99 protein-coding genes, 3 tRNA genes and 2 pseudogenes (1 of these 104 running past the window's edge) are annotated in these 115,343 nt (G+C 40.7%); 51 read left to right on the forward strand and 53 right to left on the reverse strand.

The window, feature by feature from the left end; all coding sequences use genetic code 11:
* The first annotated feature begins 324 nt into the window (after nucleotides 1–324).
* A complete protein-coding gene (locus H6G28_RS19265) occupies nucleotides 325–1,182 on the forward strand; it encodes a DUF2207 domain-containing protein (RefSeq protein ID WP_190673241.1) in 858 nt (285 codons plus the stop codon).
* 7 nt (nucleotides 1,183–1,189) lie between these two features.
* On the opposite strand, the gene H6G28_RS19270 is transcribed toward H6G28_RS19265, so the two are convergent.
* Both H6G28_RS19270 and H6G28_RS19275 read right to left on the reverse strand, forming a co-directional pair.
* Nucleotides 1,190–2,365 carry an ATP-binding protein gene (locus tag H6G28_RS19270; RefSeq protein WP_190595272.1) on the reverse strand — a complete coding sequence of 392 codons (1,176 nt, stop codon included), beginning with the start codon at nucleotides 2,363–2,365 and terminating at the stop codon, nucleotides 1,190–1,192.
* A gap of 243 nt (nucleotides 2,366–2,608) precedes the next feature.
* The gene (locus H6G28_RS19275) at nucleotides 2,609–3,157 is read right to left on the reverse strand and encodes a peroxiredoxin-like family protein (protein WP_190673244.1); all 549 of its coding nucleotides are present in this window, start codon (nucleotides 3,155–3,157) and stop codon (nucleotides 2,609–2,611) included.
* Nucleotides 3,158–3,796: 639 nt separating this feature from the next.
* Between H6G28_RS19275 and H6G28_RS19280 the strand changes: the two genes are divergently transcribed.
* Nucleotides 3,797–4,585, forward strand: coding sequence for an HAD family hydrolase (locus H6G28_RS19280; protein ID WP_190595274.1), 789 nt, complete (start codon nucleotides 3,797–3,799; stop codon nucleotides 4,583–4,585).
* Between the two features lie 51 nt (nucleotides 4,586–4,636).
* Here the strand turns inward: H6G28_RS19280 and H6G28_RS19285 are convergent, their stop codons facing one another.
* Entirely contained in the window at nucleotides 4,637–5,827 is a 1,191-nt protein-coding gene (locus H6G28_RS19285) for an RNA-guided endonuclease InsQ/TnpB family protein (protein WP_190673246.1), read from the reverse strand.
* A gap of 153 nt (nucleotides 5,828–5,980) precedes the next feature.
* Here H6G28_RS19285 and H6G28_RS19290 point away from each other — a divergent pair, with 153 nt between their 5' ends.
* The 3 genes from H6G28_RS19290 to H6G28_RS19300 all read left to right on the forward strand — a co-directional run bounded on the left by H6G28_RS19290 (nucleotide 5,981) and on the right by H6G28_RS19300 (nucleotide 8,774).
* On the forward strand, nucleotides 5,981–7,285 hold the full coding sequence (locus H6G28_RS19290; protein WP_190673249.1) for a DNA double-strand break repair nuclease NurA: 1,305 nt from the start codon (nucleotides 5,981–5,983) through the stop codon (nucleotides 7,283–7,285).
* 90 nt (nucleotides 7,286–7,375) lie between these two features.
* Nucleotides 7,376–8,314, forward strand: coding sequence for a hypothetical protein (locus tag H6G28_RS19295; RefSeq protein WP_190673252.1), 939 nt, complete (start codon nucleotides 7,376–7,378; stop codon nucleotides 8,312–8,314).
* A gap of 169 nt (nucleotides 8,315–8,483) precedes the next feature.
* Entirely contained in the window at nucleotides 8,484–8,774 is a 291-nt protein-coding gene (locus H6G28_RS19300) for a helix-turn-helix domain-containing protein (RefSeq protein ID WP_190595008.1), read from the forward strand.
* 142 nt (nucleotides 8,775–8,916) lie between these two features.
* Here the strand turns inward: H6G28_RS19300 and H6G28_RS19305 are convergent, their stop codons facing one another.
* The gene (locus H6G28_RS19305) at nucleotides 8,917–9,582 is read right to left on the reverse strand and encodes a hypothetical protein (RefSeq protein ID WP_206758262.1); all 666 of its coding nucleotides are present in this window, start codon (nucleotides 9,580–9,582) and stop codon (nucleotides 8,917–8,919) included.
* A 229-nt stretch (nucleotides 9,583–9,811) separates the two neighbouring features.
* Here H6G28_RS19305 and H6G28_RS19310 point away from each other — a divergent pair, with 229 nt between their 5' ends.
* The 5 genes from H6G28_RS19310 to H6G28_RS19330 all read left to right on the forward strand — a co-directional run bounded on the left by H6G28_RS19310 (nucleotide 9,812) and on the right by H6G28_RS19330 (nucleotide 14,520).
* Nucleotides 9,812–10,795, forward strand: coding sequence for an alpha-ketoacid dehydrogenase subunit beta (locus H6G28_RS19310; RefSeq protein ID WP_190595010.1), 984 nt, complete (start codon nucleotides 9,812–9,814; stop codon nucleotides 10,793–10,795).
* 178 nt (nucleotides 10,796–10,973) lie between these two features.
* On the forward strand, nucleotides 10,974–12,398 hold the full coding sequence (secD, locus tag H6G28_RS19315) for a protein translocase subunit SecD (RefSeq protein ID WP_190595011.1): 1,425 nt from the start codon (nucleotides 10,974–10,976) through the stop codon (nucleotides 12,396–12,398).
* Complete coding sequence (secF, locus tag H6G28_RS19320) at nucleotides 12,395–13,381, forward strand: protein translocase subunit SecF (protein WP_190673257.1); 987 nt, start codon at nucleotides 12,395–12,397, stop codon at nucleotides 13,379–13,381. Before secD ends, secF begins: the two co-directional genes overlap by 4 nt.
* Before the next feature lie 162 nt (nucleotides 13,382–13,543).
* Entirely contained in the window at nucleotides 13,544–13,936 is a 393-nt protein-coding gene (locus H6G28_RS19325) for a hypothetical protein (protein WP_190673261.1), read from the forward strand.
* 122 nt (nucleotides 13,937–14,058) lie between these two features.
* Nucleotides 14,059–14,520 carry a GNAT family N-acetyltransferase gene (locus H6G28_RS19330; protein WP_190673264.1) on the forward strand — a complete coding sequence of 154 codons (462 nt, stop codon included), beginning with the start codon at nucleotides 14,059–14,061 and terminating at the stop codon, nucleotides 14,518–14,520.
* Nucleotides 14,521–14,684: 164 nt separating this feature from the next.
* On the opposite strand, the gene H6G28_RS19335 is transcribed toward H6G28_RS19330, so the two are convergent.
* From H6G28_RS19335 to H6G28_RS19360, 6 genes are all read right to left on the reverse strand, one after another.
* Entirely contained in the window at nucleotides 14,685–15,584 is a 900-nt protein-coding gene (locus H6G28_RS19335; protein ID WP_190595015.1) for an ATP-binding protein, read from the reverse strand.
* Nucleotides 15,585–15,620: 36 nt separating this feature from the next.
* Entirely contained in the window at nucleotides 15,621–16,208 is a 588-nt protein-coding gene (locus tag H6G28_RS19340; protein WP_190673268.1) for an L-threonylcarbamoyladenylate synthase, read from the reverse strand.
* Between the two features lie 122 nt (nucleotides 16,209–16,330).
* On the reverse strand, nucleotides 16,331–17,254 hold the full coding sequence (gene prmC, locus H6G28_RS19345; protein ID WP_190673271.1) for a peptide chain release factor N(5)-glutamine methyltransferase: 924 nt from the start codon (nucleotides 17,252–17,254) through the stop codon (nucleotides 16,331–16,333).
* 3 nt (nucleotides 17,255–17,257) lie between these two features.
* Entirely contained in the window at nucleotides 17,258–18,073 is an 816-nt protein-coding gene (locus H6G28_RS19350) for a Tic22 family protein (RefSeq protein WP_190595018.1), read from the reverse strand.
* 796 nt (nucleotides 18,074–18,869) lie between these two features.
* Nucleotides 18,870–18,943: transfer RNA gene (locus H6G28_RS19355), tRNA-Pro, on the reverse strand.
* Between the two features lie 324 nt (nucleotides 18,944–19,267).
* Nucleotides 19,268–19,810 (reverse strand): GNAT family N-acetyltransferase, encoded by a 543-nt coding sequence (locus tag H6G28_RS19360; RefSeq protein ID WP_190595019.1) that lies wholly within the window; start codon nucleotides 19,808–19,810, stop codon nucleotides 19,268–19,270.
* A 554-nt stretch (nucleotides 19,811–20,364) separates the two neighbouring features.
* On the opposite strand from H6G28_RS19360, the gene H6G28_RS19365 reads away from it, so the two are divergent.
* Together H6G28_RS19365 and H6G28_RS19370 are read left to right on the forward strand one after the other, a co-directional pair.
* On the forward strand, nucleotides 20,365–21,084 hold the full coding sequence (locus H6G28_RS19365) for a hypothetical protein (protein WP_062296711.1): 720 nt from the start codon (nucleotides 20,365–20,367) through the stop codon (nucleotides 21,082–21,084).
* A gap of 198 nt (nucleotides 21,085–21,282) precedes the next feature.
* Nucleotides 21,283–22,194: an alpha/beta fold hydrolase gene (locus H6G28_RS19370; protein WP_190595020.1), complete on the forward strand. Its 912-nt coding sequence runs from the start codon at nucleotides 21,283–21,285 to the stop codon at nucleotides 22,192–22,194.
* A 59-nt stretch (nucleotides 22,195–22,253) separates the two neighbouring features.
* On the opposite strand, the gene tsaD is transcribed toward H6G28_RS19370, so the two are convergent.
* Nucleotides 22,254–23,297, reverse strand: coding sequence for a tRNA (adenosine(37)-N6)-threonylcarbamoyltransferase complex transferase subunit TsaD (gene tsaD / locus H6G28_RS19375; RefSeq protein WP_190673274.1), 1,044 nt, complete (start codon nucleotides 23,295–23,297; stop codon nucleotides 22,254–22,256).
* A gap of 176 nt (nucleotides 23,298–23,473) precedes the next feature.
* On the opposite strand from tsaD, the gene H6G28_RS19380 reads away from it, so the two are divergent.
* Genes H6G28_RS19380 through H6G28_RS19390 form a run of 3 tightly spaced genes read left to right on the forward strand, consistent with a single transcriptional unit; the run spans nucleotide 23,474 to nucleotide 24,733 of the window.
* Nucleotides 23,474–23,968, forward strand: a complete 495-nt coding sequence (locus H6G28_RS19380; protein WP_190595022.1) for a Photosystem I reaction center subunit III — start codon at nucleotides 23,474–23,476, stop codon at nucleotides 23,966–23,968.
* Between the two features lie 39 nt (nucleotides 23,969–24,007).
* The gene (gene psaJ / locus H6G28_RS19385) at nucleotides 24,008–24,157 is read left to right on the forward strand and encodes a photosystem I reaction center subunit IX (protein WP_190595023.1); all 150 of its coding nucleotides are present in this window, start codon (nucleotides 24,008–24,010) and stop codon (nucleotides 24,155–24,157) included.
* A 57-nt stretch (nucleotides 24,158–24,214) separates the two neighbouring features.
* Nucleotides 24,215–24,733 (forward strand): photosystem I reaction center protein subunit XI, encoded by a 519-nt coding sequence (locus H6G28_RS19390; RefSeq protein ID WP_190595024.1) that lies wholly within the window; start codon nucleotides 24,215–24,217, stop codon nucleotides 24,731–24,733.
* Between the two features lie 306 nt (nucleotides 24,734–25,039).
* Here the strand turns inward: H6G28_RS19390 and gmk are convergent, their stop codons facing one another.
* The 5 genes from gmk to hetZ form a co-directional block, all read right to left on the reverse strand.
* The gene (gene gmk / locus H6G28_RS19395) at nucleotides 25,040–25,639 is read right to left on the reverse strand and encodes a guanylate kinase (RefSeq protein ID WP_190673275.1); all 600 of its coding nucleotides are present in this window, start codon (nucleotides 25,637–25,639) and stop codon (nucleotides 25,040–25,042) included.
* 167 nt (nucleotides 25,640–25,806) lie between these two features.
* The gene (remA, locus tag H6G28_RS19400) at nucleotides 25,807–26,073 is read right to left on the reverse strand and encodes an extracellular matrix/biofilm regulator RemA (RefSeq protein WP_062296698.1); all 267 of its coding nucleotides are present in this window, start codon (nucleotides 26,071–26,073) and stop codon (nucleotides 25,807–25,809) included.
* 529 nt (nucleotides 26,074–26,602) lie between these two features.
* The gene (locus H6G28_RS19405; protein WP_190673278.1) at nucleotides 26,603–28,915 is read right to left on the reverse strand and encodes a transglutaminase TgpA family protein; all 2,313 of its coding nucleotides are present in this window, start codon (nucleotides 28,913–28,915) and stop codon (nucleotides 26,603–26,605) included.
* Between the two features lie 430 nt (nucleotides 28,916–29,345).
* Nucleotides 29,346–30,329 (reverse strand): PatU, encoded by a 984-nt coding sequence (locus H6G28_RS19410; protein WP_190673281.1) that lies wholly within the window; start codon nucleotides 30,327–30,329, stop codon nucleotides 29,346–29,348.
* Nucleotides 30,322–31,527 carry a heterocyst differentiation protein HetZ gene (gene hetZ, locus H6G28_RS19415; protein WP_190595084.1) on the reverse strand — a complete coding sequence of 402 codons (1,206 nt, stop codon included), beginning with the start codon at nucleotides 31,525–31,527 and terminating at the stop codon, nucleotides 30,322–30,324. The genes H6G28_RS19410 and hetZ overlap by 8 nt, the downstream gene beginning before the upstream one ends.
* Nucleotides 31,528–31,733: 206 nt before the next feature.
* Between hetZ and H6G28_RS19420 the strand changes: the two genes are divergently transcribed.
* Nucleotides 31,734–32,216, forward strand: coding sequence for a hypothetical protein (locus H6G28_RS19420; protein ID WP_190595083.1), 483 nt, complete (start codon nucleotides 31,734–31,736; stop codon nucleotides 32,214–32,216).
* Between the two features lie 85 nt (nucleotides 32,217–32,301).
* Here the strand turns inward: H6G28_RS19420 and sds are convergent, their stop codons facing one another.
* Nucleotides 32,302–33,273, reverse strand: coding sequence for a solanesyl diphosphate synthase (gene sds / locus H6G28_RS19425; RefSeq protein ID WP_190595082.1), 972 nt, complete (start codon nucleotides 33,271–33,273; stop codon nucleotides 32,302–32,304).
* A 1,236-nt stretch (nucleotides 33,274–34,509) separates the two neighbouring features.
* Here sds and H6G28_RS37830 point away from each other — a divergent pair.
* The gene (locus H6G28_RS37830) at nucleotides 34,510–34,728 is read left to right on the forward strand and encodes a hypothetical protein (RefSeq protein ID WP_242048568.1); all 219 of its coding nucleotides are present in this window, start codon (nucleotides 34,510–34,512) and stop codon (nucleotides 34,726–34,728) included.
* A gap of 153 nt (nucleotides 34,729–34,881) precedes the next feature.
* Here the strand turns inward: H6G28_RS37830 and murI are convergent, their stop codons facing one another.
* The 5 genes and pseudogenes from murI to H6G28_RS19450 form a co-directional block, all read right to left on the reverse strand.
* On the reverse strand, nucleotides 34,882–35,748 hold the full coding sequence (murI, locus tag H6G28_RS19430) for a glutamate racemase (protein ID WP_190595081.1): 867 nt from the start codon (nucleotides 35,746–35,748) through the stop codon (nucleotides 34,882–34,884).
* Nucleotides 35,749–35,979: 231 nt separating this feature from the next.
* On the reverse strand, nucleotides 35,980–37,833 hold the full coding sequence (locus H6G28_RS19435) for an N-acetylmuramoyl-L-alanine amidase (RefSeq protein ID WP_190673284.1): 1,854 nt from the start codon (nucleotides 37,831–37,833) through the stop codon (nucleotides 35,980–35,982).
* A gap of 608 nt (nucleotides 37,834–38,441) precedes the next feature.
* Nucleotides 38,442–40,295, reverse strand: a complete 1,854-nt coding sequence (locus tag H6G28_RS19440; protein ID WP_190595079.1) for an N-acetylmuramoyl-L-alanine amidase — start codon at nucleotides 40,293–40,295, stop codon at nucleotides 38,442–38,444.
* A gap of 736 nt (nucleotides 40,296–41,031) precedes the next feature.
* Nucleotides 41,032–41,361: pseudogene (locus H6G28_RS19445) on the reverse strand (cation:proton antiporter domain-containing protein); the annotation flags it as partial.
* A 385-nt stretch (nucleotides 41,362–41,746) separates the two neighbouring features.
* Nucleotides 41,747–43,024: a 4Fe-4S binding protein gene (locus H6G28_RS19450; protein ID WP_190673287.1), complete on the reverse strand. Its 1,278-nt coding sequence runs from the start codon at nucleotides 43,022–43,024 to the stop codon at nucleotides 41,747–41,749.
* 479 nt (nucleotides 43,025–43,503) lie between these two features.
* Between H6G28_RS19450 and H6G28_RS19455 the strand changes: the two genes are divergently transcribed.
* Nucleotides 43,504–44,247, forward strand: coding sequence for an SIMPL domain-containing protein (locus tag H6G28_RS19455; protein WP_190673290.1), 744 nt, complete (start codon nucleotides 43,504–43,506; stop codon nucleotides 44,245–44,247).
* Nucleotides 44,248–44,357: 110 nt separating this feature from the next.
* On the opposite strand, the gene H6G28_RS19460 is transcribed toward H6G28_RS19455, so the two are convergent.
* Nucleotides 44,358–44,720: a single-stranded DNA-binding protein gene (locus tag H6G28_RS19460; RefSeq protein WP_190673293.1), complete on the reverse strand. Its 363-nt coding sequence runs from the start codon at nucleotides 44,718–44,720 to the stop codon at nucleotides 44,358–44,360.
* Between the two features lie 500 nt (nucleotides 44,721–45,220).
* Between H6G28_RS19460 and H6G28_RS19465 the strand changes: the two genes are divergently transcribed.
* From H6G28_RS19465 to H6G28_RS19480, 4 genes are all read left to right on the forward strand, one after another.
* The gene (locus H6G28_RS19465) at nucleotides 45,221–46,228 is read left to right on the forward strand and encodes a rod shape-determining protein (protein WP_190594496.1); all 1,008 of its coding nucleotides are present in this window, start codon (nucleotides 45,221–45,223) and stop codon (nucleotides 46,226–46,228) included.
* 93 nt (nucleotides 46,229–46,321) lie between these two features.
* The gene (gene mreC / locus H6G28_RS19470) at nucleotides 46,322–47,143 is read left to right on the forward strand and encodes a rod shape-determining protein MreC (RefSeq protein ID WP_190594490.1); all 822 of its coding nucleotides are present in this window, start codon (nucleotides 46,322–46,324) and stop codon (nucleotides 47,141–47,143) included.
* Entirely contained in the window at nucleotides 47,140–47,760 is a 621-nt protein-coding gene (gene mreD / locus H6G28_RS19475) for a rod shape-determining protein MreD (RefSeq protein ID WP_062296673.1), read from the forward strand. Before mreC ends, mreD begins: the two co-directional genes overlap by 4 nt.
* Nucleotides 47,761–48,038: 278 nt before the next feature.
* Nucleotides 48,039–49,127, forward strand: a complete 1,089-nt coding sequence (locus H6G28_RS19480) for a DNA-methyltransferase (RefSeq protein WP_190594489.1) — start codon at nucleotides 48,039–48,041, stop codon at nucleotides 49,125–49,127.
* Between the two features lie 8 nt (nucleotides 49,128–49,135).
* Here H6G28_RS19480 and H6G28_RS19485 read toward each other — a convergent pair whose 3' ends face one another.
* A complete protein-coding gene (locus tag H6G28_RS19485) occupies nucleotides 49,136–49,816 on the reverse strand; it encodes a BglII/BstYI family type II restriction endonuclease (RefSeq protein WP_524538615.1) in 681 nt (226 codons plus the stop codon).
* Nucleotides 49,813–50,061, reverse strand: coding sequence for a helix-turn-helix domain-containing protein (locus H6G28_RS19490; protein WP_190594488.1), 249 nt, complete (start codon nucleotides 50,059–50,061; stop codon nucleotides 49,813–49,815). Before H6G28_RS19490 ends, H6G28_RS19485 begins: the two co-directional genes overlap by 4 nt.
* Nucleotides 50,062–50,415: 354 nt before the next feature.
* On the opposite strand from H6G28_RS19490, the gene ribD reads away from it, so the two are divergent.
* The gene (gene ribD / locus H6G28_RS19495; RefSeq protein WP_190673295.1) at nucleotides 50,416–51,642 is read left to right on the forward strand and encodes a bifunctional diaminohydroxyphosphoribosylaminopyrimidine deaminase/5-amino-6-(5-phosphoribosylamino)uracil reductase RibD; all 1,227 of its coding nucleotides are present in this window, start codon (nucleotides 50,416–50,418) and stop codon (nucleotides 51,640–51,642) included.
* Nucleotides 51,643–51,701: 59 nt separating this feature from the next.
* Here the strand turns inward: ribD and H6G28_RS19500 are convergent, their stop codons facing one another.
* Together H6G28_RS19500 and H6G28_RS19505 are read right to left on the reverse strand one after the other, a co-directional pair.
* On the reverse strand, nucleotides 51,702–51,917 hold the full coding sequence (locus tag H6G28_RS19500) for a hypothetical protein (protein ID WP_062296670.1): 216 nt from the start codon (nucleotides 51,915–51,917) through the stop codon (nucleotides 51,702–51,704).
* Between the two features lie 448 nt (nucleotides 51,918–52,365).
* Nucleotides 52,366–52,752, reverse strand: a complete 387-nt coding sequence (locus tag H6G28_RS19505; protein ID WP_190594486.1) for a 6-pyruvoyl trahydropterin synthase family protein — start codon at nucleotides 52,750–52,752, stop codon at nucleotides 52,366–52,368.
* 401 nt (nucleotides 52,753–53,153) lie between these two features.
* On the opposite strand from H6G28_RS19505, the gene H6G28_RS19510 reads away from it, so the two are divergent.
* The 6 genes from H6G28_RS19510 to H6G28_RS19535 all read left to right on the forward strand — a co-directional run bounded on the left by H6G28_RS19510 (nucleotide 53,154) and on the right by H6G28_RS19535 (nucleotide 58,410).
* Nucleotides 53,154–53,885, forward strand: coding sequence for a Uma2 family endonuclease (locus H6G28_RS19510; RefSeq protein WP_190594485.1), 732 nt, complete (start codon nucleotides 53,154–53,156; stop codon nucleotides 53,883–53,885).
* Between the two features lie 79 nt (nucleotides 53,886–53,964).
* Nucleotides 53,965–54,804 (forward strand): formate dehydrogenase accessory sulfurtransferase FdhD, encoded by an 840-nt coding sequence (gene fdhD, locus H6G28_RS19515; RefSeq protein WP_190673297.1) that lies wholly within the window; start codon nucleotides 53,965–53,967, stop codon nucleotides 54,802–54,804.
* A 72-nt stretch (nucleotides 54,805–54,876) separates the two neighbouring features.
* On the forward strand, nucleotides 54,877–55,812 hold the full coding sequence (locus H6G28_RS19520) for a glycosyltransferase family A protein (RefSeq protein ID WP_190594483.1): 936 nt from the start codon (nucleotides 54,877–54,879) through the stop codon (nucleotides 55,810–55,812).
* A 206-nt stretch (nucleotides 55,813–56,018) separates the two neighbouring features.
* Complete coding sequence (locus tag H6G28_RS19525; protein ID WP_190594482.1) at nucleotides 56,019–56,405, forward strand: VOC family protein; 387 nt, start codon at nucleotides 56,019–56,021, stop codon at nucleotides 56,403–56,405.
* Nucleotides 56,406–56,490: 85 nt separating this feature from the next.
* Nucleotides 56,491–57,375 carry a ribosome biogenesis GTPase YlqF gene (gene ylqF / locus H6G28_RS19530; protein WP_190673300.1) on the forward strand — a complete coding sequence of 295 codons (885 nt, stop codon included), beginning with the start codon at nucleotides 56,491–56,493 and terminating at the stop codon, nucleotides 57,373–57,375.
* Between the two features lie 486 nt (nucleotides 57,376–57,861).
* Complete coding sequence (locus H6G28_RS19535; RefSeq protein WP_190673302.1) at nucleotides 57,862–58,410, forward strand: Uma2 family endonuclease; 549 nt, start codon at nucleotides 57,862–57,864, stop codon at nucleotides 58,408–58,410.
* Between the two features lie 216 nt (nucleotides 58,411–58,626).
* On the opposite strand, the gene H6G28_RS19540 is transcribed toward H6G28_RS19535, so the two are convergent.
* The 3 genes from H6G28_RS19540 to H6G28_RS19550 all read right to left on the reverse strand — a co-directional run bounded on the left by H6G28_RS19540 (nucleotide 58,627) and on the right by H6G28_RS19550 (nucleotide 63,752).
* Nucleotides 58,627–58,698, reverse strand: a tRNA-Gly gene (locus tag H6G28_RS19540).
* A 52-nt stretch (nucleotides 58,699–58,750) separates the two neighbouring features.
* Nucleotides 58,751–61,918: an efflux RND transporter permease subunit gene (locus tag H6G28_RS19545; RefSeq protein ID WP_190673306.1), complete on the reverse strand. Its 3,168-nt coding sequence runs from the start codon at nucleotides 61,916–61,918 to the stop codon at nucleotides 58,751–58,753.
* Nucleotides 61,919–62,294: 376 nt separating this feature from the next.
* Entirely contained in the window at nucleotides 62,295–63,752 is a 1,458-nt protein-coding gene (locus tag H6G28_RS19550) for an efflux RND transporter periplasmic adaptor subunit (protein WP_242054618.1), read from the reverse strand.
* 500 nt (nucleotides 63,753–64,252) lie between these two features.
* On the opposite strand from H6G28_RS19550, the gene H6G28_RS19555 reads away from it, so the two are divergent.
* A complete protein-coding gene (locus tag H6G28_RS19555) occupies nucleotides 64,253–65,128 on the forward strand; it encodes an Npun_R2479 family HD domain-containing metalloprotein (RefSeq protein ID WP_190590738.1) in 876 nt (291 codons plus the stop codon).
* A 155-nt stretch (nucleotides 65,129–65,283) separates the two neighbouring features.
* On the opposite strand, the gene H6G28_RS19560 is transcribed toward H6G28_RS19555, so the two are convergent.
* Nucleotides 65,284–65,517 (reverse strand): hypothetical protein, encoded by a 234-nt coding sequence (locus tag H6G28_RS19560; protein ID WP_190673309.1) that lies wholly within the window; start codon nucleotides 65,515–65,517, stop codon nucleotides 65,284–65,286.
* A 54-nt stretch (nucleotides 65,518–65,571) separates the two neighbouring features.
* On the reverse strand, nucleotides 65,572–65,706 hold the full coding sequence (locus H6G28_RS19565; RefSeq protein WP_190673311.1) for an IS4/Tn5 family transposase DNA-binding protein: 135 nt from the start codon (nucleotides 65,704–65,706) through the stop codon (nucleotides 65,572–65,574).
* 709 nt (nucleotides 65,707–66,415) lie between these two features.
* On the opposite strand from H6G28_RS19565, the gene H6G28_RS19570 reads away from it, so the two are divergent.
* The 3 genes from H6G28_RS19570 to H6G28_RS19580 all read left to right on the forward strand — a co-directional run bounded on the left by H6G28_RS19570 (nucleotide 66,416) and on the right by H6G28_RS19580 (nucleotide 69,046).
* The gene (locus tag H6G28_RS19570) at nucleotides 66,416–66,919 is read left to right on the forward strand and encodes a DUF2808 domain-containing protein (protein WP_190590740.1); all 504 of its coding nucleotides are present in this window, start codon (nucleotides 66,416–66,418) and stop codon (nucleotides 66,917–66,919) included.
* A gap of 630 nt (nucleotides 66,920–67,549) precedes the next feature.
* Complete coding sequence (locus H6G28_RS19575) at nucleotides 67,550–67,783, forward strand: hypothetical protein (protein WP_190590741.1); 234 nt, start codon at nucleotides 67,550–67,552, stop codon at nucleotides 67,781–67,783.
* A 114-nt stretch (nucleotides 67,784–67,897) separates the two neighbouring features.
* Nucleotides 67,898–69,046, forward strand: coding sequence for a serine/threonine-protein kinase (locus H6G28_RS19580; RefSeq protein WP_190673314.1), 1,149 nt, complete (start codon nucleotides 67,898–67,900; stop codon nucleotides 69,044–69,046).
* A gap of 31 nt (nucleotides 69,047–69,077) precedes the next feature.
* On the opposite strand, the gene H6G28_RS19585 is transcribed toward H6G28_RS19580, so the two are convergent.
* The 3 genes from H6G28_RS19585 to H6G28_RS19595 all read right to left on the reverse strand — a co-directional run bounded on the left by H6G28_RS19585 (nucleotide 69,078) and on the right by H6G28_RS19595 (nucleotide 72,323).
* Nucleotides 69,078–70,130: an AI-2E family transporter gene (locus H6G28_RS19585; protein WP_190673318.1), complete on the reverse strand. Its 1,053-nt coding sequence runs from the start codon at nucleotides 70,128–70,130 to the stop codon at nucleotides 69,078–69,080.
* Nucleotides 70,131–70,186: 56 nt separating this feature from the next.
* The gene (locus tag H6G28_RS19590) at nucleotides 70,187–70,852 is read right to left on the reverse strand and encodes a TMEM175 family protein (protein ID WP_190673321.1); all 666 of its coding nucleotides are present in this window, start codon (nucleotides 70,850–70,852) and stop codon (nucleotides 70,187–70,189) included.
* Nucleotides 70,853–70,952: 100 nt separating this feature from the next.
* Complete coding sequence (locus tag H6G28_RS19595) at nucleotides 70,953–72,323, reverse strand: cytochrome P450 (protein ID WP_190673324.1); 1,371 nt, start codon at nucleotides 72,321–72,323, stop codon at nucleotides 70,953–70,955.
* 132 nt (nucleotides 72,324–72,455) lie between these two features.
* Between H6G28_RS19595 and H6G28_RS19600 the strand changes: the two genes are divergently transcribed.
* Entirely contained in the window at nucleotides 72,456–73,088 is a 633-nt protein-coding gene (locus tag H6G28_RS19600) for a TetR/AcrR family transcriptional regulator (protein ID WP_190673327.1), read from the forward strand.
* Nucleotides 73,089–73,484: 396 nt separating this feature from the next.
* Here H6G28_RS19600 and H6G28_RS19605 read toward each other — a convergent pair whose 3' ends face one another.
* The 5 genes from H6G28_RS19605 to H6G28_RS19625 all read right to left on the reverse strand — a co-directional run bounded on the left by H6G28_RS19605 (nucleotide 73,485) and on the right by H6G28_RS19625 (nucleotide 76,643).
* Entirely contained in the window at nucleotides 73,485–73,676 is a 192-nt protein-coding gene (locus tag H6G28_RS19605; RefSeq protein ID WP_190673330.1) for a hypothetical protein, read from the reverse strand.
* Nucleotides 73,677–73,749: 73 nt separating this feature from the next.
* On the reverse strand, nucleotides 73,750–74,379 hold the full coding sequence (locus tag H6G28_RS19610; protein WP_190673333.1) for a PAP/fibrillin family protein: 630 nt from the start codon (nucleotides 74,377–74,379) through the stop codon (nucleotides 73,750–73,752).
* Nucleotides 74,380–74,431: 52 nt separating this feature from the next.
* Nucleotides 74,432–74,968, reverse strand: a complete 537-nt coding sequence (pyrR, locus tag H6G28_RS19615; protein WP_190590749.1) for a bifunctional pyr operon transcriptional regulator/uracil phosphoribosyltransferase PyrR — start codon at nucleotides 74,966–74,968, stop codon at nucleotides 74,432–74,434.
* A 49-nt stretch (nucleotides 74,969–75,017) separates the two neighbouring features.
* A complete protein-coding gene (gene cbiB / locus H6G28_RS19620; RefSeq protein ID WP_190673336.1) occupies nucleotides 75,018–75,974 on the reverse strand; it encodes an adenosylcobinamide-phosphate synthase CbiB in 957 nt (318 codons plus the stop codon).
* Nucleotides 75,975–76,199: 225 nt separating this feature from the next.
* Nucleotides 76,200–76,643: an Rrf2 family transcriptional regulator gene (locus tag H6G28_RS19625; protein WP_190590751.1), complete on the reverse strand. Its 444-nt coding sequence runs from the start codon at nucleotides 76,641–76,643 to the stop codon at nucleotides 76,200–76,202.
* A gap of 437 nt (nucleotides 76,644–77,080) precedes the next feature.
* Here H6G28_RS19625 and H6G28_RS19630 point away from each other — a divergent pair, with 437 nt between their 5' ends.
* The gene (locus H6G28_RS19630) at nucleotides 77,081–77,494 is read left to right on the forward strand and encodes an AbrB/MazE/SpoVT family DNA-binding domain-containing protein (protein WP_190590752.1); all 414 of its coding nucleotides are present in this window, start codon (nucleotides 77,081–77,083) and stop codon (nucleotides 77,492–77,494) included.
* Between the two features lie 58 nt (nucleotides 77,495–77,552).
* On the opposite strand, the gene H6G28_RS19635 is transcribed toward H6G28_RS19630, so the two are convergent.
* Nucleotides 77,553–79,451: a chloride channel protein gene (locus H6G28_RS19635; protein WP_190590753.1), complete on the reverse strand. Its 1,899-nt coding sequence runs from the start codon at nucleotides 79,449–79,451 to the stop codon at nucleotides 77,553–77,555.
* Between the two features lie 797 nt (nucleotides 79,452–80,248).
* Between H6G28_RS19635 and H6G28_RS19640 the strand changes: the two genes are divergently transcribed.
* Nucleotides 80,249–80,629, forward strand: a complete 381-nt coding sequence (locus tag H6G28_RS19640) for a hypothetical protein (RefSeq protein WP_190673339.1) — start codon at nucleotides 80,249–80,251, stop codon at nucleotides 80,627–80,629.
* Nucleotides 80,630–80,906: 277 nt separating this feature from the next.
* On the opposite strand, the gene apcA is transcribed toward H6G28_RS19640, so the two are convergent.
* Nucleotides 80,907–81,392, reverse strand: a complete 486-nt coding sequence (apcA, locus tag H6G28_RS19645) for an allophycocyanin subunit alpha (protein ID WP_190590755.1) — start codon at nucleotides 81,390–81,392, stop codon at nucleotides 80,907–80,909.
* A gap of 752 nt (nucleotides 81,393–82,144) precedes the next feature.
* Between apcA and cupS the strand changes: the two genes are divergently transcribed.
* Nucleotides 82,145–82,546, forward strand: a complete 402-nt coding sequence (gene cupS, locus H6G28_RS19650) for a CO2 hydration-associated protein CupS (RefSeq protein WP_190590756.1) — start codon at nucleotides 82,145–82,147, stop codon at nucleotides 82,544–82,546.
* A 376-nt stretch (nucleotides 82,547–82,922) separates the two neighbouring features.
* Here the strand turns inward: cupS and H6G28_RS19655 are convergent, their stop codons facing one another.
* Entirely contained in the window at nucleotides 82,923–84,542 is a 1,620-nt protein-coding gene (locus H6G28_RS19655; RefSeq protein WP_190673342.1) for an ArnT family glycosyltransferase, read from the reverse strand.
* A 409-nt stretch (nucleotides 84,543–84,951) separates the two neighbouring features.
* Here H6G28_RS19655 and H6G28_RS19660 point away from each other — a divergent pair, with 409 nt between their 5' ends.
* Nucleotides 84,952–86,529 carry a hypothetical protein gene (locus H6G28_RS19660; RefSeq protein ID WP_190673345.1) on the forward strand — a complete coding sequence of 526 codons (1,578 nt, stop codon included), beginning with the start codon at nucleotides 84,952–84,954 and terminating at the stop codon, nucleotides 86,527–86,529.
* A 597-nt stretch (nucleotides 86,530–87,126) separates the two neighbouring features.
* Nucleotides 87,127–87,924, forward strand: coding sequence for a sulfite exporter TauE/SafE family protein (locus H6G28_RS19665; RefSeq protein ID WP_190590759.1), 798 nt, complete (start codon nucleotides 87,127–87,129; stop codon nucleotides 87,922–87,924).
* Between the two features lie 36 nt (nucleotides 87,925–87,960).
* Here the strand turns inward: H6G28_RS19665 and H6G28_RS19670 are convergent, their stop codons facing one another.
* On the reverse strand, nucleotides 87,961–88,626 hold the full coding sequence (locus H6G28_RS19670) for a cadmium resistance transporter (RefSeq protein WP_190590760.1): 666 nt from the start codon (nucleotides 88,624–88,626) through the stop codon (nucleotides 87,961–87,963).
* Between the two features lie 23 nt (nucleotides 88,627–88,649).
* On the opposite strand from H6G28_RS19670, the gene H6G28_RS19675 reads away from it, so the two are divergent.
* From H6G28_RS19675 to H6G28_RS19690, 4 genes are all read left to right on the forward strand, one after another.
* Complete coding sequence (locus tag H6G28_RS19675) at nucleotides 88,650–89,333, forward strand: cadmium resistance transporter (RefSeq protein WP_190673348.1); 684 nt, start codon at nucleotides 88,650–88,652, stop codon at nucleotides 89,331–89,333.
* Between the two features lie 456 nt (nucleotides 89,334–89,789).
* Nucleotides 89,790–90,596, forward strand: a complete 807-nt coding sequence (locus H6G28_RS19680; RefSeq protein ID WP_190673351.1) for a GNAT family N-acetyltransferase — start codon at nucleotides 89,790–89,792, stop codon at nucleotides 90,594–90,596.
* A 174-nt stretch (nucleotides 90,597–90,770) separates the two neighbouring features.
* Entirely contained in the window at nucleotides 90,771–92,381 is a 1,611-nt protein-coding gene (locus H6G28_RS19685) for a glycosyltransferase family 39 protein (RefSeq protein ID WP_190673354.1), read from the forward strand.
* Between the two features lie 216 nt (nucleotides 92,382–92,597).
* Nucleotides 92,598–93,746, forward strand: coding sequence for a putative hexosyltransferase (locus H6G28_RS19690; RefSeq protein WP_190673356.1), 1,149 nt, complete (start codon nucleotides 92,598–92,600; stop codon nucleotides 93,744–93,746).
* 2 nt (nucleotides 93,747–93,748) lie between these two features.
* Here the strand turns inward: H6G28_RS19690 and hetI are convergent, their stop codons facing one another.
* The 5 genes from hetI to H6G28_RS19715 all read right to left on the reverse strand — a co-directional run bounded on the left by hetI (nucleotide 93,749) and on the right by H6G28_RS19715 (nucleotide 99,223).
* Nucleotides 93,749–94,537, reverse strand: a complete 789-nt coding sequence (gene hetI, locus H6G28_RS19695; protein ID WP_190673424.1) for a 4'-phosphopantetheinyl transferase HetI — start codon at nucleotides 94,535–94,537, stop codon at nucleotides 93,749–93,751.
* On the reverse strand, nucleotides 94,518–94,910 hold the full coding sequence (locus tag H6G28_RS19700) for a carboxymuconolactone decarboxylase family protein (protein ID WP_190590766.1): 393 nt from the start codon (nucleotides 94,908–94,910) through the stop codon (nucleotides 94,518–94,520). Before H6G28_RS19700 ends, hetI begins: the two co-directional genes overlap by 20 nt.
* A gap of 243 nt (nucleotides 94,911–95,153) precedes the next feature.
* Nucleotides 95,154–96,356 carry a hypothetical protein gene (locus H6G28_RS19705; RefSeq protein WP_190673359.1) on the reverse strand — a complete coding sequence of 401 codons (1,203 nt, stop codon included), beginning with the start codon at nucleotides 96,354–96,356 and terminating at the stop codon, nucleotides 95,154–95,156.
* 57 nt (nucleotides 96,357–96,413) lie between these two features.
* Nucleotides 96,414–97,130 (reverse strand): hypothetical protein, encoded by a 717-nt coding sequence (locus H6G28_RS19710; RefSeq protein ID WP_190673363.1) that lies wholly within the window; start codon nucleotides 97,128–97,130, stop codon nucleotides 96,414–96,416.
* 1,076 nt (nucleotides 97,131–98,206) lie between these two features.
* Nucleotides 98,207–99,223, reverse strand: coding sequence for a sulfate/molybdate ABC transporter ATP-binding protein (locus H6G28_RS19715; RefSeq protein ID WP_190590769.1), 1,017 nt, complete (start codon nucleotides 99,221–99,223; stop codon nucleotides 98,207–98,209).
* A gap of 237 nt (nucleotides 99,224–99,460) precedes the next feature.
* Between H6G28_RS19715 and H6G28_RS19720 the strand changes: the two are divergent.
* Nucleotides 99,461–100,538: pseudogene (locus H6G28_RS19720) on the forward strand (IS630 family transposase).
* A gap of 345 nt (nucleotides 100,539–100,883) precedes the next feature.
* On the opposite strand, the gene H6G28_RS19725 reads toward H6G28_RS19720, so the two are convergent.
* Both H6G28_RS19725 and pdxA read right to left on the reverse strand, forming a co-directional pair.
* A tRNA-Val gene (locus H6G28_RS19725) sits at nucleotides 100,884–100,957 on the reverse strand.
* Between the two features lie 44 nt (nucleotides 100,958–101,001).
* Nucleotides 101,002–102,099, reverse strand: a complete 1,098-nt coding sequence (pdxA, locus tag H6G28_RS19730) for a 4-hydroxythreonine-4-phosphate dehydrogenase PdxA (protein WP_190673366.1) — start codon at nucleotides 102,097–102,099, stop codon at nucleotides 101,002–101,004.
* Between the two features lie 261 nt (nucleotides 102,100–102,360).
* Between pdxA and petM the strand changes: the two genes are divergently transcribed.
* The 4 genes from petM (at nucleotide 102,361) to nblR (ending at nucleotide 105,658) form a co-directional block, all read left to right on the forward strand.
* Nucleotides 102,361–102,465 carry a cytochrome b6-f complex subunit PetM gene (gene petM, locus H6G28_RS19735; RefSeq protein WP_062294992.1) on the forward strand — a complete coding sequence of 35 codons (105 nt, stop codon included), beginning with the start codon at nucleotides 102,361–102,363 and terminating at the stop codon, nucleotides 102,463–102,465.
* A 162-nt stretch (nucleotides 102,466–102,627) separates the two neighbouring features.
* The gene (locus H6G28_RS19740; protein ID WP_190590782.1) at nucleotides 102,628–103,617 is read left to right on the forward strand and encodes an SDR family oxidoreductase; all 990 of its coding nucleotides are present in this window, start codon (nucleotides 102,628–102,630) and stop codon (nucleotides 103,615–103,617) included.
* 118 nt (nucleotides 103,618–103,735) lie between these two features.
* Nucleotides 103,736–104,653 carry an NAD(+) kinase gene (locus H6G28_RS19745; protein ID WP_190673369.1) on the forward strand — a complete coding sequence of 306 codons (918 nt, stop codon included), beginning with the start codon at nucleotides 103,736–103,738 and terminating at the stop codon, nucleotides 104,651–104,653.
* Nucleotides 104,654–104,971: 318 nt separating this feature from the next.
* Nucleotides 104,972–105,658, forward strand: a complete 687-nt coding sequence (gene nblR, locus H6G28_RS19750; protein WP_190590784.1) for a response regulator transcription factor NblR — start codon at nucleotides 104,972–104,974, stop codon at nucleotides 105,656–105,658.
* Between the two features lie 25 nt (nucleotides 105,659–105,683).
* Here nblR and H6G28_RS19755 read toward each other — a convergent pair whose 3' ends face one another.
* Both H6G28_RS19755 and H6G28_RS19760 read right to left on the reverse strand, forming a co-directional pair.
* On the reverse strand, nucleotides 105,684–105,959 hold the full coding sequence (locus H6G28_RS19755; protein ID WP_190590785.1) for a DUF5132 domain-containing protein: 276 nt from the start codon (nucleotides 105,957–105,959) through the stop codon (nucleotides 105,684–105,686).
* 290 nt (nucleotides 105,960–106,249) lie between these two features.
* Complete coding sequence (locus H6G28_RS19760) at nucleotides 106,250–107,434, reverse strand: NAD(P)H-quinone oxidoreductase subunit H (RefSeq protein ID WP_190590786.1); 1,185 nt, start codon at nucleotides 107,432–107,434, stop codon at nucleotides 106,250–106,252.
* Between the two features lie 613 nt (nucleotides 107,435–108,047).
* On the opposite strand from H6G28_RS19760, the gene H6G28_RS19765 reads away from it, so the two are divergent.
* The 3 genes from H6G28_RS19765 to H6G28_RS19775 form a co-directional block, all read left to right on the forward strand.
* Entirely contained in the window at nucleotides 108,048–113,477 is a 5,430-nt protein-coding gene (locus H6G28_RS19765; RefSeq protein ID WP_190673371.1) for a trifunctional serine/threonine-protein kinase/ATP-binding protein/sensor histidine kinase, read from the forward strand.
* 424 nt (nucleotides 113,478–113,901) lie between these two features.
* Entirely contained in the window at nucleotides 113,902–114,582 is a 681-nt protein-coding gene (locus H6G28_RS19770; protein ID WP_190590788.1) for a nuclear transport factor 2 family protein, read from the forward strand.
* Nucleotides 114,583–114,784: 202 nt separating this feature from the next.
* Nucleotides 114,785–115,343, forward strand: partial view of a M48 family metallopeptidase gene (locus H6G28_RS19775; RefSeq protein WP_190673374.1) — the 5' end (the start) only. 1,352 nt of this gene lie beyond the right edge of the window; 559 of the gene's 1,911 nt are visible here — the first part of the coding sequence; it begins with the start codon at nucleotides 114,785–114,787; the stop codon falls past the right edge of the window.

Below are 115,343 nucleotides of genomic sequence, written 5' to 3' on the forward strand. Positions count from 1 at the left end.
TTGTTCTTTGATGCCGATGGTACAGGCGCGATCGCCAGAATCCAATTTGCTACACTCAGTGCTGGATTGTCTTTAACCAATGCAGATATTTTCGTTAATACTTAAGGATTTTTAATCACTATATGATTCCTACTTGATTTTTGGACAAATATAGGAATCATATTTGATTTTTGAACGAGGGTGATAGGCGATCGTACTTCCATATTCCCCAATGGTAGGGGCGTACGGTCGTACTTAGATTTTTTCTCCAAATCAAATCGGATTCCTATAGATTGACCATACTAGCAAGCAATTTGGAATAATTTATTCTTGGGATTTCTGAATATGTGGACTAAACGCATCCAAAGATTGTGTCTATTTTGTCTTGGTCTATTTCTGATTCTAGTACTTTCGATTAATCATGCCGCAGCACAATCACCGCCATTCTATTGGGAATTTATGAATGTTAATATTGCCGTCCAAACTAACGGCGATATGTTAATTACTGAAACGCAAAAATATACATTTACGGGAGACTATAAAAATCAACGTTACCGCTATATTCCTATTGATAAATTAGACAAAATTACCGAAGTTTCCGTATCAGAAAACGGTAAATTATTACCTACCGCAACAGGAGTTAAAAACAATCAACTTTGGATTCGTTGGGAACATCAACTCAACCCGCCTGAAAGTCATACTTTTGTTTTGAAATACCGTGTTATTGGCGGATTACACGTAAATGACAATAATGCAAAAGTATACTGGAAAGCTATCTTTGCTGATCGTCAAGCCTCTATCAAACAAGCAAAAGTAACCGTAGAGCTTCCTGAACAATTCGCTGCTAGTATCAAAGATTTTCAGAGCTATGGAGTATCCGCAGATATCCGTCAAGTGAATACAAAAATCATTGAGTTTGTTGCTCAAGAAGCAATTGAACCAAAAAATGAGTTGGAAGTTCAGGTGACATTTGATCGCACAGGTACTAATGTAACGACTCCTCAATGGCAAAATTCACAGTTTCTGCCTAATTATAGTGGATTTTGGTGGCTTTTCTGGTTATTTTTCCTTGTTATCTTCTTGTTCAGTAGCTCTAATAATCGTTCTAGAGGTGGCGGTGGTGTCAGTGCCAGTAGCCACAGCATCTCTCATGGTGGCGGTGGCGGTGGTGGCGGTGGTGGCGGCGGTGGTGGTGGCGGTTGAGTCAGGTTCACTCATTAAACAAACGTCGCACGCATTTGAGAATCACGAGTTGTAAAAAAAATCGCTCCTTATTCCCATCTTTGATAGTTTCTACCAATCCTCTGCGTTTTAATGATAAGAGTGCCTTTAAAATATCTCCATTGGTCGCATCACTGGCTAGGTTTAATAGTATTTCTTCACGGGTGAATCCTTGGATGTTTGTAGTCAAAAACTTAATCAGGATTTTTTCAACAGGAGAAATATACTTTAACCATTCGCTCACAAGTGGCTCAAATTCTCCAGCGACTATGGTTCCACAGGCTAAAAATTCTCCTACATCCCCAGCAAATAATTCGTGAATGAAATTAGCTGCCATATTCAAAAATAAAGGATTACCACCATATTGATTTACTAGTGCAACCCACTGTTGAGCATTAAAGGTAAGTCTATGATGTTGCAAAAGCTCAATTGCACCTTCCATGAGTCCGCCGAGAGGGAAAATAACTGCACCAGCAGCACTTAAAATATTTAATCCTTCGGGTTGCTCTCGACTAGTCAAAATTACACAACTATTATGAGTAGTTTGCACTACCGTGCGGAGAAATTCGGCTCCTAAAGGATACTGTCCAGCACGGAGAATCTCATCCCAACCATCAAAAACCATCAATGTTTGGGATTCTAACGCTTTAGGTGTATGGGTTGATAGTGATGTGAGATGAACCGAAAACCAGAGAGTTTGCTTAAACTGTGGCTGCAAAGCTGCTGCTAGTTTTGTGGCTATAGCGGTTTTACCAATACCACCAATTCCAGTAATCACCAACAGACGTGTTCCGCCCTCAACGGACTTGATTAGTGTCGCCAATTCGTAATCTCGCCCAAAAAACAAGGGAATGTCGGGTATTTGAGTGGTGCTAGATAAAGGTGATTTGAAAGGGCGATCAATTAATTCTTGCCAATTTAAACCCAAAACTTGACAGAATGCCTTGAACACTGAGGCATCAATTCCATCGCCCCTAAGAAATCGCTTCCATGTTGGTAAAGATACCCCTGCTACAAATACTTCTGCATTTTCCCAACTAAATTCAGGTTCGAGAATTTGACTTACTGCTTCTAACCAACGTGGGTCGTCAATTGTCCAAGCTTTTTCTTTACGCGCTTGTTTAACAATTTCGACTCCAGTCACTGAGAGTTTGAGGCTAGGCATTTAACGATTTAAAATTTTAAGTTATGAAACTTATTGATGCCAGGCATCCTAGCTGTTAGTTAATGATGTGCGAAATTCTTGTAGCTTCATTTTAGCTGATCAGTCTTGCGGTGAATACTCATCAATGAAGTTATCATCATCAATACGAAGAAACACCGAGTGATTGAGTAGAGTAAGGGATAGACCAACTGTCTACCCTCACTCCAGATCACCAACAAAATTAACGGTAATCGATTCTAAAAATTATGCCCACTCAGTTCCACGGAAAGGGTAGTTTCTGGGAATGATGTACTCTAGTCCTTGAAGTAGGAAACCAAAATCGACACGCGAGAAAGGATGAGTACCAATATTGGCAAAGTATAGACGATTATCGGGCTTGATTAAAAATACAGCCGGTTCGCTGAATAAGGCTGGTTCACTTTCAAAATGACCTTTGGTCAGATACAGTCCCCAACGGCGCATTTCATCGGGGGTGAAGTCATAGCCAATGGTGATATTTTGGATGTTAGCTTGTTGTTGAAATTGTTGTGCTTTTTCTAGAGAATCACCACTGATAGCGATCGCTTCTACACCTAGTTTTTGGAAATCATCGAGTTTCTGCTCTAAATCACTAATATACTGTTGACAAATGGGACAATGTAACCCTCGATAAAATACAACCATTGTGTAGTTTTTCGGGGTTTGGTCAGCTAGTTTCCAGATAGTTCCATTTAAGGTTTTGACTTCCAAAATAGGAGCCAGATTTCCCATCAGCAGCTTTGGTGAGGTTGTTTTCTCAGATTGGGTAATCATGATTTTGTTTCCAATTTAATAGTTATATCTCGCGCTTGTTGGTTTTGTACTGTGCTGAATCCGGGTATTAATTTACATCACATAAGAGCGCAGAAACGCAAATAAAAAATTAAATAAGCTTTTTTTAATTTCTTTGTTTAAAGATATTCAGATAATTGTAAAAATTAATAAAATGAATAATTAACTGCAAATTGAAGCAGTCTGAGACGCTTCAATGAATTGGTACAGGATATATAGGAATCCGGTTTGATTTCTGAATTTATTTGTGTGGTGCGCGTTCGCAAAGCGTCTCGCAGAGAAGCGCAGCGCAAGCGCGATAGGTAGGGAATAGGGAATGGGGAGTCGGCAGTAGGAAAGAAGACTGATCTGAGTGTACTGATTTTTTCAGAAATCAAATATCAGTCCTATAGACATAAAAAAAACTTATGCAATAACCAGATTGGTTGAGATAAATTATTAGATTGATTAATCAATAACAAAACTCTAGAGAAATTTTCCTTTCAGCCAGTTAAAAATAAATAATTAAAGGTATATGAAGCTATTTTGAAAAAAATATAAATTGCAAAAAACTAGCAAAAATTACTACCAATTTTTAATTTTTCAGGTAAGCTGACAAAAGCAGTTTTCATCCTCAAAACAATGACCGCAAGTAGTCCTACAATTTTGGCCTTAGACTTTGACGGAGTAATTTGCGACGGACTAATTGAATATTTTGAGGTCGCATGGTTAACCTACTGTAAACTTTGGTTGCCAGATAATGATACACCTCCCGATGACTTGGCTTTGAGATTTTACCGTCTCAGACCAGTGATTGAAACAGGTTGGGAAATGCCTGTTTTAATTAAAGCTTTGCTGGCGGGAATGTCCGATGAGGAGATTCTTCAGGAATGGACAACAATTACGCCACAAATTTTATTGAAAGATAACTTGCAGGCTAGAGAAATCAGTGCAAAACTAGATTACCTGCGGGATGAATGGATTGCTACAGATTTAGACGGCTGGCTAAGTCTGCACAGATTTTATCCGGGTGTGATTGAAAAAATCAAATTGACTCTGGATAGTCATGTACAGTTATTCATTGTGACTACGAAAGAGGGACGCTTTGTGCAGCAATTGTTGCAACAGGAAGGAGTGAATTTACCTCCGGCAGCAATTTTTGGCAAAGAAGTGAAGCGTCCGAAATATGAAATTCTGCGAGAATTAATTCAGGCAGCTAATCAACAGCCGGTGAGTTTATGGTTTGTGGAAGACCGAATTAAGACTTTGCAGTTAGTTCAACAGCAAGCTGATTTGGAGGATGTGAAACTTTTTCTGGCTGACTGGGGCTACAATACCCAACCAGAAAGAAAAGCAGCGCAAGATGACGAGCAAATTCAGTTAATATCTCTGTCACAGTTTACCAAAAACTTCTCTGATTGGTTGTCATAAATTTGTAGAGACTTGACACTCCCCGGCGTGAACGCACGGGGATTCTTGGATCTAAGACATAACTTGCTCATACAGGCTTTCACCAACAAGAGTAGAGGTTGCATCTCCCCAAGCGTTGCTTGCGTCTAGCGCAAAGGTTCCGGTATGCCCTACCGTACCCAATCCTCGACTAAGGATGATCCTGGCTGCGTTTTCATCCCTATCCATCACAAAACCACATTTACAAACGTGTGTCCTAGTGGATAGTGTTTTCTTCACAATTTCACCACAGCTAGAGCATTCTTGGCTTGTGTATTGCGGATTAACCGCAACCGTGACACGTTTAAATACTTTACCAAAATACTCAACCCAGACACGAAACTGATACCAAGATGCGTCATTAATAGACTTAGCTAGACAATGATTTTTCACCATATTTTTAATCCTCAAATCTTCGTAGGCTATCAAGTCGTTGGACTGAACTACGCACCGTGCTAATTTCACCGCATGGTCTTTACGTTGCCTACTTATTTTGAGGTGGCGTTTACCTAAAATCTGCCTAGCTTTACCCCGATTTTTTGAGCCTTTTACCTTTCTAGAAACACGGCGTTGTGAACGTTTGAGAACTTTCTCGCCTTTACGCAAAAATTTAGGGTTCTCAACTACCAACCCGTCAGAATCGGTGTAGTACTCTTTTAATCCAACATCTAAGCCCACTGTTTTACCAGTTGCTTCTATGTTTTCACAACGGTTTGCATCAACACAAAATTGAACATATACACCATCTGCTCGTTTTACCAATCTCACCCGTTTGATTTGGTTGGGTTGGTAGAAATGCAAATCACGAGTCCCTTTGAGTTTTAGACGACCAATACCTTTTTTGTCAGTAAAGGTTATGGATTTGCGATTATCTGCAAGCTTCCATCCGGTAGATTTGTACTCAACCGAGCGACAATCTTTCTGGAATTGGGGAAAACCTTTCTTGCCAGAGATGCCCTTTTTACAGTTTTCATAAAACCTGGAGATCGATGACCACGCCCGTTCAGCACTAGCTTGACGAGCCATTGAATTGAGTTCATTTGCAAAAGAGAAATTAGCAGCAAGTACAGCGCAATATTTCTGCAAGTCATTTTTACTCGTGCCTTGAACATCCATCCATAGCCGAATACAGCTATTGCGGATGAATTTGGCAGTACGAATTGCATTATCTATTGCCGCTAATTGCGTTGATTTCCCATAAGCTTTGAATTCAAAAACTAGCATCGCTTCACCTCCTCTCTTATACTACAATGCTCGGTATAAGATTAATTGGAATACAATAAAAGTCGCCCTCGAAGTGCCAGGCTTTAGACCCAGTTTTTCGGTAAATTTTACGTCTCTATTTCATCAAATATTTTCTGGTTCAATTAAAAATATATGCTTGACCTGACAAAATTAGCGCGACAAATGCAAGGTTTAAGCCAGCATCTCTCTCAAGAAGCTGTTGCTGGTCGCCAGCGTTTAGAATTAGCGCAACAACATTTAATAAATGCTTACGAATGTCAGCAAGATTTAATTGAACGTCAAGAAAAATGGCGCGATCGCATTTTATTTGCTAATGCTACCCCAATTGAGCCATTAGAAACTCGCATTGATATTCCTATTCCACCGAAAGTACATACCGTTATCGCTACCGACGGTTCACAAATTGCCCCCAGCCACCACGAAATAGCCTATTGTTATCTCTTAAATATTGGCAGAGTCGTTTTACACTACGGTCAAAATCGTCATCCACTACTTGATAGTTTGCCAGAAGTATTTTACCGCCCTGAAGATTTATATGCGTCGCGTCAGTGGGGAATTAGAACAGAAGAATGGATGGGTTTTTGTCGGACTGCGAGTGAAGCAACGGTCTTAGCTGAATTAGCTTGTGCAGTGATGGAGGGGAGAGGGGGACAAGGTGGACAAGGTGGACAAGGGGGACAAGGCGGAAACTATGTTTCTTCTCCCTTGTCTCCCCCCTCTCCCTTGTCTCCCCCCTCTCCCTTGTCTCCCTCTTCACCCTCCCAAGACCGAATACCAGCCTTAGCAATGGTGGATGGTTCGTTAGTTTATTGGTTTTTAGAACAGTTACCGCTAGAAGCACGCGATCGCATTTTACCGCCGATTTTGCAAGCTTGGCAGCAGCTACGTGATGCAGGAATCCCGTTGATGGGTTATCTCAGCGCCTCTCGGAATGTGGAGGGAATTAACTTTTTACGGTTGATGGCTTGTCCCCATCCGGTTCCTGACTGTGTAAGTTATTGTCCCAACCAGTTAGAAAAAGTTCCTTGCAAAGTATTTGAACCTTTACGAGATACGTCTTTGTGGTCAACTCAACTCCAGCCAGGACAACGCGGCCCTTTATGGCGGAGTAATGCGCGAATTTTAGAGTTTTATGAAGGTCAAAACATTTATTTTTGTTATGTTCACGTAGGTACGGAAATTGCTCGTATTGAAGTCCCTGCTTGGGTTGTGGAAAATACAGCTATGTTTGATGAAGCCTTGGGATTGATGCTGGCGCAAGTTCAAAAAGGATATGGCTACCCAGTGGCGATCGCAGAAGCGCATAATCAAGCTGTAGTCAGAGGTGGAGATAAGGCGCGTTTCTTCGCCCTTTTAGAAAAGCAAATGATTAAAGCTGGCTTAAAAAATGTCGGTACTTCTTACAAAGAAGCCAGGAAACGCGGAAGTATCGCTTAAAAATTCAGACATATTAACCTGTAACTTATCACCTGCTATATCCTGCTATATATTGTTTGTCTTTGATTCGCTGATTTTGGTGAAAGTTCTATGTCACGAGGCAACCAAAACTCACAACCTTCTCCCCAAGAACCTTACTCCAGAAAGCCACCAATGTGGAAGGCGGCTATTATCGGAGTGTTGCGGGGGACAATTGGGGTTTTAGAAACAGCCGTGGTGAAATTAGAGGCTGAGTCATCTACAACAAATCCAACTTGGCAGCAGTTTCAGTTAGTCTGGAATGGGTTATTAGCTAAAATTCGCTCTTTATTACCAGCAAGTTTCTCTAGGAAGTTGTCGAACACAACTTTGACAGGAATTATTGCTGGAATTACTTTAGTTTTGGTGATTGGGACAACTTCTAGCTTATTTTCGAGTAAACCTACGGAAATTGCTACCATTCCGCCTGTTGAAGAAGTTCCTGCACCTACGCCTACGCCAACTGTTCCGCCAGAGTCTACAAGATCAGAACCTCAGCCGCCAGTAGAAGTTACGCCAACACCGGAACCGGAACCGGAAGTTACTCCTACACCAACACCAGAACCACAAGCAGAAGCTACACCAACACCAGAACCGGAACCGGAAGTTACTCCTACACCAGAACCAGAATCGGAGGTTACACCAACACCAGAACCAGAACCGACACCAGCAGTAGAATTAACACCAGAACAAATTTTGATTGCAGCAATTGAAAATCAAGTAGCAGAAATTAGCGATCGCTTTGCCTCTGGTCTGATAAAGTCGATTCAAGCCAATTTTCGCACTAGCAATCTCATTATTAAAATTAATGATGATTGGTACTCTCTTAAAGAATCTCAACAAAACAAACTGGCATCAGAAATATTACAGCGTTCTCAAGAACTCAATTTTAGTCATTTAGAAATTTTCGACTCTCAAGATAGATTAGTCGCCCGTAACCCCATTGTCGGTAACGAGATGATTATTTTTAAACGCCGCACCGCAAATTCTACTATTTCAATTCCTGGCTGACGTTCATTGTATATTTAAACTCTTTATATTATGAATGTTATACCTCGTTTGCTAGAGGATTGGCGATCGCTTATAAAATAAGATAGTTAATAAATTCTTTGCAATTGGCTTAAACGCCAATCGATTTAATAAATAAATTCAAAATTATTCTTAAAGGGAGCATGAAACTATGGATATGCAAGTCCTGAGAGAACGTGCTGGACTTAGCCGTGCAGAGGTGGCCTTCAGGCTTGCAATTAGTGAAACCAGTGTACGTAACTGGGAAGCTGGCCGCACTGAACCTACAATGACACCCAAAAAATATCTAGAGGCTATACGTCTATTTGGCTGTACACCAGAAGAATTAGCCTCCGCCAGTGAAAAATCCATCAATCAACGCCATAAACGTAAACCCGGTAGACCAAAGCGTTTTCCTGAAAATTCAGTAGCGCCAGTCCCAGATGCAACTGTTTGTGGTTAAAACAAAAAGTGTGAAGTATGAAGTGTGAAATGAAGAAACTTGTATAGTCAGGCTGAACTGTACTAGTTTTGGAAAATTACTCAGCGAGAAGTTGCGTGCGGGGGTTACCCCCGTTGAGCAAACTTCGGTGACTCAATACTTTTTACTCTAACGGTGGTAATGGTTTTGTTACCACCACTTTTCGCGTTAAAATATTTATTTCAGTCACGAAATTTTTTGCATCTGAGGTGTAAAAAACTAGGAAAGTGGATTCATTCGGTTGATGGGTTCCTAATACTTGGTCTACTTGGCGGATAACTTCAGTATAATTTTTGCCAGCAAAATCAGAAACAGCTATAGTTTTGCGATCGCTTGCTGTCAGACGTTTGTCACCATCGCTGTCAGCCGTTACCGCTTCATACCAAATTCCTTGCACGTTTTTGATAACATTTTCAGGAGGTGTTGATAAGCCTAATGTTTGATAGCGTACAAACAACGAGTTATTATTGGGAATTAACTTCCAAGCTGATTGATCACTGGTATTAAAAAATAAAAAATTCCGAATGCTGGCAGCTTCTTTTTCATAGTAAGACTGACGATAATTTTGTTGGGAACTGATCGTTGCCATTAGGTACGGTGTACCTTTAATCACTTCAAATGAACCCAAGTTAAATTGCACTTGAATATCAGAATCAGTTTCTAGATTAACTATGTCACCAACATGACGTTCTCGAAATAATTCTTGATAAATTCGATAAGCTGCATAGCCTAATATCGAGAAAGTCATCAAACCACAAAGTACAATAATTATTGCTCGAATCGTAGTCAAAAAATTCGGAAATCTAAATCTACTCATGTTCTGGATGATGCTGAATAACAGCAAGATACAACCGTAATTGTGACAAGTTATGTATATACTAAATAAACATTATTGAGTATTGAATTCAGTAGATTTACTAATATTTCAAAAACTCATCTCCAACTAGTGCGATCGCTCACCGTATTTGCTACGGCAGCGCGATAAGATTCTAAAACAACCGTCGTAACTAAAGGTTTAAATGGCAGAAACATTATTTTTCAACGCTCTGCGGGAAGCCATTGATGAAGAAATGGCGCGTGATTCCAGTGTATTTGTTCTGGGTGAAGACGTAGGACATTATGGCGGTTCCTATAAAGTCACCAAAGACTTGTACAAAAAGTATGGTGACTTGAGGGTTTTAGACACTCCCATCGCCGAAAATAGCTTTACTGGTATAGCAGTCGGGGCGGCCATGACTGGGTTGCGACCGATTATTGAAGGTATGAACATGGGCTTTCTGCTCCTCGCCTTCAACCAAATCTCCAATAACGCCGGGATGCTGCGCTATACTTCCGGCGGTAACTTTAAAATTCCAATGGTAATTCGCGGCCCCGGTGGTGTCGGTAGACAATTAGGCGCAGAACACTCCCAACGCCTAGAAGCTTACTTTCAAGCCGTACCAGGGTTAAAAATTGTGGCTTGTTCCACACCCTACAACGCCAAAGGCTTACTCAAATCCGCCATCCGCGACGATAACCCCGTACTGTTCTTTGAGCATGTACTTTTGTATAACTTAAAAGAAAATTTACCAGAAGAAGAATACCTCCTGCCCTTAGATAAAGCCGAGGTAGTGCGTCAAGGCAAAGATGTCACAATTCTGACTTACTCCCGGATGCGCCATCATGTCGTGCAAGCCGTCAAAGCTTTAGAAAAACAAGGTTACGACCCCGAAGTAATTGATTTAATATCACTCAAACCCTTGGATTTTGATACCATCGGTGCATCTATCCGCAAAACCCACCGCGTCATTGTCGTAGAAGAATGTATGCGGACTGGCGGTATCGGTGCAGAACTAACTGCTTCCATTAACGATCGCCTTTTTGACGAATTAGATGCACCAGTATTGCGTCTATCTTCCCAAGATATTCCCACACCATACAACGGCGCTCTAGAGCGTCTTACCATTGTTCAGCCAGAACAAATCGTTGAAGCTGTACAGAAAATGGTCGCCATGCGGGTTTAGGGAGTAGAAAGGCAAAAATCAAAAGGCAAAAGTCAAAAGAAATATAGTCTTTTACCTTTTGACTTTTGACCTTTGACTTGATTGATACCTACTCCCCACTCACCACTCCCCACTCCCCATCATTCATAAACTCCATCAAAGAACGCTATTATAGCGTTTGTCAGTTGCGAGTTATGGTATGCAAAGACAGCAGTCACTATTAGCTTTGATATTAGTTTTGGTAATCGCTGCGATCGCAGTAATTGCCACAATTCCGATACCTCTGGGGCTGGATTTACGCGGCGGTTCCCAGCTTACAATTCAAGTCAAACCCGCACCAGGGATGAAGGAAATCACCGAACGCGAATTAGCAGGCGTTCAGAAAGTCGTAGAAGGAAGAATTAACGGCCTTGGTGTTTCCGAACCAGTCATTCAAACCGTAGGTGCAGATAAAATTCTTGTCCAGTTACCAGGGGTAAATGATCCCGAACAAGCAGAAAGAGTTCTAGGCGGTACAGCACAATTAGAATTTCGTAAACAAAAACCTGGAACTGAAACCCAACTTTTTGCCTTTCAATCTTCACGCGCCGAACTGAAAGCCAAGCAGCAAGAATTACGCAACAGCACAGATAAAGCCGCAATTAACAAAAATCAAGAAGAATTACAAAAAAATAATCAAGCTATCCTGGAATTATTTGAAAGCACCGATCCTCCCCTTAATGGTAAATACCTGCAAGATGCCTACGGTGAACCGACTCAACAAGGTAACAATTGGAATGTTGCCATTCGCTTTGAGCAGAAGGGCGGTGAATTATTTGCTGAAATTACCAAAAATTTAGCAGGTACAGGCCGTAGTATTGGGATTTTCCTTGATAACGAACTGATCAGCGCCCCTGTAGTCGGGCCAGAATTTGCGGCTAATGGGATTACTGGTGGTGCAGCCGTCATTACAGGCCGCTTTACAGCCCAACAAGCCAATGATTTAGGCGTGCAACTGCGTGGTGGTGCGTTACCTGTACCCGTGGAAATTGCTGAAATCCGCACCGTTGGGGCAACCTTGGGTAAGGACAGTATTGTCAGCAGTATCTATGCTGGCAGTGGTGGTCTGCTTTTAGTATTAATATTTATGATTTTGTACTATAGACTACCAGGATTAATTGCGAATATTTCTCTGATTATCTACGCTATTCTGACTTGGGCTTGCTTTGCCTTGTTAGGTGTAACTCTGACATTGCCAGGTATTGCAGGTTTTATTCTGAGTATTGGTATGGCGGTGGATGCTAACGTGCTAATTTTTGAGCGCACCAGAGAAGAACTGCAAGCAGGTAAGTCATTGTATCGCTCTGTGGAATCTGGCTTTTACCGCGCTTTTTCGAGTATCTTAGACGGCAACGTCACAACAGTAATTGCTTGTGCAGCGTTATTCTGGCTAGGTGCTGGTTTGGTGAAAGGCTTTGCGCTCACCTTGGCTTTGGGCGTAGCAGTGAGTATGTTTACTGCGATTACCTGTAGTCGTACCTTTATGTTTTTAGCAATTTCGATTCCTGCACTGCGAAAACCAGAATTTTACTGTCCGAACCTGTCAGCATCAGGAGCATCTAATAAGACTGAGGTAGCGCAATGAAACTGAGTATTAACAAATCGCGATCGCTTTGGTGGACTATCTCTTGTGCAGTGATCCTCGCTGGTATCATCTCAATGGTGATTTCTTGGCAAAATCCAAATATTCGTGCGCCTCTACGTCCAAGTTTAGATTTTGTCGGCGGTACAAGACTACAGTTTGAACGAGATTGCAGCCAACCGAAAAACTGTGAACAGCCACTTGATATCAACGTTGTTCGGGAAGTCGCCAAAGAACAAGGGCTAGGTGATAGCAGTATCCAAATTGTTGCCGATCAAGAAACCAAAAAAGAAAACGGTATACTAATTCGGACAAAAAATTTAAATCGCGATCAGCGTACCCAGTTGCAAAATGCTCTCAGCGCCAAAGTTGGTGCTTTTGACGAGCAGAAAAACCAAATTGACACAGTTGGGCCTACCTTGGGAAGAGAGTTATTTACCTCTGGGATGATTGCTTTAGTGGTGTCCTTTGCTGGAATTATCGTCTACCTAGCTTTCCGATTCCAGTTAGATTATGCCGTCTTTGCGATTATTGCTTTGTTTCATGATGTGTTGATCACAGTAGGTATATTCTCAATTTTTGGTCTGGTTTTCGGAACAGAAGTAGATAGCCTTTTCATCGTTGCTTTGCTGACAATTACTGGGTTTTCAGTCAACGACACAGTGGTAATTTACGATCGCATTCGTGAAACCCTCAAAACCAATCCTAACCGCCCAATTGCCGAAATTGTTGATGATGCCGTCAATCAAACCCTAACTAGGTCTATCAACACCACCTTAACAACTTTATTGACCTTATTTGCCATCTTTCTGTTTGGGGGAGAGACCCTAAAAAACTTTGCCTTAGCCTTAATTATTGGTTTCATCGCCGGGGCTTACTCCAGTATTTTTATTGCTAGTACTCTCCTAGCTTTGTGGCGGGAACGTACCGAGAAACCTAATCCAGTCACCAACAGCGAAGCATTTGACGCATCAGCAGATAGTTAGTCAATTATTAGGGATTTTCGATTAACTTGCTGAAATGTTGTTTATACTGCTTCCACATTTCTCAAACCAAGACTCAAATTCAAAAACTACCCAAAATCTCGCATTTAAAATCAAAAATTGCTAACACTATTTGCATCAACGTCCGCGTGACCTTTTCCTGCTATGGATCAATCAGAACAACCATCAATTAATGACCCATCTTTTGCTAAACAAGTTCAGAAACTACATCAGCTGACAGTGTATGGCAGATGGTTATTTGTGACATTTTTATGGCTGTTGATTGCACCTGTGAGTCTGTGGAATTTACGCTCAGAAATTGCCCTGTGGCAACAATACTTTACCTGGGTAGCAGTGCGATATGGACTCATCTATCATCCCCTGTCTACCTTGGGTTTAAGTTTTTGTATTGCCATGACCATTTCTGTTTTAGTTTGGCAAAGCCGTAATATTTTAATGGGACTACCACAGCCAGAAAAAGAACGCCTAGAAAAACAAGTTTGTCGCATCCGCCAGCAAGGGCCTAGTCATCCTCTGTGGAAGTTCATTTGTGAGTAAGTCTGAGAATGGTTAAATAAATTTGTATATGGTTGCATTTCACTATGCCTATGGAGAAATTTTCTGCACAATATGACTAAATAAAAGCAAACATACTTATTGGTGCAATTGAGTTGCTACACATGAACCATCCTCAGATTAAATTTAGCGATCGCCATTCTGACATCGACCTTTACCAACTCCAAGAATTATTTAATCTTGCAGCTTTTTGGGCAAAAGGACGTAGTATTGAGGATTTAAACATCGCTGTTACCAACAGCGAGCCAGTAATTTCTTTATGGGATGATACAAAACTCGTTGGCTTTGCTAGAGCAACTTCTGATGGTATCTATCGCGCCACAATCTGGGATGTAGTCATTCACCCAGACTACCAAGGCACTGGGCTAGGTAGCAAATTAATCACAACAGTTTTGAACCATCCCCGAATGAAATTGGTAGAGCGAGTATATTTAATGACCACTCACCAACAAGGATTCTATACAAAAATGGGTTTTATACCCAACAGCAGCACAACTATGGTGCTACATAACCAATCCAAACAGCTAAATTCCCTTTCCGCAGCAGAATTACAGTTTCAGGAATAGGGGTTAGAGACTAGTACAACAAGGCAAAAGGCAAAAGTCAAAAGTCAAAAAGCTCATAACACAAGCTTTTCACTAACTTGAAATGGTATCTTTATTTCCACCGATCTGTACTAGAGGCTTTTTACTCAGCACTCAGTACTCAGCACTCAGCACTCAGCACTTTTTCAAGCTACAGGAATGGTAATTTGTACCCTAGTTAGTGAATCAGTTGATTCTGGACTTGTTAAATGGGGAAGCATTTCTAGTTTTGCTCCCATAACTTCTAATAGTGTTTGATTGAGTAATAATTTCATTCCTGGAGAAAGATTGACCTTCTCATCTTTAGTTTGAGAAGGCTCATTATTATGTTTCATTAAATCTATCGGCTCACTTTCAGGTAAAGCATGGGCGGGAATATCTAAATAGATATGAGCCATATTAGTATGATCTGAAACTGTGGCGGAAACCCAAATACTACCCTCTTGCATTTGAGTAATTGCAGTGTCTACTAAATTAACTAAAATTTGGCGTAACCAGCGATGATCTGCCAACACATGAACTTCTGGATCTATGGGTGACATCTGCAACAAAAAATTCCGATTCGCCGCCAGCATATAAGTTAAGTCTTTAACTTCTTGAAAAACTGTGTCTAAACATCGGGGCTGAATATCTAATTTATTTGTACCGTATTCGGTTCGAGAAACGCTGAGAATTTCATCCATCAAATGCAGCAATTTCAGAGCCTTTTCGTGAGCTTGGGCGATAAATTCTCGTTCTTCTGCGGGATTTTCACATAAGTCTGACAAAATTAATTGATGCAAGCTAATCACACTATTGAGTGGCGATCGCAATTCATGGGTAGTACGTGCTAAAAAACCCGCTTTAAATTGACTCATCTCCTGCGCCATTTGATAAGCCAACTGCGTTTGTTTGATTTCTTGCCGCAGTTGTGACACAGTTTCTTGTGATTCTGATATTACGGGCGATATGTTAGGACTAGTGTTTGCTGACTTGGCAAATAACCAACGAAAACCGATTCCTAAGATGAGTCCGACTCCGAGATATGCCCAGTTGCTCCAATTCATAAATATGGCAATTATTAACTTTAATGGATTTTCTGATCAATCCAGCGTGATGCTTCCTTGACGCAAAATTTGCCAGTTTTCTCCTGTCCACTTAGCAACAGTGGAAGGTACACCAACCCCAGAAATTTCCTCAATAAGTCCTTTCGTCTCTAAGGTTAACGCATCAGGAAATTGCCTCGTAATTTCTGCCATCGTTTGTAAAGGTGGCTGTCCAGAAAAGTTGGCACTGGTTGTTGCTAAAGGGCCTGTTTTTGCCAAAATAGAACGGGCGATCGCACTATTTGGGACTCGAATACCAACTGTAGTTGGGTCAGTCGGGTTCATTTCTTTGGGCAAGCGATCGCTCGCTGGCAATACTAACGTTAACCCTCCCGGCCAATATTTATTTACTACTTGTTGCCAAATTTCATATTCATGTTCGCCACCCTTGACATAAGGCCATAAATCCTCAGCCTTAGCACCCATCAAAATCAAAGGTTTATCCTGACTGCGCTGCTTGGCGGCAAAAATTAAGGCAGCTTTCTCTGGCAAAGTCGCCAGTGCTGGTACAGTATCAGTCGGAAAACTCACTAAACAGCCAGCCTGTGCGCCTGCAATCAAATCTTCTAGAGCAACTTGAGCCATATCTACCAATGTCAGAAGTTATGAATGAAAATACGTAATTTTTGTATTTTCACTCATAACTCCTGTCAAGGTGTAGGGATGTATATATCCAAAACCTTTCACCCCTATCTGTTACCTGTCACCTATCCCCTGTTCCCTATATACGCTAAAGCAAAACGTTCAACTCCTTCTAAATCAGAGTGGATTTGAATATCGCTATAGCTACCTTGATTTTGCAGAAGTTCTCGCACTGCACCCGCTTGTCCCGCCATCATTTCAATCAGCCACACGCCACCAGGGCGTAAATAACTGGGGGAGACTTCAATTAAATGACGAATATCATCTAAACCATCCGCACCACCATCTAATGCCAAATGTGGTTCATGCTGCTTGACTTCTGGTTCTAGGGTAGCCACCGTTTCCGTCGGGATATAGGGCGGATTAGAAACCATTCCACTGATTTGGCCTTTGAGAGTGGTTAATGGTTCCCACCAAGAACCCTGATAAAAATGAATCCGGTCGGCAAATCCCAAATTTTTGGCGTTGGTTTGGGCAATTTCTAAGGCGGCGTTGCTGTAATCAACTGCATGAATCGTAGCGTTTGGCAACCCATCCGCCAACCCAATAGCGATCGCACCACTCCCAGTCCCCAAGTCTACCCAATGCCCTTGATCCAATGACTTGACAACCTGATTTTGGGCGATCGCCGCTACGGCTAAATCAATGATGCACTCTGTCTCTGGTCGAGGAATTAACACCGCACTCGACACCGCCAGTTTAAAATTTCGCCAAGGTGTCACACCCGCGATGTACTGCACTGGTAAGCGATCGCGCAATCGTTTCTGCCAAAGCTGTTCTAAATCTCTCAAAGACATAGCGATGGTTACTTCCGCCCAGTCTTTGAAAGATTCTAAACGCAGGGACAAACGGTCTAAACCAGCGATTTCTTGCAGCAGCCAATCAACTTCTAATGGGGGTACAGCAGCAGCGATCGCAGCTTGAATTGCTTGCTTACGCCACTGCCAAAGTTGTAACCCAGAAACTACCTGTGGCTGTTGATCTGCCATGCTTTAACGTTTTGGCTTTGCAGGCTGGGCATTATTATTCCCACTGTTTCCCGAATTTTTGGGTAAAGTCCGAATATATTCTCTGGATTCTTGAGAAGGCACTAATACCACTTGCTTGAGCCAATCTTCGTTCTTATCTTGTAAAGTCTTGATTACGCCATCTATGTCTATAACCTGAATATCCGCCTTGGGATATTTTGGTTTGACTTGGTTTAACAAACCTTGAGCATCTTGCTTACTCACAAACAACGGTACGACTTGTTCTTTGTCGTTTGTCAGTTTAATGGGTACATAACCTTGATCTGGTGCAAAGCGAACCGCAAAAATCGGCACACTCCGAAACTGTTCGACTTTCTGACCGCTTTGGTTCAATAATTCTAATGCGCCTTTGACATCCTGATCTACTGGTTTAAAAGCAAATACCAAACGATTAGGTTGATTTTTGGTTTCTTGCAACTGCTGATAAATAATTCCCAACGGTACAGCTGTCACCTGGAGATTCTTGACAATTTCTGCCATTTTGGGGTCGTTAGCGTTGGTCGTCCGCAGTTGATTAATAAAAGCCTGCGCCTCTTGACGGCTGAGATAAACGCCTGTGACTGAACCACCCAGTTTTTTACCATCTTGATTTTCTGGTAAAGGACGACTCAAAGGTAATCCTTTATCATTGGTAATCAGATACACTGGTACTGAGTCTAGTTTTTCTTTGATTTGTTGTTCTGACAATGCCAGCACTGGGACATTACCGACAAAAACTGTGCCTAACAGAGTACTCCCGATTAAACCCAATGTTGCGCCCCAGCGAACTAATGCTTTCATGACTACTCCTCGCGTCAATGGTTTTTAATTAAAGTCAGACTAATTGGTTGGATTTGCACAGCACTAACTTGTTTTAGTTATATAGCAATCCATTGGAGATGTAAAAACGCCATAATGGCTGTTAAATGGTCACAATCAACTCGCAAAATGGGAGATTTCTAAATTCTTGAGAACTCCTACGCTATTTTTGTCGCAGTCAATTGTGCTGCAACCTGATTTTTTTATTTGGCTTTGCCTGATTCCTGCACAAGAATTATAGATGCCTATTATAGACTGCTCTCAAAAAATGAAAACTTTTGCTGACCGTTGAGATGATTAATGCCATTTTATTGTCTTTCTCAAAAACTAGTGACGCGATCGCAAAATAATTCGTTCCATTTATTTATTGCTTATATCATTGCTTAAATCAATACCTAGACTTACTCTCGGCTGATTTTACTATTCAAAATATAATTCCTCGACTTTTGACCAAACCAAAAAAACTAAATTATCGTTTTCTGTAGTATCTATAAGACTCATATTTGATTTGGGAAAAAAATCAGTACACCCAGATCAGGCTTCTTTCCTACTCCCTACTCCCCATTCCCTAATCCCTACCTACACAACTAGATTCAGGAATCAAACCGTATTCCTATACAATCTAATTGTTAAACTTAGTACACAATTCGACTGCCACAAAAATTTTCTACTTCAACGATAGTAAATTCTAATGACAACTTAAAAATATAAAGAAATATCCTATCTCTGGATAAATACATAGATAGGATATTCCCAAATTTAAAGTATTAAACTTCAGTCGGGATGACAGGATTTGAACCTGCGGCATCCTGCTCCCAAAGCAGGCGCGCTACCAAGCTGCGCTACATCCCGGATTTTTTAGTTGGGCGTGACTGACTTTGCCTTTCGCATTACCAGACATTTAACTTAACACACAACCTTTACCATCATAGCAGGCTTAACATCTATTTGCCAACCATTCACCTGAATTTATAGTCAAAGGTTATGTATTAAGACACTCTGAAAAAGTGCTATGTGGAAAGTGTTGAGTAAAAATACTAGTCTCTAAACTCTAGCCCTTAGTACAGGTTTGCGGAAATAAGCAGACAATAAGAAACTGCTAAAAGGCTTGTGATATGACTATTTCTTTTGCCTTTTTACTTTTGCTTTATTGTACTAGCCTCTAGCCACAATATTTTAGTGAGGATACCAAAACATTCCCTTAATGCCTTCAGGGTCAGTCATAAAACCCATACCCCTATAGAAATCAACTACATGGGGATCAGCAAAGAGAGTCACATTACTGATTTCTTCGCTTCTGAGTTTTTTGAGTACGTATTTCATCAAAGCTTTACCCAGCCCTTTACCTTGAAAGTCTGGATGAACTACTACATCCCAAATCGTGGCATTAAAAGCATGATCTGAGGTAGCGCGGGCAAAACCAATAAGCCGACGTTGGTTTCCTCGTACTTGCCACATCGAGGCGACGAGAAAACTATGCTCTATGGCTTTTTTTACTTTTCGCAAAGGACGACGCGACCAACCAACTGCATCACACAGTTCTTCTAATTCATACAAGTCAATATCTCTCTCTGTGCTAAAAACAATGCGTTCCGCGTTTCGCGCCGCATCACTATTAGCACTAGAGTTACCAATTTCCCCTGTATGTTCTTCAAAGGAAGTTGCTCTATTTGCCGTTACAGATTCAGGAGTACTAAACCAAGTTTTCCAAAAACCCATGCCAACGTGGTTCGGGTAGTATAACTGAATTGGCTACCACTCTTTTAAAGAGATGATACACGTTTTATCAAGTCAGTGCCATCTTTTACCCTACACCCTGAGTTTTTCAGATTTTGTTGGGATCATTTAATGGCAACAGCTTTTAATCGCGTGTTTTGTACCAATCATTTTCAACTTTAGCATTTTGTTGTAAAGTCCAGGGAAAATTCCCCAAAAGGCAAAGTTTTGAGAGTCAATTGTATATATGGCGGTAGTCAGATGTGTTAGGACAATTGGAAAGCTTGAATGCCAGGAATCATCAGACTTTTCCTCCTGACTTCTGCCTTCTGGAGACACTTGCGTGGGCGGGTTGCCCACGCCAGTCGCTACAACGGAGGGAACCTCCGCAACGCGCTGGCTCGACTTGAGCAAAGTGTCCTCCTCCTGCCTCCTGTCTTCTGTTATGTGAATATCGGTATTAACTACTGGTTGTTGGGAATAATGTTTATTACTAGCACCCAGTCCCTAGTCCACAGCCCCCAGGTGAAAACAGCAAGCGAGTCTTACCCCCAACAATGGCTTCTGGTTTAAAATCTTCGACACTGGAACTCCTAAAACGCTTTAACCGAGCGTTCCCCCAGTTTTATGAGCAATTTGTCAGCAGTGAGATTCAACTGCAAAATCTCCGATTAGCTTACCGTCTTTATAAAACCAGACGTGCTGTTATCGAGTTAAAGCCGGAAGGTAGCAAAAGTGCTTTACACTTTGCTTACCGTAACCAGTCCTTTCTCCTCAGTGATATTTTTGGTGTGCTGGCCGCTTATGGCTTGACCATTCACGGTCTGAGTCTGTACGGTCAAATTCGACCACCAATGTTAGTTTTCATCAAACTTTTAGTCTCTCGCGGTAGCAAAGCTTTGACAGAGAAAACCGCAGAAAATGTCTGTCGGGCAATTCGAGAGGCTTTAGGAGGGCGCTTTGAAGTCGAAGAAATGCTGGCAGTAGAATTTAATTTAGATGCTGGCTTAGAACAAGTACAGACTGAGTTTTATGTCGATCCTGTATTTCATCTGCCGGCTTTGGTGATTGAAGCAGATAACCAACCAGGATTGTTTTACAAAGTGATGTACGCTATCTGGCAAGAAGATTTGCTAGTAGTTAACGCGAATTTGTTGGTTTGGCGAGGACGCACGCGGCTGATTCTCTATTTGTTGGGGCCAAACGAAAGCTTAATTCCTGAATATCTCGGACATAAAATTGCCGAAGGAGTCCGACAGCGTTTGTTGGGGAAATAATTCGCTAGTACAAAAAGGCAAAAGGCAAAAGGCAAAAAGAAAAATAACGATAGCACAAGCATTTTAGCAATTCCAGATAGTCTGTTTATTTACACCGACCTGTACTAGCCTCCAGTCTCTAGCCCCTAACCCCTCATCCCTCCCTACATTTTCTGTTCTGTATTTAGTCGTACCCATGCTTGGGGGTACGATATAAATATGGCAACCATAGAAATCTTAGGCGTTCCACACGCATACGAGTTAACGGCTCCCACTGCTTGCCCCCATGCTTTAGTATTTATCCACGGTTGGCTAAATAGTCGTGGGTACTGGCAACCTGTGATTTCCCGTCTGTCCGTAGATTTACAGTGTTTATCTTATGATTTACGCGGTTTTGGTGAGTCCCAATCTCACGCTGAAATTGATGTAAATCGTTTACAAAGTACTGTTGGTTTGACATCCCAATTGCTGGATAGTTCTAATTCCCAATTTGATTCTCTGTATACACCAACTGCTTACGCCCAAGATTTAGCCGCTTTATTACAAGAGCTAAATATTACCAGTGCTTGGTTGATTGGGCATTCGTTGGGCGGGACGATCGCACTTTGGGCAGCTGCTTTACTACCTGATGTGGTTCAAGGTGTAATCTGTATCAACGCTGGTGGTGGGATTTATCTCAAGGAAGCTTTTGAAAAATTTCGTTCAGCAGGTCAGAGATTTTTACAAGTTCGTCCGCGCTGGCTATCTCAAATCCCTTTGATTGATTTGCTATTTACTAGAGACAGTGTAGCCCGCCCTCTAGACCGTTACTGGGCGCGTCAAAGGGTGATAGATTTTGTGGTTGCTGACCCAGAAGCGGCGTTGGGAGCGTTATTAGATTCCACAACCGAAGAAGAAGTCAATCGCCTACCGCAGTTGGTATCACAATTAAAACAGCCTGTATATTTTTTGGCTGGTGCCGATGATAAGGTCATGGAACCGAAATATGTTCGCCATTTAGCCAGCTTTCATCGGCTTTTTCAATACTGTGGTGACAATGTGATTGAAATTTCTAATTGTGGACATTTAGCTATGTTAGAACAACCAGATGCTGTTGCCAGCCATATTCGGGCAATTGTCAGTAATCAGTAGTCAATGGTCAAGAGTTTTGGATAAAGAACAAATGACCAAGGACAAAGGACAAATAACCATTACACTTCATACAACTTCATCACCTGACCCAGCGATAACCGCGACTCTACACCCAAAGTCAAGGGTGAGACATGACCGCGAGATAAATGGTCAGATGCGGCGCAGGCAATCATGGCGGCGTTATCGGTACAAAATTTCAGGGGTGGGAATAAAACACGCAGGTTATGTTGACTGGCGGCGGCTTGCAAGTGCTGTCTCAAGCCACTATTTGCTGCTACTCCACCACCTACAGCAATGGTATTGAGTCCATAGTCCAGGGCGCAAGCGATCGCTCTTTTGGTGAGTGCCTTGGCTACAGTTGCCTGAAAACTGGCTGCTAAGTCTGCCACAGGCACTTGCTCGCCATTTTTGTCAAATTGCTGCACTAACCTGAGTACGGCTGTCTTTAAGCCACTAAAACTGCCATCATAGCGATGAAAACCGCCACCCGGTAAGGAAACTTTTCCTTCCGGTAAGGCAAAAGCTTGGGGATCGCCCTGCTGTGCTAACTTGTCAATTACAGGGCCACCTGGATAACCTAGATTTAACAAGCGTGCTACCTTATCAAAGGCTTCCCCTGCCGCATCATCACGGGTTTCACCCAGGGTTTCGTAGCTACCACAGTCTTTAACATAAATCAAGCTTGTATGTCCGCCTGAAACCAGTAAGCTAAGAAAAGGGGGATCTAAAGTTGGCTCACTCAAGTAAGTCGCAAAAATGTGGCCTTCGAGGTGATGGACTCCCAAAAATGGTTTATTGTGTACGATCGCTAAAGTTTTGGCAGCAGTTAACCCCACCAATAATGCTCCCACCAAACCAGGGGCGCAAGTGGCAGCGATGCCATCAATTTTTGACCAGTCTAATTGTGCCTGTTCCAGAGCTTGGGCGATCGCTTGGTTGATCGTCTCTAAATGCTGGCGTGATGCCACCTCTGGGACAACTCCACCATATTGCTGATGAACTGGAATTTGGGAGGCAATAATACTACTGCGAACTTGACGATTGTTAACAATTGCGACGGCAGTTTCATCACAACTGGTTTCGATTGCTAAAACGGTTGCCATCTGAGGGTTCTACAAAATAACGATTTGTTTGAGAAGCTTTAACTTTTATTTACTTAAACTTTACTCGGTTCCCAGGCAAGAGTATGATGACTTGCTAGTTAGCCAAATAAAGAATGTACAAGCCGCTTCGTTTTGTACAAAAAACTTTTTCTTTTGTAATAAAAGGAAACAACTCCATGCGACGATTGTTTGCTTTGATTTTAGCGATTTGTCTTTGGTTCAATTTTGCTCCCCCAGCGAAAGCTCTAGGGGCTAATCTTACACCCTGCCAAGACAACCCCGCATTTCAAGCACTAGCTAAAAATGCCCGAAATACAACTGCCGATCCCCAATCAGGTCAAAAGAGATTTGAGCGTTACTCTCAAGCACTCTGTGGCCCTGAAGGCTATCCTCACCTGATTGTTGATGGTCGTCTAGACCGCGCTGGTGACTTTTTGATTCCCAGCATTCTCTTTCTTTACATTGCTGGCTGGATTGGTTGGGTAGGTCGTGCTTACCTAATCGCAATTAGAAAAGAATCTGACACCGAACAAAAAGAAATCCAAATCGATTTGGCTTTGGCACTACCCCTAATTGCCACAGGTTTTGCTTGGCCAGCAGCCGCTTTGAAAGAATTCCTTTCTGGCGAATTAGCTGCTAAAGATTCTGAGATCCCCGTTTCTCCTCGTTAGGTTTTGCTTAACTGATTCATTGTTTTGGAGATTAAATACATGGCTGAAAAAGGCGATCAATCATCCTATTTGATTAAATTTATTTCCACAGCACCAGTGGCAGCCACCCTCTGGCTGACAATTACAGCAGGCATTTTGATTGAGTTTAACCGCTTTTTCCCAGACCTACTGTTCCACCCACTGCCATAACCAAAGCATTGGAATTTTAAACTGTTGCATGTGTAATTGAGAGGCGAACATCGAATTATGGCGCAAGCAGTAGACGCATCTAAAAATTCACCCAGCGATGTGAGAAACAGAGAAGTCGTGTTTCCCGCAGGTGGTGATCCTCAGTTGGGTAATCTCGAAACCCCTGTTAATTCTTCTCCCGCAATCAAGTGGTTCATCAATAACCTGCCAGCTTATCGTCTAGGTTTAACTCCTTTCAGACGTGGGCTAGAAGTTGGTATGGCACATGGCTACTGGATATTTGGCCCCTTCGCTAAATATGGCCCACTGCGTAGTGCAGAAAACGCTAACCTAGCAGGCTTATTAGGTGCGATCGCCCTAGTAATTTTTCTGACAGGTGGTTTATCTTTATATGCCAATAGCAATCCTCCCAAAGCCCTGAACAGTGTAACTGGCGCTTCAGCCCCAGATGCTTTCCTATCTAAAGAAGGCTGGAACAACTTTGCTAGTGCTTTCTTAATTGGTGGCATTGGTGGTGCAGTAGTTGCTTACTTCCTAACTAGCAATATTGCACTCATTCAAGGCTTAATCGGCTAATTGGTTTTTGGTAATTGGTAATTAGTGATTAGTAATTCTAATTACTGATTACCATTTGCCAAGCTATGCGGGGCTAGGGGCTAGTACAAAAAGGCAAAAGTCAAAAGTCAAAAGTCAAAAGAAAAAATATTGATACCACAAGCCTTTTAGCAATTCCAGATGTCTGTTTATTTCCGCCGATATATACTAGAGGCTAGTTTTTTTAGAAGTTACATTATCAAAAAATGGATATTCATCAAAAAATTTTAAGGACACATAGAAATATGTGTCCTTAATTATTTGGTGCTAAAAATGCTTGGTGTGTGATTATTCAAATATCGCGGCTTCGATCGCTGCAAGTGCTGTTTCAAAATCGTCATTGACAATTTGAATATCAAATTCATCAGCAGCAGCGATTTCCGCCTTGGCGTGGACTAGGCGACGGGAAATCGCTTCTTCAGAGTCTTGTCCACGGCCACGTATCCGTTTTTCTAATTCATCAAAAGAAGGCGGCAAAATAAAAATGCTGAGAGCATTAGGAAAGGAAGCGCGAATTTGTCTTGCTCCTTCTAACTCAATTTCCAGCACTACTAACTTACCAGACTGAATTTGATTGACTACAGTTTCTCGCGGAGTACCGTAATAATTCCCCGCAAATTCCGCCCACTCTAAAAATTCACCTTGAGCAACCAGTTGTTCAAATTTATTACGGTTAATAAAGTAATAATTTTTGCCATCAATTTCTCCGGGGCGAGGAGAACGAGTTGTCACGGATACAGAATAATACAGTTGCGGATGACGCTGCAACAGCGATCGCATTAAGGTGCCTTTGCCAACTCCACTAGGGCCAGTTAAAACAATTAACTTGCCTGTAGGTGGGCATTCTGTGGTAGTAGCACTAGTCTGGATGGGTAAAACTTGCATCATCCGTTCAACCTGTGAATTAATCAACAATCATGATTTTTGCATTGGAGTTCGTTGTCAGGCTGACCTCGACTCACGAATTTGTAGCACTGGTGACAGAAAACCAGTCTAATTCACATAGTACTGCCGATATGGTGCAAACAGAATAGTCGTTTGTCAACTATCCTTGGTTAATTATCTACCGTATGGTGATCGCGGGAAATCACGAATCGGTTTGCTACCGTTTCGGGCTGAATTGCGGAAAGGATGACATGATTAGAATCGGTGATAATTACAGCCCTTGTCCGACGACCATAAGTTGCATCAATCAGCTGGTTTTTTTCCCGCGCATCGGTGATAATCCGCTTAATTGGCGCAGATTCTGGGCTGACGATCGCAACTACTTTGTTAGCTGAGACAATGTTGCCGAAACCGATATTTATTAATTGAATGTCCATAAAATAACTGAGACTAAATGTGGTACGAGAATCCAGTAAGGATTTTATTTCCATGTTATCCCTAAAAAACTGGAGTTACAACGCATCACATCTAGCTTTCTTTAGTTTTTAGACAAACTATGCTTTTTTTAGCTGTTTATTTGCGAAATATACTGAAAATCCTCCCGTAGGCACATGCGTAATTGTGAGGAAGTAATCTATGGCCGTTGAGGGGGGTGTGGGGAGTGTGGGGAGTGTGGGAGGTGTGGGGGGTGGGGGGGGTGTGGGAGGTGTGGCTTTCAAGGGCAGGTTTTTAAACCTTCGATAAATAGTTGAGAATATTCTCAATTATGAAACGTAGTTTTAACTGTTCAGACAATAATTTTGGTTTTAAAAGCCCAAAAATTTGTCTAATAAAAAAAGCCTGCCCTTGAAAGGGGAGGTGTGGGGGGTGTGGGAGGTGTGGGAAGTGTGGGGGGTGTGGGGAGTGTGGGGGACAAGGGGGACAAGGAGGAATTGGAGAAGATTCTCCCCTCTGCACCCTGCGCCCCTACCTCTTGTGTCCTTTTTTGATTTCTTGCCATTTTTGGCGTAATTGTTGCAAGTTGGGAGTCTGCCCACCATAGCGCCAAGTCACATAAGCCTGACTAATTTCATCGATGACTTGGGCTGTGGCTGGTGGATGATGTTGATATGACACTTGGGCATATTCTAGGGGTGTTTGTGACGGATGCTTACCTAGACCTTTGCTGGCTGTCCATTGCAGCATTTGTTGATAAAGCCTTTCCATTGGTGGTAATTTACTCAACCACCGACTCTTTAACCACTTCCGCCACTGTACCCAACCCAGCCAGCCAAAGAAAGCAATTGTAGTTCCCAAAGTTAAGCCAGTTAACACACCCAGCCAACCTTGAGCGAATAAAGCAAAAAACCAAGCGATCGCTTTAAATATCCAACCCAAGAGTTTCCCAAAGAACGTGTTCAAGAAGCCCGTCACAGGGGAAGGTAGCCACCCAGCCACCCAATTCCAGAATTGCCGCAAAACGCTAAAGGTTTGGGAGTCTTCAACAGAAGGGGGAATTAAGGGATGATTGGGAATGGGGTCAAAGGTAAACCAACCATATTTAGGAAAGTAAACTTCTGTCATTGCGTAAGCATCGGTGTTACGCACAACATACATTCCTGTAAACGGATTAAATTCGCCGGCACCAAACCCCGCCACTAACCGCGCGGGAATCCCAATCGAACGCAGCATGACTGTTAACACAGTTGAGAAATGGTCTGGATAGCCGCCTTGATATTTAAATAAGAAAGCTTCTACTAAATCTTCTTTGTCTCCCAAATAAGGAAACTCCAAGGGATTTTGGGGAATCGAATAATTTTGCTTGAGGTATTGGGCTAGATAAAGTACCTTTTCATAAGTTGCATCTAAAGTTTTTGACACCTTAGATACATTATTGCGATGGTAATTCGCCAGAATTTCTTCAGTTAATTTGCGGACTTTGGGTGAAATTTCTGGTGGAATTTGCAAATAGTATTTTGTAATGTTTTTTGGATAGTTAGTAGTAGCTTTACCTAACACAGTTCGATCGCGGTAAGGTACTTCGGAAATCACTGTGTAAGTCAAGTCTTCCGCTAAAGCAACTGGTGATCGCAGTCCATTTTCCTGATCAACAGCAATAATCGGGGTGGGAAAGTAAATTTCTTTGGGGTAAGACATTGCCGGAATCAAATTCGGCAAATCTGCTACCACTGTATAGGTTTGTACGACTTCTCTGGTTTTAGCGGTGGTGGGAGGTGGAGACAGATAAATTTGATAAGACCAAGGCGATCGCTTGAGGGTAGTAACATTATCATTGCGGGAAATTTCCCAACCCTTACCTGTGTAGCGATCAAATGCTAATACCCGCCAAAAACCTTCCACCTGCGATCGCACCCGCATCACCACCTTGGATGTCATGCTTCCCCGCAGGTTTTGATTCATTTGGCTATTAAAGCCATAATAAAAACTATCGTTTAATTTTCCTGGTTGACCATTTTGACTGTTTTCTGTACCATTGCCTTGATTTTCCGCATTGCCTTGACGCACATAACCAGGATTAATAATACTGCGTCCGGTAAAACTGCCCTTAACTTCAATCGGCGAACTAACGGGAAATGTCCGTAATTGATAACCAGGGAACCGGGGTAGAACCGCAAAAATTCCTAACCCTAGCCCCACAATTAAAGTAAAAAGTAAAAAGTAAAAAAGTAAATATGATTTTAATTGTGATTCTTTTGCCTTTTCCCTTTTAACTTTTGACTCATCTAACCCGATTTGGGAACGATAATTTAAGACTAAAGTTGGTAAGGCGATCGCTAAAAACAACAATAGTACAGGTGCAAAAGCCAAAGTTTGACTCAGGGTTGCCGCGACACCCAACAAAATCAAACCAATCACAATTGAATAGCCCAAATCCTTGCGTCTGGGCATATCAAAACTATGGAGTATTTGCAGTTGAATTAATAACTCTGCTAAAGCCAGCCGCGTATCGTTTAATTCTCCCAGTACTTGCCCAAAGAACGCACCCAAAGACACTAGCATCCCAATGGCGATGCAGAACTTCACGGGAATATTTTGGCTGCGGCGATAGCGGTAACTCCAAATTCCCCCGACAACACTTAAAGGGACAGCCCAAAAACTAAATTTGGTATCGGCGGCAATATCCACCGCCACAATTCCCATCACAATTAACCCAAAAACTAGCACCCGCAGAGGAACCGAATCTTCCACTACCATTACAGGTGCAGTCTGGATATTTTGTCGCCAACTATTAACTATAGGTAGACGCGAAGACCAATCAATCCTGGATAAGTTAAACATTTACAAGGTCAGGTGTAGATGCAGTCAAACAATTTTGGATTTTGGACGGTTCAATCACCAATTTAAAATTGCAAATCTCAAACTGGCTAAGTTAAACTATCTACCTAGTTGTAACTTATATAGCAGTCGAAGTATAAGTGAGGCAATTTAAAAAGCACGAATACCAGGCATAGCAAAGCTTTTAGCTCTGGTTGGTGAGCGACTTGCCTTGAGCGCAGTCGAAAGGAGCCGAACCACTGCCTTCTGCTATAACCTGCCGAAATTCTGGTTCAGATAGCAGTAACTCCCCTCAGCATTCTTTGGGAGTCTCATAGTTTTAGCCCTAATGATCGTTTAAAAAAACGTAGAAGCCCTAATGATCGCTTATTAAAAAAGATAAGCTCCAAAACCACAATAATTTTCTTAATCTCTCAGATGTCTTTGATCTGGACTAGATTGTAGGATTAATCACAAATAACAAAGGCTGTTGGTCTATTTCAGGAAACTCAACTTCTAAAGTATAGGTTGGGTTAAATTCCTGACAGGATAACTCAACATTCAAGCAGCCCGCACTAGAAGACTGAGCCATTGCCAAAGTACCATCAGCTCGCAATGTCACAATTCCTTTGGTGGGTAAATCAGCCTCAACTCGTAATTGAGTGTGTTTGCCACGAGATTGATATTCAACCCGCAAAGTCAACAAACCTTCACTTGTCAACCATTGTCTTTCTACCACTGGACTGTTTGGTGTCACTGGCAGACTTAAATTTTCTAGCAGTTGTTTGGCAGCCATTAAAGACAATGCCATTTGTTGACGCGGTTGTAAATCTGGGTAATCGCTCTCGATGTTGAGTTTTTGATCGAGAACATCCGCAGACCGATAAGTACTTCTGAGTACCAAACCAGCAATATCATTCAGTGCATAAGAAGATTCTTGTGGGAAGAAGTCTTCCACTGCCTGAACTAATTTAGCTCCCAAAGGCAGTGAAGCAGTTAACAGTGTTTGGCACTTTTCTAGTAATTCGCGGAAAACTGTTTCTGGCAAATTAATTGGCAGATTCAGCTTAGATTGTTGTGCTTTCCAACCCCAGGCAGGAACTAAACTGAGCGATCGCTCTTCCAAACGCTCAGGATATTCCATTAATTGTGTTTCCCAAGGAAACAAAGGAGGCTGGTTTTCGATTTCGGTTTGTAAACGACGCTTGAGTACGGCTTGGAAACGGTCTTGCACAGTAGGAATATCTCCCAGTTTAAAGGTTTGGGGTACCCCTCCCAACTCTAGATCGCCACTGGCGAAAGTGGCTGCTTGTTGAAGAGAGTTTTCTACCCCGTCTATTTCCTTAAACTCGACCAGGTTAGACTCACTGGTGTTAACATCATCTGCTAACAGCCAAGTGAGTAATTGGTTTTTTAAGGATTCTGAGTCACTATTCATGAGTAGATGCACCTGATCCGGACACTAATGAGTTACGAATTTCCCAAGCTTGTTCCAGAACCTTAAACCAGCGTTTTTGCAGTTGTGCCATTGATAACCCTAGAGTTTTTGCAATTTTATCGTCGGGTTGTCCTTGCTGTTTTAAGTCGAGTAAAGACCGTTGTTTCTCGTCTAGCTGCGAGGTGTAGGCTTCCCATTGCTGGGGAGTCAACCCCAAATTTGTGTGTAAAGAAGCTTCTAACCATTCGTGTACTAGTTCCCAACGGTGTAATAAAGCGAACCTAATTAAATGATACTTGAAGCGTTGTTGTAAGTAATCTCTCTGACGAGGAGTGAGATTTAAAATTGCCTCAATTTCTTGTGTGGATAAATCTTTAAGTCGGAGAGAGAAATAATCAGCACAATCAGATTGTTGTTTCTGCTCCAAATAACTCATTAACTCGGTAATCACAACCGAACGCAAAGTATCTTCTTCAGGTTCTGGTTCTGCTTGTGTGGCCATTGTAGAACGTAATTGCTGGACTGCGGGTTCTTCCCAAGAACCATCACCATCACCAGAACTACCTTCCGCCGCTTGTTCAATATCAACGCTGGTTTCGGGAGGTTGTTGTTGAGAGAAAGTCTGCGCCCGCAAAATAATTAATTGTTGCTGACGACCAGGTAAGGGAATGCGCCGTTTACCATAGCGTTCGGTAAAGGCCATGTATTCTGCCAATTCCAAGAGAGTTTGGGGACGATAAGTAGTACCCAATTGATTCTCTCGTCGGAAAGCGTTTAATGCTTCTAGATAAAAACTTTGTAGAAAATCTTCTATGATAGTCAGCCGCCCTTGATAGCTTAATTGCTTCTGGGGAGGATTAATGTAACGATAAATAATGGCGCTCAGAGTACTGTGTAATTCAACTCTGCCTCTATTGGAACCCAACTGATAGTATCTCAGACATTGTTGCAGCCGATGTCTGGCTAGGGTCATTGCGGAGCTTTCTACTGCACCGGAAGCTTGGATGCGTTTACTTTCGCTGCAAATTCTGTATACTTCGGTAGTAATACGTGTTGCCACATCATGGCAATTCTGTTCTGAGGCTTTGGTTGATTGCCGAAACTCCTTGTACAGGAGTTGAAAGATCACCTCCACGCCGATAGTATGTTCTCCCAGAAAAGTTGCGGTTGGAATAGTTGCGGTTGCGGCTGAATTCATAGTCTCGGTGTTTAAAAGACCCTAACATATATAGAAACAACCTGTACGACTGTAGGTATTGGCTTTTTGCGTTTTGCCTTGAAGCTAAACGCAGGTCTATCCTGCATTCAGGATATAGCTGATTTTATTATTCCCAACTTGGCGGGAATTTTTCACACTTTAACCTGCTGTGATTGCCATTACCCAAAAGCCGTTGACAAGTCATTATGGATTTAGAAACACAAATTCAATTGCTGATCGACAATGCACCCCGCGATGGTATTTCACCTCATCTTGTTACAGCAATTGCTCCTGCTTTTCGTGCGATCGCTCAACAATTACGCCACTCCCAGTACTATATTCTCCAAAAGGAGGGAAGCTGGGTCTTAACTACATTGAGCCACCGTACAGATCCAAGTTTGGAGAAGCAGGTGATTTACGCTTTTTCTACCATACAGGATGTTTCCCTAATTTCATCTGCTGGGCGAGACCCTCAAGTGGTGGCCACACCCATTGCTGTCACCCATATTTTGTTCCAATTAATTGCCCTAGCACCCGTAGATAGCATAGTTTTTTTAGAAACACCTGGAACATTAGCCCATACTTTTGAAGTGCAGCGTTCCCAGTTGGAAAAAACCATTCAAAAACAACTAAAACAAAGCCTCAAACCCAAAAAAACTTCCAGAAAAATACCACCAGATATTGCTTAAAAAAAATTGGAGTTGGGAATCCTTGGATACATCTCCAATTTTTTGAATCCCAACTCCAACATCAAAACTTTATGATTAAAAATTTTTAATAAAGCCGACTCAACACATATTCAGTGATGTCAATTAAGGCTTGGCGTGATTCTGATGGGGGCAGAATCGCAATGTCTTCAGCAGCCAATTTGGCGTGATGGGCAGCTAATTCCCGCGCTTGCTGTATGCCTTGACTATCGTGAATCAATGCCAAGGCCTGCTCTAAATCTTGTGATTGGGCAAACTGGCGTTCAATCAGCACTTCTAAATATGGTTTTTCCTCTAGGGCGAATAAAACAGGTGCGGTCAAGTTACCACTTTTTAAATCAGAACCTGCTGGTTTACCTAGAGTGTCTGTAGTACTGGTGAAATCTAAGATGTCATCCACTATCTGAAACGCTAAACCCAAATTCCGCCCATAGTTATACAAGTGCTGGGCAATTTCTGGGCTAACATCACTCAGTAATCCTGCGGCTTTGGCACTGTTAGCAATTAATGAAGCAGTTTTGTAATAGCTCTTTTGCAGGTAAGTTTCTATTGCCAAGCCGCTATCAAAGCGGTTCATCCCTTGCTGGATTTCTCCAGTCGCCAAATCCATAATGACTTCGGAGAGGAGTTTGACTACCTCTAAATTGTCTAAATTTGCTAAGTACCAAGATGATTGAGCAAAGAGAAAGTCTCCTGCGAGGACAGCAATGCGATTGCCAAACAAGCTGTGAACAGTCGCTACGCCACGGCGCATCTGTGACTCATCTACCACATCGTCATGCACTAAGCTGGCCGTGTGAATCATTTCTGTGATTTCGGCTAGACGGCGGTGACGCTGGGTGATTTCTTCTTCTAACATTGTCGCCCGCGATATCAGCAGGACGATCGCTGGTCGGATGCGCTTTCCCCCAGCTCCGAATAAATGTTCGGCTGCGGCAAAAAGAATGGGATGGCGATTGCCAACTAGCTGCTTCAGGTTATCGGCTAGTATTTGCAAATCTGCTTCCACAGGGGTAAACAGGGAGGTAGCTGGGGTCATGGATGGCCGGACTCTGGCTTAGGTTACGAAAGTTTACATATCCTATACTCATTTTAAGATAACCATGTGCCAGCGCAAAGTTTTGCTGAGAGAATACTTGCTTTCTCGTTAAATGACAATCACAGCTATTGCCCTACTGTCAAGGCAAACAGGCTGTTTTAGCGGTCTTAAACTTGATGAAAAAAATTTTTGTAGTTCCCAAAGAAATCTGAGAACTGCATCACAGCATGGTTGCTACACAGCATGTTTAAATATACAAACTTATAGTTAATAATTATTAAGCGTAAAATTATCTGCTGCTACGAGTAGATTATATAAAGAAATATAACAAGTCAGTTTGGGAGAATCATAATTTTTATCAATGGTTCTAGCGACGATTCCCGATGAGTGGTTTATGTTTTCTAGACTCAGAATTTTCTGTCTTTTTCAGTATGCTAAGTATATATACAAGTATAAGAAAATTAAATAATTGAGTCGGCTAATTCAGTAAGCATTATTCTTGAGGAATATCTTTGATTTTTACTATAAATTTATATTTAACATCCCTAAACCTGGGTAATAATAACTACATTAACAGGGTGTTAGGTTTTGATGATTTATGCTCCAATAAGACAAAAATAATATTTTTAATCAAAGAAAAACTTGTGGCATCCGTGAATTTAACCTGCTAAAAAATTCAAAATTTAGCCTCAAGTTTGGCTTAAAAGTCAGGTTCATTGTGTTACGCTAAAATGTAGGGATTTTAAATTTTTCAGGTATTGACAGCGTGGAGGTAAAGCACTTTTTGGTGGCGTTACCTGCTCGTTGTTTTGAATCCAGAATAGCTAATTGCCAACAGCATAAAACCAAGAGACTTATTTCTTGTGATTCTGTAGTGGCAGATAAACTTCTTGGGATGGAGTGAAGCGATGTCCTTACAGGATTTCGTTTTCGGCTTGCAGCTTGCGCTGGGAGTCGTGGTATATCCTACCACAGAGGTGTGAAAAGCAATAATGCAGACTAAGTAAACTGCTGAGGAGCGCGGTTAATTATGCCATTTGGCAAATTTACCGTTGTGGGATTTATTGTCTGCAAATAACTTCAATTAAATAGTTAACTTGATTGACCGAAGAGCTTCATAACTCTACGGCAGATTTAGCATAGCAAACTGCGACCATCAAGAATGATCTTGCATGGTTGAAGTTCTACGTATGGGATGAAAATTGATATTTTTCGGGGAAAAAAGTTGGTAGAACAATGATTTACGCTAATATGCCTATGATGATTTTTATTTTAGCTGCTGGGTATTTATTCACTGTTTATCTATTATTAGCACTAGCAAAGCGCAGTAGTCAAAAATCTGTTGCTCAGAATTCTTTCTCAAAATCCAAGAATCATGAGAAACATCAGCAGGAGATATCTGTAACCTCACAAGTAACTGAGGTGGTAAACAGTCACGAGTCAATAGTCACATGAATTATAGGAATAGGGTTTGATTCCCAAATCTACTTGTGTATACAGGGAGTAGGGAGTAGAGAGTGGGGAGTAGGAAAGAAGTTTTATCTGGAATCAAATATGAGTCCTATATATGAAGTATGAAATTTCTGAAGTTTCATACTTCATTTTGGTTTATGAGAGTTGGGAAACAACTGTGTTATTTAAATCTACAACTTCGACCAATGGGGTATGACCTAGCCATTGGACTGCGGACTGAGCAAATTGTTGGGGAGAACCGCTAACAACAAAGCGCGTTGGTAATGGCGGGTGAGTATTAGTTAAGCCCAGCAACTCTAAATCTTGAGAACAAGCACCGACAACGTGAACAGCCGGGTCAACTAATTTGACATAGCTGGGAAGTAGCGATCGCAGTACTGGCGCTAAATGGGGATAATGAGTACAGCCGTAGACTAAAGTATCAATTTCTTGCTGAAGTAAAGGCTCTAAATAAGAACGGGCTACCTCAGTAGTGTAAGGGTCATTGATGCGATTCTGCTCAATCAGTGGGACAAACTCTGGACAGCCAACTTGCCAAACTTGTACTTCGGGGTCAATTTCGAGAATTGCTTGCTTATAAGCATTACTTTTAGCTGTAGCTGGGGTAGCAATTACACCAATGCGCTTACCTTGTTGTACCGCCGCCTTCGCGCCAGGGAGAATTACGCCCAAAATTGGTAGATTAAATTCTTGACGAACAATGTCTAAAGCGAGGGCGGAACTGGTGTTACAAGCCATCACTACCATTTTGACTTTTTGCTGCTCCATCCAAGAGAGAATTTCGCGCACAAACTGAAGAATTTCGGCTTGAGAACGAATCCCGTAAGGTAGCCTCGCTGTATCACCAAAGTAAATAATCGATTCGTTTGGTAGTTGGCGGTAAATTTGTCGCAGTACCGTTAACCCACCCACACCACTGTCAAAAACCCCGATAGGGGCGCGTTGAGGTTCTTTATCAGAAAAATCGTAAAGATTACCTTCAAAAATGGAAGATGAATACACAGGCAGATATTGATTTAGGTTTTAGCAATTAAAATACAGAATTTAGCAGACAATTTGTGAACTGACTAGTTTGGCAAATAGAACTCAGGAGTCAGAAGTCAGAATAAGTGAAAGATTTTTCTACAAATAGCGGGTTTAAGACCTCTACTGATTAATTCTGACTGCTGAACTTCTGCAAATATCACCTCATTAATTAAAAACTTGTACTATATTTTGAGATTGGTTGTATTCTTACCTTTGGCGTAAGTACTTGAGAATACCACGCGCGATCGCTTCTGCCATGCGATTTTGATATTCTGGAGAACCTAAGCGGGGATTATCTTCTCGACCAGTCATATAACCTGTTTCTACTAAAATCGAGGGCATAGAACTTTTTCGCAAGACATAAAATCGCGCTTTGCGTGTGCCTCGGTCTTTAATTGTGCCAATATCTTCCAGAATAGTTTTACGAACTACTTCAGCTAAAGCATAACCACTATCGTAGTAATATACTTCTAAGCCATTCACATCAGGGCGATTATCTACAGAATTAGCATGGATACTCACAAATAAAGTTGCATTGGCGCGTTCAGCAATATCTACTCTTCCTTGAAGTTCAACAAAAAAGTCAGCATCTCTGGTGAGGACTGCTTGTACACCATTGCGCTCTAGAATTGCAGCGACTCGTTTACCAATGGGTAAAATCACATCTTTTTCTAATAATCCGCCCAAACCAGGAGCGCCAGAATCTTTACCACCATGTCCAGGGTCAATCACTACTATAAGTTTACCTTTGGGGACTGGGTTTGGCGGTGTTACTGAGATATTGTCAATTGGAGGTAGAGGCGGAAAACCTATTGGTGGTGTAGCTGGGCGAGTGCGTTGTAACTGTACAGCCAACAACTGATTACTAACTTGGTTGACTTCCCCAATTTGGACTCCCGCAGCTGGTTGAATCAAAATATTGACAGAATCATCTTGGGGTTGCAAACGTACCCGCAAAATGGGACTATTGGCATTTAAAGTAGGGCCGATAACTCTGGGGGCTAATTGAGAATTGGCGATCGCAATCCGAAATAAACCAGAGGATCGATCCCAGCCACCCCTAGCAGATACAGGTCTGTTAGAGCGAATTAACAGTTGTGTGCCATTCTCAGCTAACTCCACCGCTTGAATGATGGCGGGTGAATCATTAACTTGGGAAATGACATTGCTATCGCTATTTCCTGGTAACTTCCCTAGCCGATTTGGTATAATTACAAACCCGCCAACGCTACTATTACTGGCTCGCCAGTCGGGACTATTGGGTTCCACATACAAAGTTATGCGGGCTGTTGGTTGTCTGGTTTGTAACTGAGAAAATTGAATCCGACTCACACCATAACGATTCACCGATAAATCTTGTGATGATAAAGCAGAAGACAAAGACGCACCAGCAATATCGATATGAACTGCGCGTTTGTCAGAACTGCGATTTACCTGAATCTGGGGATTACCACCGTTAGTCCGAACAAAAAAACCATCGCCGGTGACTCGCAAACTTTCTAGTTGAGTTACAGCCGCGAGAGTGTTACCCAGGGGTCTGGTATTTGATGTTACTGGGTCGGGTTTGACAACAGAATAGATATTTCTGGAGGGAAAGTTGGAATTAGGTGTTGTTTCTAAAGGCTGGGGTTCTGGCTGGAGTGAAATATCTGCTGATGAAGTAATGGGTATGGTGGTTGGTGTCGGTAACTGTACTAACCAACGACTACCATTAGTAGGAATAAATTTGATTGCTTGGGGGTCAATAGTATAACCAGGAGCCAGTTCGACAACAATTCTGGCTGTTTGGGGGTCAAATTGTCCCACCCGAATTGAACGCACTGCGCCACCAACAGGTTGTGTTAATTGTGGTCTGCCAAAATCTGTATCTGGTAAATCGATTACCAAGCGAGTGGGATTGAAAATGAGTTGGGCTTTGGGTTGAACCGCTCCCAAAGTATTAAATTCTAAGCGGTTTTGCCTAGCATCAAAGCGCCAAGATTCCAGCTTTGCTGCCAAAGCAGGTGACGATAGTAAAAAGATTGTTCCAATAGTACCGGTGAGTAACCAGTGTAGTTTCACAGTCATTTCTCCTAATTTCTGTTCCTAGAAGCAGTCAATATGTCCACGTATCTATTGGTAAATCCTCACACCGTCACCGCCAAACTTAGTTTTAACTCTAGAAGTTAGAAGTCTGTATGGTGGACATTGTTCATCAGAACTTCTGTAACAGCCAGTAATTATCTGCTGGCACTCAAGACAATAAATACTTTCAGTCAATATACGTAAAATCAGTAGGAATTAGTTTTGAGTTGTTTGATGGCTGATTATCAATGTACCCAAAAAGTTATTGCTACTATCAAATGGCTACGGGAAATCTGGTGACATTTAATTTAGCATTTTGAGCAGAAAGCGATATGTAAATGTATCTACTAGTACTAAAAAATTAGTTCTCACTCAAAAAGTGAGAACCGATCATTTTCATCAGTGATATTACAGTCAGATTTTGCTTGGTATCAGCAAGATGACGATGAAGCAGACAAAACTATGAGTTATTCATCGGATTAGTTAAGTATTTCTACTAAAATTTGCTAACTATCGCAGTCCTCAATGAATTACAAAAAATCTACTCCCCACTCCCTGCCCACACAAGTAAATTTGGACATCAAACCGGATTGCTAGATGATGATTTATCTCCGTTTGAGGTACTGGAGTATACCACGGGCAATCCCTTCTGCCATTTGATTTTGATAAGCTGAAGTTCTTAACTTCGCAATATCTTCCCGACCAGTTAAATAACCAGTCTCGACCAAAATTGAAGGCATCGAACTTTTTCTCAGGACAAAAAATCTGGCTCGGCGCACACCCCGATCTCGGACATTCAGACTTTGCAGAATACTGTTATGTACCACCCGCGCCAGGCCCAAACCACTGTCATAATAATAAGTTTCTAAACCACTGACATCGGGACGACCAGCACCGGCAGAATTAGCGTGGATACTGACAAACACATCCGCGTTGGCTCTCTCTGCTAATTGGACTCGTCCAGGAAGAGTCACAAAATAGTCAGAATTGCGCGTCATAATCACCTGTACACCATTTTGCTGTAAGATTTCCGCCACCCTTTTGCTAATGGGGAGAATGATATCTTTCTCACGGATACCACCAATACCGATTGCACCGGGGTCTTTACCGCCATGTCCGGGGTCAATCACAACTACAACTCTGCCTTTGGGGATGGGGCGTGTGTTAACTGGAGGTCGGGAAGGAGAATTTTCATTGGGGTCTGGTAATTGGCCTCTATCTGAAGGAAAAGGTAACGTACCAGGAACCGTAACAACACTGCGTGAACCTTGTAATTGCAGTGCTACTTCGTCATTATTTTGGTTAATTTGCCCAAATCGTATTCCCGCCGCAGGTTGAACTAAGATAACCACCGTGTTCGAGTCTGGTGTTTGCAGGCGCACCCGCAAAATGGGACTGTTGGCATTAAATGTGGGGCCTTTAATCCGGGGTGCTAATTTAGCATCATTGATCGTGATGCGATACAACCCAGAAGTTCTATCCCAGCCACCCCTAGCAGTTATGGTTTGGTCGGCTCGAATTAAAAGTTGCTTATTATCATCAGACAGTTCGATAGCTTCAATTGTGGCTGGTTGGTCACTGACAATGCGGCGAGTGGGGGGAGAATATTCGGGTTGATTATCAGAGGAGTTATTTCTTGGTAAGCTGGCAAATCGGTTGGGTAGAACGATTAAACCAGTCGCACCGCTTCTAGCTGCTCGCCAGTCTGGACTATTTTTATCTACTCGCAAAGTCATCCGAACTGCTGGGGGACTGGTTTGGAGTTGGGTAAATTCTACACGACTTACGCCATGCCTGTTAACGCTGAGGTCTCGCTGCGCCAAATTTGTGGATAAAGTGGCGCTGGAGATATCCATAAAAATTGTAGAGCGATCGCGGCTCCGATTCACCCTAATTTGAGGATTGCCGCCACTAGTCCGAATAAAAAAACCATCACCTGTCACTTGTAAGCTGTCAATTTGAGTGCTGCTTTGTGTTGTGCTGCTTACTCTTGGCAATGGTGGTCTTGTATCTGAGTCTAGGCTGGTGACTACGTTGTAAACATTATCTGCGGAAGAATTTACAGGCTCTAGTCTGGGTCTGGGTAATTGTACCCTCCAACGACTGGGCGTTATCCCGACAAATTTTATCCCTTGGGGGTCAAGAGTGTAACCAGGAGCCAGTTCCACCACAATACGGGCTGTTTGGGGGTCAAACTGACCAACACGAATAGCCCGAACTGCCCCGCCTACAGGTTGTGTTAACTGTGGTCTGCCAAAGGTTGTGTCTGGTAAATCAATAACCAAGCGTGTGGGATTGAAAATGAGTTGTGCTTTGGGTTGGACACCCCCAGAAGTATTAAATTCCAGACGGTTTTGCTGGGCATCAAACCGCCAAGACTCCAGTCTGGCAGCCAACACTGGCGAAGACAGTAAGCAGATCATCCCAACCGTACCGGGTAGTAACCAGTGTAATTTCACAATCCTTTCTCCTGATTCACATTCATGGAAGTCAATATCTCAAAAATTTGCATAAATTGTGCGCCAGTTACGAAATAATTTTGAGATTTGACCTGAACTTTTTTTTGGGTTAAAGAAACAATTAATAACAGGTAACAGGTGACAGAGTGTAAGTTATTTTCAGGTCTAAATTTGATTCTCTGTGGATTTCCTAACTACCTTGGCTATTCTACGCGAACTACTATGAGAGGCAACACAAATATAACCAGACAGTTCTGGTTTCGGTCAATTCTTGTTAATTGTGTTTTTTTGAATGAGCCAACAATTTTAGGAATAACAAATTTCAACTCGGTTTTAAAGATATTGCAATATTGGTAATTACTAGTTTTTAGTCACTATGAACATACTGGGATAAAGATGATTAATCAGGTAAGTTTGGTAACAAATTAAGTTCTCAAAGTTAAGAATCAATAGGCACAATCGCAGAGAAACAACGATATCAGAGGACGCAGATTCTGAGATAGAAGTTTCCTGTCATGTCACTATTCAGTACCCAGGAGTCAGAAGTCAGAATTTAGAGGTATCTAGTAAATTAGTCAGTTAATTCATCAAATATTTCTCCTATTCTTTAAACCTTCTGGCTCCTGGATTCTGACTCCTGAATTCTTACCCTGTCATTAACTCAGGGATGAGGAAATCAGCAAGGAGGAAGTAGATAATTTGATTGCCACCTTTCTGTTTCCTAGCCTCCAGTTACTCAGCTTTCATCTTGAATTAATTGTTCGGAGTCAGTTGCTACTTTTTGGGAATCGGGAAGTACGAAACGTAACACAGGCGGAGCTAAAAAAGTTGTGAGGATAACCATCATAATAATTGCCGCCCCCAATGATTTTGAGAGAACGCCACTAGCTGCGCCGACACCAGCAAATACTAATCCAACTTCTCCTCGTGGAATCATCCCTACACCGATCGCCAAACGATTGATTTGGGGTTGACCAGACACGCTCAAACCTGTAATCACTTTACCAATAATGGCTACTGTAATCAGGAAAATCGCCATAATTAAACCTTCGTGGTTACTGGGAATGACTAACTCGCCACGGGTTTTGAGTTGATTTGCGATCGCCACAAATATTTTATTGAACACATAATATAAGCGATCGCACCACCGACAAGTTCGCCGAACACAAGTGGTAAACCAAGGCGCTTGGATAACTCTCCACCAACTTTGCTGGCGACTTATTCAAAACCCTTACCCTGGATTTCTCTCTTATGAGAAATCCAGAGGTGTGGGAGGAGTGGGAGGATAGTTAAGAAATCTTTCTCCCCTCTCTCCCCACACTCCCCACACTCCCCACACTCCCCACACTCCCCACACTCCCCACACTCCCCACCCATACGTGAGAAATTCGAGTTACACCCTTTTACCCCTACACCCAGTCTCCACAGTAAATCTTTGTGCGTGAGTTCTATTAAAGATGCGGATGGCGGGGTAGATTTTTGTAGAACCACAGTGTACTTGCTAAAGCTAGGAGTAAATTATAAATCCACTGTATCCAAGATGGCAGTAATAAAATGAGAGGACGGCCAGCAAAAATAAAAAAGAAATTAAAGATGCCAAAGGTATAGATTGTCAAAATCCGATGGCGAATGATGTGGGGAGACAGATAAAGTTTGCGCCGACGACTATAGGCTTTGGCTTGTGTTTCTGCCCAGCGTCCTAAAATATAAGCGATCGCTGTACATCCGCCCAAAATAATTGGCACAGTTATGAGTTTGGGTAGATAAATTGGCCGTTCAAATAAATAAAGCCCTGGACTCCATAGAGTTGCCAGTTGGTTAGTTTGTCGCGCCCAAGCCCCTGAAAAGTAATATTCCCAATTGCCTGCATACAGGTAGTAATAAATAAAGTAACCAAATACTAAGCCACTGTAACCATAGCGGACAAAAGATTCTGAGGGTTTTTTCAGGTCTTGCCAATAAGCCCGTTCGCCATCTATATCAATACAAGCATTTTGACAGCCAACACAGTCACTTTGTTCTTTACCTTCTGGCAAAACAATGCGGCACATTGATTGGCTGATTGGCTGATTCTTCCTATCAACCTTGCTGCTGAATAACCCACTGGGTTGACTGTAAATCTTTTCTACTGGTGCCATTGGACAAAAATAATTACACCATGTCTTGCCACTATAAAAGTAGCCAACGGTAATCGCAAAGACAATTGTAAATAATAACCATGATGCCAAAATTAGGCGATCGGCATCAAAAAATAAAATCCGACCACATAACCCCAAAAACAACCAGCCAAACTGGAGGTAAGCATAGTTTTTACCCAACCAAGATTTAGGATTGACTTTGGCTAATCTGTAGCGTTCTTTTCCTAATCGAGATTGCTGGTGTTGAGAGTAACGCTGCCAACCCAAAGCGCGGGGAATTTGTGACAGAAACGAAAGCGGGCAAATGCGCCGCCACAGTTCATGGCCAAATACTAGCAAAATAAAAATGGATGCAGGTACAATTACTCCCCACATCACCGTTGTTCCCAAAGGATATGCTCTTTCTGGTAAGCATTTACCTTGCACATGAATACAGCTAACAGCAAATTCCTGTGGGGTAGAAGTATGATTTAAGTGAATCAGAGCCGGAGTCCAAGGGTCGTACAATAGGGAAGCAATAATTAGGAGCCATGCGAAAGTTAACAGACAGCGCACCCAGTGCATCTGACGTTCAGCTATGCTCAAGAGCATGGATCTATTCCACTCAATAATATTTTTTGAATGCCGAATGTAGAACCAGTTAAGTCGATGATTGGGTAAACAATCTAGTTAAAAATTTTGTATTTATCGTTGGGCTTATTATGCAGCTTGGCTAAATCAGACCAGAACAGTATATATACTTAAATCTTTATCTTTTCTTCGTAATTACTCAGCCTAAATACTCACAGTTCAAATTCTGCACGCTTGCTAATAAAGTCGCGGCTAAAGGAACCAAGCTTGCCTACACAGGCTGTAAAACTTTAGTTCTGTGGTGACAGTTTTATTGTGATTTTTAGTTTCCAAAAATGTAACCGTGCCTGTTTTTGACTAGAGCAGTGTCACAGTAGAAACATAGAAATGGTATCGAGCGCATTGACTGTTAACTATTAATGCTTGACAGTTAACGAATGATAGTTCGATGCAGTTTACTTATTAGCATCTGTATACATTGTTTAGAGGAGTGCAAGCTTATGTCTAGAACTGCTTTGTCTGGTTCTCAATTTTGTGCTGGGAAGTTTTGGAAATCTCTACCGTTAGCTTTGCTGTTATTTGTCACGGTGGCTTTACCTGCATCAGCCCAAGAAAAAGAAAAGTTATGGCGGACTTTGACTGTGAGTGGAAGAGGAACGGAATCAATTGCTACTACTTTGTCGCTGGTGAATTTAGGAGTGGAGATTCAAGGTAAAACGGCTGAAGAAGTCCAGCAAGAAGTTGCCAAGCGGTCATCAGCTGTGGTTGCTTTGCTCAAAAGTCGTAATGTCGAGAAATTAGAAACTACAGGTATCCGCCTCAATCCTGTTTACAGTTACACCAACAATGTGCAGCGCATTACTGGCTATGCTGCTGTGAATAATGTGAGTTTTCGCATTCCTACCGAGAAAGCAGGCACATTACTAGATGATGCGGTGAAAGCCGGGGCAACGCAAATTAACGGTGTTAGTTTTATTGCTAGTGATGATGCGATCGCTACCGCCCGCGAAGTCGCACTTAAAGAAGCTACTCAGGATGCCCAAAAACAAGCTAATGCTGTATTGAGCGCGTTAGGACTCAAATCGAAAGAAATCGTCAGCATTCAAGTTAATAATGCCAGCGCCCCGCCATCACCTGTATTTTTCCGCGCCCAGGCGGCAAAAGTCGCGGAAGATGTTTCTACACCTGTAGTTGGTGGTGAACAAGAAATAGAAGCATCGGTGACGTTGCAAATTAGTTATTAATTGTCACTTGTCATTGGTCATTTGTCAGTACAAAGGACAAAGCGCAAATTCTGAGCGGAGGCTTCCTCCGCTCAGAACTTTGTAAGAGAGGACTAAGGACAAATGACCAACTAAAAATTATCTGAAGACATATCATTCATACTGCTGTCTCCCTCATTTTTAGAACCTAATAAATCCAACTGGTCTACGACAATCACAGGTTTAGAACGACTAACTCCGGTTTGGCGATCGTTCCAGGAGTCAAACTTTAAGGAACCTTTGACGGCAATTTGCTTACCTTTGCGGACATAATTACCAGCCACTTCAGCAGTTTTTCCCCACAATTCCAACTCGAACCAGTCAGGCTCGTCACTGTTGCGTGTTCTTCTGTTGACTGCCAGGGTTAATCTACATTTAGTTTTACCGGAATCAAAATATTTCATATCTGGGTCGCCACCTACACGACCAATGAGGTGGACTATATTAATAGTCATGTGTCTTACCTTTTAGTACTGGCGTACTGATTTATCTTGTTTTCCATAATAGCCAATTATGAACTGAATAAGGCAGAATTCAGAATTGACCTTTGATTTAATTGTGGAAGCAGAAGCAAAAATTCTTACCTAGCCAAAATTCCTGATTTCCAGCATAGGAAATTCTGAATTCTGTATTCTGGCTCCTGATGATTAAAAATGTGTTACAAACTTAACAACGTTGCAAGCGATATTAATTTGAGCTATCACTTAGGGAAAACTAATAAAACCGTACGGATATACTGAGTTGGGCAGGGAATATCGAAAACGTGGATGTCACAAATCTAGTCAGTATGGTCAAGAATAAATCAAAAAATGACCAACTTTACTAGACTGATGATCAAAAACGTAATAGAATCCAGCACGATTCCATCTAACATTTTTTTATAGTCAAAAAGTATTGCGAATAGGGGGCGTAGAGAAGCGTGGGGCTGTTTAGGAACTTTCGCTCATCATGGGATATGGGTATCGACCTCGGTACTGCTAATACCCTTGTTTATGTATCAGGTAAAGGCATTGTACTGCAAGAACCTTCTGTAGTGGCGATCGACCAAATCGAAAAGGTGGCGCTGGCAGTAGGAGAAGATGCCAAAAAAATGCTCGGTCGCACACCGGAAAACGTGATTGCCTTGCGTCCCTTGCGCGATGGTGTAATCGCTGATTTTGATACGGCAGAGTTAATGCTGAAAAGTTTTATTCAGCGAGTTAACGAAGGGCGATCGCTAATTTTACCGCGAATTGTGATTGGGATTCCCAGTGGTGTCACTGGGGTAGAAAGACGGGCTGTAATGGATGCCGCAGTTCAAGCTGGGGCAAGAGAAGTATATTTAATCGATGAGCCAGTTGCCGCCGCAATTGGAGCAGGTCTACCAGTTGCCGAACCCACTGGTAACATGATTATCGATATTGGTGGTGGCACAACAGAAGTTGCCGTCTTGAGTCTTCAAGGCACAGTGTTGAGTGAATCAGTACGCATTGCCGGTGATGAACTGACTGAATCCATCGTCCAATATATGAAGAAAGTGCATAACTTGGTAATTGGTGAACGGACTGCGGAAGAAATCAAAATTCGTCTGGGTTCAGCCTATCCCACCAATGAAGATAATGAAACCATGATGGAAGTCAGAGGTTTACATTTACTGTCTGGTTTACCCCGCACTGTGACCATCAAAAGTCCAGAAATCCGCGAAAGTATGTTGGAACCGTTATCCATCATTGTGGAAGCGGTAAAACGGACATTAGAAAGAACCCCGCCAGAACTAGCATCTGACATCATCGACCGTGGTATTATGCTGGCTGGTGGTGGGGCGCTACTCAAAGGCATTGATACCCTAATCAGTCATGAAACGGGGATTGTGACTCACATAGCAGCTGATCCACTCAGCTGTGTTGTACTGGGAACAGGCCGTGTCTTAGAAAACTTTAAACAGCTGGAAAGGGTATTCAGCGCCCGTTCTAAAAATATGTAGGAAAAAATATGAGATATTGGGTTCTATTTGGCTTGAATTTGGGTTTCATATAAATAGAATCCGATATCTATCAAAATATAGAAATAGGTATACATGGTTACTGTACGTCGTTGGTGGGGTCGCAAAGGGTTACAGGTTGCTTCGCTGGCCCTTGTACTAGGTGGTGCTTGGATATTACGACAGACTCAAGGGGCAATGCTACTGGAAGTTTATCAAGTAGTAACAAGTCCTCTACAGCTTTTACAATCTGGGCAAACTCCCGCAGAACGTTTGGAAGAACGCCTCAAAGATGCCCAGTTTATGGAGATGCAAACCCGCATTCAAGAACTGGAAAGCCAAAATCAACAGTTACAAAATTTATTAGGTTATGTCCAACCTGAGCCGGCCGCATCACGTCCAGTACCAGCGCGGGTAGTAGGGCGGAGTGCAGATCATTGGTGGCAACAAGTAACCCTGAATCGTGGCTCAAATTCTGGCATTCAAGAAGGGTATATTGTCAAGGCTGAGGGTGGATTAGTTGGTTTGGTAGATAGTGTCACCCCGAATACTAGCCGTGTGTTGTTGATTAGTGACCTCAAAAGTCAAGTGGGTGTGACTGTTAGTCGTACTTCTGCCAAGGGAGTGTTACGGGGCGATTCTTCCGCAGACGCGGTGCTGGAATTTTATGAAAAAGTGCCGAATGTCAAAGTCGGAGATTTAGTTTCGACTTCCACTTACAGTCAAAAATTTCCCTCTGGTTTGGCAGTAGGCAAAATCAAATCTTTGGATTTAAAGAAACTACCAGCATCGGTGGCGAAAGTTGAACTTTTCCCACCAATTAGGTCATTAGATTGGGTGGCTGTGTATCCTAAACCAACAAACCAACCACAGGAAACGCCACAGTCCAAGGAGCAAGAACAGGCAAATCAACAATGAAGATACCTTCATTCAATGGTCGTAAATCGAACAAGCCAAAAGCTGCGGAACGAAAATCGAAATCTAAAGCTTATCGCAAACCCATCGCCCGTTGGCATCCGCGTGTAGTGCAACTGTTAGATTTGTCTGTGACAGTTGGATCTGTGCTGTTATGCTTGCTGTTATTGCCGACGCGCTTTCCTGGCACAGAATTGTTGGGGTTGGGGCCGAATTGGCTGTTAATTTGGGTGGTGGCTTGGAGTATCAAACGCTCGGTTTGGGAAGGAGCGATCGCAGGTATAGTTTTAGGACTACTGCAAGATGCCCTAACTTCACCAGATCCAACTCACGCTGTCACCTTGGGTTTGGTGGGATTACTCACAGGATTAGTACAGAAGCAGCGATTTATCCAGGAAGACTTTATTTCTATTGCTTTAATTGTTTTTATCATGGCAATTTTGTCGGAGTCAATTTTTGGGTTGCAATTGAGTTTGACTGGCGATCGCAAAGTAGAATACATCTGGGCTTATTACCAAAGAGTTGCCCTAGCATCAGCTATTCTCAGCAGTCTTTGGGCTCCTGTGGTTTACTATCCCCTGAATTTGTGGTGGCAAAAGCGCAAAGCGATCGAACAATAGTTACAGAGGAAATATCTTGAGTGGAAATTTGGGAGTGAGGAATCATAGGCTCAGAGCCTAAATCCTCACTCTTTTTGATTAAAAATCAATAGTCAATAGTTTATAGCAGTAGCCAAGTTGCTTAGGACATCGATAAATAATAAGACTTAGACACCACAAAGCTTTTACCCCTGTCACCTATTACCTGTCCCTTGCTATAGATGTGAGGTGGTTTAATAACCTATTTTGGGTTATTGTATTGAATAATAAAGTGTTTTGCTCAAAAGGTAGGTGTAACGTTGAAGGATAAAAGACAGAAACTACCAATCAATCAAATTATTTTAGGAGATTGCATAACACTATTAAAAGAAATACCAGATGAATGTATTGATTTAGTTATATCTTCACCTCCATATAATTTAGGAAAGGAATACGAAGCAAGACAAGCTCTCGATATTTATCTAGAATCACAAAAAAATGTTCTACAAGAGTGCAGCCGGGTTTTAAAAAAAACAGGTTCTCTATTTTGGCAGGTAGGAGCTTTTGCGGATAAAGGTACGATTATTCCCCTAGATATTCGCTTATTTCCCATATTAGAATCGTGTGGTTTACTGCCAAGAAATAGAATTATCTGGGCTAGACAACATGGACTTCATGCTCAAAAGAAATTTTCTTGTAGACATGAAACAATTCTCTGGTTTACTAAAAGTAATGAATATATATTCAATTTAGATGCTATAAGAGTTCCGCAAAAATATCAAAATAAAAAGCATTATCGAGGAAATCGTAAGGGAGAATTATCCTGTAATCCAGATGGTAAAAATCCTGGTGACATTTGGTTATTCCGCAATGTGAAACATAATCATGAAGAACAAACGATACATCCTTGTCAGTTTCCAGAAGATTTAGTGTCCAGAATTGTATTAGCGACAACTAATGCAGGTGATTTAGTTTTTGACCCATATATGGGTGCAGGTACAGTCGCAGTTGTTTCCAAAAACCACAACCGTAACTTTATCGGTACGGAAATAGACCCCAAATATCATCAAGTAGGACTTCGCCGACTCAGTGGGGAACCTGATGAAAAAGGTTATTTTCCCAATCTCAAAACTTTACGAGATTATGTTGAGCGTACAGGTCAGCCCATCGAAAAATTTAGATTTGATGTGCAAATTGGCGAAAAAGCCTCAGATAGAAGTAAAGCTAAAATCTACCCAGAAGAGTACCATTTACAAGAAATGTATGAGCGATTACTGTATGAGGAAGCAGCTTTTTCTGCTACTCTGCAAGGTGAAGATATTCCGATAGATCCAAAACTCAATGGCAATGGTAAAAAAACTGCGGAGAAAATTCAGAAAAGTCAACAAATCGAGTTAGAACTCTTCTAAATTTTGAGCTAAGGTATATGAATTTTATAACGCTTGCTTCTGGCGTTACTTGACAGGATTTGACATTGGCAATCAATCTGCGTATTGACAATTCTAGAATATCTTGTACTTTGGTATACCGTATAAATAGCTGATATGGTGGTATTCTTCTGCTCGAATAATCCAATTAGTCTAATTGGTATATCAAAGACATGATGTTTAATTAAAGCAGTTAATTGTTGAACAGCTTGTTCGTAGTAAAGAGTACTATTAGAAGCAGGAAACATTTGAGCTTTTGTAATAATCACTAATAGCTTTGTAGAGTTACCTGCAAAATGAATGCTACTTTTAAAAAATAACTCTGATCGTAAGAGATTGTTTAAAAGAAATGGATAGTTAGAAAATTGGCTTTCTAGCAGAATACCGGATTTACCAAAATCAACGTCTTTTCCCAAGAATCTGTATTCTACTGGAATTAAGATATTACTATGCCATCCTAGTTTGACCAATGTATTTTTTATATATTGATTACTGCCTACTGGATCAAAAATCGGATTACCTTTAATATTTGCCTGATCAGAAGGCTTAATATGCAAAGGCATTTTAGTGAGGCTAGTACTAATTTCGTTCCATTCAGATTCATACTCTGTGTTGGGGCCGATAATCTGATCGGCATTGTTAAAATCAGAGAATTGAATAATAATGACTATTTCTCCTCTTTTTCCTCAAGCAATGTTTTTATAAATGTTTCTGGTTCGACCTGAAGGGCTTCCGCTACTTCTAAGAACTCAATTAGATCCAAACGGCGTTCACCGCGTTCATACTTCGAGACGTATGATTGTGGACGAGAAAGCTTATTTGATAGCTCAGATTGAGTTAGCATAGCTGCTTGGCGAGCTTTGATCAGCAATTGACGAAATCGATTGTATCTTTCAGTAAAGATTGATTTAGGCACATGAATTTTACTTGTTTTCTAACAGTTCACTTAATCTCTACGAGAGTTTTCTCAAGTACTGCAATCAAGGTTTTGTTAGATACTAAAACCTAATATAGGATTAACCCAAAATAGGTTATTAGTATAATTCTGTGAGTAATGTTTTAGCGAGAGCCTACTGAGATAAAAGGAAAACAGGTATGGTAAATATAATTACATTTGAGATGCTGGTTAGTGTTGTGTAGATTTTGGCGTGGAGATTTCGTTATTTAAGTAAGCACGCCGACAGCGAACAGTAACTTGGAAATATTAATGTTGAGGTATGAAGATCCAAATTGGTAACGTGCAGAATCTTGAAATTATTGCTCAAAATTTATGGATAATTCCCCAGTTGTTACTCAAGTAGATACATCGCTAAATTACACTCAAGAAGATGGCTTGAGATTGCGATTCTCCTCTGGAGAGGCTGCGCCAACGCCAGTGGTATTTGATTCCCCAAAGCAGAACAGTATGAGCAGTGAAGCTGACTTTGACTCCCAGATGATGCAGCGATGCTTGGAACTTGCCCGCCGTGCTTTAGGGCGCACTTCGCCTAATCCTTTAGTGGGGGCGGTTGTAGTCAAAGATGGCGAGATTGTGGGTGAAGGGTTTCATCCCCGTGCCGGTGAACCTCATGCTGAAGTTTTTGCTTTGAGGGCGGCTGGCGATCGCGCTCATGGTGCTACAGTTTATGTCAATCTGGAACCTTGCAACCATTATGGACGCACTCCTCCTTGTTCGGAAGGATTGATTAAGGCGGGTGTGGCTAAGGTAGTGGTGGGTATGGTTGATCCTAACCCTTTGGTAGCTGGGGGCGGGATTGCGCGTTTACGTGCTGCTGGTGTCGAGGTGGTAGTTGGGGTAGAAACTGAGGCTTGTCAGCAGCTAAATGAAGCTTTTGTACATCGCATTCTCTATAAAAAACCGTTTGGGATTTTGAAATATGCCATGACTTTAGATGGCAAAATTGCTACGACTGTTGGTCATAGTGCTTGGGTAACAAATCAAGCCGCCCGCAGTGAAGTACATCAACTACGGGCGGCTTGTGATGCCATCATTGTTGGTGGTAATACAGTCCGACAAGACAATCCTTTTTTAACTAGCCATCAAGTCGGGGCGCATAATCCGTTACGAGTGGTGATGAGTCGTCAACTCAATTTGCCAGAAACCGCCCGTTTATGGGAAACCCAAGAAGCACCGACTTTGGTGTTAACTGAAGTTGGAGCCAACCCTGATTTACAAAAAATCTTACTTAAACTTGGCGTGGAGGTTGTGGAATTACCCGCACTGACACCCGCACAAGCAATGATGCACTTATATGAACGGGGTTTTTGCAGTGTCTTGTGGGAGTGTGGCGGTAATTTAGCTGCAAGTGCGATCGCGCAAGGAGCAGTACAAAAAGTTATGGCCTTTATTGCTCCTAAAATTATTGGTGGTAGTCATGCGCCTACTCCCGTTGGTGATTTGGGTTTTACTAACATGACCGAAGCATTGCCCTTAGAAAATGTGCGTTGGCGTGTGGTTGGTTCCGATTGCTTAGTGGAAGGTTATTTACCTCAATAGTCAATCATCAAAAGTCAATGATCAATGGTTTTGACTCTGGACTATTGACCATTGACTTATTAATAATGTCGCTCATAAGCGATGTCACGTATCAAACTTAGCCGGGATTGAATATAGTCACCAAGAGAATCAATCTCATGGGAATCTAAGAAAACTTGTGTTGTGGTTTGTTTTACCAACCATTGCACCAAGCTAGCATCATCCAGCTGTAGGAGGGTCATGGTTTGGGCAGTTTCAACCACAGACCAAAGCTGACGCAGAATATTGGGAGTCATCAGACCTCATTGAAGATTAGCCTAGCTTTTTTTAGATTACACAATTTCGGCAGTGACTTATGGCATGAATGTACAAGCTGAGACAAGTATTATTAAAAAATTAATAATGTGATTTATAACTTTATGAACTTTCAGAAAGGCACTCTTACATCGGCTAGTTCATAAAAGTTTACTAATACTATGTTGGTATTTTTATAATACTTTGTAAATGCCATCTACCAAAAGAAATATCTTAATTCTTTAGGTTTAAGAATGTATTTAATTAACAAAAATATTTAAGAAACAATAAATTATAGCTAATAAAGTTATGTGCCGAAAAAAGGATAAATGAGGGGCTAAAGACTAAAAAAAAGAAATTAGTCCCTCTTTCATGCAGAATGATAAAACTTGTTTACTAGGGACTAACTTTGCCCAATGATAAAGATGTGTAACAATCTACGGACTAAAATTATTCTTCATATTCCACCCAACTATTAGGTGTTTCTGAAACATGAACTTTTAATTGTACATTTGGCGGTACTCGCTTCTTAGTTTCATCGTAAATATACTTAGCAATCATTTCAGCCGTAGTCTCATATTCAGGAGGCATAACTTCATTTAAAATGCAGTGGTCAAGACCGCCTTTTGTGACATCTTGTTTTGCCCAACGTAAAGTTCTAAAATCCGCTACCATGACTGGATGAGGACAGAATTGTGAAGAATGCAACTGTGTTGAGGTGGCTTCGATGCGGACTTGATAATTATGTCCGTGCATCCGACCACAGGGGCCGTCATAATCTTTGATGTAGTGGGCGCTGCTAAAAGAAAATTCCGTTACTACTTTCCATTTGGGCATTTTAAGATTACCTCGTAGGCAATTTAGAGATAAATACTTACAGCAAAATCTAGAAGTCAGAATACAGAATGCAGCATCAGAATCGGCTTTTAGCCTAGCGTTGATTACTCAATTGTGTACTTAACTAACTGGAAATCTGCTGTATCTCTTGTAATTGCATGTGTAAATCAATCAGACTTTTATAGTATTGCTAATACTAGTTTAGAAAAATAATATGGCAGATATCGGGTTAGCTTGGCATTTTAAAGAATTTATCACAGTTGCAAGTGTGCGATCGCGCTGGTAGTGTTGGGGGTTAAAATGCGATCGCTACTCAGTATTTTCAAGATTCAACCAGATTATGATAGTAATGACATCTGTAATCTCCAACCAGTTGACTCAACTCTAGCCCTAAGAAAGTCATGTCAGTTGCCCAAGATTTGCCACCAGCCACAGATATAATATTTCCACCAGGAGATATATATAGTGACGAACCACCATTGGAAAGCGATTTACATCTACGCCAAATTATTTTGTTACTACAATGTTTAGAATTGTGGTGGCAAGACCGCAGTGACTTTTATGCGGCTGGAAATCTGACAATATATTATAGTCAACGTCAACTCAAATCAGAAGAATTTCGTGGCCCTGATTTTTTTGTCGTGCGGGGATGCGAAAGAAGACCTCGCAAAAGTTGGGTGATTTGGCAAGAAGACGGTAAGTATCCTAATATCATTGTCGAGTTACTTTCATCCTCCACAAAAGCCACAGATAAAGGCTTAAAAAAACAAATCTACCAAGATACTTTTCGCACACCGGAATATTTTTGGTTTGACCCAAATAATTTAGAATTTGCAGGGTTTCAATTAGTTTATGCTCAATACCAACCAATAGAACCAAATTCTCAAGGTTGGTTATGGAGTCAGCAGTTAGAACTATATTTAGGTGTCCAGAATAATCAATTGCGCTATTTTACAGCACAAGGGGAGTTATTGCCGACACCAGAAGAACTGGCACAGCAAGAAAAACAACGCGCAGATGAAGAAAAACAGCGTGCAGAACAGGAAACGCAACGTGCAGAACAAGAAAAGCAACGCGCAGAACGTCTGGCTGCTAAGTTGCGGGAGTTAAATATTGATCCCGATGTTCTGTAAAATTATTGATGATGTTGCGCGATCGCACCCTTGATTAATTAATGATAGGACTGAATAATTGTGACTATTATCCTAATCAATGAAACCCCCGACAAGAAGCAAAACTAAAACGCAAGTTTGGGTAGTCGAAAATGGTAAAAAACGCCTGCGACAAGACCAACTCACCACAGAAGAACCTTTAGAAATTCGGTTGACATCACCATCGCGTACAGTAGCTATCACTATGCGAACTCCAGGCGCAGATTTTGAATTAGCGGCTGGGTTTCTGTTTAGTGAAGGTGTAATTAACAGTAAACAAGATATTGATAGGATGAGTTACTGCACAGATGAATCTGTAGATGGTGAGCAGCGTTATAACATTATTAATGTGCAGTTAAAGCCTGGCTTAAATCCAGACTTACAGCCTTTAGAACGTCACTTTTATATTAATAGTGCCTGTGGAGTTTGTGGTAAAGCGAGTGTTGAGGCTTTACTTTTACGGGGTTACGCAAAAATTACTTCGGAATTAACAGTCAAGTCTGAGGTTATTTACAGCTTATCTGATCAGTTGCGATCGCATCAGGGTATTTTTTCGGCAACTGGAGGGTTACACGCAGCAGCAGTATTTGATGCTGAAGGCAAAATTGGGAACTTACAAGAAGATGTTGGTCGTCACAATGCTTTAGATAAGTTGATTGGTAACGCCTTACTAAGTGGTGATTTACCTTTTAATCGTCATATTGTCATGGTGAGTGGACGTTCTAGTTTTGAGATTTTGCAAAAATCTGTAGTTGCAGGAATTCCAATTGTTTGTTCGGTTTCTGCACCTAGCAGTTTGGCGGTGTCTGTCGCCGAAGAATTTGGTATTACTTTAGTAGGATTTTTACGGGGAAACCGCTTTAATGTTTATACCGGATGGCAGAGAATAATTACAGCGTGATATGCTCTAAAAAATCACCTTTTTTACTTGATTTTTACGTAATTCTGTCATCAAAACCTAGGATATTTAAATATGAACACGCTTGGTCAAAAGCCGAAAGTTAGCTTTACTGTAAATGCGTGCATTGTTGATACCCCATTCATCAATCAAATACTTCGGAGTATGATGCGTTCTCTAGATTATCCATTCTCCGAAAGACTGGTAGCATTAGATCCTGGTAAGCCATCTGGTAAATATCTAGAACGTCAGACAGGACAAATAGACGAATTAAGAACGAAATTAGCACAACTGCAAACTGAGGGAATTATTGATCGAGTAGATGAAATACCTTGGGATGAAGAACTGCAAAGGTCAGTCTTAAAAAAGTATTTTGGGCGTGATGATATAGATGTTAAAGATTTTGATGGAGCGCCCATTTATCAATATCTTTTTGCCTTAGAACAGTGTACTGGTGATTATATTTTGCATGTTGATTCTGATGTGTTATTTTACCGAGATGCTACTAGAAAATCTTGGATAGATGAAGGAATTGAAATGTTGCAGGCAAATTCATCAGTTGTGATTGCTACTTGCGAAGGCGGCCCGCCACTAGCTAAAAGTTTCCTCGAAAAATTAACTGGTCGTCCGGCAAAGTCTAAACCTAAAAAGTTGTGGAATAAAGCAGGTAACGTTTCTACAAGATATTTTCTCTTAGACCGCCAGCGATTGGAAAAGCAAGTTTTACCACTAGTCCAAAAGGATATCAAAGAACCATTAGAAAATTCACTTACACATACTTTTAAAGTCAAAGGTTTTGAACGTTGGTCAATGACGGCTGGGACTTGGGCAATTCATCCTGTAGAACATGGTGAAAATTTTATTAAACATTTAGATGATTTAATTTGGGCTGTAGAAAACAATGTTTATCCCTTTAAACGTACTGGTAAGCGATGGAATATGCACACGGATGGTAATGATATCAAACCCTGGCTAAATGCAATTTCTCAAGCTAAGTCTGCAATGTTTTAAATTTTGAACTAATCCAGTAGAAAATAGTAGAGACGTTGTATACAATGTCTCTACAGCATTTATAGAGTGCAGCATTTGATGTAGCAGTCTTATTTGAGGAATGAACTAAAGAGACAAGGGAGACAAGGTAGAGAGACGTTTATAGAAGATTTAGGATTGCTATAGAAGTGGGATGAATTAACGACAGTTTGAGAAATATAATAGTGATGGTTTTGCGATATACTGAAGTATTCGTGGCGATCGCCACAGTGAATTTAGAAAAATTAGTAGATTTCTATACCCAATTGTTCAGTGAAAAACCGAGTACTTTAATTCCCAATGTTTATGCAGAGTTTCAACTAACAAGTTTACGTTTGGGAATTTTTCAACCGAAACAGAGTCATGAGTCAGAATTTACCAACTCAACTAAAAGTAAAATAAGTTTGTGCTTTGAGGTGAGTAATTTAGAAACTGCGATCGCTCATCTCACAAATTTAGGCTATCCTCCACCCGGCGAAATCTCCATCGCTTCCCACGGACGAGAAATTTATGCTTACGATCCTGAAGGTAATCGCCTAATTCTGCATGAAGCTAAGGGAGTCAATAGTTATTAGTCATTTGTCATTTGTCATTAGTTTTTTATCTCCCTTGTCTCCCGTGTCTTCCGTGTCTCCCACACTCCCCACTCCCTACAAAAATATGTCTCTCACAAACAACTACAAATTAAACCTGATCCAATGGTATCCGGGTCATATTGCCAAGGCGGAAAAGAATCTCAAAGAACAGCTAAAGCTGGTAGATGTGGTGTTAGAAGTCCGCGATTCGAGGATTCCTTTAGCGACGCACCACCCGCAAATCGGTGAATGGGTGGGAAGCAAAACGCGGATTTTGGTGTTGAACCGCTTAGATATGATTACACCCCAAGTGCAATCGCTATGGACAAATTGGTTTAAAAGTCAAGGGGAAATACCTTATTTTACCAATGCTCAACATGGTCAAGGTGTAACGGCTATTGCTAAAGCCGCCCAAGCTGCGGGTGTGGAACTAAATCAACGAAGACGCGATCGCGGTATGTTACCTCGTCCTGTAAGGGCTGTAGTGATTGGTTTTCCTAACGTTGGTAAGTCAGCCTTAATTAACCGCCTTTTGGGACGGCGTGTAGTAGAAAGTGCTGCACGTCCAGGTGTCACACGTAACTTACGCTGGGTACGTATATCTGATCAATTAGAATTACTTGATGCGCCTGGGGTAATTCCTTCCCGTTTAGAAAATCAAGCCGCAGCGTTGAAGTTAGCAATTTGTGATGATATTGGACAAGCATCTTATGATAATCAACTCGTCGCATCAGCATTCGTAGATTTTATAAATGAAATTCATATAACAGCGAATCATTTATTACCAGAGTCACCATTCAAGTTACGCTACGAACTCGACTCATCTAACTACACAGGCGAATCATACCTAGAAGCTTTGGCAGAACATCGCTACAACGGTGATGTTGAACGTGCGGCGAGACAACTTTTCACAGATTATCGCAAGGGTTTATTAGGGACAATTCCTCTAGAATTACCACCAAAAGTATAAACAACGATTCCCGACATTTTTTGAGTAGTCAGTAAGAACAGTACGGCGGCTGATAGATAAAAGGTATTAATCTTGGCTATGATGCTCCCAGTTCTCAGATAGTGGCTTTGGCGTTACGTCATGCAATCAAAAGACAATTTAGGATACGGAGAGCGATCGCTTCATGATTGACATCCCATTTTGCATAAAAATTCTTGGGTGTCATTCCTAGCTGACATCAAGCAAAAAAAGTACGCCTACCTTTGGGCAAAATACAGTCTAGAAGACGCTCAAGAAACTTAGGACTTACGCAATAACCCTCTCAAATCCTCTTAACTTCGTGTCCTTTGCGTTCTTTGCGGTTCGTTTTTTCATGATTTTGCGTAAGTCCTGAAACTATACCAGGACTATAAAAGAACAGAGATTAACACCCTAGAACCTTAGTTCAGTTAGACTCTTGTAATTACGAAGTAAAATAAAGATAGCCAAGCCAACTGCACAATTGCCATGACCAGAACACTCATCCACTGGACAGTTGAAGACTATCATCGGATGATCGCAAGCGGTTTGCTGGCAGGGCGACAGGTAGAATTAATTGATGGGCAGATTTTAGAAATGCCTCCAGAACTTCCGATTCATCGAGCAACATATCGACGAGGCGTGAAGTATCTAGAACAATTGCTAGAAAATCAAGCCGTCATCTTCTCAGCAGCACCAATTACATTGCCCAAATATAGTGAACCACAACCAGATATTTGCGTCGCGGTTCCCCCAGAATCTCGCTACGATGAACGCCATCCTGAACCAGAGGACATTTATTGGCTAATTGAGGTTTCAAACTCTACACTAGCTTACAATTTAAACGAAAAAGCCAAGCTCTACGCCAAAGGCGGGATTCAAGATTATTGGGTATTGGATATAGTCAATACTCAATTGTGGGTGCATCGAAATGCACAAAATGGAGAATATCAGTCAGTTGTGCGTGTTTCTACAGGTGTGTTAACTCCACTGGCGTTGCCTAGTATAGTGGTTGAAGTTGCTCGTTTGCTGGGCTAGTGAAGCATGGCTGATACAATTTAAGCCTTAAGGTCATGAAATACATCAAAGTCAAGGATTCAAATCTACAGTGATTTACACCCTTATACCAATTTAAGATGAAAACTATAAAAACCAATTACCCCCCTTAATCCCCCCTTGGAAAGGTGGGAAACTAAGCAATCTAGTTCCCTCCCCTTTACAAGGGGAGGGTTAGTGTGGGGTAAAATACTGAAAAGCGGGCGATGGGACTCGAACCCACGACGTTCACCTTGGGAAGGTGACATTCTACCACTGAATTACACCCGCAAATACTAACTGTTAGCTAAGTCAAAGCTAACAGAGATTATACCATAATTGATTAGTTTTGGATTTCCGAGACAGATGTGTTGTTTGGCGATCGCACATTCCTCACTTCTCTGTCTTCCGCAGGTGGTTTTTTACCGAAACCGTAACGCAATGTATTCAAAATCCAAGTTTGGAAGTTATCAATATAGCTAAATATGACTGGCACTACTACCAAAGTCAGCAATGTAGAGGTGGTAAAGCCTCCCATAATGGCAATGCCCATTGGTTGACGCACTTCGGAACCTGCGCCAATACCCAAGGCGAGGGGAAGAGTACCTGCAATTGTGGCTAAGGAAGTCATCATAATTGGACGCAGACGTGAAACACCAGCTTCTATCAAGGCTTGGCGTTGGTTCTGCCCTTCCTGCATATTGATGATTGTGTAGTCTACCAACAAAATCGAGTTTTTGGTGACAATTCCCATTAACAACACAATCCCAATCAAGGCGTAAATTCCCAGGGGTTTTTGGGCGACCATCAAGGAGACTAATGCACCACCTAAGCAAAATGGCAATGCGGCCATAATCGATAAAGGATGCAGAAAGTTGTTATATAGCAGCACCAGAATTGCATAGATGCACATAATCGCTAAAGCTAATGCACCACCAAATCTGCCAAAAATTTCCTGCATAATTTTGGCACTACCAGAAGGTTGTTGAACAACTCCAGGTGGTAAGTTTTGCATTGCTGGTAGCTGATTTACGGCTTTGACTGCTTCTCCCAGAGATATAGTTTGTAAGTTGGCTTCTAGTGCGACTTGACGGGCGCGGTCGTAACGGCTGATGGTGGCGGGGCCACTGCCAAACTTGATATCAGCCACAGCGACTAGCGGAACTAAACTCCCGTTTTGGCTGGGAACTTGCAAATTTCTGATATTGTTGATGTCTGCGCGGGCTGTTGGGTCAATTTGTATGCGGATGGGAATTTGCCGATCGCTCAAGTTAAACTTAGCCAAGTTAGCATCATTATCACCAATGGTAGCTAAAGAAGCTGTCCGGGCGATCGCTTGCACTGTTACACCCAAATCGGCGGCGCGTTGCGGGTTGGGTATAACTAAAATCTCTGGTTTGACTAAACTAGCAGTCGAAGAAACTTCTACTAGTCCAGGAATATTCCGCATTTGTTGTTCTAAATCATTAGCGGCTTGGGTTAAAGCTTCAGGATTTTCACTCCTAAGAACAATAGATAATGCTTTACGACCACCTCCAGGCCCTTGATTTTGAAAACTAATTCTTGCCCCTGGAATTTCTTGAAATAACGGACGGGTTTGTTCTTCAAATTGTTTTTGGGAAATATTGCGTTCTTCTTTGGGCTTTAACTGAATTGATAAAGTTGCTGAGTTGATTTCTTCTGTGGCTAACACTTTTTCTACCACGGGGTTTTGGCGAATAATGTCAGTTGCTTGAGTCACTACTTTATTGACATCTTCTAAGGTGGAACCGGGAGGAACTTCAATCGCAACGTTAGAAATGCCAAAGTCACCGTCATCGACAAAACCTTTGGGAATCAAGGGAACTAACATCAAACTGGCGATGAAAAACGCCATTGCGATCGCAATTGTGGTTAACTTATGGCGTAATGCTGTTTGTAATAAGGATTTATACGGCTGAAACTGATGTTTTGGTTGTGGCTTTTTGATTTGACGATAGAAGATTTGACTTAATCTGTTCTTAGCATCTGTAGCACTAGATTGATGTTTTTTATCCTTTAATAAATACGCCCCCATCATCGGCGTAATCATCCGCGCTACCATCGTGGAAAAAATTGTAGACACCGCCACAGTCACACCAAAGGGTTGAAAAAACTGCCCAGGAACACCCCCCATAAACGCCACCGGGAGAAACACCGCAATAATGGTTGCGGCACTCGCCATCACAGCTAAACCCACTTCGTCGGAAGAGTCAAAAGCTGCTTCCCAAGGTGATTTCCCCATTGCTATATGCCGTTCCATATTTTCAATTTCCACCACGGCATCATCTACTAAGTTGCCGACAGCCAAAGCCAATGCTAACAAAGTCATATTATTGAGGGTATATCCCAAAGCTTGCTGCACCGCAAAGGTCGGAATCATTGATAAAGGTAGGGCAACGGCAGTAATTAAAGTTGCTCGCCAATCCCGTAAAAAAAGTAAAATCACGATGATTGCCAGCACTGAGGCTTGAATCAACTCATCAATGGTGCTTTGATAAGATTGACGAATAATATCGGCTCTGGTAAAAATTAACTCTATTTTGATATCTGGGGGCAGGGTTTTTTGTAGTTCGGCGACTGCGGCTTTCACGCCTTGTTCTACACTCACTACCACGCTGCCAGTACTCCGCAATACTTGAAAAGCTACCACGGGTTGATTATCCAAACGGGCAGTTTGTCGCACATCCGCGTATTTATCTTCCACCGTACCCAAGCTGGATAAAGGTATAGAACCCCCACTAGGCAACAGAATTTCATAAGTTTGCAGCAGATTCACACTGGTGGCACTACCAAGGGTGCGTATTGTTTGTTCACTACCGCCAAGTTCAGCGCGTCCACCGGGTAAATTGATGTTGAAAGCCCGAATTTGGTCGTTTACTTGGGTGGCGGTGATGCCTAAAGATTGTAAGCGGTCAGGGTCGAGGTTAATCCGAATTTCGCGGTCAACCCCACCAATGCGCTTGACTTGTGCCACACCTTTGACGGTTAACAAGGCGCGGCTAATAGTTTGGTCTACGATGTTGCTTAATTCTTCAACAGAACGCTGATCTGATTTGACTGCATAAAAGATAATCGGGCCGCCAGCAAACTCTAAACGTTGTACTACGGGGTCATTAATATCTTGGGGGAGATTTTGGCGGATTTGAGCGATCGCATTTCTGACATCATTGGTAGCGCGATCGCTATTTGTTCCTAAAACAAAATTAATCGTGGTGGTAGACTTACCATCACTGACACTAGAAATCATATTATCGATGTTGCCCAACCCAGCGACAGCATCTTCAATTTTTTTCGTCACCTGCGATTCCAGTTCTGCTGGCCCTGCACCCGGTTGGGTAACAGTCACAGAAACTGCTGGGACATCAATGTTAGGGTTGGTGTCGATTCCCAAGGAAATGAAAGATAACCACCCAACAACTGTCAAAATTAAGAATAAAACAATGGTGGGAACAGGTTTTTTAATTGACCAAGCCGAGATATTGAAGGACATTTTTGGTGTGGGAGTGAGTGGGAAGTGTGGGAAGTGTGGGGGGTGTGGGAAGTGTGGGGAATATGGAGGGTAATTTTTTGGATACTTAGCTAGAAATCCCACACAAAATTTCGTTCACCCAGACAAGGGAGATAAGGGGGACAAGGGAGAGACTTTCAAGGGCAGGCTTTTTTTATTAGACAAATTTTTGGGCTTTTAAAACCAAAATTATTGTCTGAACAGTTAAAACTACGTTTCATAATTGAGAATATTCTCAACTATTTATCGAAGGTTTAAAAACCTGCCCTTGAAAGGGGGGGACAAGGGGGACAAGGGAGAAAAACAAATGACTCTTAAATATGTCACCTGTAACCTATCACCTGTAACCTATCACCTGTCACCTGTTACCTGTCACCTTGACGCGATCGCCATCTTTGAGATAACCTGCACCATCAACGATGACGCGATCGCCTAATTGCAAGCCATTTTTAATTTCTACGAGTTCGCTATTTATTGGTTCTCCGACTTCTACTTTCTGGCTTTGGACGAGATCATCACCAGAGAGTGTGTATACAATGGCACTGCCATCGGCTTGGGGTTGTACGGCTTTTTGTGGTACTGCCATTGCCAGTGCTGTGTTTGTTGTAATAGCCGCACGGGCAAACATCCCTGGCCGGAGTAAGTTGGTTAAAGGTAAGTCGATTTTGACTGTTGCTTCTCGGCGTTTATCGTTTACTAAAGGTTGTATTTCTCTGACTCGCCCTTGCAACTGCACGCGATTGTCAATATCGGAGGTAATTTGTACAGCCGCGCCAATTTCTACCTGTGGTAATTGAATTTCGGGAACTTCGGCTTGCAGTTCTAATCTGCCATCCCGAATAATCGAAAACAGTTTTTGTGTTCCCCCAATCACCGTCCCTACTTGGGTTTGAGGCGGAATACCTGTAACATCACCCACTCTGGCGAGTTTTTCCGCCACAATTCCCGAAATCGGGGCGCGGACTACGGTTTGTTTTAACTGTGTTTGTATTTGTACAACTTTAGCCACACTACTACGTACATCTGCTTCGGCTTTATAAATATTAGCGACAGCACTCCCGGTAGTAGCTTGGGCGCTAATTACATTGGCTTGGGCGCTGCGAATATTTTCTTCAGCCAGTCGCACCGCCTCGGTAGCCGTTTTGACTGTGTAGGCGCGAGTATCCAGTTCTTGCAGACTAATCGCCCCAGCCATTGCCAATTTGCGATAACGCAGATAATTCTTTTGGGCTTCTTCTAACCTAGCTTTGGACTGGGCTAAATCAGCTTTTCTTTGCCGCACGATCGCTTGATAAGATGCGACAGTAGCTTGCTGTGAGACTACACCAGCCTGTTTGGAACCCACATCAGCTTGTTTGGATTCTACCTCGGCTCTGGCTCCACTCATTTGGGCTTGCAACATCGAATCATCTAAAATTGCCAAAACTTGTCCCTTTTTGACATAAGTGCCTTCCTTAATATCTTCAGGAATAATTTTGACTTGCAAACCATTGGCTTGGGGCAGAACTGGAATTAAATCACGGGCGGCGATCGTACCTGTAGTATTTAAGGTGCGAGAAACACGAGTAGTTTCGACCGGGGAAACAGTCACCGTCAGGACTGGATTAGATTGAGGCGTGATTTTATTCGCTACAGCTTTGTCTTGCCTCGCTGGTAATTGAGTTAACACACCCATCCCACCTAATGCGATCGCTATCCCCACGCCAACACCCATAAACATTGGTGTTAACCAAGGGCGAGTCGGTTGTCTGGCTGATTGCTGCCATGCTTCGACATTTTCTTCTCGTTCTAGTTCTGGAATCCTTTCATCACTCAAGAGACGCACCTCCACTGCGGAAACACACAAAATGTTAGTTATTTTTAAGAAAGTTTGCGACTAGTTACCGTATATTAAATCTGACTTCTATCTTTAGTTTTGACTGTAATAATCCCCAATATGACTACGATGACATAAGTCATGTTTTTTATTATAAAGAAAAAGAAAAAACCGTAATTATACGTAAATTCCTACTTTATCTGACTTTGTATTTCCATCACACTCTGAGTCTTATTAACGTCACAGATCCTTTGTATGCAGATCACTGGATTTTGTGCATAAATATGAAACACTGATGAGCGTAGGATACGCCAAATAGTGTCTGTTGACAGGCAACTAAGAAAGTATACCTATCATGTGAACCAGATTCCCGCAACTAGCATTCACAGCCATACTTGGGTTAAAAAAGATGAATATACTTTTCAATACCAACTAAAGCCTTAATTTTGGGAATATTAATCACAAACAAGAAATCTTTTGATCTGAACTGAGCAACCAATATGTTCAACGCCACTGAAATTTTAATAGATGCTTTTGTCAAGCAAATTCGAGAAGGCTACAGTCGTACTTATGGCTGTCTCAAAAACGATTATCAAGACATCATAGCCTGGGCTGGGAGCATGGCGTTGGAAAATATTGCCAATAGCGATGCCCTATATCACAATGTCGAACACTCTATTTTAGTCACCTTGGTAGGGCAAGAAATTTTACGTGGCAAACACATCCGCGAAGGTGGCGTTTCTAGTGAAGATTGGTTGCATTTTATTATCTCCTTAGTTTGCCACGATATTGGTTATGTCAAAGGAGTTTGCCGCCAAGACCAAGAAGCCGCAAGTTTATACGCCACAGGGAAAAACGGCAGAATGATTTCCCTGCATCCTGGTGCTTCTGATGCCAGTTTGACACCTTATCATGTCGATAGAGCCAAACTATTCATTGATGAGCGTTTTGGTGGACACAAGCTCATAGATGCTGAAGTGATTAAAAGTAACATTGAATGGACTCGCTTCCCTGTACCCGCAGCCGAAGATCATCATGACACTATTAGCTTTGCTGGCTTAGTACGGGCGGCTGATTTAATTGGACAATTGAGTGACCCCCGTTACTTAAAGAAAATTACCTCGTTATACTACGAGTTTGAAGAAACGGGGATGAATAAAGTTTTAGGCTACGAAACCCCAGCCGATTTACGCAAAAACTACGCCAAATTTTATTGGAATGGCGTACATCCTTATATCAAGGATAGTCTGCGTTACTTATCACTCACCCAACAAGGCAAACAAGTGATGGCAAACCTCTACTCCAATGTGTTTGTCGTCGAACATGAAAAAATTCAAGAAGAACAAATGTACATCATGGAGCAGTTACATGCTTAACTTGTAGTCATTTAGCATCAGTTTGACAACAAGCTAAGTAAGTCAAGAACAATAAACGCCAAGCAACGATGCTATGAGTAGCCAAATGTGTGCAGTTTCCAGTTGTAGCTTCTCGATGCCACAACCACTTTTCAAAACATAATGATAACGTTCAATCAACCAGGGATAACTGTTGTTGCTCTATGATGCCTAATGGTTATTCCCTGTGGCAAGACTGTCAGGACTGAGTGGACTTTTAATCCTTGAGCATATTTGCTATCGAGATATCCTGTTCTCGATAGGTCTTTGTGAGTCGTGTAGTTGAGTTCTGTGGCATCTTGAATCGCCAACACTAACCCATGCTTACCTATTCTCTCTAGTGTTGCATCTCGATGTCCTTGTCTAATCATGGATGGTTTGATGTAGGGTAAATCCTAAAAGTCATGGGTGGCTTTAGTTGCCGCCTATGTGCCACTGGCTTGGGGAATACTTGCTTCTGGTTTAGTACTTAAATTTTCTACGATTTTGATTAACCGTTTGGTTCTTCTGATGTCTCCTAATTCTATTGTTTCTAGTTCTTTTGTGATCCATTGTTCCATGCGCTGACTTTGGTAGATTTTCTCTCTTTTATACCAACTACATCTTTTCTCCCTTCTGTCAATTTTTCTGTTAAGAAATATGTTTATAATAGATAGCTTCAAAAGGGAGGGCTAGGGGGATCTAAAAGTATTTGATACATCACAAGCATGTTTTAAAACATCCTCTGAAGAACAAATCTATCTGTGTTTATCTGCGGTTAATGATTTTTGTTTGTACGTCACTAGGTTCAGAAAAGCTATAGGACTCATATTTGATTTGGGAAAAAAATCAGTACACTCAGATCAGGTTTCTTTCCTACTCCCGACTCCCCATTCCCTATTCCCTACCTATCGCGCTTGCGCTGCGCTTCGCGCACCACACAAATAAATTCAGAAATCAAACCGGATTCCTATATGTTTGATTATCAATACATAAATTATGGGATTTCTCCCGTTTGCAAGGAGGGATTTAGTCTCTGAAACACCATCTAATAATGGGTGTTTAAAATGCTGCTTACAGTCAGGTAAGTTAGTGGTTGTATGGTACGTAACCCTTGAATGGTAAACCTTTTGAGCCTCAATAACTATTTTTGATATAGAAATTAAAGCCAACTCTTTATAAATTTTAATTTATTACTCAGCGTTTTTTCATGTTAATCAACTAATGTATTGATGTAGATAGATTGCATAACAGCAAGGTATTGTTTCACCCCAAAGTGAGGTTTTAATTATGAAAGCTTTAATATTTGGTAGTTTGTCTGCTTTAATACTCACAACAGCTTCTACGGCTATAGCTACCCCAACCAAATCTCAACAGCTAGATTCTGCATCATCGTCTCAAATTGCCTATACAGTTAATGTTCCGAGTATTACCAACTCCGGAGTGAGAAATGATACACATTTCATTAAAGTTGCGGTACTGGGAATGTCTGTACAAGACTTAATGATTTCTCTACCCAACCAAATGGAACGTTTTACTAATGTTCGGGTGGTAGATGATTCGGGTAAAGAGATTGCAGCAAAAACAGAAATCACAAAAGAGCGTTTGTCAATTACTTTTGATCAACCAATAGCTTCTGGTAAGTCTGTAGAAGTGCAGTTGACAGGTGTACAAACAAAAATTTTAGATGGAAGAATATTACTCTATGGAGTCACCGCTAAACGAACTGGCTTACAAGGGGAAATTCCTGTAGGTACAGCGAGAATTGACCTGCCTTACAAAAATGCCAATTAAAGTTGGGAAATAAGTAGATTGGTGTAATTTACCATTTATCCTGTTGTTATTAGTTTTACTTTTCCTAATATAGTTTGGTTTATTATCACCAACTTACTTATTGATATCGTGTCTTTGAGAGTACAGAGGTGTAGGAAAAAAGTTGTGCGATCGCTGCATCTTGCACCAACTGTTTTATTATTTGTAAATAGTCCAATGATCGGTGATTTTTTCTAAAATTCCCGAACCAAAATTAACTATTAGAAGGTTATCAGACAAATAGACTAGCGGATAAATTCTACTTCTACAGGCGATGAAAAATGCGATCGCTATTTAGTAAACCTGAAGCATCAATGGTTGCTTTCTGTTCGCCAACTGACCGAATATAAACAGGACTTACGCATCAAAATTTTCTGTGGGGATTGGGTGTAAGGGTGAAAGGGTATGGGGTGTCAGGGTTTTGAATACTTACACCCTTACACCCTCATACCCCTGCACCCTGTTCTAAAACCTTATTTTTTCGTTTTTTTGCGTAAGTCCTAATAAAGTACATTATTCCGGCTCTGAATATGTAAATGCAATAGCCGATCCAAGGTTAAAATAGTGGTTCTGTAACCAAATTAAGCGATCGCCTAGTCCAAACATCAAACTATGAATTATCAAATTTGCGATTTGGAAGCGACTCCCGAATGGCTGAAAATGGAATCAATTGATTACATCGCCGAATGTTTAGAGACTTGTGAAACTCTAGAAATGGTGGCTGACTTACGAGAAATCTTTCCTCGCCAGACACTACGTTCGGCAAGTATCAAGGTATGTGAAGCACAACGCCAAAGGCTGATTAATTGGTTGCAGGTGTTGAATCAACAGGATCAAGTTGCATAAATTCTCCCCAGTGGTAGAATCATCGGTTATTTTGAAGTTACATTTAGCAAATATCAACACTCTTCCGTCAAGTAAAAGGGACAATAAAAACAAGTCTCCCTCAGTTCGCAACGCATGAGCTACTGCCTTAATCCTCGGTGTTCCAAACCAGAAAATCCGACTGATGTGAAGTTCTGTACGACTTGTGGTTCTAAGCTTCTCCTTAAAGAACGCTATCGTGCCATTCGTCCGATAGGACAAGGTGGTTTTGGCAGAACCTTTTTGGCTGTCGATGAAGATAAACCCTCAAAACCGCGCTGTGTGATTAAGCAATTTTATCCGCAAGCCCAAGGTACAAATACAGTCAAAAAAGCGGTGGAGTTATTTAACCAAGAAGCGGTGCAGTTGGATGAATTAGGTAAACATCCACAAATTCCAGAACTTTTGGCATATTTTACCCAAGATGATCGGCAGTATTTGGTACAAGAATTTATCAATGGGTTAAATTTAGCGCAGGAGTTAGCCCAAAATGGGACTTTTAGCGAAACGCAGATTTATCAACTATTACATGATTTATTATTGGTGTTGCAGTTTTGTCATGCTAGACAAGTAATTCACCGTGATATTAAACCGGAAAATATTATTTTACGTGAGAGCGATCGCAAACTAGTTTTAGTGGATTTTGGCGCAGCTAAATCGGCAACTGGTACAGCTTTAAATCACACTGGTACAAGTATTGGTAGTCCAGAATATGTAGCACCAGAACAAATTAGAGGTCGAGCAATTTTTGGCAGTGATATTTATAGTTTGGGGGCTACTTGTATTAACTTATTAACTGGGCGATCGCCTTTTGATTCTTATGATGCTAATAGTGATACTTGGGCTTGGCAACAATATTTATCTACTCCTGTGAGTCCACATTTAAGTCTCATTCTCAATAAAATGCTAGAAAGCATTCCCGCTAGACGTTATCAAACAGTAGATGAAATTCTCCAGGACTTAAATACCCAGTCTCCGCCTAATAATCAACCACATACACCTATAAAATCCCAGGTTCAGTCGTCATCACAAACTTTACCACCGCAAGTTGTGAGCAAAACACCAAGCCAAATTGATTTAGAATTAGAAGAATTAAAAACTCAATTTATAGGTGGCAAATCTCAACCAAATCAAGTACAGCCAAAAAATACCACATCGCCACCTACAAATAACAGCAAAATAGATCAAGAATTAGAAGAATTAAAAGCTAAATATTTAGGTAACAATAACTCACCAAATCCCTAATGAATTTTAATAAATTTAATTTTTAATTGATTTATGGTGTAGTATTGCCTAGTTTATCAGTGTTAAACAAGGGTTCTGCAAATCTTTTCAACAAACTGGTTAGGGGTACAGCCAGCAGAATTCCTAACACCCCACCTAATTTTGCACCACACAGCAGAGAAATAAAAATAACAGCAGGATTTACGCCAGTCATTTGACCCATTAGACGAGGTGCAACAATAGTTTCGTTAATCTGTCCCACCAACACCACTATTACTAATAACTTCACTGCTAACCAAATATTTTGGATAGCAAGTATGGGAAGAATCAAGGATACTGTCACAGTTCCACCAAAAGGGATAAAACTGGCTATCCCAATCACCAAACCAAATAATAGTCCGAAAGGAATTTGAAACACCAAAAATAAAACTATGAGTGCAGTACCTTCAATCATTGCTAAAGTTGCTTGTCCAGCAAAGTAGTTTTGGAAACTCTGCTGAATCAGAGATGGTAATTGAACATTCCAGGGTTGGGGGAATAGTTTAAACAGCGCATTCAACAAACTAGAACCGTTGAAAATTAAGAGTATGGTGAGGACGATTGTAATCAGTAAATTCAGCGTACTATCAAAGATACCAAAGAGAAAATCTACAATTTGACTGGGCAAAGATTCTAGATTTTGGGTAAATTTATCGATAACTTCTGTAGTGAGGTTGGAAGCATCAAAAGATAAGTGTGCTAGGGGTATATTGATGTGAATTTCTTGGAGTTGCTGTTGTCCTTGGTCAATTAATGCTGGTAGGCGATCGCCAAATTCAATTAATTGTTGATATACAATCGGTGCGACACCAAAACCCAGAACTAAAAAAGCTGTAACGGCAAGTATGAGAACCAACAATACCGACCAAATCCTTCCCACACCCCGTTTTTCGAGATAACTAATGGGAAAATTTAAGAGAAAAGCTAGTAAACCAGCGACTAATAAAATGCTGGGAATAGGTTGTAATTGCTGTGAGATAATTTGTAATAACCAAAAATTGAGAAACAGCACCGGAATCACAAAACACCAAACTGTCCAACGCGAAAGACTCAAATTTGCTAACATCTGATTTATTTACCTTTGAAATTATTCTTATAAATGATTGGCTAAATTCAACAAATTTATCGCAACAAATCATCCGATTTATTTAAATATTTTTCCAACGGGGAATAGATAAAGAACAGCAACACCCAAAAATAGTCCCATAACTCTTGGTTAAGATATGCCACCCCAATGGAAATCAATGCACATATCGGTTCAATTAAGGCTTTGATTTTGATTGAGCGAATTGTCACATCATCTAAATCGCTATCTACTAATTTGCCATCGCCTGTCGCATAAGACCAACTTAGCCAAGAAACAAACCCAATGACAGCGATATTTAAACTAAACCAAACTTTGACCAGAAAATTATCTGGAAAGGTCATAACTAAATCATTAGATAAAGGCACTAAAAACAAGACCATTAAATACCCTACAGAAATCCACAAATGGTTTTCATCAGTTCTCCGCAAATACTTTAATTGTCGGGAGTGGGAAATCCAATAAGTTGCGACTAAAACAAAGGTGATAGTGTATGTTCCTAAAGGTTTTAACTGACTCCACAAAAACCCATTGATATCACCATCAGTCATGCCTTTAGCATCTTCTGGTAAGTCAAATGCAATTACCATTAAAGCCATTGCAAAAGCAAAAATAGAATCACTTAAGCGTGCCAAAGATAAAATACTTTCGGAACTATTTTGAGTGCTTTGAATAATCTGATCTTGCTCTATTAATTCCTTCATAATTTCATCACCTTTACAACTGAGAGAAAAATAGATACCCGACTGATTGAAGAAGTCGGGTATCTGACCGCAACCAACTTCTCATAATTTGAAGTAAATTCTATGCAGCTGCTTTCAAGAGAAATTGAATACCGTGTCTGGCGCGGAGGGTAATAGATATCTGAAGTTCAATGTTTTGATCGCTAACGAGATCCAGTTGGAATTTTTGGGCGATCGTTGCTAGTAATAAAACAGCTTCCATCAGGGCGAAACTCTTACCAATACAAACACGCGGCCCATCACCGAAGGGAAAATACACGCCACGAGGTAGCTGTTTTTCCATATCATTAGCCCAGCGTTCTGGCTGAAACAATTCTGGTTCGGAAAAATAACGCTCATCTCGGTGCATAGCCCATTGACTAACGATTAAGTTTGTTCCTTTGGGAATAAAATAACCACCAATTTCACAATCTTGGGTTGCTTCCCGTGAAATTTCGGTTACAGGGGGATACAGCCGCATGGATTCTTTAATCACCCAATTGGTATAAGTTAACTGGGGTAAATCAGCTAGGGTGGGTGTGCGTCCGTTTAACACTGTTTTCAGTTCTGCGCTGAGTTTTTCGCGGACATCGGGATTTTGCGCCAATTGCATGAATGTCCAAGAAAGGGCGTTAGCGGTGGTTTCGTGTCCTGCCAAAATTAATGTTACGGCTTCGTCTCGCAATTGTTTATCAGTCATGCGGCTACCATCATCCGCATCTTCGACTTGCATCAGCATTCCCAATAAATCTTTGCCTGTTGCCCCACTGGCGCGACGCTGTTTAATGATGGCATAGATTGTTTCATCAAATAAGGCGATCGCTTCTTGGTAACGTCTCTCCATCTCCTCAGCACTCATTTCTTGGGTATTTTGTTTTATGTCCCCAATTTCCGACAGCGCAGACATGATATCTTTGGCTGTTTGATATTCAAACCAGTTCATTGTTTCATCCAGCGCATTACCAACACTACCTGCGGCTGTATCCTGTAAATTCTGATCAAACAGGGTTTTCATCACGATGTCGAGGGTGAGGCGCATCATGGCTGCTTGTATATCCTTCACCTCCCCATCTTGCCAAGTTTTTAACATTTGCTCGGCATAATCCACCATCACCGCACCATAACTGTTAATCTGCTGTTGGTGGAAGACGGGTTGGGCTAGTCGTCGTTGTCGCAACCAAAAATCACCTTCACTGACTAACAAGCCATTACCTAGCACTTCATGTATTAGTTGCAGGTCTTTTGTTTTCACAAACAAGAGTCTGTCTTTTAACACTTCAGTAATATAGTCGGGATTGGTTAACAGACAAAACCATTGATCATCAAATTTCAGAGGAACGATACCTTCATACTCTTGGGTGCAGCGTTGCATAAATCCCAGATGATCGCGGCTGTATTCTTCTAATGCGGTTACAGGATTGGGATGGGGTAGGGTCTGTAAATTTTTGCTCATTGTCAGAGACTCCATTTCAGTTGCTGGTTTATGTGAGCGAAGCTCATATTTAGATAATATGAGCATCATTCATATTTGTCAACTAGAATGTGAGTAATCCTCAAATATTTATTTTCATTCTGGAGATTATGTATGACTCAAAGCCCCTCAAAGCCAGTGGGAATGCGCCGCCAACCCCGACAAGCCCGCAGTCAGGAGCGAGTCAACCGGATTATAGATGTGGCAGAAAAACTGTTTATTACCCAGGGATATGATGCGACTACGACCAATGCGATCGCTTCTCACGCTCAAATACCCATCGGTTCACTCTATCAGTTTTTCCCTGATAAAACCGCCATTGTGCAAGCTTTAGCCCTGCGCTACAGCAAACTTTTACATCAAAGATTGGCAATACTCAATCATCCTGAATGGGCAGAATTACCCTTATCTACCCTGGTTGACCATTTGATTGATATCAGTGAAAAATTTTTCTGGGAGTATCCCGGCTACTATGAGATTTTCATGCAAGTCCAAGGTGTGATACCGGAAGTGCAAGCCATTGAAGATGCGGCTGATACGGAACTCATGGGAGATTTGGCTAGTTTACTTGCACAACGGGAAGCAGGGTTAGATCAGACTGATTATGAAGCGATCGCCTTTGTATTGGTAAAAGCGATCGGTAATTTAATGTGGCTTTCCCTCACTCAAGAAAAACCTTTTCGACAACGGCTGATAGCAGAAATGAAGCGATTCACCCTCAGTTACTTGCAAAACTACTTAGAGTAGACAATTGTGTAATATTTTTGTATTATGTAAGTAATACTAAGAATCCCAAGATGACAAAAATCGATGAGTTACAGATTTTCTTTCAAGAACGCAGTGCAGAATCAACCTGCCAGGGGTTCAGGTAGAGCTATTGTTCTGTTTGCTATTTAGACTAGTACAACAAGGCAAAAGGAAAAAGAAATAATAACGATACCGCAAGACTTTTAGCAATTTCTTATGGTCACTGAGTTTCGGCTTCGCTCAACTACCGCGTAGCCGAAGTGTGGTCTATTTATTTACGCCGTATTGTACTAGAGCGTTTCTCAGTTGAGTGCAGTACACGTAGATGGGGGATAGAGGCTAGAGGCTAGGGGCTAGAGAAATTTACCTCAGATGTGGAGTGTCAGAGTTTCTGAATTAAGAACCTTGTTGAATCCACTCCCGCCCTGCTTTCTCCGCAGCTTCGGGTGTAAAGTAAAGTTTGCGCTCACCAAAAACTGCACCACCAGGACTAATCAACCGAAACTGCCAGCAATCAATCTCTGTGTAAAACACCAACAGAATCATCTGATGAATGGCAACAGCTAAATGAATTTTGGTAGTAGTCATTAGTGGTAGCTCAAACTCTACCCTTGTTTTATCAAACTATCTACAGGCAAAAATGCGATCGCTTCTACAAAATTCAATCACCTGAGCCTTCTGGTAAATGCTCAGATTTAGTCAGAATAAACAAACTACCATCACCGCCACGTCCAATTCTTAAGGTTTCATCCAGGTAAGTAATGTCAAGGGTGGCGACTCTACCAGCAGGATTGTTAGCGGGAATCACCTTAAATGGATTGAGTTGCGGAGTGTTCATACCAATAATCTTCTCAACTGATAGGTAGCGTTTGTCAAAATAGACGTTGATGCGTTTGTCGGCTACAGGCTCGAAATTAGCGGTGACTCTTACATATCCTGATACTAGCCCCAGAGCATGTTTCACTTGAGCTAAATTGAAAAATCTTTTATTGCCAACATCAATCACTTGATAAACTCTACCTACCTTTAATCCTAATGGCAAGGAAGCTAAAGAACGGATTTCTCTGGCGGTGGAGTATTGCAATTGCCAAGCACCATCTAGCAAGGAAATCGCAGATACAAGCGGATGAGGGTAAGGATTAACGCTTTCTAGTTCTGTGGTTAATTGTTCAATTTCTGCGGCTGTAGTTTTGTCTAGCTGCAAATTGGTTATGGGAGAGCCATCACTGTTGATTTGGATGTTCTGAAGTGAGGCGTGCAATTTTTCTTTTGATAAGAGTTGATTAGTCAAGGGTTAAAACCTTCCTTTACTTGATACTTTGACTCCACAGTACAGAATTGACTTAATCTCCAATTAACTCCACTGCATCTCGCCCATCTAAATCTTGTAAATAAACTTTGACGACTTCTTCTTTAGCGGTGGGTAATTGTTTACCAACAAAATCTGCGTGAATTGGTACTTCTCGATGACCCCTGTCTACTAACACTGCTAAACGAATAATTTCTGGTCTACCATATTCAGTCACAGCGTTTAAAGCAGCGCGAATGGTTCTACCTTTGAAAATGACATCATCTACCAAGACGACGGTTTTTCCAGTCAAGTCAAAGGGAATGTTGGTTTTAGCAGGAGTCCGTAAGCCAATTTTGTCAAGGTCATCTCGATAAAAAGTAATATCTAAGGCTCCTACAGGTACGCTTACACCTTCTAGGGTTTCAATTTGACGTGCTAATAGTTCTGCTAAGGGTACGCCTCTAGTATAAATACCCAGAAGTACCAATTGTGATAAATCGCGCGATCGCTCGACAATTTGGGAAGCCAAGCGAGTTAAGGTACGCCGTAAATCTTCTGATGAGAGAATTTCAACTACTTTTGCACACATAAAAAGTTTGGTTAATAGTCAATAGTCAATTGACTGATTACTTCTATCATTACCTGTTTGGCAGCAAGAATAGTATAGCGATCGCTATTCCTAACCACAATAAAAAGCTATAGCGCGTTAGTTGCAAAGCTTGATTAATGCTAGTCGGCGTAATTGGGTAAATGGCATCGCCTAACAAGGGTTTTTCTTTTGCCACACCCCGATACCAATTTATGCCACCCATCTGCACGCCCAAAATTGCCGCATAAGCACATTCACTCCAACCAGAATTGGGACTGGGATCTAAAACGGCATCTCTGCGACATATCCGCCAAACATGCAACAGCTTACCCGATAACAGTGCCAAGGTAATTACAGTTAAACGACAAGGTAGCCAAGTTAAATAATCTTCCAACCGGGCGCTAAACCAACCTATATAAGTGTAAGGCGCTTCTTTATAACCCACCATTGAATCTAAGGTACTGCTGGCTTTATAGGCCAAAGCCAAAGGAACTGCACCTAAATTTGGCAAACAAGCACCAACAGCAGCATAAAACAATGGAGCCATAACTCCATCGGTGGCATTTTCGGTGACTGTTTCTAACACAGCCCGCAAAATTTCTGCTTCGGAAAGGTTTTGGGTATCTCGACCAACATAATTACTTAAAGCTTGACGCGCCTCGGATAAATTACCCGCAATTAAAGGTTGTAAAACATCTGTGGCGGCGGTTCGTAAACTTCTCAAGGCAAAACAACTAGCCAAAATAATACTTTCTATAACTATGGCCAATATTGGATGTAACCATTGGGCAACTTGAATGATTAACCAACCGATGCCAGCACTACCAATAATTACAATCATCGCCAGGAAAATTCCCGCGATTCTTTGTGTTATGGAATTTTGACATATCGATAATGCAAATTTTGTGAAGCGAGAAATTATCCATCCCATAACTTGGACTGGATGCGGCCAACCCCAAGGATCACCTATTAAGAAATCTAAAATTGCGGCGATGATTAATGTCATTTGTCCTTTGTCCTTTGTCATCAGTCATTGGTCGGGAGTATTGCTAATGACTAATGACCATTGACCCTCCGAATTTTAGATTTTGGATTTTGGATTCTTTAGGGTACAAGCCCCACCCCATTTGTCTGTAAAAATCTAAAATCGTTAATCCAAAATCCCCAAGCCCCGCACCCTTGTGGTCGGGGTCAATCCAAAATCGCAAATCTAAAATCCAAAATTACTTGACTAAACCACAAAACTTGCTTCTTCTCCTAAAGATGCTTGCCAACTGCGGGCATCGTAATAGAGATCAGCTAGGGTAATACTGTATAAAGCTTCTTTAAGTTTTTGGTTGAGTCTTTGCCAAAGAGTGTATGTTACCCAATCTTCTGCTTGTATTGGTGTTGGGTGGCGGTCAGGAATATGGGTAATAGTTTCACCGACGGCTTCTAATATTTGTCCGATAGAGATTTCTTTGGGTTCTCTTGCTAGTTGGTAGCCACCAATGCTGCCCCGAATTGATTTGACTAACCCCGAACGGCGCATTTCTATTAGTAATTTTTCCAGGTATGGTGCTGGAATGTCTTGACGTTGAGCGATCGCTCTGACAGATACTGGCCCATAATCTGGCTGTAAGCTTAAATCTAGCAATGCTTTGACACTGTAATGTCCTTTGGTAGTTAGTTTCATTATTTTTTAGTCAAGAGTCAAAAGTCAATAGTCAATGCTCAATGGTCAATAGTCACAAGTTAGAAAATTACTAATAAATAGATTTTGCCTTTGACTGTGGACTATGGATTATTGACTCAAAATCAGGGTTGCTTATCATCTTATGTTCCCAGAAGCAAGCTGACTGAGTAGATAAACTTTTTTGCCTTAGTTTAAAAAACTTAAACAATTATAGTTTAGCAGTTTTTTCCAAACTATATATAGCCATCAGCATTAGTCGATATCTAAACAATAGATTGTCTTGACATTATTGATAATTGTGCAACAATTCTGGCTAGGATTGTAATATACTTGGCTAGGTTGATATAAAAACGAATGAATTTTGTTCCTATCAACTCAACCTCAGCTAAAATAAAATCGATTCAACTACTTCAACCATTCATTTTCAACCTAAGTTGATGCCTAAACAGAAAAAAATTGAACCCCTAGTTGGGGAGGATCTGCTCAAAAAAGTCAAAGAGCTAGAGAACCTTAGCAAAGAAGAAAAAGCTAAGGAGTGCGGCTACTATACCGTGACCAAAAATGGTATAGAGCGTGTCAATATGATGAAATTTTTGAATGCTCTCATTGATGCTGAAGGCATTCAGTTAGATAGTGCGCCGAATGCAAATGGACGCGGTGGACGCAGTGCCAGCTATCGGATTAGTGTGCAATCTAACGGTAACTTACTGATTGGTTCTGCTTACACAAAACAGATGAATCTCAAGCCCGGTGACGAGTTTCTGATCACTTTAGGTAAGAAACACATTCGCCTGCGCCAAGTAGATCCAGAAGACAGAGAAGGTATTGAGGAAATCGAAGCCTCAGCATAATAAATAGTCAAGAGTGCAAAGTCAAGAGTCAAGAGTCAATAGAAATCATGACTATTAACTATTGATCATTGACCATTGACTTTTGACTAAAAATATATTGGTGGAGTGTTTTGCGGGTGACGGCTAAATTGCAGGTTAAGGCAATTTGCTCTTTTTCTAATAAACCCAAAATCCGCTCTTGGTTGTCTCTAGCTACCACTGGTAACTGATGCAAACCACGCAAAGCCATTCGATCTAAAGCTTCAGATAAAGGTTCATCCCGCCAAGCATAGAGAATTTCTGTGGTGCAAATATCCATGAGAGTTTGATTGGATAATTCACCAGTATTTTCTGTGGCAGAGTTTTGGTAATTTTGCCAGCGAGTCAGAGCGCGATTAATATCTTCTAAAGAAATAATCCCGACTAATTGCTGGGCTTCATTAATTACTAAAGCACTGCGTGTGCGATCGCGGGTCATTTCCATCGCGGCTTCTAACAATCCTAAAGTTGCAGGTAATTTTTTTGGACAGGAAAGTACAGCATCTTCCACTAAAATTTCCTGCACAATTTCTGCTTGCTCATCTTTTAAATCGGCTAAACCAAATTGTTGCAGCTTTGAGTTAGAGTTAACATTTGGTTTAATTTGATCTATCAACCACACACTTAAACCCACTGCCGCCATTAACGGTAAAACAATGCGGTAATCACGAGTTAATTCAAACAGCATAATAATCGCAGTTAATGGCGCTCTCACACTAGCCGCCAACACAGCCGCCATACCCACCATTGCATAAGCTGGGGGTGCAGCCATGTATGCGTCAATTCCTGGGACAATGAGACATAGAATTTTCGCATAAGCCGAGCCAAAGGAAGCGCCTAAAAACATGGCTGGGGCAAATAAACCACCCACAAAACCACTCCCCGCACTAATGGCTGTCATGAATAATTTCACTACCAGCAAAGCCAGCAACAGATTTAAGGAAAATTCCACATCTTGCAGCATGGCTTGGACAGTGCCATAACCAATGCCTAAAATTTGGGGAAATTGCAAAGCCACTAGGCCTAAAATTACCCCGCCGATAATTGGGTGAATTGATTTGGGGATACGTTGAAAAAATTCCAAGCCAGGAATTGTGCCAGCAAAGCAGGCTTTAGCTAACCGAATTAACTCGGTATAAGACAAAGAAATTAAACTCGCGCCCAAACCCAAGCCGAGGTACAAAGGTAATTCAAACGGGCTACGGACTTGATATGCAGGTAAAGTAAAGGCAGGTTGCGCCCCTAAGCCAATTTGGGCAATTAACGCCGCCACAACCGCCGCGAGTAACACCACACTCACCGCCGAAGTGGCAAAAGATGTCGCCCCCATAACTACTTCTAAGGCAAAAAATACCCCAGCGATCGGTGCATTAAATCCGGCGGCTAAACCTGCGGCTGCACCAGCACTTAACAACAAACGCTGACGTTCTTGGGAGACTTGAAGAATCAGAGACAACAACATCCCAAAGTTAGCGCCAATTTCCACACTCGGCCCTTCTGGCCCCAAAGAAGCCCCACTTCCCAAAGAAACAGATGCGGCAATCATTTTGGTGACAGGCCTCAAGGGACGCTGAACTGCTGTGCCTTGGGAGGCGGCGATTAAAGTTGACAAACTAGGGCCAAAATCTTGGGTGTGCCAGCGCATTAATCCGACAACTAATCCACCCAGAATGGGGACACAGGCTAAAGTCCAGCCACCCCAAGCACCAATGACACTCATCAAGTCTTCTAGCATCAGATGGTGAATTAGCTCAATTAAATAGTGGAAGGTCACTACACCCATGCCAGTACCACCACCAATTAATATGGCTAAAAACAGCACAACTGTTTCCGGTGTGGGTTGAAAACGGTTTAGGAGATGTGTTAAGCGGTGAGAAGGTGTAGGAAATGCAGGTTGTTCCGTTACCTTCCTGACGTTGGTGGGAGGCAAGAGAGTCATTGAACGGTAGGGGTAAATGTAAGAAAAAATTTAAATAGTTATCTGTTATTTCTCATTGTGAGCCATTATTTATCAACCAGACAAGTAAGTGAGATGAGGTGGATTTATGCAGGAGAATTCAGAAATCAGGAGCCAGAATTCAGTATGTAGACGGTAGTAGCAGCTTAAGCGTGACTATTTCGCGTTTTAACAAATGCTGTGGCAAAACTCCAATTCAATAATTTTACGTAATTAAAACTCTCTCCCTTTGCGGGTAGAGTATTCTGAATTCTGTTTTCTGTTTTCTGACTCCTTTTTATAAAGCTTTGATTAAAAAAATATATTGGGTGAAGTTTTCTAGGAGAACAGTCAGATGAGAGAAAATTAATATTCAATGGTCAGCGATCGCTGGTATGGTACAAATTAGCAGTTTCGCAATTTTCTGCCGATAAAATACATTATTAAGGTATTGAGTAGATTTACCATGAGTGAGCAGCAAACAGCAGTCATCCTCACTCAAATCTAGCTATACTCGTGTTGCGACCATTGAGTTATCCCTAGTAGAACACTTAAAGGATGGTTGACTGTGCCGATTTTCGATTTGAGATTGCCGATTTTAGATGTTTTTGGTTCATCTGTCGTCACTAGCAGGCAGAATGTATTCAAAATCTTCAACTTCTGCACCCCGTGTTCAGAGTCAATCCCAAATCACTGGCTTCAGTCCGTCATACTCGACTAGTAAGGCTACTGTGCGTTACTCACAAATTCAATATACCTATCTTTATCGAGCAAGTAGATGGACTAGGCGGACAAGGTAAATGAACACACCCATATTTGATAATCATTATGTTACTTGCCCAATTTGCCAAAGAAATGCTAGACCCAAACCAATCAAGGCTTACATAGGTTTATTTACCTGTCCCTATTGCCAGGAAAGATTAGTTGTCTGTCGTAGTGGTCATTATGTCCGCGATCCTTTTACTTTTAAGCATATACTTTTAGCTTCGGCATTGCGTCGCCAAAGTAGCCCCTTGGCAAGAATTATTCGGGATTTTCTGCCGCTAAGACGACCTTTGCTTACTCTAGCACTTGGCGGTGCAGTTTTATTCAGCGCGATCGCCTTTATGCAGCAAAACACCAACCACGATGAGTTGGCATTGCCGAAAAACGAAAGGCTTCAAGAAAGGAAGTTGGATTAGGAATGCCAATTAGGCTCTAAGTTTAATTACTCACCTGATCAACAAGATACCCCACGGCTTAAAGCAGTGGGGTATATAAATCACTTAATTTTGACAATCAAGTAATATTGCTAGATATCATGATTGAGTTAAACCATCATATCTATTCGGGTCTTTTTTCTCCTTTTTTTTCTGAGGATCTTTTTTTTGTTTTTTGACTTCTCTATTACCTTTTTTTTGCTTCGACATCATCAATTTCCTCTGTAGTGTTAACTCAAGTAACAGTTGCAACTATCAACTACTGAAGACTAGCGATGAGGTAGTCAAAGTACCCACTGACTTCTTGAGAATCTTCTACTGACATCATCGAGATAGTGGTATTCTTCATTCCACGAATACCTTCTACTACCGCTTCAATGGGAGTACCCAGAGACCGATACATTTCACGAGCGCCTATCACCCCAACCTCTTGGATAGGTGTGCTATCACCAGCAATGATACTGTAAGTGATCAACCGCAGGTAATAATCCATATCCCGCAGGCAAGTAGCAGTCATTTCTTGACCGTAAGCGTTACCGCCAGGTGAGACAATATCTGGACGTTTTTGAAACAGTTGATTTCCAGCTTGCTTAACTATGCGATCGCGATTTGCCGTTAAATCTTGAATCACCCGTAGACGGCGCTCACCACTCTTGATAAAGCTTTTAATAGACGCTAGTTCTCCGGGGTTAAGATAGCGAACTTCTGCATCTGCATTGAGAATTGACTTGACGATCAGGCTCATGAAGAGACTCCTTTAAAAAATTCAGAAAAACCGACTTTTTCGTTTGCCTAAGTTCAATAGACCTCTTGCATGAATCCTTTGGTGTTGCCAACCATATTATTTAAAAGCTCACGCCTTCACCCTTGGCGTTCCCGAAGGGTAGGCGCAAAGAAAAATGCAAATAAATAACTGTTCAACTATTTGTGTAAGAGGTCTAATAATTCACCGAAATCATGGAAAAAATTTGCAGAGCTTAAATTCTGAATATGAATTAGTCAATTAGGTAATTTTGCCTCTTTAATTTGAATGACAATTATATTTATTGTCTTCAATTTGTCTCGACATTTATTTGTATTACTTTAGACATATTTTGGTTGCCACAATTTAGGTTTCGCAGTCTTTTATCATAAAAATTGATACCTAAAAATGTATCTAATGAGGCTTGTATACCAAAATATTCTAGCTTTTTACGAAGAATATTATCTACAAAAATCGGGTGTAATCCTCTTAATGTGATTGCTGATTTTTATCACTATACTATGTAGGCTATGTTTCAGCCTACCCGTTTAGTATAGCAGTTATGTTTTACTTTTTACAGATTAGATTTCTTGGTATTAATTAGGTAGGCAAGTGAAAAATAAAATTAGTTTTTTTGTATAAAAAACATCCAGTAATGAGGCTATTTTTTATTTAGACAAATCTGTAGCAAGAAATACTATTTTTTCTAAAGTAGGCTATAGTGATGAGTAGATTACACAAACTAGGTAAAAACCTTGGCTGACATAATTGACACCGCCGTTCAGGCTGGTTCTTTCAATACCCTAGTTGCAGCAATCAAAGCTGCCAATTTGGTAGATACTCTCAAAGGTGCTGGGCCATTTACTGTTTTTGCACCTACTGATGAAGCATTTGCTAAACTACCAGAAGGCACAGTAGATAAATTACTTAAAGACATTCCAAAACTTACGAAAATTCTGACTTACCATGTCGTTTCCGGCAAGGTACTTTCAGGTGAAGTAGTTAAGCTGAAATCAGCTACTACAATTGAAGGTTCTGATGTGAAAATTGATGCTTCTCATGGTGTCAAAGTCAATGATGCCACTGTTGCCACAGCAGATGTTGATGCTGATAATGGTGTCATTCACATTATTGATACTGTATTGCTTCCTGCCTAAGTAAATGCTTAGATAGTAATGCTGAATGTGAGGGGTAGTGACTATTTATTGATGTCACTACCCCTCATAATTTGAGATGTATTTTATGTGGAGTTTTTATACATCATTATATTTTCAACATGAGTCAGGCATTGAATATTAGGAACGGTGAAGAAGTAGAATGAAGCAGAAGTTAGAATTCAGAATTCAGGAGTCAGAATCAATTAATGGCGGGTCTGAATCACCCACTAGTTGAAAACCGTTAAATCTCCTATTTAGAATAGTAGGTTGGGGGTAGCGATAGTGTAACCCAACAAAGTATGCGTGAATGTTGGGTTCTGTTCCTCCACCCAACCTGCACCAGTCTAAGTTGTTACCTTAACTGAACTGTATTGCCTTATAAACGAGGAGTTTCTTTTGTCACTAATTTCCAACCTTCAGCTTGATCAATGATTTTCATGGATTCTAACTGGAGGTTATTTAGTGCGGCAGCATTGAGTAAAAAGTAGGGTTTGCTACTGTATTGCCAATAATATTGCAGTTCGTCAGCCTTAGCTGGAATAATAGTGCGATCGCTGTAAAAATCTAAAGACGAACGATGGTGAGGAAAAGATGTATAAATCTTTTTGACAGCAGGATTCACACGGGCTATCATCGTCGCCACTGGTTTAACTGGATAAGCTTCGGATAATTCCCAAGCCCAATAGTTAGATTTCACTAATAAAAATAATGCAATATAACTTCCCCAAAATAAAATCTTTAAAAATTGCCCATCACCACGTTCTGCTAAAATTGCTGCCAAAATCATCGTGATTGCAACTGCGGCAAAAATCAGTTGTAAATCTGTTTTGGGCGGTATACCCCAACTAAAATACATACTACTAGCAGAAGCCAGAACCGCCAGTACAGACAATCCCACTACCCAACTGCGGGGATAAGATGACAATAAAGGTAAGTTTTCTGTCTCAGCTAATAGCGCCCCAAAGGCTAAAGCTAAAGCCGGGTATATTGGCAAGATATACCAAGGTAATTTGGTATCTAACAAAGAAATACTAACCAAATAAAAGCCACACCATACCTGAATTAATTTCGCCCAACTCAGGTTGCGATTTTCCCAAACATAACGCCAAGTTTGGGGTAAAAATAGTAACCAAGGCCATGTCCACTTCAAAAGCTCAATCATGTAATACCAAGGTACTTGATAACTATTGATGAGAAATGTATCAACTTGGCTACGAGATTGATTTTGTAAGCCTACTTTCACCACAGCATAACCATAGTGCGAGATTTGGGCAACATACCAACCTACAGTCGGCAAAATTCCGATTAAGATACCTGTCCAGAAATAGTAACTTGTGAGCAATCTGGGGGTATCCCAAAATAAAAATATCATAGCGATCGCACCCAGAAAAATGCCGAAAAACCCTTGTGTGAGGCAAATCAAGCCAAAACTAATCCCCACGCCCAAGCAATAGCGTAAATCACGGCGCGATCGCAATACACACAGCATCATCACTAGCAAAAAGCAGACTAACACGCCATCGCTCATCGCTAATCTGCCATAACGTACCACAGGCAGCATTGTCAGATAAATTAAAGCACTATAAACCGCCGCCCAACGTTGACGAAAGATTTCTCGCCCAATGCAGTAAAGCAACGGCACAGACAAAGCTGTTAAAATTGCTCCGGGTAAACGTGTTGTCCACTCATTCACGCCGACAACAGCGTAAGTTCCCGCAATTAACCAATGGGCTAGAGGTGGCTTGTTATAGTAGGGTTCGCCGCCTAAAGTCGGATAAAGCCAACGTAGAGAACCTGCGGGTGCATTCCAAATTTCACGGGAAATTTGAGCGATCGTTCCTTCATCCCAATCTCGCAACGGTAAGTTTCCCAGATTGATACTAAATAATAGCACTGCCGCCAACAGCAATACTAATATCCAAACCCAATCAATCCATTTTTCCAGCGCCCGATGCTGCTTTTCTCGATGACCCCAAATAAAGCTTCCTTGTTGCATATTCTACGATCATCATTTTACTTGCTAGTTTGACTTTACTTAGTGCTGAGGAGTCAGTACGTTGCTTACTGAGTCAAGAAAAAGTACTCATTGACCTATGCAGCATTTCAATTTCACTGGAACTAGCGCCTTCATGCTAACGTGGATGGTTTTTCAACTCAGCACTCAGCACTTTCAACTCAGCATTTTGTATTGCATAGAGACCAAAGCGCATCTCTAATGTTGCACCCTGTTACAACATTTGTCTTTACAATTACTAGATTCCCAGGTTAACTCAATTTTCTCTGATTAGCGATAAATTTTTTGAGCAACCCTACTATTTTTTTTCATTTTATTTAACACTCATTGATTGCTAAAAATGATACAACTGTTACCAACCAGGTGTGTATTATTTGTTGGGAAACAATCGATGAGTCTACCTTTTATACTAGATATAACAATTGGATTAGTATTTATTTACTTAATATTAAGTTTATTGGCTTCAGAAATCCAGGAACTACTGACAACAGTATTGCAATGGCGGGCTGTTCACTTAAAAAAATCAATTGAAATTCTGATTGCAGGTGATGTCAGCAAATCAGATGATGATAATGTTATTCAACTGGTAAACGACATATATAATCATCCGTTGCTGCAAAGTGTTAACCAAGAAGCTAAAGGATTTTTAACAACCTTACCACGGAAGTTTATTTGGTTATTATCCTCTATTCTGAATAAGATTTCTCTGCCAGGGGAAAAGAGAACTAAAAGTATTTTTGGGTATCTCAGAAATGGCAAAGACGAAGCAAGAAAGCAAAAACATAGTGCGCCTTCTTACATCCCGGCGGAAACCTTTGCGACAACCTTGATGGACACATTAGGCTTACCTAAGCTCGTCCAAAAGTTAACAGAATCAAGACTGATAAATTTTACACATCAGCAGTTAGCAGAATTTGAAATTATCTTATCTCGGATAGAAGCGAGGATAGATCATACAGATGCTCATATTCAAGAGTTTTTAGCAAATACTCGTGATGAATTTAATCAAACTGTAGCGGAAAGTTTTAAACTCATTATTGCTGATTTCCAGAAAGATAAAATAGATTTATCTACAAGCCTGAGTCGTATGGCTAAAAGTGTAGATAGATACATTGGATGTTTTGCTGCTGATATGCCAGAACATGAATTATTAAATAATGCTCTTGGGCGGTTAAAAGTTTTAAGAGCAGATACTTTTGATGATATTGAACAGACAATTTGTTTAAAAGGATTACGCCCTGGGATTAACGAAGTTGTGCAGTTAATTAGTGTTGGTAGTGAAGTCCAGCAAGAGTTTATCAAGGAGTTTCAAGATCAAGATAGCGAAGCATACCAAACATTTCAATATCTCAGCCAAAGATTAGAACAGTTTAGTCAAAAACTACCGCCCTCTGTGGTGGGTAATATGGCAACATTAGCTAAACGCGCTCAACTGAAAGCCAAATCAACAGAGGATGGCGTTAATATATTACGCCGCGAAATTGAGCAAACCTTTAATAACTCAATGGAACGCGCCTCTGGTGTTTATAAGCGGAATGCCAAAGGTGTGGCGTTGCTAATTGGTTTTGCGATCGCTATTATTGCCAATGCAGATACATTCCATATTGTCAGCAGATTATCGAAAGATACCGCAATTCGCACAGCAATTGTCAATAGTGCCGGTCAAATAGTCGAAACTAATAACGCTCAAGATTTAAAACAACTCAAAGAAGCAACCGACCAAGTTTTGACAGATATTTCTCTCCCAATTGGCTGGAACCAAGTCAACCTCGACCAACAAATACCAAAAGCCACTAGAAATAATCAATTTACAATCGCCTTCATCCAACACTATTTAACAATGCTTGCTGGCTGGTTTGTCAGTGGAATTGCCATTTCAATGGGTGCGCCTTTTTGGTTCGACTTACTGAGTAAGGTTGTCAATGTGCGTAATTCCGGGAAAAAACCCGCAGTTCCTAATCGTGAATAAATTAGGATTTACGCCTTAAGACGAAAAATTAAAGGTTTGGGGTACGGAAAGGTTTAGGTTTTCGACATTCCGCTTATACCCCTAAACCCTTAAACCCCTACACCCCATCTCAACATTCCTGACAAAAAGTATTTAAAAAACATAAATTCCCCTCACATTGGTGAGAATTGGACAGACATAATACCAATAATTTTGGTAATTATAAATCTAGCCTTAGTACATCTGGTCTTTTCGCTACATCCATAGGACTTACGCAAAAAAACGAAAAAATAAGGTTTTAGAACAGGGTGCAGGGGTATGAGGGTGTAAGGGTGTAAGTATTCAAAACCCCACACCCAATTCCCACAGATATTTTTGCTGCGTAAGTCCTGATCCAGTCAGATTAGGCTAGACGTTTTGTCCTATTTATAGGTAAAATACGGTAAACCAGTCGGCTTATAGTTCTTTGCTAAAAGCACTGTAAAAAAAACTGTTCTTCATCTTCAACAAGGATCATCTCTTACCACCAAGGGCTTCCCCTAGCACTTGGCGGTAGTTTTTCCTGTTTTGCTGTAGACAGATTTGACTGTACGAGAAACCCGCATTTTTGGAAGGAGTATGGATTATTTATTATTGCCACTATTAAGCTTCTTGGTGGGCATTGTCGTTGGCTTAACAGGAATTGGTGGAGCTTCTCTCATCACCCCAATGTTGATATTTGTTTTTCAAGTTCCGCCATCAATTGCTGTCAGTTCTGATGTTGTAGCCGCCACCTTAATGAAGGTAGTTGGCAGCATTAAGCATTGGCAACAACAAACCTTGGACGCTGAAGTAGTCAAGTGGCTGGCTTTGGGTAGTGTTCCGGGTTCAATGTTGGGTGTGGGGATACTGCACTATATCAAGCACGCTGGAGAATATAACCTAGACAGTATTTTGCTGCGCTTGCTAGGGGGGACAATTTTACTCATTACTGTACTAGCGTTGGTACAACTGTTACTTTTGACATTTTTTCCTAAATTCAGTTTACCAGAACTACCAAAAATCGACTTAACTACTCATTTAGGTCGTTTCTACACCATACTTTTGGGGTCAGTTTTAGGCTGTTTGGTTGGACTAACGAGTGTTTCTTCTGGTTCGATGTTTGCCTTGGTACTCATAGCCTTTTTCCGCCTTGATGCACGTAAGTTAGTAGGGACAGATATTTCGCAAGCTGCAATTTTATTATTGTTTACCTCCCTAGGACACCTCAGCTTAGGCACAGTTAATTGGAATTTGGTGTTACCGATATGGTTAGGTTCCGTTCCGGGAGTATTGTTGGGTGCAAAAATCTGTCAAATAGCGCCACAACGCCCACTGCGATTTATTATCTATGCAATCTTGATGATGGTAAGTTGGAAGTTAGTTTATCAAGCTTAGTGAAAGACTAGAGGCTAGTGTTCATCATCAAATAAACTATTGACTATTGACCCAAGGTAGTAAGTTGAATGTACCTCTTTCGTACATAATGAATAAACCTAAGCCAATTAAGACAAAAGGCACAATAATTTTACCGTAGCGACTTAAAAGATAAGCAATGGTAGTGTGTTGGCTCAAAAAATACGCAACAGTACACCAAACACCAACCATAATTAAAAATACACTTAAAATTACTCCCAAACTGGCAAAGGTTTGACCAGCAAATAAGGGAATATAAATACTAATATTATCCCCACCATTAGCAATTGTGACTGCGGCAACTTTATAAGTTTGGGGATGCAAAATACTCAAAATTAAAGATAATAATGAATTAACTGGTGAATGCTGTTTAAAATCAGTGTTTACTTCTTGAATGGCGATAGTTTCTTGTTCTCGGTTGAGCAATTGCATCACACCGATCGCAATTGGTAAGATTCCGAGTAATCCTATCCATTCACGCTGCACAACTAAACCCCCAAAAAACCCTGGTAAGCTGGCAATGATGATAGCTAAAAACCCAAGATATTGACCAAATATAATATGCCGCCGTCGAAATTTACCACCTACCTGAGAGAATAGTAGTAGTAGAACTATGATGTCATCAATATTAGTAGCAGAGAAAGCAATGATGCCTTCAAAAAAAGATGTAGCTAAATTATTCATACCCAAGTTTCAGCCTCTAGCAAATGGATGATTTAATTAGTGCAATTAGTACAGGTGTTGTTGCCTTTAGCGCCACTAATATTGATGATATTGTGATTTTGCTACTTTTTTTTTCGCAAATCAATACTGATTTTCGACCGCAACATATTTTTGTAGGACAGTATTTAGGTTTTACTGTCCTAGTCATTTTAAGTTTATCTGGTTTATTTGGTGGTTTTGTTTTAGGTGCTAACTGGTTGGGATTGTTAGGCTTGATTCCCATCGCTATCGGTATTAGTAATTTGATTAATCCAGAAGATGACAATCAAGAAGAGTTGGTAGCAGAAAATTTCACGTCTTCAGGAAGAGATACTATTAGTTTTATCGCTCCCCAGACTTATAGTGTTGCGGCAGTAACTATTGCTAATGGCAGTGATAATATTAGTGTGTATATTCCACTGTTTGCTAGTAGTAATTTAACTAGCTTTTGGATAATTATTGGGGTATTTTTTTTATTGTTGGGTGTTTTATGCTACGTTGCTTATAGGTTAGCTGATCAAAAGGCGATCGCAGATATTTTAACTCGCTACATTAATCAGCTTGTACCTTTTATTTTAATCGGTTTGGGTGCTTTTATTGTCTTAAAAACTGGGGCTTTAAGTTTAATCAAATTAGCTGTAAGTTGTTGCTGCTTAGTAGTATTGATGCGAAATGACGAAGCCAGTTAATTTGGCTCATCAGATAGGGTATAAAGGATGAATTCATAACCAGTTTGTATAACATTTAACCAAAAAACACTACATAATCTGAAAATTGTCTATTGACAACAAAATTAATTCATGTATTCGTAAAATTTGTATCTTATTGCCAGATTTTTCTTTAACTCAAAGGCATAATAAAAGCACTCATTTCTCACTCTGGTGACTCTACTAACTTCTCAAATCATGACGGGGAGAGGATTTGTTGATGAAATGGGGAAAATCAATACTGTTTTCAGAAGAGGTTTGGTGATAATTCTCAGATAAACCTGACACGCTACTAAGTCAAGATTTATCAAAAGACCTTTCTGGAAATATATCCTAGAAAATCACGCCTGTAACGCTTTGGTATGATAGTGCATCGAATGTTTGAGTAAAGCGTGTGAATTGACTAGGATATCTCCGCACATCTCAGTTGGAAGACAGATGGAAATTTCTTACCGCAACATTCATTATTCACGCAATCTTTCTTCTTCTTGGACAGATTTTCCAGTCCTTCAAACCGACAAGTATATTTTGCGACTGGCTGCAACTGAAGAAGAATTAGAATCTATCTTCCGCTTGCGGTTTGAAGTTTTTAATCTGGAATTAGGCTTGGGATTTTCTAGTTCTAGCCTCACCCAGATGGATAGGGATAAATTTGATGAAGTTTGTCATCATTTAATGTTGATTTCCAAACAAACTGGTCAAACAATTGGCACTTATCGGATGCAAACTTATCAAATGGCATCTCAAGGTTTAGGTTTTGATGCAGCTGATGTGTTTAATCTCAGCACAATTCCTGAACATATACTGCAAACATCGGTAGAAGTTGGACGTGCGTGTATTGCTAAAGAATTTCGTCACAGTCAAGCCTTGTTATTACTGTGGGAAGGACTAGCAAATTATCTCATCTGGAGTAAGAATAAATATTTTTTTGGTTGTGCTTCATTACTCACACAATCTGCGAGACAAGCTGCTTGTGCATATCATTTTTTTCAAAAAAACAATTTCACGCATTCAAGTATTTTAGTATCTCCCAATTCGCCATACAAGTTAGAAATTACGCCACCTAATTTAGATAAATGTCAAGTAGAAATTCCCAAGATTTTACAAGCTTATTTAAGTATCGGGGCTAAAATATGTAGTTTACCAGCGATTGATCGACAGTTTAAAACAATTGATTTTTTGACTATTTCTAATCTAGAAAATTTTACAAAATGGCATTTACCCAAGTGTTTGAAAAATAAATAATTTTACTAGTGTCCGCCATCTTTCATCTCCCTATAAGACTCATATTTGATTTATGAAAAAAATCAGGACACTCAGGTCAAGCTTCTTTCCTACTCCCTACTCCCCATTCCCTACTCCCTGCCTACACAACTAGATTCAGAAATCAAATCGGATTCCTATATAATTTATGTAACTATGCAGCAGAACACCATCATGCCAAGTTGGTTGCGGTTTTTAATTATTGTTTTGCTGGTGATGGCTGTATTGTTCCGCTTTTTTAATCTAGATAGCAAAGTTTATTCTCATGATGAAACATATACATCATTGCGAATTTCTGGCTATACAGTTGCGGAAGTCAAGCAGCAATTATTTAATAATCGTGTAATTTCTCCAGAGAGTTTAACTCAGTTCCAAGGTGTGAATTCCCAAAAAGGACTGAGTGATACAATTATGTCTTTAGCGAAAGAAAATCCGCAACGTACACCACTTTATTTTGCGATCGCGCGATTTTGGCTAGAGATTTTTGGTAATTCAATTACATCGATTCGCAGTTTATCAGCTTGTATTAGCTTGTTAGTATTTCCGGCTATTTATTGGTTATGTCGGGAATTATTTCCTGTATCCTTATCAGTATCTGGGATTGCGATCGCACTTGCCGCAGTTTCTCCAGTTTATCTGATATATGGCACAGAAGCCCAAGAATATATTCTGTGGTTTGTCATTATTATCATTAACAGTGCTGCACTCATCCGCGCTTTACGACTAGAGTCAACATCTGGAGATAAATCAACACCAGATCAGTTTTCTCATTGGAGTCTTTATACAGTCACTTTAGTATTAAGCCTCTACACCTGTATATGGAGTATATTGGTTGCGATCGCACATGGAATTTATGTGATCACAATTGCCGGATTTCGCTTCAATAAAGCTTTTTTAGCTTACCTCTCAGCTTCAGTTGTCGCCTTTTTTGCATTTATTCCTTGGCTAATTATTGGATTAGCCAAATTTTTGCAGTTCTTAATCTCAAATAATGAAGTAAATAGCCAATTACCATCACAGCCTGTATTCCCATTCTTACTAACACAGTTCAGAAGAATATTTTTTGATTTAGATATGATGTTAGATAACAATTACAGTTATCTAATTTTAGGACTTTTGGTAATTTTAGTCGGATGTGCAATTGCCTTTCTCTGTCTGACTGCTAACTATCAAACTTGGCTATTTATTGTAATTTTGATGTTAGTACCATCATTACCATTAATTTTATCAGCCTTAAACTCTGGTGGCATCGAGATAGGTTCTGAGCCATATTTTTTCCCAGCTTATTTAGGTATTCAAATTGCTGTTGCTTATTTGTTAGCTACACAAATTCATAACGGTGGTTTAGCAAGACGCAGAATTTGGCAAATCATTTTATCACTGCTGATTGTTACTGGACTAGTTTCGGCGCGGGTATATTATCAAGCTGGCACTTGGTGGAATAAAGGCGTGAGTTATGATAACTTCCAAGTTGCTCAAATTATTCATCGTTCTTCCCGTTCATTATTAATTAGTGATGGGGAAGAAATTAATTATGGGAATATCTTTTCTTTGAGTTATCTTTTAGATCCAACTGTCCAATTAAAGTTGGTGAAAAATCAAATTATTCCCAAAATTCCCGACGGCTATACCCAAGTTTTCCTACTCAATATTGCTGATACTTGGCGACAAAAATTAGCAACTCAAAACCAAGCTAAAATAAATCTTGTTTATCGAGATGAGTATTACTCACTCTGGGAATTACGCCAACCTCGTAAATCTCCCTAAAGTCTGATTTTGCCAACCATTTAATCTTAAGTAATATTATGATAGTGAGTTAGGCACTAAACTTGTTGACGAAAATATAGCGAAGTGTCATCCAAAATGAAAGCCAGTAGGGTGTGTTAGGCGTAAGCCGTAACGCACCGAAAACTTTGCTGTAGATGTATTACACCGTCGCTAATACATCCTACATATATTTCAAAAATCAAATATGATTCCTATATGAAAAAACTAATTAAACAACCAATACTATTTAAAAATATTAATTTCCCCATAAATGACTATCTTTTTATAATTTTAATGTGGCTCGTGAGCAGACTTGTAATTATTATTGCTATGCAAGTTGTTGCTCCTTTAATGCACACATCACCTGTGCATCCATACTGGCAACCTCCATATCCCCTAGACTATAATCCTGGTTTTTTTCCGCAACCAGGTTGGGAATTATTTTCTCATTGGGATGGCAAGTGGTATCGCAAAATAGCTGTTGAAGGTTATAGCTATGCTAGAGATGGCAATCAATATCCTATTGCTTTTTATCCCTTATTTCCCTTAATTAGTCGTGGATTAATGGTGTTGGGTTTACCCTTTGAAGTAGCGGGTACATTAGTAAATAATTTTGCTTTTTTAGGGGCATTGCTACTGTTATATTCTTGGGTCAAAGAACGTCATGGAAGTTATGTGGCAAAATGGTCAACTGCTGTGATGATTTGGTGTCCGTTTTCTTTATACGGCACAGTTATTTATACTGAAGGTTTATTTTTATTATTGACTACGGCAGCCTTGCGAGCATTCGATAATCGTCAATATGTTTGGGCTGCTATTTGTGGGGCTTTGGCTAGTGCAACTCGCGCCACAGGAATTACATTATTACCTACTTTTATTTTGCTTGCTTGGCAAGAAAAGAAACCATTAAGTGCTTATCTTGCCGGATTTTGTGTCCCATTAGGATTAATTTCATTTAGTGTATATTGTGCCATTGCTTTCAAAGATCCTTTAGCATTTGTGCATATCCAAAAAGCATGGGCGCAACCAAGTTGGTGGTACATCTTAACTGATGCTATTACTATGGACATAGGTAATTTAACTAAAATTGTGATGGTATTTGGTGGTGGTTATATGTTGTGGTATTTTCGCCACCAGTTGAGTAAAACGGCTGTAACCTACGGTTTTTGTTCCTTGTTACTCATCATCTTCTCTGGAGCATTGATGTCTGTTAGTCGTTATGCTTATGGCATTGTGTCGCTTTCATGGGCATTAGGTTTGGTATTTTCTCGCCACAATCCTTGGGGATATGCAATTTTAACTTGGTTTGCCATATCACTTTATACTTACGCTTTTAATTTTTCTATCTGGAATTGGGTGGCGTAATATTAGGAGGATTTTTTCACAGTTCTTTCGTTGAACTGCCAATATTTGAAATCCAAACCAGAAGCCGCCACAGCCACAGCCGCACGATAATTATCAGCAGGTGTAAACTCCACAAGACTCCAGTCTTCAGATGTGAGTAATTTAGCACTTTGTTGAGGTGTGAGAGATATTTCTACTTGCTCTAACTGCGAAATTCCATCACCTGTGGCTTTTAAATAAGCTTCCTTACAAGTCCAATAACGAAAAAATGCTTCTGGTTGTTGATGAGGAGGAAGCGATCGCACTAACTCATATTCTCGCGGTAAAAAGAACCTTTGAGCAAGAGCCTCCAAATCAGAAACAGAACGCATATACTCTAAATCAATGCCAATTTTGCTTGTGTAATTCACCGCACACAAAGCCAAATCTTGAGAATGCGACAAATTAAACAACAAACCACTAGCTGCTAAACCATCAGCCAAAAGTGGTTTACCACGAGGTTCATAGTCAAATCTTACTTCTTGTGGTGCAATCTTTAAGTAACGACTCAATATATTTCTCAAACTACCACGACCCGCAATGAAACGCTGGCGATGTTCCACAAAACGAAATCGGTTAGCGCGAGTCAGTTCATCACTAGATAAAGTTACAGCAAAACTTTCTTGTAGTGAGTCTACTATATCAAGGTCAATTCGCCAGATATGAACTTCATTCGCTGATAAAGTTAAATCTGCGGGTGCGGGTAGCCATGAATCGTTAATGTCAGTCAAAGTCTTTCTATTAAGCTCCTCATTATGACTGAAATTGCTCATCCACTGGAATTTTATAACCATTAGCCAAACGATTAGTCATATTTGCAGTCCCAACAATCGCCAGCAGTTCGCCAAACATCGCATCATTCATTCCTTTAGCACGGGCAGCAGCCGTATGGGACGATATACAGTAATCACAGCCATTCGTCACACTCACAGCAATATAAATCAACTCGCGCACCAGTGGGTCAAGTTCACCAGGGCCAGTCATCACTTCCTTAATTGTCTGCCAAGTACGTTGTAGCGTCGGCGGATGATTAGCTAAAGCTTTCCAAAAATTATTAATGTAATCTGTTTGTCGTGTTGCACGAATATCATCATAGACTGCACGAACTTCGGCGCTGGCTTCTTCGTATTCGATCAGCTGAGTCATAAATAACAACAATTTGGCATTTTGGCATACTCATCTTAAACCGAATGGGTATTCTAAGGAAGTGGGATATTTTTAGGTGAAAAGTACTAATTAATATATCCCTCGGTAGCTTGCCGAGGGATTTTTATTAATCAAAGATAGCTGGGATGGTAATTTGCAGTCCAACTCTCAACCAACCTAAAAAACAATGGTAAATGCCGACCTGAAAGATATTGAAGCTTTTTCAAAAATCAAAGATGACTCTTAATATTTCACACAAGTTTTTGTTCTGGTGGTGCGCTTTTTATAGCTGAGTACACCCAATAAAGGTGTCAGCAATAGTATAGCGGTCAGTGTTGATGGTTCATCCACCCTGACTGGTGGTGGTGTGGTTGGGGTTGGGTTGGGAGTAGGTTGAACAGGTGGAACCACTGGAGGAATTGTGACTGCACGAGAGGAATTACCACCACCTCCACCTGTCAGGAGTAATAGCAATAAAAGCGCCGGACTGAGATACAAGGGGTTAAAAGCACTTCCAGTTATGGTACCAACATCTAAAGCTAGTCCAGTATCTGACTCTAGCAAAAATGAGTCTGGTTCTAATAATGCGATGTCGGGGTTGAGTTCTTCACCACCTATAGGGATACCTTCAATGTTGTCTAACTCTTTTGGTGTGTCCAGAGATACCCGCCCATAGTTAGGACTTGTTGTGTAGTTAGGTGAATAGGGAAAGGAAAAGATTCTTAAAATGTTTTCTTGTAGTGCCTCTTCATTTCCAGTTTTTAAAGCATTTAACCCTTGCGAGAGGTTATTTAAATAAAACTGCGTCATCTCAGGAGGCAAATCTAAAGCACGAATCTGCTGTTGGAGATTTGGAATTTTTGATACCTCAACCAAGAGTTCACGCCCGAAAGAATACTTCAAATCTAATAGTCCGTCTCTGGGACTAAGAGAATTATCACCTCTAGATATTGGCGACCAAGCAAAGTTTCTAGTCACTGCACCCAAACCAGCCACTGGACTGCGGCTCACAGGCTGGCCGAGGACGTATTGATAACCATCTACAATTGATGGAGACTGTCTTTTCCAAAACGATGCGAAAGGAATTTCTGGTAGTCGTTCATTATTGCCGTAAAAAGCCGCAAAATTCTGGTAGTTTTGCTGTCCCCCGGCGGCTCGAATTACTAAATCGTAGTAACTAGGGCCACCATTAATTGCCAGTAATTGTTGCAGGACTGTGCCAGTTTTATTACAGCCAGTACCACTACCCACAATACAACTAGGGATGACGATCGCATCACTGAGATTACGATTTTCTAGCTGATATTGGAGGTACTCACGCTCCAATCCTCTTTGGATTTTACGCTGTCCTACATTTAGTTGTGCGTTAGCAGATTGGCAAACAGACAATACTACTGCCAAAGACGTTAACGAAATTCCTATGCTTTTGACAGTTGATTTCAACAAGATACATCTCCTGGTCAATAAACGAAACACCACTCACAAGCCATTCAATCATTCGTGTTATTTTTGGTTAGGTTGGATATTCTCTCCTACAGAAGTTGGCACTGCACTCTTGGTTGAGTTGGCATTGACTTTATCAGATATTTGAATGTTGAGGGTAATTGCTGTCCCTTTGATTTCTCCTGCTGCACCATTACCAATGGTGTGGTAGACGACTAAAGCACGGTTGGGTTGGTCAAACAAAAACCCGCGACGGGAAGCTTTGATTTTGCCTTCTTTGACTAAAGAGATAAAGGATTCTAAATATCTACGTATGCTTTGACGATTTTCTTGATCACCATTGAGATGATGCTCAATCAGCGTCATAAAAAAATCTAAGGTGCGGTTATCTTGACCTTCAATTAAATTCCCACCGTCTAAAAAAGAACTGCCAACCAGCTTTCCATTTAGCTCTTGAACTTTAAATAAGGTGTAATAACGTCCTTCTTTTTTCGGGTCATTGACATAACATACCCAGGAACCATCTTTGCTCTGAGTAAATCCCTCAGCAGCTAGGTATGAAAATAAAGAATTGCTAGTTTTGGCTTGGGGTGGTGGTAATAAAGATTCCACAGGATCTAAAGAGCAAATCCGCTCTGTTGTGGGTTGGGGTTCTTTGGGAGCCTCTTGGGCGTAAGCTGGTAACGAATTATGTTTTAAGGTTGTCGCCGTGGCTATTGCTGTAAATGTTAGTAGTTGCAGCGCAAATGACCTAGATAAACCTGGAATTATCTTCATATTTTTACCTTTTATTTTTGCTTGGGGTGTCAATAATAGGGATTTTTAATAGATATAGGTTGAGCTCTTAAATCATAGAACCAAAGTAAGTTTTCTTTCTTTGAAGTTTTATCGGTTTCTACGGGGTTTCATTGTAGCAATTTATAAGATTTCATAAAGCTGCTTTTTGGTAGCAATTTTTCTCAGTGTCGGATTTGCAGAACTTAACCAATAATTTAAAAATGTATACATTATATCTGTCTGCTACTGACTTTAATCCAGCTTTCTTGATTACAAGAATTTAAAATTTCTACAAATAAAAATGGCAGTAAACATCTCAGCAAGATTTTCGTGATTTTTCTTTTTTTAACTTTTGGCAATTTGAGAAAGAATGATTGGTGGTAGTTATCTATGTGATTTTGGCTAACAAAAAGTTGTAACTATTCCAACTTAAGTTTTGGGATTATGAGTTGATATTGTCACAGTAACAGAGATTTATCTGCCTAACATCAAGCTCTTGTTATGTTTTTAACTGTGCTATTAGGTATTTTAGCTGGTTGATGTTTGATACCTTGGTGTAATGTTTCATTCATATTTTTATTTAAGCAGACAAAAATTATGCCTGATTGTTTTGCTCAAAAATTCTACCATTGGGTAGAGGTTATCTATGCCTAATTGTAGGCAAGTTTAGAAAACTGAACACTGCAACTTAAAGTTTAAAGACATTTTATCTCTAAATCTTAAGTGAATATTAAGAAAAGTAAGTATATACTTATAGAAGTATAAAGAAAAATAAAGAATAACTTATACACGTAGGAGTTACGCATCAAGAGGGTGTGGAGGTTTGGAACACCTATACACAAGGTTACGCATAAAAACGAAAAATCAAGTGTTTTGGCGAGGGTGTAGGGGTACAGGGGTGTATGTATTAAGCCACACACCCTTGCACCCTTACACCCAATCTTCATAGACAATCTTGGTGCGTAAGTCCTGAGAGTTTATGTTTGGGAGTACCTTCTGGCGTAAGTCCTAACAGCAAAAAAGAAGGATAAATGTACTTCATCCTTCTTTTGCAAGTAATTATTTAATTTTTAACTTTAGATTGAGTAGTATACCGGAAAGGATTTGGCATCTTTGGGTTTGACGTAAACCCGTTGTTGTGGCTCTAACTCTAATTCGTTGAAGCGATCGCGTGTGAGATGAGCTGTTACTACTTGTCCATCATCTAAAGTTAATTCTACTTGAATTTCCCAACCCAGATGAATTAAGCGGCTGACTTTAGCAGATGCCGTTGCACCGTTGGCTTGTTTTTCGATAATGACATCTTGGGGACGTAAAAACACTTCCGGGTGTGGTGCATCAAATCCAGAGCTTTGGAAAATTCTGGAAGTATTTGGTAAAACATTCACCGGGCCGATAAAACTCATCACAAATGCCGACGCGGGATTATCGTAAATCTCTGCTGGTGTACCTACCTGTTCCACCCGTCCTTTATTCATGACTACGACCTCATCCGACACTTCCATTGCTTCTTCTTGGTCGTGGGTAACAAAAACAGTGGTAACATGAACTTCATCATGGAGGCGGCGTAACCATGCCCGTAAATCTTTCCGCACTTTGGCATCCAGCGCACCAAAGGGTTCATCCAACAATAACACCTCTGGTTCGACTGCCAAGGCTCTCGCTAATGCTACCCGTTGTCTTTGACCACCAGATAACTGTGAAGGATAGCGATCGCCTAATCCACCCAATTGTACTAGCTCTAGTAACTGTTCTACCCGCCCTTGAATTTTCTTAGTTGGGGCTTTGCGAATTTCTAAACCAAAAGCAATATTTTGCCGCACAGTCATGTGCTTGAACAAAGCATAATGCTGAAACACAAACCCAATATTTCGCTCTTGCACACTTTGATAAGTAGCATCTTTTCCAGTCAGAAGGATTTTGCCACTATCTGGCATTTCTAAACCAGCAATTAGCCTCAGTAAAGTAGATTTACCAGAACCAGATGGCCCAAGCAATGCCACCAGTGAACCACTTTTAACTGTTAAGTCAACTTGGTCAACTGCCTTAAAACTACCAAAATTTTTGGATACATTCTCAACTACTATGCCCACCGCCGTTGTCCCTCTGCTATTCTTACCCCGGTATGTTGCTAGATTTACCGTGTTACATATATATCATACATAGATTTTTAACTCAAATTCTGTGACTTTACCCATAACTTTGCCGCTACTGGAAGCATAACTTTGCCGTCAACAACACTACAAGGCTCATTCTTGTGTCAGCTAATTTTGTAAGCTAATCGGCACTAAAGTTGCATAATAATAAGATGAAGCCGTTCAAAAGCAACTATGCCGCCCCCAGCCAAAAACTTTTTAAAACCGTCACAAGTCAGCAATCTACAAGAAGCTCTAAAAGAAAGCGTAGCTACCACACGTTAGGGAAAGAATACTTATCATTCTGCTGCAAAATGATGGAAAACCACAACAAGAAATTGCAAAGTTTTTGGGCTGTTCGCACAGAACAGTAGCATATTGGTGTATGCACGGTGATCCAGATGATCTAGAAACTCTACATAATAAAAGAGAGTACGCATATTATCGAAAAGCGACTCCTGAATATATTGAACTATTATTAAAAACTGTTGACCAAGACCCATCAGAATTAGGTTACGAATTTGGGAAATGGACAGCAGAAAGACTAGCCAAGTATTTAACCGAGAAAACAGGGATTGATTTAAGTAGTTCTCAAGTGAGGAGGATATTAAAGAGAAAAAAGTATAGTTATATCTGGGCTAAATATGATTTAGAAGATAAACAAAACCCAATAGAAAGAGCGAAGTTTAAAGAAAAACTTGCTCAATATTTATTAATAGCGCGAGAACAACCAGAACGTTTACAGGTATGGTTTTGGGATGAGAGTGGGTTCAGTTTACGTGTGATTCGGCGTAAGGGTTGGGGTAAAAAAGGAAAACGTAAAAATGTTCCAGGACAACGACGTTGTGGTCGTGTTAATGTCATGGGAGCAATCAGAGAATTAGACCGAAAACGAGTATGCTTTTTCGTTAAAAAAGGAAACGCAGATATTTTTTATGAGCAATTACAACAATTAAATGAATTAATTAAGCAAGAATGGATAAATCAAGGAAACAGTTTTGAAGATTTTGAAAAATCTGGGTCGAAGATTATTTTAATTTTAGATAATGCAAGCTTTCATAAACGTAAAGATATTCTAGCTAAAATATCTGAAGAATTTCCTAATTTTGTCCGAGAATTTTTACCTGCTTACAGTCCTAATTACAACATTATCGAGTTAGTCTGGCACTCATGTAAAGAATATATTGCCCATCGTCTGTTTAAATCAGTAGATGAATTAAAGTCACTGCTAGATAAGCTATTAAATCAAGGCGAGTTAGTTATACCAAATTAAAAAATGATTGCGACAGATTGATGGCTCAAAAGCTTACCGATCAACCCTTACCCAATCCAAAATCTGTCTTGAAAAGTTTGCTCAAGTCGGGGAACCCGCCCACGCAACTTTTCGCAAAATCTAAAATCCAAAATGGTATTATTAAGTGGCATCGAAAAATCAAAAATAAAGGTAATAGCGACTATGTTGCAGCTTAAATGCCGATTAGCTTAATTTACGTTGATTTTTTTTCAAAATTTTTCAGGCATGATTTTGCCGTTACAGTTTTCAAGCATAGCTTTGCCGTTGCGGCAAAACCAAACTTTAAATCACAAAACAACAAATAATTAGTCACTGTACAACAAATGGACGTAACTGGATTCGAACCAGTGACCTCTACGATGTCAACGTAGCGCTCTAACCAACTGAGCTATACGTCCTTAACCACACAATTTACAAGGATAGCGCATATTTATCTAGATAGTCAAGCATAAGGATATTTTTGATCTTGCCTTCTAGTACTGGCTAACTCAGAGGCTAATTGAATTGCGGCTTTCATACTGGTGGGGTCAGCAATTCCTTTACCTGCAATATCAAATGCTGTACCGTGGTCGGGTGAAGTGCGGACAAATGGTAAACCAATGGAAGTATTCACGGCGCGGTCAAAGGCCATGAGTTTGACAGGAATCAAGCCTTGGTCGTGGTACAGTGCCAAATACGCATCGGCTGGATTCTGGATGGATGAATTACCATACCAAGCTTGACCAGGTTTCACCCACATTGTATCGGGAGGGATTGGTCCTTCTAAGAGCAATTGAGGGTGTTTTTGCTGTTCTTGTTTAATCCAAGGAATCAACCAATCGAGTTCTTCGGTTCCTAGTTGTCCTTGTTCGCCACTGTGGGGATTTAAACCTGCGATCGCAATTCTCGGTTTACTAATACCAAAGTCTGTTTGTAAGCACTCTACCAATAAATCTAGTTTTTGGCTGAGTAATTGGGGTGTGAGTGTATCTGCTACTTGGCGTAGGGGAATATGTGTTGTAGCTAACAGGGTGCGGATTGTCCAACCAGTGTAAGGCGATCGCGCTACAAATAACATCCCATATCGCTCTACATTTGATTTTTCTGCCAAAAGTTCTGTTTGACCAGGATAATTATAACCTGCGGCTTTCCAAGCCGATTTCGCAATGGGCGCTGTAACTATACCATCAAATTCACATGCTAATGTTTGGGCGATCGCATATTCCATATAAGCAAAACTCGCCACACCACTCACCCCATTACCCACACCTGGAACAATTTCATCGAGATTTTCCTGCAACTGCACATCAATAACTTTTAAGCTGTGGGGATTTGCCAAGGCGACTAAATTACCCGATAAATTTAATTGGTCATAAGTCTGCACTAACCAATTTTGATTTCCTACTACCGTGACATCACAATTTTGAGTTACTTCTGGATCAGCTAAAGCTTTTAATATTACTTCTGTCCCAATTCCTGCGGGATCTCCCAATGTTAGTGCTAATCGAGGCCGAATTACTTTGTGTGATTTGGCTATGAGATTTGGCTCGCTTTGATACATAAGGCTAATTTATCTCGATTTGTCATGGAATTGCCTTGATCCCGCAATCATCGGGATTAACCATCAAACTAGTTTAGAATTGTTTACACAGGTCTAATTCAACGGTAGCTGTTGAGTAACTTCAGTCTATCTGGGGTCATTGGTAAAAGTAAAACTTCTACTCCTGATTTACCAGATGGCAACAAACAGCCCAAATTATATGCAATCTAAAGGTTAGCCTTTAGAATTATGACAAACGATTCACAAAGGAGACACACAACAATGGGTGGCGAAATTTTCAGTACAGCTTTTCTGGCTTTTAGTTTAATCTTCGTGGGTTGGGCTTTAGGTGCTTTATTGCTGAAAATTCAGGGTGCAGAAGAATAATCTCTCTGGAATCTGAAAAAATAGCGTGTCCGCACAACGGACAACGCTGTTTTCTTAATTTTCGGGTATTAATTAATTTCTAAGAAAAGTGTAAACTTTTGTTTACGGATATAATTCTGTTAAGATTCTTTTCATAAAACATTAAGATTTAATACAGCCCTCATGACATTACTAATAGTCGGTGCCACTGGCACCTTAGGAAGACAAGTGGCTCGTCGTGCGATCGATGAGGGGTATAAAGTGCGTTGTCTTGTCCGCAGTAGTAAAAAAGCGGCATTTCTCAAAGAGTGGGGCGCGGAACTCGTTCTCGGAGATTTGTGTTACCCCGAAACCTTACCAGCAGCCCTAGAAGGAGTCACCGCAATTATTGATGCGGCTACTTCCCGCGCCACCGATTCTTTAACAATCAAGCAGGTAGACTGGGAAGGGCAAGTAGCCTTAATTCAAGCAGCCAAAGCGGCTGGTGTGGAACGTTTTATTTTCTTCTCTATAATTGATGCGGAAAAATACCCCGAAGTACCCCTAATGGAAATTAAGCGGTGTACAGAATTATTTTTAGCTGAATCGGGGCTTAACTACACAGTTTTACGGTTAGCTGGCTTTATGCAGGGGCTAATTGGTCAATATGGTATCCCGATTTTAGAAGCACAGCCAGTTTGGGTAACTGGTGAGTCATCACCGATTGCTTATATGGATACTCAAGACATTGCGAAATTTGCTGTGCGGGCTTTGACTGTACCAGCCACAGAAAAACAAGCTTTCCCAGTTGTGGGAACTCGTGCTTGGAGTGCAGAAGAAATTATTAGCTTGTGTGAACGCTTGTCTGGTAAAGATGCCAAAGTCACCAGAATGCCGTTAAACTTATTGCGGACTGTACGCCGATGTGTCCGCTTCTTTCAGTGGGGATGGAATGTGGCAGATAGGCTGGCGTTTACAGAAGTGTTGGCCAGTGGCAGACCATTAAACGCCCCAATGGATGAAGTGTATCAAGTATTTGGCTTAAATCAACAAGAAACAACTACTCTCGAAGTTTATTTACAAGAGTATTTTAGTAGAATTATGAAAAAGCTCAAAGAGCTAAACTACGAAAAAACCAAGACCAAAAAGCAAAAAGACAAACGATCGCCATTTAAAAAGGTTAATAGTCAATAGTCAATCGTGCTGAGTAAAAAATGCTAGTCCCTAGCCTCTTTTTGACTTTTGCTCACGGACTCAAAATATGTCAGGATTACATAGTACAAAGCATCGCTAAAAGTTTGGATATTTGAATGTGCCGAAAGCAGGCATTATCTACAATGATTTAAAACCGATAGCCAGTCGTGTCGCTATCGAACTAGAAGAGAAACTCACTGCTGCGGGTTGGGATGTATGTGTCACCAGTAGCATCGGTGGAATACTGGGCTACGCTAATCCCGAAAGTCCCGTATGCCACACTCCAATTGATGGTTTAACACCCCCTGGGTTTGACTCAGACATGAAGTTTGCAGTTGTCTTGGGGGGAGATGGGACTGTTTTAGCTGCCTCTCGTCAAGTTGCGCCCTTGGGTATTCCCTTGTTAACAGTTAATACCGGTCACATGGGGTTTTTAACAGAAACTTATCTCAATCAACTTACCCAAGCCCTGGAACAATCAATGGCGGGTGAGTATGAAATTGAAGAACGGGCAATGCTGACTGTGAAAGTATTGCGCGGAGAGTCGGTATTGTGGGAAGCCCTATGCTTAAACGAAATGGTGCTGCATCGAGAACCGTTAACTAGTATGTGTCATTTTGAAATTGCTATTGGTCGTCACGCGCCAGTGGATATTGCCGCAGATGGCATAATTATTTCGACACCTACAGGTTCTACGGCTTATTCCCTCAGTGCAGGTGGCCCCGTAGTCACTCCGGGGATACCAGCTTTACAGTTAGTACCGATTTGTCCTCACTCCCTAGCTTCCAGGGCTTTGGTGTTCCCAGATACGGAGACTGTAAATGTTTATCCAGTCAATATTCCGCGTTTGGTGATGGTGGTCGATGGCAATGGTGGCTGTTATGTGTTTTCGGAAGATCGGGTATATTTAGAGCGATCGCAATATAGTGTCCGGTTTATTCGTCTACAACCACCAGAGTTTTTCCGCATCTTACGGGAAAAACTCGGCTGGGGTCTACCGCATATCGCCAAACCCACCTCTGTGGAATTGCCATAATGGTCAATGGTCAATAGTTTAGGACTTACGCACCAAGATTGTCTGTGAAGACAGGGTATAAGGGTGACAGGGTGTGGGGCTTCGCCGTGAGCGTCAGCCTAACGGTGTAAGGGTTTGAGATACATATACCCCTAAACCCCTAAACCCCTAAACCCTGACACCCATTATCAATAGACAACCTTTACTATAGTCAAAATTGTTTCTTTGGGTTTTTTCCCGAATTACTGATTTATAAATAGAATTGAAAAACAAAGTGATTGGCAAGTGCTGAGTGCTACTCCTGTTGACCATTGACCATTGACTTTTGACTTAAAATTTATGACAGTTGCTCACAGTCCCTGTGTGTTGGTGATTGAAACTGATGAAAGCCTCGCAAATCAGCTATCTTCTGATTTGCAAGAAGCTGGTTATGATGCGATTTTAGCCCATGATGCCGCCAGTGGTTTGCAATATAGCCGTGATTGTCAACCTGCTTTAATTGTTTTAGACCGGATGTTGGCAGGCGAATCGGGACTATCCTTATGTAAAAATATCAGAAGTACTGGGATGCGTTCTCCAGTGCTGGTGTTAATGGCGCGGGATACCGTTGATGACCGTGTAGCTTGTCTAGAAGCTGGCGCGGATGATTATATTCTCAAACCTTACCGCCCAGAAGAATTTTTAAAGCTAATTCGCCTGTATTTAAAACCTGATATTGATACGACAGAACAGTTGCGCTTTGGTGAGTTAGTTTTAGATATTTCAACCCGTCGCGCTATTCAAAATAGCCGGGTAATTGATTTAACAATGAAAGAATTTGAGTTATTGAAGTTCTTAATGGAACATCCCCGCGAAGTATTAACCCGCGAACAAATATTAGAAAATGTGTGGGGTTACGACTTTATGGGTGAGTCAAATGTGATTGAAGTTTATATTCGTTATCTGCGCCTGAAAATTGAAGATGAAGGTCAAAAACGCCTGATTCAAACAGTGCGGGGTGTGGGATATGTCTTGCGGGAGTCGTAAATAATTCAGATTTTGGTGACGCAGCTTAGATTTCTCTGGGTTCGGCAGATTTCATCCGTTCTTCACCAACTTCTGCCTTAGCTTCAGCAATGATATCGTCCCAGACTTCGCTGACTTCTGCGATCGCAGCTTTGCTTTTTTCGTAGAACAATATCCCTTTTTTCACAACTGCTTTGGCTACTGGTCTACCAACACCAGCTACTACTGGCAACAATACAGGCACTAGCACAACCCCAACAATACCTGTAACTCCTAGTCCTTCCGCTAAATCTCCAAGGTCTGGTAAAAGTTTTATCGACATAATTATGTTCACCTCCCTGGTTTTACCTGAGTTTATTTTAATTCTTTTTTGTTAGTACTCAGGCAAATCAGCCTTCAGATGCAAAGTAATGTAACAGAGGCCAAGAAGCTAATTTTACTACTCTGAATATAGCGGTTTTCATTCCAGTGAGGTACATTTCTCTAGCCTCTAGCCTCTAATCCCTATCTACTTGTACTGCGTTCAACTGAGAAACGCTATACCACTGAAAAGTGCTTTAATTACTTGGTGTGTTAGGGCAGGCAAGATGCCTACCCTACAATAATCATTGCTTATCTGTCTACAGATCCCATGATTACGTCAATACTGCCCAGGATGACCACAACATCTGCGACCTTCATACCCCGCAATAAGTGAGGTAGAATTTGCAGGTTGTTGAAATCTGCGGGGCGAATTTTCCAGCGCCAGGGGAAGACATTATCATCACCAACCAGATAAATGCCTAGTTCACCTTTACCGCTTTCCACACGGGCATAAATTTCGCCTTTGGGCATTTTGAAGGTGGGGGCAACCTTTTTACCAATAAACTGGTAATCAAAATCATCCCATTCAGATTTTTTGCCAGCAGCTAGGCGTTTCGCTTCTAGGTTTTCGTAGGGGCCGCCTGGTAATCCTTTCAGGGCTTGCTTGAGAATCTTCACAGATTCGCGCATTTCCCGCATCCGTACCATATAACGGGCTAAACAATCACCGACGGTTTCCCACTGAACTTCCCAGTCAAAATCGTCGTAGCATTCGTAATGGTCAACTTTCCGCAAGTCCCACTTCACACCAGAAGCACGCAACATTGGGCCAGATAACCCCCAGTTAATTGCTTCTTCGCGGGTAATTGTACCAATACCTTCAATACGACGGCGGAAGATGGGGTTATTGGTAACTAACTTTTCGTATTCATCAACTACAGGTAAAAAGTAGTCGCAAAATTCTTCACATTTATCTACCCAACCATACGGTAAATCGGCAGCCACACCGCCAACGCGGAAGTAGTTGTTATTTACCATACGGTAGCCTGTCGCTGCTTCCCACAAATCGTAAATCATCTCCCGTTCTCGGAATTGGTAGAAGAAGGGAGTTTGTGCGCCTACATCAGCGAGGAACGGGCCAAACCATAGCAAGTGGTTGGCGATGCGATTAAGTTCCAGCATAATGACGCGGATGTAGCTGGCGCGTTTGGGGACTGTAATACCAGCTAACTTTTCGGGGGCGTTAACTGTGACAGCTTCGTTAAACATTCCGGCTGCGTAGTCCCAGCGACTAACGTAGGGAACATACATAACAGTGGTACGGTTCTCGGCAATTTTTTCCATACCTCGGTGTAAATAGCCGATCACCGGTTCACAATCAATGACATCCTCGCCATCCAAGGTGACAATTAGCCGCAGAACCCCGTGCATTGAGGGGTGGTGTGGCCCCATGTTCAGCACCATTGGTTCAGTACGGGTTTCTATTCTGGCCATAAATTTCCGTGTTCTCCCATGATCAAAAATTGAAAGGAACCGCGTAGATGCCAACCAGACCGATAAAATCGTGTCTGCCAAAGTTAAGTTTGTAAGGACAATATTTTGCGGGTAAAGCCTGCATCCATTGTCAATACCGGAGTTTGTTGGAGAAGATGTGGCAGCAGAGAGATTTTACGATGTTTCGTTTTGTTTCACTTCTTCAACTATTATATGGAGCTTGAGATGCCGGAAATTCAAGCATCGGAATTTTTTCAACTCTGGTTGTGTTGAAGTGCGATCGCTCTCTTTACAATAGGTTAAGTACAAGCACAGTAGCTTTTACAGCAACATCGTACTTAGAATTGAGTGTCAGGGTGATCTTCTCAAAAAACTGGGTAATTTACTGAATTTAATTAACCTTCCCATAAGCCAAAATTGTTTGTTTAAAATCTGCCTTTGTATATTTTTATCAGTTTTCCCTGCAAGTTTTAAATCAAAAAACTGATATGAGGCATTAATAACTTACATGATTGTGATTATTGCTAGAACAATGGGAATAATTAAACCAGTAACTCTTCCATAACTAGTGCAGATTTTATTTTAATTTGTGTTCCTTTAAAACTAAAAACCAATGCCACATCTTACAGAATATCCTATCCTCTCCACTCTCCATGAAGGACTGCAAACGATTATCTATCGCACGCACACACCAGTAACTACAGAATCAGTAATTCTCAAACTTTTGAAAAAAGAATATCCCACCCTAGAAGCGTTTACCCGCCTCAAAAACGAATATTTGATTCAACAGACTTTAGACTCTCCCTACATTGTTAAAGCTATAAGTTTAGAAAATTTTGAGCATCGTGTCGGACTATTACTCGAAGATTTTGGTGGTCAATCTTTAGCTCAATTTGTCCAAACAAATACTCTTGACTTAATTCAATCTTTAAAAATTACCATCGAATTAACTAAAGCTTTAGAACATCTTCATCAACAGCAAATTATTCATAAAGATATCAAACCCAGCAACATTATTATTAACTTACAAACCAATACTGTTAAACTTGCTGACTTTGGTATCGCCTCGCGGTTAAATAAAGAAACTCCCCAATTTACCAATCCTAATTGTGTAGAAGGGACACTGGCTTATATGTCTCCTGAACAAACAGGAAGAATGAATCGCATTCTTGACTATCGTAGCGATTTTTATTCCCTGGGCGTGACTTTATATGAAATGCTGACTCAGCAAATCCCATTTGTCAGCCCAGATCCCCTAGAAGTTGTTTACCGACATATTGCCGTTCCGCCAGTCAATCCTCAGTTATTGAATCCTGACATTCCCGATGCAGTTTCAGAAATTGTCATGAAACTGATGGCGAAAAATGCCGAAGATAGATATCAAAGTGCAACAGGATTATTAGTTGATTTAGAAAATTGTCTGGAACAATTAGAAACTAAAGGGGAAATTACTAACTTTATTCCTGGGAAGTTAGATATTTTAAGTCAGTTATTAATTCCCCAAAAGTTATACGGTAGAGAAACCCAAGTTAATGAACTTTTAGCAGCCTTTGATAGAGTGAATGCTGGTACTAGTGAAATTATGCTAGTCTCTGGATATTCCGGGATTGGTAAATCTGCATTAGTTAATGAAGTTAATAAACCCATCACCCAACGGCAAGGCTACTTTATTTCGGGTAAATTTGACCAACTCAAGCGAAATATTCCCTACGCTTCTTTAATTCAGGCTTTTACCTATTTAGTGCGCTGTTTGTTAACAGAAAATCCAGACAAAATCGCCGTCTGGAAAAGCAAGATATTAGCAGCATTGGGAACAAACGGTAAGGTAATTACTGATGTGATTCCCGAAGTTGAATTAATTATTGGCAAACAACCAGAAATCCCAGAATTAGGTGCAGCCGAGTCGCAAAATCGCTTTCATCGGGTTTTTGAAGAGTTTATTCAGGTTTTTACTCAGAAGGAACATCCATTAGTCATATTTTTAGATGATTTGCAATGGGCAGATTCGGCTACTTTAAACTTAATCAAACTACTAACAACAAACCCCAATAGCAAATATTTATTATTTATTGGTGCATACAGAGATAATGAAGTCAGCCCCACCCATCCTTTAATTCAGACAATCACTGAAATTCAGAATGTCGGCACAATTGTCAATAATCTGGTATTACAACCTTTAGATTTACATCATGTTAACCAAATAATTGCTGAGACTCTACAAGCAAGCCGCCATAGCAGCAATCAGGATGTGACATCTCAAGTATTGAAACAGCAGATTTTTCAACTAGCTGAATTAATTTTTAATAAAACAGGTGGGAATCCCTTTTTCTTGACTCAATTGCTGCAAGCACTGTATCAAGAATACTTATTATTGTTTGATTTTAATAGTCAACAATGGCAGTGGGATTTAGACAAAATCCAAGCAATTGGCATTACTGATAAAAATGTTGTTGAACTAGTTGCTAGTCGTCTAGAAAAACTTCCTCCTGCTACTCAGGAGATTTTAAAATTAGCAGCTTGTGTAGGTGATAGATTTAGCCTAGATGTGTTGACAATTATCAATGAAAAAGCACCTTCTATCACAGCTAATGAATTATACCCAGCATTACAAGCTGGTTTGATTCTTCCTTTAAATGAAAGTTACCGGATTCCTTTAGTTTTTAATCAAGAAGAGGCAGTCAAGTTAAAATTTGAAACTTCTACAATTAGTTATAAGTTTTTACACGACCGAGTACAACAGGCTGCTTACTCGTTAATTCCAGCATCTCAAAAGCAAGACACTCATTTAAAAATCGGTCAGTTGCTTGTCAAAAATATCCCTCCCGCAGAAATCGAAGCTCATATTTTTGATATAGTCAATCAGTTAAATGTCGGTGTTAATTCCATAGTTGAGCAATTGCAAAAGACAGAATTAGCCAAGTTTAATTTAATTGCGGGACGGAAGGCGAAAGCATCTACAGCTTATGAAGCAGCTTTGAAGTATTACAAAATTGGCATAGAACTGTTAAGCACAGATGTTTGGCAAACAGAATATCAGTTAGCACTAAGTTTATATGAAGGTGGTGCGGAAGTTGCTCATTTGAGTGGTAACTTTGAGCAGATGTTGAAATGGGCTGATGTTGTGTTGCTGGAGGCGCAAACTTTACTCGATAAAGTTCATGTTTATGAAGTGCAGATTATCGCCTCGATTATTCATAAACAACAACGAAAAGCAATTCAAATCGCATTATCAACTTTAGAGTTACTGGGAATTAAAATTCCAGAGCAACCAACAGCCGTGGAATATGAACTCAGGGTGGAGGAGATTACTGCTAATTTACAAACCAAAGCGATCGCAGATTTAATTAACCTACCATTAATGACCGATCCCCAAAAGATCGCAGCAATGAGAATTTTGATGGGAGTCCTCCCCGCAGCCTTTCAAACTGCACCTGAGTTAATGCCCCTCATTGCCTATGAAATGGTGATTTTGTCCTTAAAATATGGCAATACATCTGTTTCTGCTTATGGCTACAGTTTATATGGATTACTGCTTTGCGGAGTTCAAGGCAAAATTGATATTGGCTATGAATTTGGAAAATTAGCATTAAATGTAGTCTCACAATTTAATGCCGAAGAATTAAAACCAAAAATTCTCACAGTAGTCAGCGCCCATGTGATGCACTGGCAAGAGCATATTCAAGAAACCTTAATCACATCTAAACAAGGATTTGCCACTGGTTTAGAAACGGGAGATTTAGAATATGCTGGTTATTGTGGATATATCTATCCTTATCACTCATTTTGGCTGGGTAAAGAACTCTGGATTTTAGAAAAAGAACTGGTTGCTTATTGTGAATCACTGAAAAAAATTCAACAACAAGTCGCCTTTACTTGGAATTCCATATATCTGCAAACAGTATTGAATTTGAAAGGCAGTCCAGAGAATGTTTACTATTTAATGGGCGAAGCTTACGATGAGCAAGTGATGTTACCTACTCATCAACAGGTAAATGATTTGTACACCATGAATCACCTATTTGTTAATAAGCTGATGCTGGCTTATTTATTTGGTGAGTATCAACTTGCTGTCGAGTATGCAGCAATGGCAGAAAAATCATTAGGTGGTGTTACTGGATTATTTGTAGTTCCCTTGTTTTATTTTTATGATTCATTAGCAAAACTGGCAAATTATCAGACAGCTTCCGAAGCAACACAGACTGAGATTTTAGAAAAAGTCAGAAATAATCAGCAAAAAATGGAACTCTGGGCGACTCATGCACCAATGAATCACCTACATAAATTTTATTTGGTGGAAGCAGAAATACAGAGAGTTTTACAGCGCCATTTGGAGGCGATGGATTACTATGAACTGGCTATTCAAAAAGCTCAAGTTAATGGTTATCTGTTAGATGAGGCTTTAGCATACCAGTTAGCAGGTGAGTTTTATCAGTCTGTAGGGAAAGAATTAATTCAGCAAACTTACATTACTAAGGCTTATTATGCCTGTATTCGTTGGGGTGCGATCGCTAAAGTTAAACAATTAGAAGTCAAATATCCTTTTCTGGTTAAACAAACTACCACACCTGATAATTCTGCTCTTAAAGTAGATGTCGTTCGTACTACAACTCACACTACTACCAGTAGTGGTTTAAACGATTTCTTGGACTTACATACCTTCATTAAAGTTTCTCAAGCAATTACCAATGAAATTGTCTTAGAAAACTTGTTAAGTAAGTTAATCAAAATTTTACTAGAAAATGCTGCCGCCCAAAAAGCCGTATTACTACTGGTAAAAGAAAATCAGCTATATATCGAAGCTGCGGGTAATGCTGTGGATGATATGGTAACAGTTTTACAATCACTGCCTATCAATAGCTATCTAGAGTTACCTTTGTCTGTGATTAATTATGTTTTCCGCACCCAAGAAAATCTCATTTTAAATGATGCAGCTACGACTGAACCTTTTAGCCTTGATAGCTATATCCAAGCAGCAAAATCTAAATCAATTCTTTGTTTGCCAATTATTTATCAATCACAAATTACAGGAATTATTTATCTAGAGAATAAATTGTCCACAGGGGCGTTTATGCCTGAAAGAGTGCAAGTCTTAAAAGTCTTGATTTCTCAAATGGCGATCGCCATTGAAAATGCTCGTCTATATGCCAACGAACAAGATAAATCAAAGCAATTATCACAGTCTCTCCAGGACTTACAAGCAGCACAATTACAAATTATCCAAAGTGAAAAAATGTCATCTTTAGGTAATTTAGTCGCTGGGGTTGCCCATGAAATTAACAACCCACTTAGCTTTATTTCTGGCAATCTCGATTTAGCTAAAGATGCTGTAACTGATTTAATTGATTATCTACAACTTTATCAGTCTAATTTTCCCAATCCTAGCGATGAAATTGATGAAAAAGCCGAAGAAATAGATATAGATATCCTGTTGGAAGAATTACCCAAAATGATTGATGGGATGAAAACAGGGACAAAACGGATTCGGGAAATTAGTACTTCTCTGCGGACATTTTCTCGCGCGGATACTAAATCTAAAGTATCAGCCAATATTCATGATGGAATTGATAGTACCTTGATGATTTTACAACATCGCTTAAAAGCTAATTATGATCATCCTGGTATTCAAGTTATTAAAGACTATGGCAACATTCCTTCAGTAGAATGCTACTTAGGACAACTAAACCAAGTTTTTATGAATATCTTGGCTAATGCCATTGATGCTTTAGAAGAAGCCTACTATTCCCGACAATTAGCAGATAACTCAGCAGATATTACGAATACGATTACTATCAAAACCGGGGTTGATCAGGCGAAGCAACAGGTAGTAATTAAAATTAAAGATAATGCTAAAGGTATGACGGACGAAGTAAAAGCATCTATTTTTGACCACTTGTTTACTACTAAAAATGTGGGTAAGGGTACAGGTTTAGGCTTATCTATAAGTCGGCAAATTATTGTCGATAATCATAATGGTAGTTTAACTTGTGAGTCAGCTTTAGGGGTAGGCACGGAATTTATCATTTCTATTCCTATTTCTGGTTAATAAATAATTGACATCAATTTACAGTCAAACTAATAGAGACGTTGTGTACAACGTCTCTATTAGTTTGAAATTGTTTTTACACATTTCCTTTTAGGAAATGTGTATTGTTTTTTCATATTGTATTTATGAATTTTTTATGGATTGAAAGTGATAACACAGAAAATGAATGACTTATTTTCACACAAATAAAATTCTGGCTTTGATAAAAAAATGGTTGTAATCATCAGTTGGATATGCCACATAAACTGTTATTATTATTGCTATGTTCAAAAGTACTTAAAAAACCTCTTTTGGCATAATTTTTTTACTGAGTAAAGTGAACAGAATTTAGCTAATTTTTTGATTAGCTAGATAACCTCCGGCTTGCAGTAAAAAATACAAGCAAAAATCCAGACATTTATATAGGCATTGAGACGTTAATTCTATGAAAAAAGGCAGAGAAATTCAGCAGGTTGCATCAAATTTAATGTCATTCTTTGTCAAGCGGTTAAGCTTGATTTTGCTGGCTGGTGTGATGGTTATTTTCGTGGGGGGTAAATTCGATGTAGCCAGTGCATCACAACCAAATGCAGAATCAGAAATTGAAAGTTTGTCAGTTTGTTACGCATTAGGGACTGATGCTATTGGTCGAGGTGATCTGCCAGAAGGTAAAAAGATTTACCAAAAATGTTTTACTTCCGATGCTGAGATAACTGCAATTTTTCCTGATGATACTAGTGTAACAAAGTATGGCACCAATGCCTGGGCTGATTTTGTCTATTCAGTATTTCAAGGTAACGGATATACCGCTACTCAACATTTGCTAGGTACTTTCGATATAGATGTCAAAAACAACACAGCAACTATGTCTTCTTACCTTCATGCAACCCATAAGCTATCTGATACCAGCATTGACGTTGCTAACGGTACTTATGTAGACACAGTTGTCAATAAAAATGGTAAATGGCAAATTAAGAAACGTGTTCTGACACTGATTGATTTCTTAAATCTTTCTTCTCCTGGTTCTCCGCAAGCGCAGGCTTCTTCAGCCGCTAGAAGTAGTAATTCTGATTCTAATACTTCCTCTGATGAACCACACAGACCAAATGTTCGTGATTATATATAAGAAGGTTACACAGAGTTTAATTTGGGATTAGTCAACAGTTAGGACAGGTATTTTACCTGTCCTAAAAAGTATCAACTCTGAGCATTATATATTTACGTAGAATGGCGCAAAGAATAAATGACTTGAGAGTTCTGCATTTTTACGTAAGTCAAGCATATATGGTGTCAGCTATATTGCAAATTGAACAAGCTAGTAAACATCTATGGCTTTCGATCAACAGCGTTTTGATAAGCTAATTCAGAGATTAGAAATTTTTGCTAGTCAACAGCCAACTCTTTATAGATTTCACGTTGCATGTCTGGCTGTGTTAGGTTACGCCTACATATTCATGATTTTAGCTGTAAGTGTGGCATTACTGCTAACTATTGGCTGGTTGATGTTCAATGCTAGATCATTTAGCCGTGGAACTATTAAAGGTGTGCTTTTTTTACTAGCGATCGCTATTATATTATGGCGATCGCTTTGGGTATTTTGTCCGCCACCCACAGGGTTAGCATTACGCCGCAAAGATGTACCTAGCTTGTTTTGTTTGGTAGATGATATCACGACAAAACTCAAGGCTCCCAGATTCCATCGTATCTTACTCACCACAGATTTTAATGCTACCGTTGTCCAAAGACCGCGCTTAGGTTTATTTGGCTGGTATCAAAATTACCTGATTATCGGTTTGCCATTAATGTTAGCATTGCCCCCTGAACAATTTCGGGCGGTTTTAGTCCATGAGTTGGGACATTTATCAGGAAATTATCATCGCTTCAATG

This window comes from Nostoc sp. FACHB-190 (assembly GCF_014696905.1).
Classification (GTDB): Bacteria; Cyanobacteriota; Cyanobacteriia; order Cyanobacteriales; family Nostocaceae; genus Nostoc_B.

Excerpts from the sequence above, each read along its gene's own strand:
- H6G28_RS19575 (WP_190590741.1), top strand. The coding sequence starts at position 67,550 with ATGAATTATCAAATTTGCGATTTGGAAGCGACTCCCGAATGGCTGAAA.
- H6G28_RS19290 (WP_190673249.1), top strand. The coding sequence starts at position 5,981 with ATGCTTGACCTGACAAAATTAGCGCGACAAATGCAAGGTTTAAGCCAG.
- H6G28_RS19560 (WP_190673309.1), bottom strand. The coding sequence starts at position 65,517 with ATGATTAGACAAGGACATCGAGATGCAACACTAGAGAGAATAGGTAAG.
- H6G28_RS19590 (WP_190673321.1), bottom strand. The coding sequence starts at position 70,852 with ATGAAGGAATTAATAGAGCAAGATCAGATTATTCAAAGCACTCAAAAT.
- H6G28_RS19405 (WP_190673278.1), bottom strand. The coding sequence starts at position 28,915 with ATGTTTAACTTATCCAGGATTGATTGGTCTTCGCGTCTACCTATAGTT.
- H6G28_RS19580 (WP_190673314.1), top strand. The coding sequence starts at position 67,898 with ATGAGCTACTGCCTTAATCCTCGGTGTTCCAAACCAGAAAATCCGACT.
- H6G28_RS19420 (WP_190595083.1), top strand. The coding sequence starts at position 31,734 with ATGGATTTAGAAACACAAATTCAATTGCTGATCGACAATGCACCCCGC.
- tsaD (WP_190673274.1), bottom strand. The coding sequence starts at position 23,297 with ATGGCAACCGTTTTAGCAATCGAAACCAGTTGTGATGAAACTGCCGTC.
- H6G28_RS19680 (WP_190673351.1), top strand. The coding sequence starts at position 89,790 with ATGGAAATTTCTTACCGCAACATTCATTATTCACGCAATCTTTCTTCT.
- ylqF (WP_190673300.1), top strand. The coding sequence starts at position 56,491 with ATGTCTCTCACAAACAACTACAAATTAAACCTGATCCAATGGTATCCG.
- H6G28_RS19300 (WP_190595008.1), top strand. The coding sequence starts at position 8,484 with ATGGATATGCAAGTCCTGAGAGAACGTGCTGGACTTAGCCGTGCAGAG.
- mreD (WP_062296673.1), top strand. The coding sequence starts at position 47,140 with ATGAAGATACCTTCATTCAATGGTCGTAAATCGAACAAGCCAAAAGCT.
- H6G28_RS19525 (WP_190594482.1), top strand. The coding sequence starts at position 56,019 with ATGGTTTTGCGATATACTGAAGTATTCGTGGCGATCGCCACAGTGAAT.
- H6G28_RS19330 (WP_190673264.1), top strand. The coding sequence starts at position 14,059 with ATGAACCATCCTCAGATTAAATTTAGCGATCGCCATTCTGACATCGAC.
- H6G28_RS19510 (WP_190594485.1), top strand. The coding sequence starts at position 53,154 with ATGTCAGTTGCCCAAGATTTGCCACCAGCCACAGATATAATATTTCCA.
- H6G28_RS19410 (WP_190673281.1), bottom strand. The coding sequence starts at position 30,329 with ATGAATAGTGACTCAGAATCCTTAAAAAACCAATTACTCACTTGGCTG.
- H6G28_RS19675 (WP_190673348.1), top strand. The coding sequence starts at position 88,650 with ATGGATGATTTAATTAGTGCAATTAGTACAGGTGTTGTTGCCTTTAGC.
- pyrR (WP_190590749.1), bottom strand. The coding sequence starts at position 74,968 with ATGTGTGCAAAAGTAGTTGAAATTCTCTCATCAGAAGATTTACGGCGT.
- H6G28_RS19670 (WP_190590760.1), bottom strand. The coding sequence starts at position 88,626 with ATGAATAATTTAGCTACATCTTTTTTTGAAGGCATCATTGCTTTCTCT.
- H6G28_RS19635 (WP_190590753.1), bottom strand. The coding sequence starts at position 79,451 with ATGACTCTCTTGCCTCCCACCAACGTCAGGAAGGTAACGGAACAACCT.
- H6G28_RS19700 (WP_190590766.1), bottom strand. The coding sequence starts at position 94,910 with ATGACTCAGCTGATCGAATACGAAGAAGCCAGCGCCGAAGTTCGTGCA.
- H6G28_RS19280 (WP_190595274.1), top strand. The coding sequence starts at position 3,797 with ATGACCGCAAGTAGTCCTACAATTTTGGCCTTAGACTTTGACGGAGTA.
- H6G28_RS19770 (WP_190590788.1), top strand. The coding sequence starts at position 113,902 with ATGAAAAAAGGCAGAGAAATTCAGCAGGTTGCATCAAATTTAATGTCA.
- psaJ (WP_190595023.1), top strand. The coding sequence starts at position 24,008 with ATGGCTGAAAAAGGCGATCAATCATCCTATTTGATTAAATTTATTTCC.
- pdxA (WP_190673366.1), bottom strand. The coding sequence starts at position 102,099 with ATGTATCAAAGCGAGCCAAATCTCATAGCCAAATCACACAAAGTAATT.
- H6G28_RS19270 (WP_190595272.1), bottom strand. The coding sequence starts at position 2,365 with ATGCCTAGCCTCAAACTCTCAGTGACTGGAGTCGAAATTGTTAAACAA.
- H6G28_RS19655 (WP_190673342.1), bottom strand. The coding sequence starts at position 84,542 with ATGCAACAAGGAAGCTTTATTTGGGGTCATCGAGAAAAGCAGCATCGG.
- H6G28_RS19380 (WP_190595022.1), top strand. The coding sequence starts at position 23,474 with ATGCGACGATTGTTTGCTTTGATTTTAGCGATTTGTCTTTGGTTCAAT.
- H6G28_RS19625 (WP_190590751.1), bottom strand. The coding sequence starts at position 76,643 with ATGAAACTAACTACCAAAGGACATTACAGTGTCAAAGCATTGCTAGAT.
- apcA (WP_190590755.1), bottom strand. The coding sequence starts at position 81,392 with ATGAGCCTGATCGTCAAGTCAATTCTCAATGCAGATGCAGAAGTTCGC.
- secF (WP_190673257.1), top strand. The coding sequence starts at position 12,395 with ATGAAACTGAGTATTAACAAATCGCGATCGCTTTGGTGGACTATCTCT.
- H6G28_RS19335 (WP_190595015.1), bottom strand. The coding sequence starts at position 15,584 with ATGAATTGGAGCAACTGGGCATATCTCGGAGTCGGACTCATCTTAGGA.
- H6G28_RS19370 (WP_190595020.1), top strand. The coding sequence starts at position 21,283 with ATGGCAACCATAGAAATCTTAGGCGTTCCACACGCATACGAGTTAACG.
- H6G28_RS19360 (WP_190595019.1), bottom strand. The coding sequence starts at position 19,810 with ATGGGTTTTTGGAAAACTTGGTTTAGTACTCCTGAATCTGTAACGGCA.
- H6G28_RS19275 (WP_190673244.1), bottom strand. The coding sequence starts at position 3,157 with ATGATTACCCAATCTGAGAAAACAACCTCACCAAAGCTGCTGATGGGA.
- H6G28_RS19600 (WP_190673327.1), top strand. The coding sequence starts at position 72,456 with ATGACTCAAAGCCCCTCAAAGCCAGTGGGAATGCGCCGCCAACCCCGA.
- petM (WP_062294992.1), top strand. The coding sequence starts at position 102,361 with ATGGGTGGCGAAATTTTCAGTACAGCTTTTCTGGCTTTTAGTTTAATC.
- mreC (WP_190594490.1), top strand. The coding sequence starts at position 46,322 with ATGGTTACTGTACGTCGTTGGTGGGGTCGCAAAGGGTTACAGGTTGCT.
- H6G28_RS19265 (WP_190673241.1), top strand. The coding sequence starts at position 325 with ATGTGGACTAAACGCATCCAAAGATTGTGTCTATTTTGTCTTGGTCTA.
- H6G28_RS19685 (WP_190673354.1), top strand. The coding sequence starts at position 90,771 with ATGCAGCAGAACACCATCATGCCAAGTTGGTTGCGGTTTTTAATTATT.
- nblR (WP_190590784.1), top strand. The coding sequence starts at position 104,972 with ATGACAGTTGCTCACAGTCCCTGTGTGTTGGTGATTGAAACTGATGAA.
- H6G28_RS19630 (WP_190590752.1), top strand. The coding sequence starts at position 77,081 with ATGCCTAAACAGAAAAAAATTGAACCCCTAGTTGGGGAGGATCTGCTC.
- H6G28_RS19740 (WP_190590782.1), top strand. The coding sequence starts at position 102,628 with ATGACATTACTAATAGTCGGTGCCACTGGCACCTTAGGAAGACAAGTG.
- H6G28_RS19460 (WP_190673293.1), bottom strand. The coding sequence starts at position 44,720 with ATGACTATTAATATAGTCCACCTCATTGGTCGTGTAGGTGGCGACCCA.
- H6G28_RS19465 (WP_190594496.1), top strand. The coding sequence starts at position 45,221 with ATGGGTATCGACCTCGGTACTGCTAATACCCTTGTTTATGTATCAGGT.
- H6G28_RS19500 (WP_062296670.1), bottom strand. The coding sequence starts at position 51,917 with ATGACTCCCAATATTCTGCGTCAGCTTTGGTCTGTGGTTGAAACTGCC.
- H6G28_RS19325 (WP_190673261.1), top strand. The coding sequence starts at position 13,544 with ATGGATCAATCAGAACAACCATCAATTAATGACCCATCTTTTGCTAAA.
- H6G28_RS19765 (WP_190673371.1), top strand. The coding sequence starts at position 108,048 with ATGCCACATCTTACAGAATATCCTATCCTCTCCACTCTCCATGAAGGA.
- H6G28_RS19710 (WP_190673363.1), bottom strand. The coding sequence starts at position 97,130 with ATGAAGATAATTCCAGGTTTATCTAGGTCATTTGCGCTGCAACTACTA.
- H6G28_RS19665 (WP_190590759.1), top strand. The coding sequence starts at position 87,127 with ATGGATTATTTATTATTGCCACTATTAAGCTTCTTGGTGGGCATTGTC.
- H6G28_RS19295 (WP_190673252.1), top strand. The coding sequence starts at position 7,376 with ATGTCACGAGGCAACCAAAACTCACAACCTTCTCCCCAAGAACCTTAC.
- H6G28_RS19545 (WP_190673306.1), bottom strand. The coding sequence starts at position 61,918 with ATGTCCTTCAATATCTCGGCTTGGTCAATTAAAAAACCTGTTCCCACC.
- H6G28_RS37830 (WP_242048568.1), top strand. The coding sequence starts at position 34,510 with ATGATTTACGCTAATATGCCTATGATGATTTTTATTTTAGCTGCTGGG.
- H6G28_RS19365 (WP_062296711.1), top strand. The coding sequence starts at position 20,365 with ATGGCTTCTGGTTTAAAATCTTCGACACTGGAACTCCTAAAACGCTTT.
- H6G28_RS19565 (WP_190673311.1), bottom strand. The coding sequence starts at position 65,706 with ATGGAACAATGGATCACAAAAGAACTAGAAACAATAGAATTAGGAGAC.
- gmk (WP_190673275.1), bottom strand. The coding sequence starts at position 25,639 with ATGATGCAAGTTTTACCCATCCAGACTAGTGCTACTACCACAGAATGC.
- H6G28_RS19390 (WP_190595024.1), top strand. The coding sequence starts at position 24,215 with ATGGCGCAAGCAGTAGACGCATCTAAAAATTCACCCAGCGATGTGAGA.
- H6G28_RS19690 (WP_190673356.1), top strand. The coding sequence starts at position 92,598 with ATGAAAAAACTAATTAAACAACCAATACTATTTAAAAATATTAATTTC.
- prmC (WP_190673271.1), bottom strand. The coding sequence starts at position 17,254 with ATGGCAGATCAACAGCCACAGGTAGTTTCTGGGTTACAACTTTGGCAG.
- H6G28_RS19535 (WP_190673302.1), top strand. The coding sequence starts at position 57,862 with ATGACCAGAACACTCATCCACTGGACAGTTGAAGACTATCATCGGATG.
- H6G28_RS19755 (WP_190590785.1), bottom strand. The coding sequence starts at position 105,959 with ATGTCGATAAAACTTTTACCAGACCTTGGAGATTTAGCGGAAGGACTA.
- H6G28_RS19350 (WP_190595018.1), bottom strand. The coding sequence starts at position 18,073 with ATGAAAGCATTAGTTCGCTGGGGCGCAACATTGGGTTTAATCGGGAGT.
- ribD (WP_190673295.1), top strand. The coding sequence starts at position 50,416 with ATGGATAATTCCCCAGTTGTTACTCAAGTAGATACATCGCTAAATTAC.
- remA (WP_062296698.1), bottom strand. The coding sequence starts at position 26,073 with ATGGACATTCAATTAATAAATATCGGTTTCGGCAACATTGTCTCAGCT.
- H6G28_RS19450 (WP_190673287.1), bottom strand. The coding sequence starts at position 43,024 with ATGCTCTTGAGCATAGCTGAACGTCAGATGCACTGGGTGCGCTGTCTG.
- hetI (WP_190673424.1), bottom strand. The coding sequence starts at position 94,537 with ATGAGCAATTTCAGTCATAATGAGGAGCTTAATAGAAAGACTTTGACT.
- H6G28_RS19455 (WP_190673290.1), top strand. The coding sequence starts at position 43,504 with ATGTCTAGAACTGCTTTGTCTGGTTCTCAATTTTGTGCTGGGAAGTTT.
- H6G28_RS19520 (WP_190594483.1), top strand. The coding sequence starts at position 54,877 with ATGAACACGCTTGGTCAAAAGCCGAAAGTTAGCTTTACTGTAAATGCG.
- sds (WP_190595082.1), bottom strand. The coding sequence starts at position 33,273 with ATGACCCCAGCTACCTCCCTGTTTACCCCTGTGGAAGCAGATTTGCAA.
- fdhD (WP_190673297.1), top strand. The coding sequence starts at position 53,965 with ATGAAACCCCCGACAAGAAGCAAAACTAAAACGCAAGTTTGGGTAGTC.
- secD (WP_190595011.1), top strand. The coding sequence starts at position 10,974 with ATGCAAAGACAGCAGTCACTATTAGCTTTGATATTAGTTTTGGTAATC.
- H6G28_RS19505 (WP_190594486.1), bottom strand. The coding sequence starts at position 52,752 with ATGCCCAAATGGAAAGTAGTAACGGAATTTTCTTTTAGCAGCGCCCAC.
- hetZ (WP_190595084.1), bottom strand. The coding sequence starts at position 31,527 with ATGAATTCAGCCGCAACCGCAACTATTCCAACCGCAACTTTTCTGGGA.
- H6G28_RS19660 (WP_190673345.1), top strand. The coding sequence starts at position 84,952 with ATGAGTCTACCTTTTATACTAGATATAACAATTGGATTAGTATTTATT.
- H6G28_RS19570 (WP_190590740.1), top strand. The coding sequence starts at position 66,416 with ATGAAAGCTTTAATATTTGGTAGTTTGTCTGCTTTAATACTCACAACA.
- H6G28_RS19640 (WP_190673339.1), top strand. The coding sequence starts at position 80,249 with ATGAACACACCCATATTTGATAATCATTATGTTACTTGCCCAATTTGC.
- H6G28_RS19585 (WP_190673318.1), bottom strand. The coding sequence starts at position 70,130 with ATGTTAGCAAATTTGAGTCTTTCGCGTTGGACAGTTTGGTGTTTTGTG.
- cbiB (WP_190673336.1), bottom strand. The coding sequence starts at position 75,974 with ATGACATTAATCATCGCCGCAATTTTAGATTTCTTAATAGGTGATCCT.
- H6G28_RS19605 (WP_190673330.1), bottom strand. The coding sequence starts at position 73,676 with ATGACTACTACCAAAATTCATTTAGCTGTTGCCATTCATCAGATGATT.
- H6G28_RS19285 (WP_190673246.1), bottom strand. The coding sequence starts at position 5,827 with ATGCTAGTTTTTGAATTCAAAGCTTATGGGAAATCAACGCAATTAGCG.
- H6G28_RS19310 (WP_190595010.1), top strand. The coding sequence starts at position 9,812 with ATGGCAGAAACATTATTTTTCAACGCTCTGCGGGAAGCCATTGATGAA.
- H6G28_RS19595 (WP_190673324.1), bottom strand. The coding sequence starts at position 72,323 with ATGAGCAAAAATTTACAGACCCTACCCCATCCCAATCCTGTAACCGCA.
- H6G28_RS19555 (WP_190590738.1), top strand. The coding sequence starts at position 64,253 with ATGTTCAACGCCACTGAAATTTTAATAGATGCTTTTGTCAAGCAAATT.
- H6G28_RS19340 (WP_190673268.1), bottom strand. The coding sequence starts at position 16,208 with ATGGCTCAAGTTGCTCTAGAAGATTTGATTGCAGGCGCACAGGCTGGC.
- H6G28_RS19760 (WP_190590786.1), bottom strand. The coding sequence starts at position 107,434 with ATGGCCAGAATAGAAACCCGTACTGAACCAATGGTGCTGAACATGGGG.